This window comes from Variovorax sp. GW821-FHT09A10 (assembly GCF_059418385.1).
In genome coordinates this window covers 1-108,213 of the sequence record NZ_JBWKPT010000001.1, presented here as the reverse complement: position 1 = coordinate 108,213, position 108,213 = coordinate 1, and the positions used below count along the sequence as shown (strand labels likewise).

Annotated in this window: 110 protein-coding genes (1 of these 110 only partly in view); 59 read left to right on the top strand and 51 right to left on the bottom strand. The window is 68.0% G+C overall.

The window, feature by feature from the left end; all coding sequences use genetic code 11:
- Together AC07Q9_RS00550 and AC07Q9_RS00545 are read left to right on the top strand one after the other, a co-directional pair.
- On the top strand, nt 1–556 hold the 3' end of the coding sequence (locus tag AC07Q9_RS00550) for a molybdopterin molybdotransferase MoeA (protein WP_495306881.1). 734 nt of this gene lie to the left of the window's left edge; only the last 556 of its 1,290 coding nucleotides appear in the window; its start codon lies off the left edge, out of view; its stop codon occupies nt 554–556.
- A gap of 8 nt (nt 557–564) precedes the next feature.
- The gene (locus tag AC07Q9_RS00545) at nt 565–816 is read left to right on the top strand and encodes a MoaD/ThiS family protein (RefSeq protein ID WP_062472983.1); all 252 of its coding nucleotides are present in this window, start codon (nt 565–567) and stop codon (nt 814–816) included.
- Here AC07Q9_RS00545 and dapA (AC07Q9_RS00540) read toward each other — a convergent pair.
- Nucleotides 803–1,699: a 4-hydroxy-tetrahydrodipicolinate synthase gene (dapA, locus tag AC07Q9_RS00540; RefSeq protein WP_495306880.1), complete on the bottom strand. Its 897-nt coding sequence runs from the start codon at nt 1,697–1,699 to the stop codon at nt 803–805. The genes AC07Q9_RS00545 and dapA (AC07Q9_RS00540) overlap by 14 nt on opposite strands.
- 251 nt (nt 1,700–1,950) lie before the next feature.
- On the opposite strand from dapA (AC07Q9_RS00540), the gene AC07Q9_RS00535 reads away from it, so the two are divergent.
- Nucleotides 1,951–2,433, top strand: a complete 483-nt coding sequence (locus tag AC07Q9_RS00535; RefSeq protein ID WP_139706126.1) for a molybdenum cofactor biosynthesis protein MoaE — start codon at nt 1,951–1,953, stop codon at nt 2,431–2,433.
- Nucleotides 2,434–2,449: 16 nt separating this feature from the next.
- On the opposite strand, the gene AC07Q9_RS00530 is transcribed toward AC07Q9_RS00535, so the two are convergent.
- Together AC07Q9_RS00530 and AC07Q9_RS00525 are read right to left on the bottom strand one after the other, a co-directional pair.
- Nucleotides 2,450–3,286: an acid phosphatase gene (locus AC07Q9_RS00530; RefSeq protein WP_489057405.1), complete on the bottom strand. Its 837-nt coding sequence runs from the start codon at nt 3,284–3,286 to the stop codon at nt 2,450–2,452.
- 116 nt (nt 3,287–3,402) lie between these two features.
- Nucleotides 3,403–4,395: a Bug family tripartite tricarboxylate transporter substrate binding protein gene (locus AC07Q9_RS00525; protein ID WP_495306879.1), complete on the bottom strand. Its 993-nt coding sequence runs from the start codon at nt 4,393–4,395 to the stop codon at nt 3,403–3,405.
- Nucleotides 4,396–4,543: 148 nt separating this feature from the next.
- Here AC07Q9_RS00525 and clpB point away from each other — a divergent pair, with 148 nt between their 5' ends.
- The 5 genes from clpB (at nt 4,544) to AC07Q9_RS00500 (ending at nt 9,141) form a co-directional block, all read left to right on the top strand.
- A complete protein-coding gene (clpB, locus tag AC07Q9_RS00520; RefSeq protein ID WP_159277533.1) occupies nt 4,544–7,165 on the top strand; it encodes an ATP-dependent chaperone ClpB in 2,622 nt (873 codons plus the stop codon).
- Between the two features lie 9 nt (nt 7,166–7,174).
- On the top strand, nt 7,175–7,504 hold the full coding sequence (locus AC07Q9_RS00515; protein ID WP_495306878.1) for a hypothetical protein: 330 nt from the start codon (nt 7,175–7,177) through the stop codon (nt 7,502–7,504).
- 147 nt (nt 7,505–7,651) lie between these two features.
- Nucleotides 7,652–8,098, top strand: a complete 447-nt coding sequence (locus AC07Q9_RS00510) for a hypothetical protein (protein ID WP_495306877.1) — start codon at nt 7,652–7,654, stop codon at nt 8,096–8,098.
- Between the two features lie 59 nt (nt 8,099–8,157).
- Nucleotides 8,158–8,871 carry a hypothetical protein gene (locus AC07Q9_RS00505; protein ID WP_495306876.1) on the top strand — a complete coding sequence of 238 codons (714 nt, stop codon included), beginning with the start codon at nt 8,158–8,160 and terminating at the stop codon, nt 8,869–8,871.
- A 36-nt stretch (nt 8,872–8,907) separates the two neighbouring features.
- Entirely contained in the window at nt 8,908–9,141 is a 234-nt protein-coding gene (locus AC07Q9_RS00500) for a hypothetical protein (protein WP_489057397.1), read from the top strand.
- An 11-nt stretch (nt 9,142–9,152) separates the two neighbouring features.
- Here AC07Q9_RS00500 and AC07Q9_RS00495 read toward each other — a convergent pair whose 3' ends face one another.
- From AC07Q9_RS00495 to AC07Q9_RS00470, 6 genes are read right to left on the bottom strand one after another with little or no spacing between them, the layout of a single operon-like run.
- Entirely contained in the window at nt 9,153–10,973 is a 1,821-nt protein-coding gene (locus AC07Q9_RS00495; protein ID WP_495306875.1) for an AMP-dependent synthetase/ligase, read from the bottom strand.
- The gene (locus AC07Q9_RS00490; RefSeq protein WP_495306874.1) at nt 10,970–11,803 is read right to left on the bottom strand and encodes an ABC transporter ATP-binding protein; all 834 of its coding nucleotides are present in this window, start codon (nt 11,801–11,803) and stop codon (nt 10,970–10,972) included. Before AC07Q9_RS00490 ends, AC07Q9_RS00495 begins: the two co-directional genes overlap by 4 nt.
- 8 nt (nt 11,804–11,811) lie before the next feature.
- Nucleotides 11,812–12,996: an ABC transporter substrate-binding protein gene (locus tag AC07Q9_RS00485; protein WP_095950765.1), complete on the bottom strand. Its 1,185-nt coding sequence runs from the start codon at nt 12,994–12,996 to the stop codon at nt 11,812–11,814.
- A gap of 15 nt (nt 12,997–13,011) precedes the next feature.
- Entirely contained in the window at nt 13,012–14,049 is a 1,038-nt protein-coding gene (locus AC07Q9_RS00480) for a branched-chain amino acid ABC transporter permease (protein WP_070059585.1), read from the bottom strand.
- A 2-nt stretch (nt 14,050–14,051) separates the two neighbouring features.
- Nucleotides 14,052–14,930 (bottom strand): branched-chain amino acid ABC transporter permease, encoded by an 879-nt coding sequence (locus AC07Q9_RS00475; RefSeq protein ID WP_056583166.1) that lies wholly within the window; start codon nt 14,928–14,930, stop codon nt 14,052–14,054.
- Nucleotides 14,930–15,769 (bottom strand): ABC transporter ATP-binding protein, encoded by an 840-nt coding sequence (locus AC07Q9_RS00470; RefSeq protein ID WP_492680976.1) that lies wholly within the window; start codon nt 15,767–15,769, stop codon nt 14,930–14,932. Before AC07Q9_RS00470 ends, AC07Q9_RS00475 begins: the two co-directional genes overlap by 1 nt.
- Before the next feature lie 168 nt (nt 15,770–15,937).
- On the opposite strand from AC07Q9_RS00470, the gene AC07Q9_RS00465 reads away from it, so the two are divergent.
- The 5 genes from AC07Q9_RS00465 to AC07Q9_RS00445 all read left to right on the top strand — a co-directional run bounded on the left by AC07Q9_RS00465 (nt 15,938) and on the right by AC07Q9_RS00445 (nt 19,780).
- Nucleotides 15,938–16,594: a TetR/AcrR family transcriptional regulator gene (locus tag AC07Q9_RS00465; protein WP_495306873.1), complete on the top strand. Its 657-nt coding sequence runs from the start codon at nt 15,938–15,940 to the stop codon at nt 16,592–16,594.
- Nucleotides 16,591–17,385, top strand: a complete 795-nt coding sequence (locus AC07Q9_RS00460) for an enoyl-CoA hydratase/isomerase family protein (protein ID WP_495306872.1) — start codon at nt 16,591–16,593, stop codon at nt 17,383–17,385. The genes AC07Q9_RS00465 and AC07Q9_RS00460 overlap by 4 nt, the downstream gene beginning before the upstream one ends.
- Before the next feature lie 43 nt (nt 17,386–17,428).
- Complete coding sequence (locus AC07Q9_RS00455; RefSeq protein ID WP_369632203.1) at nt 17,429–18,613, top strand: acetyl-CoA C-acyltransferase family protein; 1,185 nt, start codon at nt 17,429–17,431, stop codon at nt 18,611–18,613.
- Between the two features lie 16 nt (nt 18,614–18,629).
- Nucleotides 18,630–19,037 carry an alternative ribosome rescue aminoacyl-tRNA hydrolase ArfB gene (gene arfB, locus AC07Q9_RS00450; RefSeq protein WP_495306871.1) on the top strand — a complete coding sequence of 136 codons (408 nt, stop codon included), beginning with the start codon at nt 18,630–18,632 and terminating at the stop codon, nt 19,035–19,037.
- A gap of 164 nt (nt 19,038–19,201) precedes the next feature.
- The gene (locus AC07Q9_RS00445) at nt 19,202–19,780 is read left to right on the top strand and encodes a DUF3299 domain-containing protein (protein WP_495306870.1); all 579 of its coding nucleotides are present in this window, start codon (nt 19,202–19,204) and stop codon (nt 19,778–19,780) included.
- Here AC07Q9_RS00445 and AC07Q9_RS00440 read toward each other — a convergent pair.
- Entirely contained in the window at nt 19,764–20,270 is a 507-nt protein-coding gene (locus AC07Q9_RS00440) for a GNAT family N-acetyltransferase (RefSeq protein ID WP_495306869.1), read from the bottom strand. The genes AC07Q9_RS00445 and AC07Q9_RS00440 overlap by 17 nt on opposite strands.
- Nucleotides 20,271–20,464: 194 nt before the next feature.
- Here AC07Q9_RS00440 and AC07Q9_RS00435 point away from each other — a divergent pair, with 194 nt between their 5' ends.
- The 3 genes from AC07Q9_RS00435 (at nt 20,465) to AC07Q9_RS00425 (ending at nt 22,351) form a co-directional block, all read left to right on the top strand.
- Nucleotides 20,465–21,091, top strand: a complete 627-nt coding sequence (locus AC07Q9_RS00435; protein ID WP_495306868.1) for a hypothetical protein — start codon at nt 20,465–20,467, stop codon at nt 21,089–21,091.
- Between the two features lie 47 nt (nt 21,092–21,138).
- Nucleotides 21,139–21,720 carry a hypothetical protein gene (locus AC07Q9_RS00430; protein WP_495306867.1) on the top strand — a complete coding sequence of 194 codons (582 nt, stop codon included), beginning with the start codon at nt 21,139–21,141 and terminating at the stop codon, nt 21,718–21,720.
- Between the two features lie 217 nt (nt 21,721–21,937).
- Nucleotides 21,938–22,351: a GFA family protein gene (locus AC07Q9_RS00425; RefSeq protein ID WP_495306866.1), complete on the top strand. Its 414-nt coding sequence runs from the start codon at nt 21,938–21,940 to the stop codon at nt 22,349–22,351.
- A gap of 10 nt (nt 22,352–22,361) precedes the next feature.
- On the opposite strand, the gene AC07Q9_RS00420 is transcribed toward AC07Q9_RS00425, so the two are convergent.
- The 7 genes from AC07Q9_RS00420 to AC07Q9_RS00390 form a co-directional block, all read right to left on the bottom strand.
- Entirely contained in the window at nt 22,362–23,246 is an 885-nt protein-coding gene (locus tag AC07Q9_RS00420; protein ID WP_495306865.1) for a LysR substrate-binding domain-containing protein, read from the bottom strand.
- 31 nt (nt 23,247–23,277) lie between these two features.
- Entirely contained in the window at nt 23,278–25,008 is a 1,731-nt protein-coding gene (locus AC07Q9_RS00415; RefSeq protein WP_492680960.1) for a SulP family inorganic anion transporter, read from the bottom strand.
- Nucleotides 25,009–25,071: 63 nt separating this feature from the next.
- The gene (locus tag AC07Q9_RS00410) at nt 25,072–25,539 is read right to left on the bottom strand and encodes a DUF2501 domain-containing protein (RefSeq protein WP_495306864.1); all 468 of its coding nucleotides are present in this window, start codon (nt 25,537–25,539) and stop codon (nt 25,072–25,074) included.
- Nucleotides 25,540–25,661: 122 nt separating this feature from the next.
- Nucleotides 25,662–26,879 (bottom strand): beta-ketoacyl-[acyl-carrier-protein] synthase family protein, encoded by a 1,218-nt coding sequence (locus tag AC07Q9_RS00405; protein ID WP_495306863.1) that lies wholly within the window; start codon nt 26,877–26,879, stop codon nt 25,662–25,664.
- Nucleotides 26,876–27,118 carry an acyl carrier protein gene (locus tag AC07Q9_RS00400; protein WP_070059577.1) on the bottom strand — a complete coding sequence of 81 codons (243 nt, stop codon included), beginning with the start codon at nt 27,116–27,118 and terminating at the stop codon, nt 26,876–26,878. The genes AC07Q9_RS00405 and AC07Q9_RS00400 overlap by 4 nt, the downstream gene beginning before the upstream one ends.
- A gap of 164 nt (nt 27,119–27,282) precedes the next feature.
- Nucleotides 27,283–27,969, bottom strand: a complete 687-nt coding sequence (locus AC07Q9_RS00395; RefSeq protein ID WP_495306862.1) for a phosphatase PAP2 family protein — start codon at nt 27,967–27,969, stop codon at nt 27,283–27,285.
- Between the two features lie 65 nt (nt 27,970–28,034).
- Nucleotides 28,035–28,928: an AraC family transcriptional regulator gene (locus AC07Q9_RS00390; RefSeq protein ID WP_495306861.1), complete on the bottom strand. Its 894-nt coding sequence runs from the start codon at nt 28,926–28,928 to the stop codon at nt 28,035–28,037.
- Nucleotides 28,929–29,017: 89 nt separating this feature from the next.
- Between AC07Q9_RS00390 and AC07Q9_RS00385 the strand changes: the two genes are divergently transcribed.
- The 4 genes from AC07Q9_RS00385 (at nt 29,018) to AC07Q9_RS00370 (ending at nt 33,658) form a co-directional block, all read left to right on the top strand.
- Nucleotides 29,018–30,271, top strand: coding sequence for an MFS transporter (locus AC07Q9_RS00385; RefSeq protein WP_495306860.1), 1,254 nt, complete (start codon nt 29,018–29,020; stop codon nt 30,269–30,271).
- Between the two features lie 46 nt (nt 30,272–30,317).
- Complete coding sequence (locus tag AC07Q9_RS00380; protein ID WP_159272489.1) at nt 30,318–31,070, top strand: sulfite exporter TauE/SafE family protein; 753 nt, start codon at nt 30,318–30,320, stop codon at nt 31,068–31,070.
- A 102-nt stretch (nt 31,071–31,172) separates the two neighbouring features.
- Complete coding sequence (locus AC07Q9_RS00375; RefSeq protein ID WP_495306859.1) at nt 31,173–32,213, top strand: MerR family transcriptional regulator; 1,041 nt, start codon at nt 31,173–31,175, stop codon at nt 32,211–32,213.
- Nucleotides 32,214–32,239: 26 nt separating this feature from the next.
- Nucleotides 32,240–33,658, top strand: a complete 1,419-nt coding sequence (locus AC07Q9_RS00370; protein ID WP_495308197.1) for a carotenoid oxygenase family protein — start codon at nt 32,240–32,242, stop codon at nt 33,656–33,658.
- Between the two features lie 491 nt (nt 33,659–34,149).
- Here the strand turns inward: AC07Q9_RS00370 and AC07Q9_RS00365 are convergent, their stop codons facing one another.
- The 4 genes from AC07Q9_RS00365 to AC07Q9_RS00350 form a co-directional block, all read right to left on the bottom strand.
- Entirely contained in the window at nt 34,150–35,115 is a 966-nt protein-coding gene (locus AC07Q9_RS00365; protein WP_495306858.1) for a T6SS immunity protein Tli4 family protein, read from the bottom strand.
- 18 nt (nt 35,116–35,133) lie between these two features.
- Nucleotides 35,134–36,969, bottom strand: a complete 1,836-nt coding sequence (locus tag AC07Q9_RS00360; protein ID WP_495306857.1) for an esterase/lipase family protein — start codon at nt 36,967–36,969, stop codon at nt 35,134–35,136.
- A complete protein-coding gene (locus tag AC07Q9_RS00355; RefSeq protein ID WP_495306856.1) occupies nt 36,969–39,560 on the bottom strand; it encodes a type VI secretion system Vgr family protein in 2,592 nt (863 codons plus the stop codon). The genes AC07Q9_RS00360 and AC07Q9_RS00355 overlap by 1 nt, the downstream gene beginning before the upstream one ends.
- A 271-nt stretch (nt 39,561–39,831) precedes the next feature.
- Nucleotides 39,832–40,749 (bottom strand): AEC family transporter, encoded by a 918-nt coding sequence (locus AC07Q9_RS00350; RefSeq protein WP_495306855.1) that lies wholly within the window; start codon nt 40,747–40,749, stop codon nt 39,832–39,834.
- A 116-nt stretch (nt 40,750–40,865) separates the two neighbouring features.
- Here AC07Q9_RS00350 and AC07Q9_RS00345 point away from each other — a divergent pair, with 116 nt between their 5' ends.
- Complete coding sequence (locus AC07Q9_RS00345; protein ID WP_495269516.1) at nt 40,866–41,840, top strand: tripartite tricarboxylate transporter substrate binding protein BugE; 975 nt, start codon at nt 40,866–40,868, stop codon at nt 41,838–41,840.
- A 67-nt stretch (nt 41,841–41,907) separates the two neighbouring features.
- Nucleotides 41,908–42,822, top strand: coding sequence for a site-specific tyrosine recombinase XerD (gene xerD, locus AC07Q9_RS00340; RefSeq protein WP_495306854.1), 915 nt, complete (start codon nt 41,908–41,910; stop codon nt 42,820–42,822).
- Between the two features lie 10 nt (nt 42,823–42,832).
- On the opposite strand, the gene AC07Q9_RS00335 is transcribed toward xerD, so the two are convergent.
- Nucleotides 42,833–43,717 carry a LysR substrate-binding domain-containing protein gene (locus AC07Q9_RS00335; protein WP_062482221.1) on the bottom strand — a complete coding sequence of 295 codons (885 nt, stop codon included), beginning with the start codon at nt 43,715–43,717 and terminating at the stop codon, nt 42,833–42,835.
- Nucleotides 43,718–43,967: 250 nt separating this feature from the next.
- Here AC07Q9_RS00335 and phnD point away from each other — a divergent pair, with 250 nt between their 5' ends.
- The 9 genes from phnD (at nt 43,968) to AC07Q9_RS00290 (ending at nt 52,095) form a co-directional block, all read left to right on the top strand.
- On the top strand, nt 43,968–44,831 hold the full coding sequence (gene phnD, locus AC07Q9_RS00330; protein WP_489057662.1) for a phosphonate ABC transporter substrate-binding protein: 864 nt from the start codon (nt 43,968–43,970) through the stop codon (nt 44,829–44,831).
- On the top strand, nt 44,828–45,688 hold the full coding sequence (gene phnC / locus AC07Q9_RS00325; RefSeq protein ID WP_495306853.1) for a phosphonate ABC transporter ATP-binding protein: 861 nt from the start codon (nt 44,828–44,830) through the stop codon (nt 45,686–45,688). The genes phnD and phnC overlap by 4 nt, the downstream gene beginning before the upstream one ends.
- Nucleotides 45,685–46,506, top strand: a complete 822-nt coding sequence (gene phnE / locus AC07Q9_RS00320; protein WP_099796268.1) for a phosphonate ABC transporter, permease protein PhnE — start codon at nt 45,685–45,687, stop codon at nt 46,504–46,506. The genes phnC and phnE overlap by 4 nt, the downstream gene beginning before the upstream one ends.
- Before the next feature lie 59 nt (nt 46,507–46,565).
- Nucleotides 46,566–47,669 carry an iron-containing alcohol dehydrogenase PsrA gene (gene psrA / locus AC07Q9_RS00315; RefSeq protein WP_495306852.1) on the top strand — a complete coding sequence of 368 codons (1,104 nt, stop codon included), beginning with the start codon at nt 46,566–46,568 and terminating at the stop codon, nt 47,667–47,669.
- 73 nt (nt 47,670–47,742) lie between these two features.
- Nucleotides 47,743–48,711 carry a Bug family tripartite tricarboxylate transporter substrate binding protein gene (locus AC07Q9_RS00310; protein WP_495306851.1) on the top strand — a complete coding sequence of 323 codons (969 nt, stop codon included), beginning with the start codon at nt 47,743–47,745 and terminating at the stop codon, nt 48,709–48,711.
- Nucleotides 48,712–48,755: 44 nt separating this feature from the next.
- Nucleotides 48,756–49,748, top strand: a complete 993-nt coding sequence (locus AC07Q9_RS00305) for a Bug family tripartite tricarboxylate transporter substrate binding protein (RefSeq protein WP_495308195.1) — start codon at nt 48,756–48,758, stop codon at nt 49,746–49,748.
- 45 nt (nt 49,749–49,793) lie between these two features.
- A complete protein-coding gene (locus tag AC07Q9_RS00300; RefSeq protein WP_095947288.1) occupies nt 49,794–50,375 on the top strand; it encodes a TetR/AcrR family transcriptional regulator in 582 nt (193 codons plus the stop codon).
- Nucleotides 50,376–50,469: 94 nt separating this feature from the next.
- Nucleotides 50,470–51,603, top strand: a complete 1,134-nt coding sequence (locus tag AC07Q9_RS00295) for a thiolase family protein (RefSeq protein ID WP_495306850.1) — start codon at nt 50,470–50,472, stop codon at nt 51,601–51,603.
- Nucleotides 51,604–51,642: 39 nt separating this feature from the next.
- A complete protein-coding gene (locus tag AC07Q9_RS00290; protein WP_495306849.1) occupies nt 51,643–52,095 on the top strand; it encodes a MaoC family dehydratase in 453 nt (150 codons plus the stop codon).
- A 3-nt stretch (nt 52,096–52,098) separates the two neighbouring features.
- On the opposite strand, the gene AC07Q9_RS00285 is transcribed toward AC07Q9_RS00290, so the two are convergent.
- Nucleotides 52,099–52,779 carry a pentapeptide repeat-containing protein gene (locus AC07Q9_RS00285; RefSeq protein WP_495306848.1) on the bottom strand — a complete coding sequence of 227 codons (681 nt, stop codon included), beginning with the start codon at nt 52,777–52,779 and terminating at the stop codon, nt 52,099–52,101.
- Between the two features lie 8 nt (nt 52,780–52,787).
- Complete coding sequence (locus tag AC07Q9_RS00280) at nt 52,788–53,600, bottom strand: ferritin-like domain-containing protein (protein WP_447743144.1); 813 nt, start codon at nt 53,598–53,600, stop codon at nt 52,788–52,790.
- Between the two features lie 39 nt (nt 53,601–53,639).
- On the opposite strand from AC07Q9_RS00280, the gene AC07Q9_RS00275 reads away from it, so the two are divergent.
- Nucleotides 53,640–54,164, top strand: coding sequence for a gamma carbonic anhydrase family protein (locus tag AC07Q9_RS00275; RefSeq protein WP_489057369.1), 525 nt, complete (start codon nt 53,640–53,642; stop codon nt 54,162–54,164).
- A 124-nt stretch (nt 54,165–54,288) separates the two neighbouring features.
- A complete protein-coding gene (gene hslO, locus AC07Q9_RS00270; RefSeq protein WP_495306847.1) occupies nt 54,289–55,287 on the top strand; it encodes an Hsp33 family molecular chaperone HslO in 999 nt (332 codons plus the stop codon).
- An 18-nt stretch (nt 55,288–55,305) separates the two neighbouring features.
- Here the strand turns inward: hslO and AC07Q9_RS00265 are convergent, their stop codons facing one another.
- Together AC07Q9_RS00265 and AC07Q9_RS00260 are read right to left on the bottom strand one after the other, a co-directional pair.
- The gene (locus AC07Q9_RS00265) at nt 55,306–56,169 is read right to left on the bottom strand and encodes an NAD(P)-dependent oxidoreductase (protein WP_495306846.1); all 864 of its coding nucleotides are present in this window, start codon (nt 56,167–56,169) and stop codon (nt 55,306–55,308) included.
- A gap of 25 nt (nt 56,170–56,194) precedes the next feature.
- Complete coding sequence (locus AC07Q9_RS00260) at nt 56,195–56,974, bottom strand: SDR family oxidoreductase (protein ID WP_495306845.1); 780 nt, start codon at nt 56,972–56,974, stop codon at nt 56,195–56,197.
- A 106-nt stretch (nt 56,975–57,080) separates the two neighbouring features.
- Here AC07Q9_RS00260 and AC07Q9_RS00255 point away from each other — a divergent pair, with 106 nt between their 5' ends.
- Entirely contained in the window at nt 57,081–57,956 is an 876-nt protein-coding gene (locus AC07Q9_RS00255) for an AraC family transcriptional regulator (RefSeq protein ID WP_495306844.1), read from the top strand.
- Nucleotides 57,957–57,959: 3 nt separating this feature from the next.
- Here the strand turns inward: AC07Q9_RS00255 and AC07Q9_RS00250 are convergent, their stop codons facing one another.
- Genes AC07Q9_RS00250 through pyrG form a run of 8 tightly spaced genes read right to left on the bottom strand, consistent with a single transcriptional unit; the run spans nt 57,960 to nt 64,772 of the window.
- Entirely contained in the window at nt 57,960–58,934 is a 975-nt protein-coding gene (locus AC07Q9_RS00250; RefSeq protein WP_495306843.1) for a hypothetical protein, read from the bottom strand.
- Nucleotides 58,935–58,986: 52 nt separating this feature from the next.
- Nucleotides 58,987–59,664, bottom strand: a complete 678-nt coding sequence (locus AC07Q9_RS00245) for an AAA family ATPase (RefSeq protein WP_495306842.1) — start codon at nt 59,662–59,664, stop codon at nt 58,987–58,989.
- Nucleotides 59,661–60,293, bottom strand: a complete 633-nt coding sequence (gene pnuC / locus AC07Q9_RS00240; protein WP_495306841.1) for a nicotinamide riboside transporter PnuC — start codon at nt 60,291–60,293, stop codon at nt 59,661–59,663. Before pnuC ends, AC07Q9_RS00245 begins: the two co-directional genes overlap by 4 nt.
- Nucleotides 60,294–60,318: 25 nt before the next feature.
- A complete protein-coding gene (ftsB, locus tag AC07Q9_RS00235; protein WP_070059525.1) occupies nt 60,319–60,597 on the bottom strand; it encodes a cell division protein FtsB in 279 nt (92 codons plus the stop codon).
- A 15-nt stretch (nt 60,598–60,612) separates the two neighbouring features.
- Nucleotides 60,613–61,896 carry a phosphopyruvate hydratase gene (gene eno, locus AC07Q9_RS00230; RefSeq protein WP_099796284.1) on the bottom strand — a complete coding sequence of 428 codons (1,284 nt, stop codon included), beginning with the start codon at nt 61,894–61,896 and terminating at the stop codon, nt 60,613–60,615.
- A gap of 52 nt (nt 61,897–61,948) precedes the next feature.
- Nucleotides 61,949–62,239, bottom strand: a complete 291-nt coding sequence (locus tag AC07Q9_RS00225; RefSeq protein ID WP_062474654.1) for a DUF1330 domain-containing protein — start codon at nt 62,237–62,239, stop codon at nt 61,949–61,951.
- Entirely contained in the window at nt 62,236–63,093 is an 858-nt protein-coding gene (gene kdsA / locus AC07Q9_RS00220) for a 3-deoxy-8-phosphooctulonate synthase (protein ID WP_062474657.1), read from the bottom strand. The genes AC07Q9_RS00225 and kdsA overlap by 4 nt, the downstream gene beginning before the upstream one ends.
- Nucleotides 63,090–64,772 (bottom strand): CTP synthase, encoded by a 1,683-nt coding sequence (gene pyrG / locus AC07Q9_RS00215; protein ID WP_495306840.1) that lies wholly within the window; start codon nt 64,770–64,772, stop codon nt 63,090–63,092. Before pyrG ends, kdsA begins: the two co-directional genes overlap by 4 nt.
- Nucleotides 64,773–64,896: 124 nt before the next feature.
- Between pyrG and coaBC the strand changes: the two genes are divergently transcribed.
- The 4 genes from coaBC (at nt 64,897) to AC07Q9_RS00195 (ending at nt 67,714) form a co-directional block, all read left to right on the top strand.
- The gene (gene coaBC / locus AC07Q9_RS00210) at nt 64,897–66,120 is read left to right on the top strand and encodes a bifunctional phosphopantothenoylcysteine decarboxylase/phosphopantothenate--cysteine ligase CoaBC (RefSeq protein ID WP_095947300.1); all 1,224 of its coding nucleotides are present in this window, start codon (nt 64,897–64,899) and stop codon (nt 66,118–66,120) included.
- A complete protein-coding gene (locus AC07Q9_RS00205; RefSeq protein ID WP_495306839.1) occupies nt 66,120–66,560 on the top strand; it encodes a hypothetical protein in 441 nt (146 codons plus the stop codon). Before coaBC ends, AC07Q9_RS00205 begins: the two co-directional genes overlap by 1 nt.
- 16 nt (nt 66,561–66,576) lie before the next feature.
- Nucleotides 66,577–67,023, top strand: coding sequence for a dUTP diphosphatase (gene dut / locus AC07Q9_RS00200; RefSeq protein ID WP_101492295.1), 447 nt, complete (start codon nt 66,577–66,579; stop codon nt 67,021–67,023).
- A gap of 190 nt (nt 67,024–67,213) precedes the next feature.
- Nucleotides 67,214–67,714, top strand: a complete 501-nt coding sequence (locus tag AC07Q9_RS00195) for a glycine zipper 2TM domain-containing protein (RefSeq protein WP_062474665.1) — start codon at nt 67,214–67,216, stop codon at nt 67,712–67,714.
- A 71-nt stretch (nt 67,715–67,785) separates the two neighbouring features.
- Here the strand turns inward: AC07Q9_RS00195 and AC07Q9_RS00190 are convergent, their stop codons facing one another.
- A complete protein-coding gene (locus tag AC07Q9_RS00190) occupies nt 67,786–68,310 on the bottom strand; it encodes an FKBP-type peptidyl-prolyl cis-trans isomerase (protein WP_369647612.1) in 525 nt (174 codons plus the stop codon).
- Between the two features lie 14 nt (nt 68,311–68,324).
- Between AC07Q9_RS00190 and AC07Q9_RS00185 the strand changes: the two genes are divergently transcribed.
- The 3 genes from AC07Q9_RS00185 (at nt 68,325) to AC07Q9_RS00175 (ending at nt 70,300) form a co-directional block, all read left to right on the top strand.
- The gene (locus AC07Q9_RS00185) at nt 68,325–69,467 is read left to right on the top strand and encodes a JmjC domain-containing protein (protein ID WP_495306838.1); all 1,143 of its coding nucleotides are present in this window, start codon (nt 68,325–68,327) and stop codon (nt 69,465–69,467) included.
- Nucleotides 69,457–69,963, top strand: a complete 507-nt coding sequence (locus tag AC07Q9_RS00180; RefSeq protein WP_495306837.1) for a hypothetical protein — start codon at nt 69,457–69,459, stop codon at nt 69,961–69,963. The genes AC07Q9_RS00185 and AC07Q9_RS00180 overlap by 11 nt, the downstream gene beginning before the upstream one ends.
- A gap of 94 nt (nt 69,964–70,057) precedes the next feature.
- Nucleotides 70,058–70,300, top strand: coding sequence for a hypothetical protein (locus AC07Q9_RS00175; RefSeq protein WP_369632232.1), 243 nt, complete (start codon nt 70,058–70,060; stop codon nt 70,298–70,300).
- 70 nt (nt 70,301–70,370) lie between these two features.
- Here the strand turns inward: AC07Q9_RS00175 and AC07Q9_RS00170 are convergent, their stop codons facing one another.
- The 8 genes from AC07Q9_RS00170 to AC07Q9_RS00135 form a co-directional block, all read right to left on the bottom strand.
- Nucleotides 70,371–71,150 (bottom strand): MBL fold metallo-hydrolase, encoded by a 780-nt coding sequence (locus AC07Q9_RS00170; protein ID WP_495306836.1) that lies wholly within the window; start codon nt 71,148–71,150, stop codon nt 70,371–70,373.
- Between the two features lie 5 nt (nt 71,151–71,155).
- A complete protein-coding gene (gene bamC, locus AC07Q9_RS00165; protein WP_492677992.1) occupies nt 71,156–72,238 on the bottom strand; it encodes an NlpB/DapX family lipoprotein in 1,083 nt (360 codons plus the stop codon).
- Between the two features lie 149 nt (nt 72,239–72,387).
- A complete protein-coding gene (dapA, locus tag AC07Q9_RS00160) occupies nt 72,388–73,284 on the bottom strand; it encodes a 4-hydroxy-tetrahydrodipicolinate synthase (RefSeq protein ID WP_370869904.1) in 897 nt (298 codons plus the stop codon).
- A 71-nt stretch (nt 73,285–73,355) separates the two neighbouring features.
- Entirely contained in the window at nt 73,356–73,928 is a 573-nt protein-coding gene (locus AC07Q9_RS00155) for a class I SAM-dependent methyltransferase (RefSeq protein WP_447743174.1), read from the bottom strand.
- A gap of 43 nt (nt 73,929–73,971) precedes the next feature.
- Nucleotides 73,972–74,115, bottom strand: coding sequence for a hypothetical protein (locus tag AC07Q9_RS00150; RefSeq protein WP_192196102.1), 144 nt, complete (start codon nt 74,113–74,115; stop codon nt 73,972–73,974).
- A gap of 24 nt (nt 74,116–74,139) precedes the next feature.
- Nucleotides 74,140–75,366, bottom strand: coding sequence for an MFS transporter (locus tag AC07Q9_RS00145; RefSeq protein ID WP_495306835.1), 1,227 nt, complete (start codon nt 75,364–75,366; stop codon nt 74,140–74,142).
- Between the two features lie 131 nt (nt 75,367–75,497).
- The gene (locus AC07Q9_RS00140) at nt 75,498–76,694 is read right to left on the bottom strand and encodes an MFS transporter (protein WP_495306834.1); all 1,197 of its coding nucleotides are present in this window, start codon (nt 76,692–76,694) and stop codon (nt 75,498–75,500) included.
- Nucleotides 76,687–77,880: a serine hydrolase domain-containing protein gene (locus AC07Q9_RS00135; protein ID WP_495306833.1), complete on the bottom strand. Its 1,194-nt coding sequence runs from the start codon at nt 77,878–77,880 to the stop codon at nt 76,687–76,689. The genes AC07Q9_RS00140 and AC07Q9_RS00135 overlap by 8 nt, the downstream gene beginning before the upstream one ends.
- Before the next feature lie 90 nt (nt 77,881–77,970).
- Here AC07Q9_RS00135 and AC07Q9_RS00130 point away from each other — a divergent pair, with 90 nt between their 5' ends.
- The 5 genes from AC07Q9_RS00130 (at nt 77,971) to AC07Q9_RS00110 (ending at nt 84,594) form a co-directional block, all read left to right on the top strand.
- Nucleotides 77,971–78,882, top strand: a complete 912-nt coding sequence (locus AC07Q9_RS00130) for a LysR family transcriptional regulator (protein ID WP_495306832.1) — start codon at nt 77,971–77,973, stop codon at nt 78,880–78,882.
- Between the two features lie 74 nt (nt 78,883–78,956).
- A complete protein-coding gene (locus AC07Q9_RS00125; protein WP_489057350.1) occupies nt 78,957–80,945 on the top strand; it encodes a DNA topoisomerase IV subunit B in 1,989 nt (662 codons plus the stop codon).
- Between the two features lie 26 nt (nt 80,946–80,971).
- Nucleotides 80,972–81,910: a lytic transglycosylase domain-containing protein gene (locus tag AC07Q9_RS00120; protein WP_489057349.1), complete on the top strand. Its 939-nt coding sequence runs from the start codon at nt 80,972–80,974 to the stop codon at nt 81,908–81,910.
- A gap of 90 nt (nt 81,911–82,000) precedes the next feature.
- Complete coding sequence (gene parC, locus AC07Q9_RS00115) at nt 82,001–84,397, top strand: DNA topoisomerase IV subunit A (protein WP_495306831.1); 2,397 nt, start codon at nt 82,001–82,003, stop codon at nt 84,395–84,397.
- A complete protein-coding gene (locus AC07Q9_RS00110) occupies nt 84,397–84,594 on the top strand; it encodes a hypothetical protein (RefSeq protein ID WP_225617000.1) in 198 nt (65 codons plus the stop codon). Before parC ends, AC07Q9_RS00110 begins: the two co-directional genes overlap by 1 nt.
- Before the next feature lie 18 nt (nt 84,595–84,612).
- On the opposite strand, the gene AC07Q9_RS00105 is transcribed toward AC07Q9_RS00110, so the two are convergent.
- Together AC07Q9_RS00105 and AC07Q9_RS00100 are read right to left on the bottom strand one after the other, a co-directional pair.
- Nucleotides 84,613–85,566, bottom strand: coding sequence for an ABC transporter substrate-binding protein (locus AC07Q9_RS00105; protein ID WP_489057347.1), 954 nt, complete (start codon nt 85,564–85,566; stop codon nt 84,613–84,615).
- Between the two features lie 570 nt (nt 85,567–86,136).
- Nucleotides 86,137–87,264: an MBL fold metallo-hydrolase gene (locus AC07Q9_RS00100; RefSeq protein WP_495306830.1), complete on the bottom strand. Its 1,128-nt coding sequence runs from the start codon at nt 87,262–87,264 to the stop codon at nt 86,137–86,139.
- Between the two features lie 154 nt (nt 87,265–87,418).
- On the opposite strand from AC07Q9_RS00100, the gene AC07Q9_RS00095 reads away from it, so the two are divergent.
- Entirely contained in the window at nt 87,419–87,955 is a 537-nt protein-coding gene (locus AC07Q9_RS00095; protein WP_492678012.1) for a cysteine hydrolase family protein, read from the top strand.
- A 58-nt stretch (nt 87,956–88,013) separates the two neighbouring features.
- On the opposite strand, the gene AC07Q9_RS00090 is transcribed toward AC07Q9_RS00095, so the two are convergent.
- Entirely contained in the window at nt 88,014–89,711 is a 1,698-nt protein-coding gene (locus tag AC07Q9_RS00090) for a hypothetical protein (protein WP_495306829.1), read from the bottom strand.
- Between the two features lie 135 nt (nt 89,712–89,846).
- Here AC07Q9_RS00090 and AC07Q9_RS00085 point away from each other — a divergent pair, with 135 nt between their 5' ends.
- The 8 genes from AC07Q9_RS00085 to AC07Q9_RS00050 are packed head-to-tail and all read left to right on the top strand — an operon-like array spanning nt 89,847 to nt 96,557.
- On the top strand, nt 89,847–90,518 hold the full coding sequence (locus AC07Q9_RS00085; RefSeq protein WP_495306828.1) for an amino acid ABC transporter permease: 672 nt from the start codon (nt 89,847–89,849) through the stop codon (nt 90,516–90,518).
- 31 nt (nt 90,519–90,549) lie between these two features.
- Nucleotides 90,550–91,203, top strand: a complete 654-nt coding sequence (locus AC07Q9_RS00080; protein ID WP_369647600.1) for an amino acid ABC transporter permease — start codon at nt 90,550–90,552, stop codon at nt 91,201–91,203.
- A gap of 56 nt (nt 91,204–91,259) precedes the next feature.
- Nucleotides 91,260–92,057, top strand: a complete 798-nt coding sequence (locus tag AC07Q9_RS00075; RefSeq protein WP_307694136.1) for a transporter substrate-binding domain-containing protein — start codon at nt 91,260–91,262, stop codon at nt 92,055–92,057.
- Nucleotides 92,058–92,084: 27 nt separating this feature from the next.
- Entirely contained in the window at nt 92,085–92,840 is a 756-nt protein-coding gene (locus tag AC07Q9_RS00070) for an amino acid ABC transporter ATP-binding protein (protein WP_056583293.1), read from the top strand.
- Complete coding sequence (locus AC07Q9_RS00065; RefSeq protein WP_495306827.1) at nt 92,840–93,583, top strand: sugar phosphate isomerase/epimerase family protein; 744 nt, start codon at nt 92,840–92,842, stop codon at nt 93,581–93,583. The genes AC07Q9_RS00070 and AC07Q9_RS00065 overlap by 1 nt, the downstream gene beginning before the upstream one ends.
- 10 nt (nt 93,584–93,593) lie before the next feature.
- Nucleotides 93,594–94,547: a sugar kinase gene (locus AC07Q9_RS00060; protein ID WP_369647598.1), complete on the top strand. Its 954-nt coding sequence runs from the start codon at nt 93,594–93,596 to the stop codon at nt 94,545–94,547.
- On the top strand, nt 94,547–95,527 hold the full coding sequence (locus AC07Q9_RS00055; protein ID WP_495306826.1) for a 2-hydroxyacid dehydrogenase: 981 nt from the start codon (nt 94,547–94,549) through the stop codon (nt 95,525–95,527). Before AC07Q9_RS00060 ends, AC07Q9_RS00055 begins: the two co-directional genes overlap by 1 nt.
- Nucleotide 95,528: 1 nt before the next feature.
- Nucleotides 95,529–96,557 (top strand): LacI family DNA-binding transcriptional regulator, encoded by a 1,029-nt coding sequence (locus AC07Q9_RS00050; protein WP_495306825.1) that lies wholly within the window; start codon nt 95,529–95,531, stop codon nt 96,555–96,557.
- Here AC07Q9_RS00050 and AC07Q9_RS00045 read toward each other — a convergent pair.
- The gene (locus AC07Q9_RS00045) at nt 96,523–98,184 is read right to left on the bottom strand and encodes a GMC family oxidoreductase (protein WP_495306824.1); all 1,662 of its coding nucleotides are present in this window, start codon (nt 98,182–98,184) and stop codon (nt 96,523–96,525) included. The two genes, AC07Q9_RS00050 and AC07Q9_RS00045, sit on opposite strands and share 35 nt — an antisense overlap.
- Before the next feature lie 229 nt (nt 98,185–98,413).
- Between AC07Q9_RS00045 and AC07Q9_RS00040 the strand changes: the two genes are divergently transcribed.
- Nucleotides 98,414–98,884 (top strand): hypothetical protein, encoded by a 471-nt coding sequence (locus tag AC07Q9_RS00040; protein ID WP_495306823.1) that lies wholly within the window; start codon nt 98,414–98,416, stop codon nt 98,882–98,884.
- Nucleotides 98,885–98,962: 78 nt separating this feature from the next.
- Nucleotides 98,963–99,610, top strand: coding sequence for a response regulator (locus AC07Q9_RS00035; RefSeq protein WP_492695376.1), 648 nt, complete (start codon nt 98,963–98,965; stop codon nt 99,608–99,610).
- Nucleotides 99,611–99,626: 16 nt separating this feature from the next.
- On the opposite strand, the gene AC07Q9_RS00030 is transcribed toward AC07Q9_RS00035, so the two are convergent.
- The 3 genes from AC07Q9_RS00030 to AC07Q9_RS00020 are packed head-to-tail and all read right to left on the bottom strand — an operon-like array spanning nt 99,627 to nt 102,929.
- Nucleotides 99,627–100,727: an agmatine deiminase family protein gene (locus AC07Q9_RS00030; protein ID WP_495306822.1), complete on the bottom strand. Its 1,101-nt coding sequence runs from the start codon at nt 100,725–100,727 to the stop codon at nt 99,627–99,629.
- 34 nt (nt 100,728–100,761) lie between these two features.
- The gene (locus AC07Q9_RS00025; RefSeq protein ID WP_495306821.1) at nt 100,762–101,931 is read right to left on the bottom strand and encodes an agmatine deiminase family protein; all 1,170 of its coding nucleotides are present in this window, start codon (nt 101,929–101,931) and stop codon (nt 100,762–100,764) included.
- Nucleotides 101,932–101,990: 59 nt separating this feature from the next.
- On the bottom strand, nt 101,991–102,929 hold the full coding sequence (locus tag AC07Q9_RS00020; protein WP_495306820.1) for a LysR family transcriptional regulator: 939 nt from the start codon (nt 102,927–102,929) through the stop codon (nt 101,991–101,993).
- Between the two features lie 71 nt (nt 102,930–103,000).
- Between AC07Q9_RS00020 and AC07Q9_RS00015 the strand changes: the two genes are divergently transcribed.
- Nucleotides 103,001–104,068, top strand: a complete 1,068-nt coding sequence (locus AC07Q9_RS00015; protein WP_495306819.1) for an agmatine deiminase family protein — start codon at nt 103,001–103,003, stop codon at nt 104,066–104,068.
- Here the strand turns inward: AC07Q9_RS00015 and AC07Q9_RS00010 are convergent.
- Nucleotides 104,065–105,810, bottom strand: a complete 1,746-nt coding sequence (locus tag AC07Q9_RS00010; RefSeq protein ID WP_495306818.1) for an ATP-binding response regulator — start codon at nt 105,808–105,810, stop codon at nt 104,065–104,067. The genes AC07Q9_RS00015 and AC07Q9_RS00010 overlap by 4 nt on opposite strands.
- Before the next feature lie 178 nt (nt 105,811–105,988).
- Here AC07Q9_RS00010 and AC07Q9_RS00005 point away from each other — a divergent pair.
- Nucleotides 105,989–108,213 (top strand): two-partner secretion domain-containing protein (locus AC07Q9_RS00005; RefSeq protein ID WP_495306817.1); only part of this gene is annotated, 2,225 nt, incomplete at its 3' end.

The window sequence follows — 108,213 nt, the reverse complement described above, 5'->3', positions numbered from 1 at the left end:
CGTGCCTGACAACCGCGAAGCCACCATCGCCGCGCTGCGCGAGGCGGCCGAGGCGAACGACCTGATCATCACCACCGGCGGGGTCTCGGTCGGCGAAGAAGACCACATCCGCGCCGCGCTGCAGTCGCTGGGCGAGCTGCAGCTGTGGTCGCTGTCGATGAAGCCCGGCAAGCCCTTCGCCTACGGCTCCATCGCGCGCAGCAACGGGCAGGGCGCCTGCCACGTCACGGGGCTGCCCGGCAACCCGGTGTCGAGCTTCCTGACCTTCCTGATGCTGGTGCGGCCCTTCCTGCTCGCGCTGCAGGGGGCCACGCGCGTGGCGCCCGCGGCCGTGCCGCTGCGCGCCGATTTCGACTGGCCGCGCGCCGACAAGCGCCGCGAGTTCCTGCGCGTGCGGCGCAACGCGGCGGGCGGGCTCGACCTGTTCGCCAACCAGAGTTCGGGCGTACTCACCTCGATGGTCTGGGGCGACGGCCTGGTCGACAACCCGGCGGCTCGGACGATCCAGTCCGGCGACACCGTGAACTTCATTCCCCTCGCATCGCTGCTCGGCTGAACCACCCCATGAAGGTCCGCATCCGTTATTTCGCTTCCGTGCGCGAGGCGCTGTCCAGCAGCGGTGAAACCGTCGACACGGCCGCGGGTACGCTGGCCGCCCTGCGCGATGAGCTCATCGCCCGCGGCGGCGCCTACGCCATCGCGCTCGCACGCGGCAAGGCCGTGCGCATGGCGCTCGACCAGGCCATGAGCGACGAAGCCGCCGCGCTGAACGACGACTGCGAAGTCGCGTTCTTCCCGCCCGTCACGGGCGGCTGAGCCGCGCGTCCAGCGCCACGAGGCGCTCGCGCAGGCCATCCGACGCGCGCGTCATCGGCGAGCGCAACTCGTCACGCAATTCGCCCGCATGCGCCAGCAGCGCCTTCAGCGGGCCCGGGTTGGGTTCGGCAAACAGCATTTCCAGCAGAGGCTGCAGCGGCTGCCATTCGGCGCGCGCCTCGGCCAGCCGGTTCTCGGCCAGCAGGCGCACCAGCCGCACAAGGCGCTTCGTCTGCACATGGCCGCTGGCCGCGATGGCGCCCACGCCGCCTTCGGCCATGGTGGCGAAGATCTGGTGGTCTTCGCCCGTGAGCACCTGCAGACGGCCGTCGGCGATCACCGCGCGCGTCTTGGCCATGTCGCCGCCGCAGTCCTTGATGCCGCGGATGCGCGGGTGCTCGGCCAGCGCCAGCATCGTCTCGCGCGAGATGGTCACGCCGGTGCGGTAGGGAATGTCGTAGACCAGCACGGGCACCGTGCTGGCATCGGCGATGGCGTGGAACCACTCGAGCACGCCGGCCTGCGACGGGCGGATGTAGTGCGGCGCGACCACCAGCAGGCCCGCCAGCGGGCGTTCCGAGAGCTTGCGCACCCAGGCTGTGGCCTTGCCCAGGTGGTAGCCCGACACGCCCATCACGACCGGCAGGCCGCCAGCGGCCGTCAGCACGGTGTCAAGCACGGCGAGCTGTTCGGCCTCGTCGAGCGCGGCGGCCTCGCCGGTCGAGCCGCAGGGCACGAAGCCGGTCACGCCGTCGTCGGCGAGCCGCCGGACAAGCGCCGCCAGGGCGGTGTGGTCGACCGCGCCGTCGCGGAACGGGGTGACGAGAGCGACCCACAGGCCCGAGAAATCGGGGGTGTCGGCGGTTGGTTGTTGTTGTGGCACGCAGGCTTCCTTTCAGGAATCGACCGATGGAAAGAACCACCGTCCGATGCGCGCGCAACCCGAGAGGGGCCAAAGCCTTGGCAGGTTCCGTCGCTCATCCGACGACGGAACCTCGGCTCCGGTCAGACGAGCTTTGGTTTTTTGGCTTTGTTGCCCTGGCGCGCGCAACGGCTCTCAGGCTGCGACAGCAGCGGGGAGAACGTGGCGAGACAAGGCATTGCCGCAGTCTAGCGCGATGCCACAATTCGGACATGAGCGTTGCACGTGTTTCGATCCAGACGGCCGATTTCGATCTCGCGACCGAGGTCGCCGCGTTGCGCGCGGGCGACAAACGCGTGGGCGCCGTCTGCAGTTTCGTGGGCACCGTGCGCGACCGCAACGACGGCAGCACCATCGCCTCGATGGAGCTGGAGCACTACCCCGGCATGACCGAGAAGGCCATCGAGGCCATGATCGACGAGGCCCACAAACGCTTCGACATCCTCGGCGCGCGCGTGATCCACCGCGTGGGGCTGCTGCAGCCGCTGGACCAGATCATGATGGTGGCGGTGGTGTCCGCCCACCGCGGCCAGAGCTTCCAGGCCTGCGAGTTCCTGATGGACTACCTGAAGACGCAGGCGCCGTTCTGGAAGAAGGAGCAGACGCCCGAGGGCGCGCGCTGGGTCGATGCCCGCGTGACCGACGACGAGGCGCTGGCGCGCTGGGGCATCGCCGCCTCGAACAGCGCCACCTGAGCGGCGCGTTCGAGACTTACGGCGCGATCAGCGCCGAGGTTGCCAGTGCCTTGGCTTCCGCACCGCAATCCTGAGCGGGCACGGCACCCGCCGCGCGTGCCTTCGCAATCTCCGAGCGGGCGCCCGCCATCTGCGCCTGGAACACCGGGTTCGTGTGCAGCCTGGCCACCGTCGCCGCGCCGACAAGCCGGCCGTTCTCGATGTCGCTCTGCCAGTGCACGCCGCAGATCGCACGGCTCTGCGAGAAGGCCCGGCCGCGCTGCAGCAGCGCGTCGGCGCGCTCGGGCGCGAGTTCCGTCAGCACCAGCGCCCAGGCCCAGCCCACAGCCGAGTGGCCGGAAGGGTAGGAGCCGTCCTTGGCCAGCGAGGCTTCTTCGGCGGGCGTGCAGCTGCCGGTCTTGAAGGCCACGAAGGGGCGCGTGCGGTTATAGGTGTTCTTGGCCTTGTAGGTGGCCGTGCCGGCGTCGGCCAGCGTGCGGCGCAGCAGCATGTTCAGGTTCGGCGTGGCCTGCTCGGAGATGGGCATGCCCAGCGCGCACGAGAACACCTCGGCGGCCTTCGGAAACTTGAGGTTGGCGTCCTGCACCGCCAGTGCGCCGCGCGGCGTGCCCTGCAGGGCCGTGAGCGCGCGGAAGGTGGCGCCGTCGGCCGCCAGCGCGGCCGAGCCCTCGGCCGGGGGCGCCGGCAGCAGGGCGAGGCTGTCGGGCAGCTCGGCGGCGGGCAGGTAGCCCTTGAGGTAGCCCGAGCCGGGGCGCAATTCGCCGACTTCGGCGGGGGAGATCGGTGCGGTGCTGCCGCAGGCGCCGAGCAGCAGCGCGGCCGCCAGCGAGGCGGCGAGGGTCGTGAATCGCATGAGGGATGTGTCTCCGGCTTTGTTGTTGGAAGGCGAGGGCCCATCGTAGAGGGGCCTCGCCGGGCCGGAAGATCACCCAGGTGACGGCCGTCTCAGGCCGTACCCGGTCGCGCAGCTCAGGGCTTGAAGCCGCTCGCCTGGATGATCTTTTCCCAGGTCTGCGTGTAGGTGCGCACGCGGCCCGCGAACTGGCCCTGGGGCTCGTAGCCGACCGTCAGGCCCATGGTGGTGAGCTTCTGCTTCACGTCGGGCATGGCCAGCACCTTCTGCAGCGCGTCGCCGTACTTGTCGATGACGGCCTGCGGCGTGCCCACGGGCGCGAAGATGCCGTAGTAGGGCAGGTCTTCCAGGTTCGCAAAGCCCAGCTCGGTGAAGGTCGGCACGTTCGGCAGCAGTGCCTGGCGCTTGGCGCCGATGGAGGCCACGATGCGCACCTTGCCCGCGCGGTGGTTCTCGATGAAGTCGGGCACCGAGGCGATGCCCGCCGTGATCTGGTTGCCCAGCATGTCGGCCGTCATGGGTGCGCTGCCGCGGTAGGGCGCGGGCTGCACGTCGATCTTGTACTTGTCCGAGATCATCTTCACGAGGAACTCGGGGATCGACGCCGGTGCCGGCACGCCGATGGTTTCCTTGCCGCCCTTTTGCGTGCGGATCCACTTCACGTACTCGTCGATGCTCTTGGCCGGCGTGCCGCCCGACACCGCCAGCACGTTGGCGAAGGTGGCAAAGCCGGCCACGGGCACGAAGTCGGTTGCGGGGTTGAAGCCCGGGTTCTTCACCACCTGCGGCAGGATCGAGATGGAGTGGTCATGCGACAGGAACAGCGTGTGGCCGTCGGCCGGCGCGGCCTTCAGCGCCTGCGCCGCGATCTGGCCGCCCGCGCCTGCGCGGTTCTCGACCACCACGGGCACGCCCAGCACGTCCTTGAGCTTTTCGCCGAGGGTGCGCGCAATGGCGTCGGTGCCCGCGCCGGCGGGAAAGCCCACCAAGAGGCGCACCGGCGTGCCGCTCTGGGCCTGTGCCAGGCCGGCCATGCCCAGGGCCGCTGCCAAGAGACCCACGCTGAACGCGCGGCGCATCGGTTGGACGCGCTGCATTGAAAAAACCATGATCGACTCCATTCGAAGAAAGAAAGAGAGAAATGCCTACGGCGGGAAGGTGCGGGGCCCGGTGCAATACCCGTGCCCAGGGTGCAAATCCGATTCGCAACCTTGAATCGTGCCCGAACAGCCCTATTTTGGATGCAGGAATACCACCATGCGACAAGACAAACTCACCACCAAATTTCAGGAAGCACTGAGCGACGCCCAGACGCTGGCGCTCGGCAACGACAACGCCTACATCGAACCGGCCCACCTGCTGGTCGCGATGCTGCGCCAGGACGACGGCCCGCGTGCCCTGCTGGAGCGTGCCGGCGTCAACGTGCCCGGGCTGCTGCAGGCGGCCGAAGGCGCCATCAAGAAACTGCCCCAGGTGCAGGGCCACGACATCGTGCAGGTCGGCCCCGAGCTGGGCAAGCTGCTGCAGGCGACCGAGAAGGAAGCCATCAAGCGCAATGACCAGTTCATTGCAGGCGAACTCTTTCTGCTCGCCGTGGCCGACAGCAAGGCCGACATCGGCAAGATCGCCAAGGACAACGGCCTGAGCCGCAAATCGCTCGAGGCCGCCATCGAGGCCGTGCGCGGCGGACAGGGCGTGAACAGCGCCGACGCCGAAGGCCAGCGCGAAGCCCTCAAGAAATACTGCCTGGACCTCACCGAGCGCGCCCGCCTGGGCAAGCTCGACCCGGTCATCGGCCGCGACGAGGAAATCCGCCGCGCCATCCAGGTGCTGCAACGCCGCACCAAGAACAACCCCGTGCTTATCGGCGAACCCGGCGTGGGCAAGACCGCCATCGTCGAAGGCCTGGCCCAGCGCATCGTCGCCGGCGAAGTGCCTGAGTCGCTCAAGGGCAAGCGCGTCCTGTCGCTCGACATGGCCGCGCTGCTGGCCGGTGCCAAGTTCCGCGGCGAATTCGAAGAGCGCCTGAAGACCGTGCTCAATGAACTCGCGAAGGACGAAGGCCAGACCATCGTCTTCATCGACGAGCTGCACACCATGGTCGGTGCCGGCAAGGCCGAAGGCGCAATGGACGCCGGCAACATGCTCAAGCCCGCGCTCGCACGCGGCGAGCTGCATTGCGTGGGCGCGACCACGCTCGACGAATACCGCAAGTACATCGAAAAAGACGCCGCGCTGGAGCGCCGCTTCCAGAAGATCATCGTGGGCGAGCCGAGCGTCGAAGCCACCATCGCCATCCTGCGCGGCCTGCAAGAGAAGTACGAAGTGCACCACGGCGTGCAGATCACCGACCCGGCCATCGTGGCCGCGGCCGAGCTGTCTGACCGCTACATCACCGACCGCTTCTTGCCCGACAAGGCCATCGACCTGATCGACGAGGCCGCGGCCAAGATCAAGATCGAGATGGACTCCAAGCCCGAGGTCATGGACCGCCTGGACCGCCGCCTGATCCAGCTGCAGATCGAGCGCGAAGCCGTGCGCCGCGAAAAGGACGAAGCCTCGCAGAAGCGCTTCGGCCTCATCGAGGACGAGATCACCAAGCTGCAAAAGGAAATCGCCGACTACGACGAGATCTGGCAGGCCGAGAAGGCCCAGGCCCAGGGCAGCGCGCACGTGCGCGAAGACATCGACAAGATCAAGTTCCAGATCGAAGAGTGGAAGCGCAAGGGCGACTTCAACAAGGTCGCCGAGCTGCAATACGGCCAGCTGCCGGCGCTCGAGAAGCGCCTGAAGGAAGCCGAGGAGAGCGAGGCGAGCAAGGGCAAGTCCAGCGCGCCCACGCTGCTGCGCACGCAGGTCGGTTCGGAAGAAATCGCCGAGGTCGTGGCGCGCGCCACCGGCATCCCGGTCGCCAAGCTGATGCAAGGCGAGCGCGACAAGCTGCTCGTGATGGAAGACAAGCTGCACGAGCGTGTGGTCGGCCAGGACGAGGCCATCGGTGCGGTCGCCAATGCGATCCGCCGCTCGCGCTCGGGCTTGTCGGACCCGAACCGCCCCACGGGTTCGTTCCTGTTCCTCGGCCCCACGGGCGTGGGCAAGACCGAGCTGTGCAAGGCGCTCGCGGGCTTCCTGTTCGACAGCGAAGACCACCTGATCCGCATCGACATGAGCGAGTTCATGGAGAAGCATTCGGTCGCCCGCCTCATCGGCGCGCCGCCGGGCTACGTGGGCTATGAGGAGGGCGGCTACCTCACGGAAGCCGTGCGCCGCAAGCCCTACAGCGTGGTGCTGCTCGACGAGGTCGAGAAGGCCCACCCCGACGTGTTCAACGTGCTGCTGCAGGTGCTCGACGACGGTCGCCTCACGGACGGCCAGGGCCGCACCGTGGACTTCAAGAACACCGTGATCGTGATGACCAGCAACATCGGTTCGCCGATCATCCAGGCGATGGTGGGCCAGCCGAGCGAGGAGATCAAGGAAGCGGTGTGGGACGAGCTGAAGAACTACTTCCGCCCCGAGTTCCTGAACCGCATCGACGAGACCGTCGTGTTCCACGCGCTCGACGCGAAGAACATCGAATCGATCGCCGCGATCCAGCTCAAGGTGCTACAGGCGCGCCTGGCGAAGATGGACCTGGGCCTGCAGGTGTCGCCTGCGGCGCTGGCCGAGATCGCCAAGGTCGGCTTCGACCCGGTGTTCGGTGCCCGTCCGCTCAAGCGCGCCATCCAGCAGCGCATCGAGAACCCGCTCTCGCGTCTGTTGCTCGACGGCAGCTTCGGGCCGAAGGACACGATCGAGGTCGAAACCGACCCGATCCAGTCGCCGGGCCAGTTCTCGTTCCGCAAGGGCGGGGAACCAACGGCGGCTGCATCGGCCTAAAGTCGGATGATGAACTTCATTCTTCGCGTCATTCTTCTGCTCCTGGGGCTGGTCTTCGCGGCCAGCCTGGCCGTGGCGGCCCTGCTGCTGGCGGCGGTGTGGGGTGTGCGCTACGCCTGGGGGCGTCTCACGGGCAAGCCCGTGACGCCCTGGGTCATGCGTTTCAACCCGCGCTCGGGTTTCGACCGTTTTCGCCATGCGGCACAGCAGCCGGCCGAACCCACCGCGGCCGACGTGGTCAGTGCCCGTGCGCGCGGCGAATCGGTGCGCAGCCCGGTCGTTCTGGGCCCGACCGACGATGTGACCGACGTGCGGGCCCGGCCCGTGCGCGGCGACTGAGCCTCAGGATCTCGGCGGTGAGCGCGCAACGCGCCACCAGTTCCTGAGCCGCATCGGACACCCGGTGCCGGCATCCCCTGGATGAGGGATGCTCGTTCATGAGCCCCGACCTAAGCTCGCTCCCATCACCTGGAGGGGCGACGAGGCATGGTCAACGAGGGCAGTTTCTTCGGATGTAACCGGCTGGCTGATCTGCGCTGCGTGCCGGGCCGCTCTTCCTCCCTCCTTCTCTTGTTGGCGGTCGTCTTCCTGACGGCATGCACCACCACGGCAGAGATCACTCCCGACGGCACGCTCGTGCGCCACTACTTCGGCTACGTGCGCGTCGTCGTGCCGCAAGCCGCCGCCGACCAGCCTGTCTACACCTCCAACACGTCGGTGCTGGGGCTCTATGCGGGCAACGGGGTCGGCATCGGCTATGTGCGCGACCGCCGGGTGGTGGTTCCGTTGGACTGCCGCCTCGTCGTGCTCGTGGCCAACCAGCAGCAGCTCGACCACGCGATGCAGCGCCTGAACGCCATGGGGAAGACCGGGGGGCTCTGCGCCGCGGTCGATCAGGGGATCGTCAACACCGAAAAGAGGGAACTCCAATGAAACCTTTGCCTTGTCGTTTCTTGCGCGCGCCGTCCGGACATCGTGCGGCGCTCGCTGCGATGGCGTTGTCCGCTGTGACGCTGCTGTCGGCGTGCGACAGCACGCCCCGGCACACCAATGTCCTGATGTTCGGCACGAACACCAAGCTCGCGCTCGACGTGTCGCAGGACCCCGCCACCGGCATGGGGGTGTCGCTGGGATACAAGCGGCAGGAAGCTGTCTGGATGCCGCTGCTGCCCAACCTCACCAAGGAGTATGTGCCGGCATCTTGCGAGTCCGTGGACCCCAAGGGCGCATGCCCCAAGTACGTGGGCAACCAGGGCGGCGACTATGACACCTACTCCGTGCTGGCCAGCTTCGGCTTCGACGTGAGCGGTGGCGGAACGCCGCCCGCCGGCGTGAACGGCGGGGGCAAGGTGGCGCAGTTCTTCGCGACAGGTCTGGCCGCGCGCGTGCTCGCTCAGACCGGCGGCGCCGCACTCGTGAACACCGGTGAGCTGCCCCTGACGCCTTCACAGAAGATGGCGCTCGGAAAGCTGCAAGGGGAGGTCGAGAGCAGCCGCAAGAGCATCCTCAGCGTGATGGCCGATATCGGCGATGCCAGCAAGATCGATGTCGCTCGCAGGGACGCACTGCTCGCCAAGGCGCAGAAGCAACTCAGCGCGCCGGGGCTGGCGGCCTTCAAGGCGGCCACCACGCGTGCGGCGATGGCGCAGGCGCTGCTCGACTTCAGCATCGACGCGGCCGAGCTGACCAAGTTTGTTCCTGCGTGACGGCGCTTCCGTCGCTTGATCCAAAGGAGGTATCGCGTGGCTACAACAAGGGCAGTCAAGAGAGTTCGGCTGGATCTTTTTCCAGGCGATGACGCCGGTCTGCTGGCGGCCGAACAACGTGCGCACGATCTGGAGGAAACCATGGACGTGACGATCCTGACCGTGAGTGCTACGGTGCTCTGGCAAAACCATCTCCCGGGACTCACGACGCCCGGTGAAAGGGTGCAGCTCGGCGAAGAGGTGCGGCTGGTGATTGCGACGCAGGACTGAGCCCGAGCGCGTCAGGCGTATAGCGCCTCGATCTCGTTGGCGTAGGCCTTGTAGATGCTGGAGCGCCGCACCTTCATGGTGGCGGTGACTTCACCGTCGTCATGGTCCAACTCTTTGGTGAGCAGATGAAAACGTCTGATCTGCGACACCTGCGCCAGCTTCCCATTGCCGCGCGCCACTTCGGCCTCGATCAGCGCGCGCACCTTGGGTTCTTCCACCAGCGAACGGAAATGCGTGAAGGGCAGGCGCTGCGCCTCGGCCCATTTGCCGACCGTCTCGTAGTCGATCTGCAGCAGCGCGCCCACGAACTTGCGGCCGTCCGCCACCACGATGCATTCCTTGATGAAGGGGCTGCCCTTCATGGTGTTCTCGATCTCCGAGGGCGTGAGGTTCTTGCCGCCGGCGGTGATCATGATGTCCTTCAGCCGGTCGACGATGCGCAGCTGCCCGCCGGCTTCCTCGCGCACCACGTCGCCCGTGTGCAGCCAGCCGTCGCGGATCGATGAGGCCGTGGCCTCGGGGTTCTTGTAGTAGCCCTCGAACACCATGTCGCCGCGCACCAGCAGCTCGCCGGCTTCGCCCACGCGGTGCTCGGTGCCCAGCGTGGGCGGGCCGACGGTGCCGATGGTCACGGCATCGGCGCGGTGGCCCGAGACCATGCCGGTCGATTCGGTGAGCCCGTACACCTCGACCAGCGGCACGCCCAGCGTGCGAAAGAAGCGCACCACGTCAGCGGGAATCGGCGCCGCGCCCGTGAGCGCGATGCGCGCGCGGCGCAGGCCGATGAAGTTTTGCAGGGCGCGCAGCACGGTCCAGTAGGCGAGGGCGAAGCGGCCGCGCTCGGCCAGCGTCCAGGCGCTGCGCGGTTTCTCGGCCAGCGGCGCGCAGGCCTCGATGGCCTTGCGGAACAGCGCGCGCTGCAGCCGCCCGGTTTCCTGCATCTTGATGCTGATGCCCGCGTGCAGCTTCTCCCAGATGCGCGGCACGCCGAGGAACATGGTGGGCGCCACTTCGCGCAGGTCTTCCTGCACGGTGCGGATCGATTCGCCGAAGTTGACCTGCGAGCCCAGGTACAGCGGCACGAAGGCCGTGAGCATCTGCTCGGCCACGTGGCACAGCGGCAGGTACGACAGGTGCGTGGTGCCGCCGTCGAGCCCGAGCCGATCGACGATGCCGGGCACGACGCCGCGGATGTTGCGGTACGAAATCATCGCGCCCTTGGGCTTGCCGGTGGAGCCCGAGGTGTAGATCATCAAACCGATGTCGGCGAGCGTCTGGCGTTGCAGCGCGGCGTCGATGAGCGCGGTGCCGTCGCGTGCCAGCACCTCGGCGCCGGCCTGCTCCACTTCCGCAAAGGTCGCGATGCGCTCGCGCACTTCGGGCGGGTAACTCGCCAAGCCCTTGGTCTCGATCACGACGATCTTGCGCAGGCGCGGCAATTGGTCGAGCGCGTCGAGCACCTTGTCGGTCTGCTCCTGGTCCTCGCAGACGATCACCTCGATGTCCGCATGGCCGACCACGTAGGCCACCTCGTTGCTCGGGCTGGTGGGGTACACGCCCACGGTCACGGCGCCGATGAGCCCCGCACCCATCTGCGCGAGCAGCCATTCGACGCGGTTCTCGGAGATCACGCCCAGGTGCCCGCCGGGCGCGAGGCCCATCGCGTGCAGGCCCAGGCCGAAACGGCTGGCGCGCTGCAGGTAGCCGGCCCAGTCCAGCGGATGCCAGATGCCGAAGTCCTTCTGCCGGATCGCAATGCGCTGCGGCTGCAGGCGTGCCTGCTCGCGCAGCATCTGCGGCAGCGTGAGCGAAGGGAGCAGGTTCGTCGTCATGACAGCCAGCGCTTGCGGCGCTTGTAGTGCTTCAGCTCGCGGAAGCTGCGCGATTCGCCGCTGCCGCCCACGCCCAGGTAGAACTCGCGCACGTCGGGGTCGGCCGCGAGGCGCTCGGCGCTGCCGTCGATCACGACCTTGCCGCTTTCCATGATGTAGCCCGTGTGGGCGATGGCCAGTGCCACGCTGGCGTTCTGTTCCACCAGCAGCATCGAGGTGCCGCGCTCGGCGTTGATGCGCGCGATGATCGTGAAGATGTCCTCGACCAGCTTGGGCGACAGGCCCAGCGAGGGTTCGTCGAGCAGGATCAATTGAGGCTGCGCCACCAGCGCACGCCCGATGGCGAGCATCTGCTGCTCGCCGCCCGAGAGGTAGCCCGCGAGGCCCTTGCGGCGCTCGTGCAGGCGGGGGAAGTAGGCATAGACGTCGTCGAAGTTGCGCGATGCCGACGCAACGCCCGTGCGCCCGGTCAGCGCGTAGGTCGCGGCCACCAGGTTCTCTTCGACCGTGAGGTCTTCGAACACGCGCCGGCCTTCCATCACATGGCTCAGGCCGCGCCGCACCAGCTGCTGCGGCGCGAGCCGCTCGGTGGGTGCGCCGTCGAACACGATGCGCCCGGCCTCGACCTCGCCGTCTTCCAGCGCGAGCAGGCCCGACACCGCCTTCAGCGTGGTCGACTTGCCCGCGCCGTTGCTGCCCAGCAGCGCCACGATCTGCCCGCGCGGCACGGCCAGCGACAGGCCGCGCAGCACCTGCACGACCTTGTTGTAGACCACCTCGATGTTGTTGACCTCGAGCACGAGGTCGGGCGGTGCCGCGCGCGCGTCCATCGTGTCGGTCAGTTCAGTGCGATCCAGTCCGACGCCGGCACCATCTTCTGCGCCTTCATGTCGGCCTTGTAGACGCGTCCCACGGGAATCGAATTGCCCTTGATGGTGATCGGCGTGCCGATGATCCCACCGGTGTCGAAGTCCTTGATGGTGTTGAGCGCGGCCTTCAGGTTCTTGCCGTCCAGCGGCTTGCCGGCGTCGAGCGTGCGCTTGGCGGCCTCGGTGAACAGCATCGCCGTGAGGAAGCCCTGCGTGTAGGCCGTGCTCTGGTACTCGGGGCGCAGTGCGCGGATCTTGTCGAGCATCGGCGCCTTGGCCGAGGTGTCGTAGTAGTAGCGGTAGGGCATGACGCCCATGAAGCCGTCGCCGCCTTCGCCCATCTTCATGACGGTGGAGCTGTCCATGGTCCAGAAGGTGCCCATCCACTTGCTGGTCATGCCCATCTGCTTGCCCTGCTGCACGAACTCGGGAATGGGCGCGAGGATGTAGCCGTGGAAGATGGTGTAGTCGGGCGCGGCGCGGCGCAGCTTGATGACCTCGGTCGACACGTCGACACTGCCCGCGGGCGTCATGAGCTTCACCGGCACGCTCAGGCCCAGCTTCTTGGCAGCGGCTTCGCTGGCCTCGATGGGGTCGCGGCCGAACTCGGAGTCGGAGTACACGAAGGCCACCTTCGCGCCCGGCTTTTCCTTGGCGATGTGGCGCAGCAGGATGCCGATCTGCTCGGTGTAGTCGGGGCCGACCAGGAACTGGTTCGGGTACTTGGCCGGGTCGTTCAGCTCGGTCGCGAACGAGGCGCCCGCCATCAAAATCTGGCCGCCGCGGTCCAGCTCGGGGTTGATGGTCTTGGAGAAACCGGTGGAGTCGCCGTAGTAGAGGTTGACCTTGTTCTGGCTCGTGATCTTCTTGAAGGCCGCCACCGACACGTCGACCTTGTAGCCCGTGTCTTCCGGCACGTAGCGCAGCTTGCGGCCCTTGATGCCGCCCGCGTCGTTGACCATCTTCACGTAGTCGGCAATGCCGGCATTGATGCCCACGCCCGCGAAGGCGAACACGCCGGTCATCGGGATCGAGCCGCCGATGACGATGTCCTCGTTGCCTTGCGCATTCGCGAACGGCACGGCGGCCGCGAGGCCCGCGGCGATCAGCAGGGCGCGGCGCTGGGGGGAAAGCTTCTTCGTTGTCTTGGGCATGTGTGTCTCCTGGTTCTAGTTACGAAACGGCCATAGATGGAAAAAGCGGCGCAGGCGCCGCCACACTTCTGCGAGCCCGTGCGGCTCGAACACCAGAAATCCGACGATCAGCAGGCCGAAGACGACGGTGCGCACCGGCGAGAGGAACACGGTCATCTCGACGCCACCCGGCAGCAGGTCGACCACCAGCTTGAGCAGCTCGGGCACCATGGTCATGAACACCGCGCCGAAGATGCCGCCCAGGATGGTGCCCATGCCGCCGACGATGATGGCGGCCAGGAAGAAGATCGACATCAGCAGCGGAAAGCTCTCGGGCGTGACCACGCGGAAGAAGTAGGCCCACAGGCCACCCGCCACGCCGGCGTAGAAGGACGACAGCCCGAAGGACAGCAGCTTGTAGCGCAAGAGCGGAATGCCCAGCACCTCGGCCGAGATGTCGCGGTCGCGGATGGCGATGAAGGCGCGCCCCACGCGCGTGCGAAACAGGTTGGCCGCACCGAGCACCATCAGCACCATCACCGGCACGATCACCCAGTACAGGCGGAACGACGTGTCCAGCGGCAGGCCGAAGAGCTGCGCGGGCGGCAGCGAGATGCCCGTGGTGCCGCCCGTGAGCTTGAGGTTGGCGAACAGGAAGTGCGTGATGAACGATGCGGCGATGGTCGCGATGGCCAGGTACAGGCCCTTCACGCGCAGCGACGGGATGCCGACAACCAGCCCGCCGAGCATGGCGACCACGCCGCCCGCGAGGATGTTCAGCAGGAAGGGCGTGCCCAGCCGCGTCTGCATGATCGCGACGGTGTAGGCACCCAGGCCCATGAACGCGGCCTGCCCGAGGCTCACGAGGCCCGTGTAGCCCGTGAGGATGTTCAGGCCCGTGGCGCTCGCGACGTTGATGGCGACGAGGCACGCGAGGTACAGCCAGTAGTCGCTGGCCATGAATGGGAACAGCACGAGCAGCGCCGCGCCGATCGCGAGCCACACCTTCTGCGTGCGCGAATCGAACAGCGCCGCGTCGGCGATGTAGCTTTGCTTGAGGGTGCCGATGCGCATGGCTAGAGTCTCTCGATCTCGTGCGTGCCGAAGAGCCCGTACGGCCGCACCATCAGCACGAACACCAGCACGATGAAGGTGGCGAGCAGCTTGTACTCGCCGCCCAGGTAGGAGCCGGCCAGTGCCTCGATCAATCCGATGAGCACGCCGCCGACCAGCGCGCCCAGCACGCTGTCGAGCCCGCCGACGATCACCACCACCAGCACCGACAACCCGAACACGCCCATCGACGACGAGATGCCGCCGATGGCGCCGACGATGATGCCGGCCACCGCCGCGATCATGGACGAGGCCACCCAGGCCAGCGAGAACACGCGCGGCACGTGGATGCCCATCGAGTACGCCGCCGCCTGGTCCGAGGCCGTGGCCCGCAGCGCCACGCCGCCGCGCCAGAAGCGGAACAGCAGCAGCACGAGCCCGATCAGCACCACCGCGATCAGCGCGCCGTAGGCGATCTTCGGCGCCAGGAAGGCCTCGCCGACCATCACGGGCGTGTTGGGCAAAAACTCGGGCAGGCGGCGCTGGTCGGCAGTCCAGATGATCTCGACCAGCCCGACGAGGATCGAGGCCAGCCCCACCGTCACCATGAACACCGAGATCGGCGGTTCGCCCAGCAGCGGGCGGATCATGGTGCGCTCGATCACCGCGCCCAGCAGGCCGGTGCCGATCACCGAGCCCAGCACCGCCATCCAGATCGGCAGCGAGAAGCTCGCGGCGAAGGTGAAGAACAGGTAGGCGCCGACCATCAGCATCTCGCCGATGGCGATGTTGACCACGCGCGTCGCCTTGTAGACCAGCACGAAGGCCAGCGCCGCCAGCGCATACAGGCCGCCGCCGGCGATGCCGGTGAGCGCGATCTCGAAGAGGTAGGCCCAATCCATCAGGCGGCTCCCACGGCAGCTTCGCCGCGCAGCCGGCGACGCAGCTCGCCCACGTCGCCCGCGCCGAGGTAGGCGCGGATCACTTCCGGGTCGGCCTGCACCTGCGCCGGCGTGCCCTGCGCAATCACCTGGCCGAAGTTGAGCACCACCACGTGGTCCGACAGGTCCATCACCATGCCCATGTCGTGCTCCACCATCAGCACCGTGATTCCCCACTCGCGCCGCACATCGAGGATGAAGCGCGCCATGTCTTCGGTCTCCTCGCGGTTCATGCCGGCCACGGGTTCGTCGAGCATCAGCACCTTGGGCTGCATGGCCAGCGCGCGCGCCATTTCCACGCGCTTCTGCAGGCCGTAGGGCAGGGCGGCCACCGAGGCGTGGCGGATGTGGTCGATCTCGAGGAAATCGATGATGCGTTCTTCCACGTCGCGGCGCAGCTCGGCCTCTTCGCGGCGCGCGCGGCCCAGGTAGAAGAGGGCGTCGAACACGTTGCTCTTCAGGTGCGCGTGGCGCCCGAGCTTGATGTTGTCGAGCACCGTCATGCCGCGGAACAGCGCGATGTTCTGGAAGCTGCGCGCCAGGCCGAGCGCGGCGCGCTTGGGGGCGGGCAGGCGGGTGATGTCGGCGCCCTCGAACAGCACGCGGCCCTGCGAGGGTTTGTAGAAGCCCGAGATGGTGTTGAACAGCGAAGTCTTGCCCGCGCCGTTGGGCCCGATCACCGCGGTGATGGAGCCGGGCGCGACGCTGAAGCCGACATTGGTGAGCGCCTTCACCCCGCCGAATGCCAGCGTCAACGCCTCGGCCTGCAGCACCGGGGCCGGGGCGGAAGGTGCGGACATGGAGGTATCCCGTCGAGTCTCGTCAGGCATGGCTAAGGGGCGCGCCGCAAGGTCAGGGTTTGTGTCCAGCAGCGAAATGCTACTGGCCCGTAAAATTCCTACTGGCCGGTAATGTCCGTGTTCGCCGCAGTTCGCGGCATCGGGACTTTCCCCGCCCGCACAAACCCCATGCCCCGTTCCACCGCCGTTCCTGCTTCAGCCTCTCCGTGGGCGCCTGCCGACCGCCGTGCGCAGCAGCGCGAGGTCAAGCGCATGGCCGTGTTGCGCACGGCCGCCCAGCTCTTCAACGAGCGCGGCTTCCACGCGACCTCGCTCGACGACATTGCCGAGCGGCTCAACGTGAGCAAGCCCACGCTGTACTACTACATCGAGAACAAGGACCAGATCCTGCTCGAGTGCGTGAAGATGGCGCTGGACCTCATGCAGACCGGCATCGGCGAGGTGCGCGTCGCGGGCGGCAGCGCCATCGACCAGCTCAAGGCCTGCATGCGCATCTACTCGGGCGTGGTCACGCAGGACTTCGGCATGTGCGTGATCCGCATCGGCGAAGACCCGCTGCCCGATCCGCTCAAGAAGGAACTGCGCCGCCTCAAGGCCGGCATCGACGGGCATTTCCGCCGCCTGATCGAGGAGGGCGTGGCCGAAGGCGCGCTGGCGCCCTGCGACCCGAAGATGGCGGCCTTCATGCTGGCCGGCGCCCTGAGCTGGATCGGCCGCTGGTACCGCCCCGACGGCGACCTCACGCCCGACCAGATCGCCGACCAGGGCATCGAGTTGCTGCTCAACGGCGTGCTGCAGCGCGCCCCTACCCAAGTGAACCCATGACGACCCAAGAGACTTCTTCTTCCCCTCTGCTGGTGGGCCGCGAAGGCGCGGTGGCCACGCTGCGCTTCAACCGGCCGGCCGGGCTCAACGCCATCGACGTGCCGATGGCCACTGCCTTCCTCGCCGCCGCGCGCACCCTGGCTGCCGACAAGAGCGTGCGCGCCGTGCTGCTGAGCGGCGCGGGCAAGGGCTTCATGGCCGGCGGCGACCTCGGCGTGCTGAGCGCCGACCCGAAGCAGGGCGCGGCCGACCTCATCGGCCCGCTGCACGAGGCGCTGACCGTGTTCGACGCCATGGACGCGCCGCTGGTCGCGCAGGTGCACGGCGTGGCGGCCGGCGCAGGCCTGAGCCTGATGCTGCAGGCCGACTTCGTGCTCGCGGCCGAGGGTACGCGCTTCAACCTGGCCTATGTGAACGTCGGCACCAGCTGCGACGTCGGCGCGTCGTGGGCGCTGCCGCGCCTGGTCGGCATGCGCCGCGCGCTCGAGATCGCGATGCTCGGCGACACCTACGACACCGCTGCCGCCGAACGCATGGGCCTCATCAACCGCGTGGTGCCCGTAGCCGAACTCGAATCTGAAGCGATGGCCCTCGCGCAGCGGCTGGCCAAGGGCCCGACCGTGGCGCTGGGCCACCTGCGCCGGCTGATGCGCGGCTCGCTCGACCGCGACCTGGCGAGCCAGCTCGATGCCGAGTCGACCGCGTTCCAGTCGTGCGCGGCCACCGCCGATTTCCGCATCGGCCTCGATGCCTTTTTCGGCAAGAAGCCCGCGGCCTTCACCGGCCGCTGAAGAATTCCTTGTTTTCGTTTTTTCAATCCAGGAGATCCATCCCATGACCCAACGCGACATCTTCGTGGTCGGCACCGCCCGCACCGCCATCGGCACCTTCGGCGGCGCGCTCAAGGACGTGCCCAACACGCAACTGGCCACCACCGCCGTCAAGGCCGCCATCGAGCGCAGCGGCGTGGCGGCCGACGCCATCGGCCATGTGGTCATGGGCAACGTGATTCCCACCGACGTGAAGGACGCGTACCTGAGCCGCGTGGCCGCCATCGACGCGGGCTGCCCGATCGAGACGCCGGCCTTCAACGTGAACCGCCTGTGCGGCTCGGGCCTGCAGGCCATCGTGTCGGCGGCGCAGGCCATTGCGCTGGGCGACTGCGACATCGCCATCGGCGGCGGCTCCGAATCGATGAGCCGCGGCCCGTACTTCGACACCTCGGCGCGTTATGGCGCACGCATGGGCGACGCGGTGCTGGTCGACTACATGCTGGGCATCCTGCACGACCCGTGGGAGAAGATCCACATGGGCATCACGGCCGAGAACGTGGCCGCGCGCTACGGCATCACGCGCGAGCAGATGGACGAACTGGCCGTGACCAGCCAGCAGCGCGCCGCCGCCGCCATTGCCGCGGGCCGCTTCAAGGAACAGATCGTTCCGGTCGAGGTGAAGACGCGCAAGGGCGTCGTGCTGTTCGACACCGACGAGCACGTGCGCGCCGACACCACCGTCGACACGCTGTCGAAGATGAAGCCCGCGTTCAAGAAGGACGGCCTCGTGACCGCCGGCAACGCCTCGGGCATCAACGACGGCGCCGCCGCCGTGGTGCTGGCCGAAGGTGGCCGCGTGAAGGCGCTGGGCCTGAAGCCGCTGGCACGCCTCGTGGGCTACGCGCATGCGGGCGTCGAGCCGGCGTACATGGGCATCGGCCCGGTACCGGCCACGCGCAAGGTGCTGGAGCGCACGGGCCTGAAGGTCGGCGACTTCGACGTGATCGAGTCGAACGAAGCGTTCGCGGCGCAGGCTTGCGCGGTCATCAAGGAGCTGGGCTTCGACCCCGCCAAGGTGAACCCCAACGGCTCGGGCATTTCGCTGGGCCACCCGGTGGGCGCGACCGGCGCGATCATCACGACGAAGGCGATCGCCGAGCTGCACCGCACGGGCGGCCGCTATGCACTCGTCACGATGTGCATCGGCGGCGGGCAAGGCATTGCCGCCGTCTTTGAACGCGTTTGAGGGCACACTCGCGGGCATGCTCCGCCCCCCACTCCTGATCGATCCCGACGAGGTCGAGATCAGCGCCATCCGCGCGCAGGGGGCGGGCGGGCAGAACGTCAACAAGGTGTCGAGCGCGGTGCACCTGCGCTACGACATCCGTGCCAGCTCGCTGCCGGCCGACGTGAAGGAGCGGCTGCTCGCCCTGCGCGACAGCCGCATCACGCAGGAAGGCGTGTTCGTGCTCAAGGCGCAGCAGCACCGCACGCAGGAGATGAACCGTGCCGACGCGCTCGCGCGGCTGCAGGCGGTGATCGACAGCGTGGCCACGCCGCCGCGCGTGCGGCGCGCCACCAAGCCCACCTACGGTTCGAAGCAGCGCCGGCTCGAAGGCAAGAGCCAGCGTTCGCAGATCAAGAGCCTGCGCGGGCGGGTGCAGGACTGACGCGCTTGTTCCCGCGCAGCGCCGGATCTGCGGCGTCACGCCGGCCAGGCTGATCTGCGCGTGGTGCGGCATTCTGGTGCGTCTGTAACTTGTGTCATCTGTTTCAAACAAACCGCAAGTCCCCGTTTGCACGCCCGAAACATGCGGCAAGCAAAATGGAAGGCATGAGTGCTTTCGTTTCGCGCGTCGTGTCGGCGTTGCTAGTGACCTTCGCGTGCATCGGACTGGCCGGCTGTGGCCAGGAGGGGGTGGGCGGGCAGGCCGCAGTCTCGCCGGCCGCGCCGGAGCTTTCGTGGGAGGCGCTGATTCCCAAGGAGTGGGACCCCACCAAGCGCTACCGCAACATCAGCCTCGAAGCGCTGCGCGACAACGACCCGCGCGCGATCCAGATGCTCGACGAGATGCGCGCCGTCTGGGACAACGCGCCGGTCAACGTCTCGCTCGACGGCAAACCCGTGAAGCTCTCGGGCTTCGTCGTGCCGCTCGATGCCACGCAAGACGGCATTCGCGAATTCTTGCTGGTGCCGTACTTCGGCGCCTGCATCCACACCCCGCCACCGCCCGCCAACCAGATCGTCCACGTGATCGCGCCCGCGCCCGTGAAGGGGCTGCACGCCATGGACACGGTGCGCGTGAGCGGCATGCTCAAGGCGGCGCGCTACGCGTCGGCCGACATGGGCGTGAGCGGCTACGAGATCGCGTCGGCGGCGGTCGAGCGGGTCACGGTCACGCAAGGGCCGTGAAGGCCGCCAGCTCGCTCAAGGCCGGCTCCAGCAGCCGGTAGCTCAGCCGCTCGGCCACCCGGAACGCGCCGAGCCCTTCGTAGAACGCGATGCCCCGTGCATTCGTGGCCTTCACGGGCCAGTCGATGCGGTGGCACCCCTGGGCGACGGCGCGTGCCGCCACCCAGGCCATGAGCGCGCGACCCGCCCCGGCGCTGCGGTGGCCCGACTTCACGTAGAGCTCCTTGAGCTGGCAGTGCTTGCGTTGTTCAGGCGCGAAGTCGACCAGCGAAAAGACCCAGGTGATCGCGGCCAGCCCGACCACGGTGCGCGCGTCTGTCGATGCCACCACGAGCTGGTGCGGCGAGCCGGGCGCCAGGAGATTGCCCAGCAGGTGGTCGCGCACCAGCTCGTGCGGCACGCGCGCGCCTTCGTTGTAGAAGGCGTGCAGTTCGGCCAGCAGCTCGACGAGCGAGTCGTGTTGGGCTTCGGACACGAGATCGACGTGCATGGCATTTCCTTGATCAGAGTTTTCCCGAAAAAGCGGCATTCCATCATCCGCGCCAACGCCCGCATCCACAGGCCGGGTAGTTGCAATTAAGAACATTCTGATACGATCTTTTTTGCCACTGCAACGCACTGGGGCACGTGGCGACAACGGAAGAAAACACCACCAAGAAGCCCGTTTCGGGAGGAGAAAAATCCATGTCGGTTCAAGTTGCGGCGCCTGTGCGCCAGCCTCGCGTGCGCCTGTCCGGCGCGTTCCTCGGTGCCGTGCTGGCACTCACCCTTGGTGGCTGTGCAAGCCACTATGTCGACGGGGCCCTCAAGGACATCGACGCAGCCACCTATGTCAAGCCCGCAACGCCGGCGCCGGTGCAGGTGCTGTTCGACTTCGAGACCAAGGGCGTGTCCAACAGCCGCGCGACCGAGGCCCTCAAGAAACAGGTGATCTCGCAGGTCGAGGCCAGCGGCCTTTTCTCGACGGCGGGCGAGAAGCCGGTGCCCAACGGCGCGATGCTGGGGATCAAGATCAACAACGTGCCGGTGCAGGACGACGCGTTCAGCAAGGGCGTGGTGGCCGGCATGACCTTCGGCCTGGCAGGTTCGCAGGTGTCCGACGGCTACATCTGCACCGTGAACTATGTGATGCCGGGCAAGGCACCCGTGGTCAAGGTCGTGCGCCACGCGATCCACACCACCGTGGGCGCCTCGGCGTCACCGGGCAATGCCACCAAGGCCAAGACCCTCGAGGATGCGGCCATCACCATGACGCGGCAGATCGTGGGCAACGCGCTGAACGCCCTGTCGCGCGACCCCGCATTCAACTGATGGCCGGCTGAACGTTCAACACCCACGAGAAACAGGAGAGTTCAATGATGTCGCTGCAAACTTGGCGCAAGTTTTCGCTGCTGGCCGGCGCCGGCGTTCTGGCGCTGCTGACCGGCTGTGCGCAGGTCAAGCTCAGCCCGCCCACGGCCTCGATCGAGAACACGCAACTGGCCAGGTCGTCGATCACGGCGCCCGTCGCGGTGGCCGATTTCACGTCGTCGGCGCAGGCCAAGAGCGACGACAAGGGCTTGAGCATTCGGAGCAACACCTTCTTCTCGCCGTACGACAGTTCGTTCGCGAAGTACCTGCAGGAGGCGTTGAGCGTCGAATTGCGCTCGGCCGGGCTGCTCGATCCCGCGAGCAAGACCGTGATCGGCGGTGAGCTCACGAAGAGCACTGTCGACGCCGGTGCGTCGCAGGGTACCGGCGCGCTGGGCGCGCGGTTCAAGGTCACCCGTGGCGGCACGGCGGTCTATGACAAGGAACTGGTCGAGAACGACAGCTGGCCATCGTCCTTCGTGGGTGCGGTCGCCATTCCGGACGCGGTCAATCACTACACGGCGCTGTACCGCAAGCTGGTGGCGCGCCTGTTGGCCGATGAAGCCTTCAAGGCGGCAGTGAAGCCGTAAGCGCACTTTTTCCGGGCACACGCAAAGCCCACTTGCCTTGCCGGCGAGTGGGCCTTTTCATTTCTGGCCGGCAAGCCGAGCGCCCGCGCGCATCGGTCCGGACTTTTCACGACGATCTTGTTACTCCCCTGCAAAGCCCTCGTGCAACTAGATTGGCCGTCACGCCAACCGGCGTGCTCATCGATCCATGAGAGCCACTTCGAAAAGGACAAGAACCATGAACCCGGCCTACACCGGCGGTTGCGCATGCGGCGCGATCCGCTACGAGATTTCAGGGGAGCCCGTGTACCAGAACGACTGCCAGTGCCTGGACTGCCAGCACAAGAGCGGCACGGGCCACGGCTCGTACCTCAGCTTCGCGGGCGCCGAGGTGAAGCAGACGGGCACGGCGACGCTGTGGCAACTCACGGCCGACAGCGGCAACGTGAAGACGCGCGCGTTCTGCCCGACCTGCGGCTCGCCCGTGTACATGACCTTCGCCGCGACGCCCGAGGTCTTCACCGTGCATGCCGGCAGCCTCGACGACCCCGGGCGCTACCGGCCGCAGGCGGTCACGTACGCGGCGCGCGGGCACGCCTGGGACTTCCTCGATCCGGCGCTGCAGAAGTTCGAAGGGATGCCGCCGGGCTGAACCCGGTCGGTCAGCCCATGCGCTGGGACAGGAAGTCGAGGAACGAAGTGATGCGCGCCGACAGCTGCGTGTTGCGGTAGTACACGGCGTTGACGGGCTGGCGCACGTCGACCGTGTCCTTGGGCAGCACCTGCACCAGTGCGCCGCTGGCGCGGTCGGTGGCGGTCATGAAGTCCGACAGGCAGACGATGCCCACGCCGGCCAGCGCCAGCTGGCGCAGCGTCTCGCCGCTCGACGCGACCACGGTGGGCGTGATGGTCCATTCGTCGCCGTGCACCCCGCGCAGCGGCCAGCGGTTGAGCGACTCGGGCTGGGTGAAGCCCAGCAGCGCATGGCCGGCCAGTTCGTCGACCTTGCGCGGCTTGCCGTGGGCGTCGAGGTACGCGGGGCTCGCGAGCACGCGCAGCCGGTGCGTGCCGAGCGGGCGCGCATGCAGCGTGGAATCGCGCAGCGGGCCGATGCGGATCGCCACGTCGGTGCGCCGCTCCAGCAGGTCGATGGGCAGGTCGTCGGTGTCGAGCTCCAGGCTGATCTGCGGATAGAGCCGGCGGAACTCCGGCACCAGCGGCACGATGGCGTGCAGCATGAAAGGCGAGGCCGCGTTCACGCGCAGGCGGCCGGCCGGCTGCTGGCGGCGCGCGGCCATGTGCTCTTCGGCGTCGTCGATCGCATCGAGGATGGCGCGCGTGCGCTGCAAGAAGGCGGCGCCTTCCTCGGTGAGTTCGAGCCGCCGCGTGGTGCGCCGCATCAGCGTGGTGCCGAGCTTCTGCTCGAGCCGGCTCAGCGCGCGGCTGATGCCCGACACGGTCTGGCCCAGCTGGTCGGCCGCGGCGGTGATCGAGCCGGTGTCCACCACGGCGCGGAAGGCGACCAGTTCTTCGATGGTGGTTTTCATGGCGCCCGTGTGGGGGAAGAGGCGCGCGCGGTCAGGCCGCGGCTTCGGCCTCTTCGGGCATGTCGATGCGCGGCATCAGCGCGGCCAGCGCCTCGGCGTCGGTGCGGTAGCTGAAGAGCATCGGCCCCGGTGCGAGCAGGCCCGCGCGTTCCAGCACCTGCATGGCCGGCAGCTTCATGCCGCTCAGGTGCAGGCGCACGCCCTTGGATTCCATCAGCCGGCGGATCGAGCCGAACACTTCGGCACCGGTGATGTCGATGCGGTTGATGGGTTGCGCGAACAGGCACACGTCGGTCAGGTCAGGGCGCTCGGCCAGCGCGACCGTGAGCGCGCGCTCCAACGTGGAGGCGGAGGCGAAGTCGAGTTCGGCGTCCATGCGCACCGCATACAGCTGCGGCGCGAGCGGCGGCAGCTTCCAGAGGTGGCGGTCGCGCAGGCTGCCGTCGGGATGCAGGCCCACTTCGATGATGCGCGGGTGCAGGTGGCGGTACATGTAGTGCGCCAGGCTGGCGAGCAGGCCGCCCAGCACGCCCCAGTAGATGCTCGGCGCGGTGGCGATGGTGAGCACGAAGGTGCCGAAGGCGATGCCGGCTTCGAGCTTCGAGATGCGCCACAGCGCCGTGAAGCTCGACGGCTTCACCAGCCCGAGGATGGCCGTGACCACCACCGCCGCCAGCACGGCCTGGGGCACGTGGTACAGCAGCGGCATGAGCCACAGCAGCGCGCCGGCCACCACGGCCACGCTGAACAGCGTCGCCCACCCGGTCTGTGCGCCCGCGTAGAGCGTGATGGCCGAGCGCGAGAACGACGAGCTGGTGGGGAACGACCCCGTGAAGCCCGAGGCCAGCTTGGCCAGGCCCTGGCCGATCAGGTCTTGGTTTTCGTTCCACAGCGTGCCGGCGCGGCCGTTGTCGACCTTGGCGCTCGACGCGGTTTCGAGAAAGCTCACCAGCGTGATCATCAGCGCCGGCAGCACCAGCGCGCTGAAGGTGTGCGCCGGCAGCAGGCCGGGCCAGTAGAACGAGGGCAGGCCCGAGGGCAGGGCGCCCACCACGGCGCCGCCGCGCAGCGCGTAGTTGATGCTCCAGCTGATGGCCGCGGCGCCAGCCACCAGCGCCATCGTGGTCGGAAAGCGCGGCACCCAGCGCTTGCCCAGCCACAGCACGGCGATGCTGCCCAGGCCAAAGGCGATGGCCGTCAGGTCGGGCAGCGGTCCGCCCTGCAGCACCTGCGGGATGGTGCGCCCTGTGAAGCCCAGCAGCGCGGGCAGCTGTGAGATCGCGATCAGCACCGCCGCGCCCTGCGTGAAGCCGATCAGCACCGGCGAGTTGACCAGCCGCAGCAGCCAGCCGAAGCGCCCCGCGCCGAGCACGATCTGGATCGCGCCCGACATCAGCGTGAGCCACACCGCCATCGCCACCCACTCCTCGCTGCCCGCCACCGCCAGCGGTGCGAGCGACGCGCCGACCAGCAGGCTGGTGAGCGCGGTCGGCCCCACCGACAGCCGCTGCGACGAGCTGAACATCACGGCGATGAGCGCCGGGAACAGCGCCGCGTACACGCCCGTGACCAGCGGCATGCCGGCCAGCGCCGCATAGGCCACGCCCTGCGGCAGCACCATCAGCGCGACGGTGATGCCGGCCATGGCCTCGTTGCGCAGCAGCGCGGCGGATGGGCGGGGCCAGCCAAGACAGGGAACCCAGCGTGCGAGGCGCTGGCGAAGAGACGGTGCGGGGGAAGAGGAGGGGGAAGCCGGATTCATGAAGCGGGGCGCGCGCACGGCGGGCACGCCGTGCGCGGAGAGCGGGAGAGAGAGAGAAAGAGCCTAGATCAGTGAGGTCGCGTTTTTCAGGACGTAGTCGCAGGCCTTTTCCTTGACCTTCGACGACAGCCCCTTGAGGTTGAGCGACTTGCCGTCGCCGCCCTTGAGCAGGCCCTTGGCGCCGCTCGCGAAGTCGTTTTCCTGTTTCTTCTGGCCGGTGATCTTGGCCAGCAGCTTGTCCTTGACGGAGGCGGCATCGCCGCCGAGGTAGTTGTTCTTGACGCAGTACTCGAGCACGCCGGCGGCGCTGCCGACGGTGCTGGAGCCGATGGCGGGCATCTTGAAGCCGCCGAGGCTGAGGCCGCTGAGCGCGGAGCCGCCGGCGCCGCTGTTGCTGCTGCTGCTGCTGCTGCCTTGCGAGTTGACCGCCGCGCCGGCCTGTTCTTTCAGCTGGTCGAGCAGGTTGTTGGCCTGCGCCGAGGCGCCTGCGGCGAGCAGGGCGAGGGCGACGAATGTGGAGCGAACGTGCATGGTGGCCTCCTTGGACGGACATGGGGGGAGAAGCGCCCACCAGCATACCGGAGAGCCCGGAATGTCTCTATCGCGCGGGGCACAGCGCCACGGGGTGCGCACGGCCCGCAAGAGCACGCGGTTCAGCCCCGGCGGAACAGCAGCACGGAGTTCGTGCCGCCGAAGGCGAAGGAGTTGCTGATGGCGGCCTCGAGCGCGGGTGCGGCGCTGTCGCCGGGGGCGACGAGGTTCATCCGGCAGTCGGGATCGACCTCGGCGCAGTTCGCGTTGGGCGGCAGCTCGCGCCGGTGCAGCGCGAGCACCGTGATCAGCGCCTCGATGGCCCCGGCCGCGCCCAGCATGTGGCCGTGCAGCGCCTTGGTCGAGCTGACGCGCAGGGCGTCGAAGTCGGCGCCCCAGACCTCGGCCAGCGCGTTGCGCTCGACGACGTCGCCGATGCGCGTGGCCGTGCCGTGGGCGTTGCAGTAGCCCACGTCGCGCGGCTGCAGGCCGGCCTGGCGCAGCGCGGCGCGCAGGGCGCGGGCCTGGCCCGGTGCGTCGGGCTTGGTGAGGTGGGTGGCGTCGCTGCTCAGGCCCCAGCCGGCCAGCGTGGCGTAGCGGCGGGCGCCGCGCGCGCGGGCGCGTTCGGCCGATTCGAGAATGAGGAAGGCCGAGCCTTCGCCCAGTGCGAAGCCGCTGCGGTCGGTGGCGAAGGGGCGCACCGCGCCGGCCGCTTCGCCGGGCTGGAAGCCGGCCAGCGTCTGCATGGCCTGCCAGGCCAGCACCACGCCCGGGACGATCAGCGCTTCGCTGCCGCCCGCGATGGCGATGTCGACCTCGCCGCGCTGCACCGCCTTGGCGGCCTCGGCGATGGCCACCGACGACGAGGCGCAGGCGACCGAGTACGTGAGCACCGGGCCCAGCACGCCGTTGCGCATCGCCACGTGGGCGGCCGGCGCGTTGGGCATGAAGGCGGGAATGGTGAGCGGCGAGACGCGCCCGTTGCCGCGGTAGGCGGCCTCGAGCGCGGCGGCGCCACCCATGCCGCAACCGGCGTAGACACCGACGCGTTCGGCATCGATGCCGGCATCGCCCAGCGCCAGGCCCGCATCGCGCAGGGCGAGGTCGGCAGCGGCCACGGCCAGCTGGCTCACGCGGTCGACGCCCGCGAGTTGCAGCTTGGTGAACCAGCGCGTCTCGTCGAAGGCGACCGTGGCGGCGGCGGCGGGTTTGGGGAGTTCGAGAAAGACCGGCGCGAGGGCCGAGCGGCCCTGCAGCAGCGCGTCGAACAGCGCGTCGGGCGCGTCGCCATGCGGCGCCATGACGCCCAGCCCGGTGACGGCGACTTCGTGCGTGCTCACGCTGTCTTGGCGGCCCGGACCTTGTCGACCAGCTGCGCGAGCTCGGCCAGGGTGTCGATGCTCGCGTCTTCGTCGGGCATGGTGATGCCGAAATGGTCTTCGATGGCGAACAGGAATTCGGCCAGTGCCAGCGAATCGAGTCCGCCGGTTTCACGCATCGAGGCGTGCGGGTCGAGCTTGGACGGTTCGATGCCGTACTTCTCGTGGATCAGGTCCTGCAATTCCTTCAGCGAACTCATCTGCGATGCCTGTCGTCTTGTGCCGCCGTTGATCGATGGGCTGCCTGTCCCTTGCGGGTGGCGGGCCACGGGTCGATCCCTTCCTCGTTCGGCCTGTGTTGATGATCAATGGTGATTGATGATATCCGCTTCGACCTTAGGGAAATCCTCGGGGCGGCCCCGGATCAACGACGACCGGGGCGCCAGCGCAGGGAGGGCAGCGCAAAGGCCAGCCCGAGCAGCGCGCCGGCCACCGCATCGAGCACCACATGCTGCTTGACGGCCAGCGTGGAATAGGCAATGGCGGCAAACCAGGCCCAGTTGATCGCCTGCAACAGCCATGGCGTGCGCGCCGCGCGCAGCACGTCGGCCAGGCGCACGGCCGTGAAGATGGCGACCGCCACATGCATCGAGGGGCAGGCGTTGCCCGCCGCGTCCACGCCCTGCAGCATCGCGAAGCCGGGGTAGCCCGAGACGTCGATGTCCAGCGGCGGGATCTGCGTCGGCCAGAAGTAGAAGAGGCCCAGGCCGCTCAGGCACAGCGCGCCGATCCACAGCCCGTAGACCACCAGCTCGCGAAACGTGAGCTGCAGCCCCGGCGCGAAGCCCACGTACACCCACAGCGACAGGTAGGCACCGAGCGTGTAGGGCTGGAACGGAATCAGGTGGTCCAGCGGCGTCAGCGGCATCACCGTGACCGGAAAGGCCGGGTTGCGCAGCAGGTGAAAGTAGCCGATGAAGAACAGCCAGGTGAAGGCCGTGGTGCCGATCGCCTTCAGCAGGAAATGGCGGCGGATGCGCAGCCAGATGTCGGCGGTCCACGTTGCAGGCCTGGCCTCGGCCGCGATGTGCAGGGGGATCGGTGAGTGCATGGTGTCGGTGTCGGTCGCCGATCTTGCCAGAGCACCATGGCGGGCCCCGTCCATGCCCTGCGGCATCAAAGGGTGGCCGGTCGCTTGCGATGCTGGAACGAGGTGGGCGAGCGCCCGGTGGCTGCCTTGAACATGGCGCAGAAGGCGCTGTCGGTGGCGTAGCCGCTGGCCGAGGCCACCTGGCTCACGGCCATGCCGCGCGCGAGTAGCGGCAGCGCGTGCGCCATCACGGCCTGCTGGCGCCATTGCTGCCAGCTCATGCCGAGCTGGTCGCGGAACAGCCGCGCCACCGTGCGCTCGCTGGCGCCGATGGCGGCGGCGCGCTCGGCCAGCGTGGCGCGGTCGGCCGGGTTGCGCAGCAGCGTCTCGCACAGCTGGCGCAGGCGCTTGTCGGAGGGCAGCGGCACGTCGATGCGGATCTGCGTGGCGCGCTCGACCTCGTCGACCAGCAGCGGCGCGATCATGCGTTCGCGCTGCGGCGCGTGAGGGTCGGCCGGCGGCAGGCCGTCGGGCGTGGTGTCGAGTGCGAGCATCAGGGCGCGCAGCAGCGGGCTGATCTCGAGCACCTCGCACTTCTCCCAGGTGGGCGCGATCCAGGCGTGCAGGTAGACGGTGCGCAGCTCGGCGTCTTCGATCAGCGTGATGCTGTGCGGCATGTTGGCCGGCACCCACAGCGCGCGCGAGGGCGGCACGATGTAGCTGCCATCTTGCGTGCTCAGGCGGATCACGCCGCGCGTCGAGAACGTGAGCTGCGGCCACGGGTGCTCGTGCAGCTCGACCAGCGTGTCGGCGCTCAGGAAGTGTTCCTTGGCGCGCAGCGGGCGCACCGCGTCGGGGGCGTACAGGTGCGGCGTGAGCGGGCCCACGCTGTTGGTCGGCGCGGTGGGCGCGCCGCGCGCCTTGGCGGGGGAGGCTGGCTCGGGAGCGGGCGGAGCGTGGGGGGGAACGGCGCTTGGCATGGTTTCGACAAATGTTGTCGCTGTATCGCCATTCTGCCGCGTCGGCGCCGCATAGCATCGGTGCTCCCCCCGGTTTTTTGTAGCAATCCATGTCATCCACTTCCACCCCGAACGCGGCCCCCGCCCCCTCCTTGCGCAGCGACGCCCAACTGATCGGGCTGGTCGGCCTGGCGCATGCGGTGAGCCACTTCAGCCAGCTGATCCTGGCGCCGCTGTTCCCGTGGCTCAAGGATGCGTTCCAGGTGAGCTATGTCGAACTCGGCGCGGTGCTCACCGTGTTCTTCGTGGTCTCGTGCATCGTGCAGGCGGCCTCGGGCTTCATCGTCGACAAGCTGGGCCCGCGCCCGGTGCTGTTCGTCGGGCTGGGCGCGCTGGGGCTCGCGGCCTTCGGCTATGCCATGGCGCAAAGCTACTGGATGCTGCTGGCGTGCGCGGTGGTCGGCGGCATCGGCAACGGCGTGTTCCACCCGGTGGACTACACGCTGTTCAACCGCAAGGTCGCGCCCACGCGGCTGGGCCATGCCTACAGCGTGCACGGCATCACCGGCAGCCTGGGCTGGGCGCTGGCGCCGGCCTTCGTGGTGCCGATCGCCATTGCCTTCTCGTGGCGCGTGGCGCTGGCCTCGGCCGGTGTGGTGGCGATCGTGGTGCTGCTGATCCTGTGGATCTACCGCGGCGTGCTGGCGCTCGACGCGGCGGCCGTGCACAAGGCCACGGGGCACGGCGAGCCCGCGCCGGTGGGCGGCGAGTTCGACTTCCTGCGCATCCCGGCCGTGTGGATGTGCTTCGGCTTCTTCTTTTTCTACGCCGCCGTGATCAGCGTGGTGCAGACCTTCGCGCCCGTGGCTGCGGGCCATCTGCACGCGGTGCCCGTGGCGCTGGTGGCGGTGTGTCTCACGGTCTACATGGTGGCGAGCGCGGCCGGCATGGTGGTGGGCGGTTTCCTGGCCTCCGACCCCTCGCGTTGCGAGCGCATCGTGGGCGCGGGCTTTGGCGTGGCGGCGGCGCTGGCACTGGTGCTGGCCTTTGCACAGTTTCCGCCGGTGATGGTGCCGGTGCTGTTCGGCGCGATGGGTTTCGTCTCGGGCATCGCCGGGCCGTCGCGCGACCTGCTGGTGAAGAAGTCGACGCCGCCCAATGCCACAGGGCGCGTCTACGGCGTGGTGTATGCGGGCCTGGACATCGGCCAGGCCGTGGCGCCGCTGGTGTTCGGCCGGCTGATGGACCACGGCCAGTACACGAGCGTGATCGTCGGGCTGGCGCTGGTGCAGGGCGTGCTGATCGCCAGTGCCTTCAATGTGCGGCGCGTGCGTCGCACGGCGCTGGTGCCTGCGTCGGCATAAACCCACGGAGAGTGAAGCAAGCGATGCGGCCCCTATCATCGGCCGCATGCAAGCCTTGTATGTCTATGTGATCGTCGGTGCTGTGCTGGCGGGTTTTGTGCAGGGCCTGTCGGGCTTTGCCTTCGGCATGGTCGCGATGTCTGTGTGGGCCTGGACGCTGGAGCCGCAACTGGCTGCGGTGCTCGCGCTGTTCGGGGCGCTCACGGGGCAGGTGATCGCGGCGCTCACGGTGCGGCGGTCTTTCGACAAACGCATCCTCTGGCCCTTCGTGCTTGGCGGACTGGTCGGCGTGCCCTTCGGTGTCTGGCTGCTGCCGCACCTGGACATCGTGCTGTTCAAGGTGTGCCTGGGCACGCTGCTGGTGCTGTGGTGCCCGGCCATGCTGATGTCGCAGCACCTGCCGAAGATCACTTTTGGCGGTCGCGCGGCGGACGGCGTGGCGGGGGCCATCGGCGGCGTGATGGCGGGCATCGGGGGCTTCTCGGGTGTCGTGCCTACGTTGTGGTGCACGCTGCGCGGCTTTCAGCGCGACACGCAACGTGCTGTGATCCAGAACTTCAATCTCTCGATGCTGGCTGTGGCATTTGCGGTGCATGTGGCGAGTGGGAGTATTGGGCGTTCTGTGGTGCCTCTTTTGGCATTGGTCGCGGCGGCTGTTGCAGTGCCGGTGTTGTTGGGTGCGCGGCTTTACATCGGGATCAGCGAAGCGGCGTTTCGCAAGATCGTGTTGAGCCTCCTGACCTTGTCGGGCATCGCGATGCTGGCGTCCGCGGTGCCCGCGTTGCTGCAACGCAGCTGACGCCCGCGCCGGCGTAAGACGGCGCACCTCTTTTTTCGCGAAAGTCGCTTGACCCTCTCGTAACGGCACGCTCTACGATGCCTTCAACTTGAGAGGGAAGGCATGTACCTGAGGATTGGCGAACTGGCCCGGCGCACCGGGCTCACCGTGCGCGCGCTACGGCACTACGACGACATCGGCCTGCTGGCGCCGTCGCAGCGCTCGGACGGCGGCTACCGTCTCTACGACCGCCACGACGTCGCGCGGCTGTATCGCATCCAGGCGCTGCGGCGGCTTGACCTGTCGCTGGCCGAGATCCAGGGCCTGCTCGACCGCGCGGCCGACGGGCTGTCGGAGGTCGTTGCGCAGCAGCTGTCGCAGCTCGAACGCGAGATCGCGCAGGCCACGGCGCTGCACAGCCACCTGCAGACCTTGCAAGCCCAGCTGCAGGTCCACACCGAACCTGCCATCGACGACTGGCTCGTGGCCCTCGAGCGCACGGTCGCGGGCGCGAAGTATTTCAGCGACGACGAGCTCAGCCGGCTCCAGACTGGTCGCGATGGTTTCGCCGACACCGTGGCCCCCGAGCGCGCCGAGCTGACCGCAACGCTCCATGCCCTGGTCGCCGCGGGCGCTTCGCCGGAAAGCGCCCAGGCGCAGGCCCTCGCGCAGCGCTGGATCGCGCTGCTGCTCGAAGAAGCAGGGGGCGACGAAGCCCTGCTCATGCAGCTCTACGCCATGCACTGGAACGAGCCTGCGCTGCACTCGCTGACCAGTGTCGACCGGGCCGGCATGCAGTTCATCTCGCATGCGATGGCGTACGCGCGGCTGCAGCGGTACGGCGCGCATTGCGACGCTGCGGAGATGGCCTTTCTCGCGCAGCATTACGTTGCGCAGACCGACGCCTGGCCCCCACTGATCGCCGATGTGCGACGGCAGATGCGGCAGGGCGCGGCGCCCGGAAGCGCGCCGGTGCGCGTGCTGGCCGCCCGCTGGCAGGCGCTGTCCCTGGCCAAGGCCGGCGGCGATGCGGCACTGAACGCGAAGCTGCAGGCGGCCTTCCGCAACGATCCCACGCTGCGCGCCGGCTCGGGCATCGACGCGCCGCTGACGGCCTACATCGGGCGCGCCATCGCGCAGCTTGCCGAACCTCATTCCCTTTGAACGACCAGGAACCCTCAGTGACCGCCATGCCCCGGGCCCACGCCCATTTCTTCACCGGCAACTACGCCCCGCTCACCGAGGAGCACGACATCGCGGCCCTCGCCATCGACGGTGCGATCCCGCCGGAACTCTCGGGCACGCTCTACCGCGTGGGGCCGAGCCCGCAGCATGCGCCTCGCGACGACCACTACCATTGGTTTTCGGGCGATGGCATGGTGCATGCGTTTCACATCGACGGTGGGCGGGTGGCGTACCGCAACCGCTGGGCGCGCACGCCCAAGTGGCAGCTGGAGCACGAGGCCGGTCGCGCGCTGTTCGGCTCCTTCGGCAACCCCGCGACCAGCGACCCGGCGGTGATCGGGCGCAACAGCGGCACGGCCAACACCAGCATGCTCTGGCACGGCGGCCGGCTGTTCGCGCTCGAGGAATCGCACCAGCCCTTCGAGCTTGATGCGTTCACGTTGGCGTCGAAAGGGCACCAGAGCTTCGGCGACCGCCTGACCACGCGTTGCACCGCGCATCCGAAGCTCGACCCGCAAATCGGCGAGCTGCATTTCTTTGCCTACTCACCCGACGGCCCCGGCACGCCCGGCATGCTCTACGGCGTGATGGACAGCCAGTGCGAAGTGACCGAGCTGCAGACCTTCGACGCACCGTACGCCAGCATGGCGCACGACTTCATGCTGACGCGCGGGCACGTGCTCTTTCCGGTCATGCCCCTGACCTCCAGCGTGGAGCGCGCAATGCGTGGCCTGCCGTTGCTGGCCTGGGAGGCCGGCAAGCGCACCCACGTGGGCGTGATGCAGCGCGGTGCCACGGCCGACACCCTGCGCTGGTTCGAGACCGAGGCCTGCCACATGTTCCACGTCATGAACGCGTGGGACGAGGGCGACACCGTCGTCGCGCTCGTGATGCAGTCGGACACCGCGCCCGGCTTGCCCGATGCGCAGGGCCGCCCCGGCGATCCGCACGCGATGGCCGCGCGCCTGTGCCGATGGACCTTCGATCTGGCTGGTACCGGCAACGGTTTCTGGCGCGAGTACCTCGACGATCTGGTGGGCGAGTTCCCGCGCATCGACGAGCGCTTCGCGGGCAGCTGCACCCGGTACGGTTTCTATGCCTGCCATGCGACCGCCCGCGCCCGGGGCGATGCCGAGAGTGTGCTTTTCGACAGCCTTGCGCGCTTCGACCTGGAGACAGGCGAGCGCCACCTCCACACGCTGCCGCCGGGCGATGTCGTGTCGGAGCCGGTGTTTGTGCCGCGCGCACCGCACGCCGACGAAGGCGACGGCTGGCTCCTGGCCGTGGTCTGGCGCGAGCAGACCCGGCGCAGCGACCTGATCGTGCTCGACGCCCGCGACCTGCGCACCGCGCCGGTCGCGACAGCCCGGCTGCCGCACCGCGTGCCATTCGGCTTCCACGGCAACTGGAGGCCGAACGTGTAGTGCGTAGTTGTTTGACGGCATGACCTTGAAGAGAAGGAGTCAACGTTGCCCCATACGACGGGGTGCGTCTACCGCGTGGTGAGCCGCGACAACTCAATCTTCATCAGGACCAAGAAAATCGTGGGGGTGTTGAAGAAAAAATGGAGATTGCGGGCGCATCCCTGGGAATGCCTTACTGCTTTGGACGGTCGACGAGGAACCATGCTGTCGGCGAGTCTGGGTGCGAGATCGTGCAGTGCGGCTTGGTGCTGGAGACAGTCGCGACCGGTGATGGTGCGTGTCCGGTCACTGCGCCGACAGCGGTTAGGTGGTTGAACTGTTGCCATGCGCAGCCCGTGACCGTAGAGGGCCGATGGGCCGCCAAAGGCCGTTTACGGGGGCCCTGTCAAGTCTGGCGATGGTTCCTGTTGATGCCAGGGGCGGTATGGGAAGGACCGTCATCGCAATCATCGAGAGCAGTGCTCGGCGGCGCGTGGGCGCTGGGTTGTTTGTCATCGAGAGCTTCCTGGCGTGATCGCAACCGCCTCAGCGGGTGCGCCGGGCACGGCTACCCGGAACTTCAGCCCTTCAAGCAGCTTGTCCCACAGGGCGATGGCCTCTTCGTCGTTGAGCGAGGAAGCCGCGGCCCCACCCACGCGATCCGATGCGACCTTGGTGTGCATCGTCACATTCAGGCGGGCCGGACGCGCAATGCTGCCGCTGACCCCGACGAACAGCCATTCGAACTCCTGCGTCCCGTCGGGATAACGCACCAGAGACTCTTCGCCCGCCCAGCCGTGAACCTGCTTTCTGCCCTCGCGCAAAGTGGTGAGCGTGGGGTAGCGATTCCCGGCTTCCCGCTTTCGATCTCCGATCAGCTTGAGAAGGCCGTAGCCATTGCTGCCTTCCGTGCTGGCGGCTTGATTGCTCTCGACGCTGAACACGACGTCGGGCAGCGCGGCCATGTGAAGCCCTACCTGGGAAAGAGAACTGCTGAACGTCGAATCGCGGGTGAATCCGTATTCGTGGCAAAGGCCCTGATCCGTTGGGACTTCATCGGGTTCGCGTGCGCGCAGGTTCTTGGCGGTTTCGATGGCGTCCTTGATCAGGGACCTTGTCGTCACATTTTGACTTCTTGCTGTTGCGTCACTGTCCATAAAGATGTGCGGACCCACCAGGTAGTAAAAGCGAAAACCCTCTAGTTCTAACTGTTTTGCTGAGACGCTCTTGTATGACCGGATCAGCCGTGTGTTGGGCGCAGGCCCGTTGCCAAAGTAAGTGATTTCGGCGGTATCGTTCGCATCAAGAATCTTTGCTCGATGGGCTTGCATCACCTTCTCGATGTTCTCGGCCTGGTTGGGCAAGGTTGGAAAGTCGCGTCCGAATACCAAGCGTGAGTCCGCAGGCGCTGTCAGAACATAACGCCCGAAACACAGCAGCTTGGTACGCTCAAACAAGAGGTCAACGCGTTTGTTCATCGAAATTTCCTTTGTCAGTCACTGTTGTGGGGGATAGTCCCAGTCCTTCTTGGCCCACCATGCGGGGTCGTAGGCATTGGCAATCCGCGCGATGCCATACAAGGTCGCGGCGATGGCGCCTCTGTTCATGAAACTGCCCTGGTGGTCGTAGCCCGTCTGGACGAACTTGATCCGGGCCTGCACTTTGTCCGCGCTGCGTTGCACGGGTACCGTTCCGTCCGCTGCCGTATCTGGAGACTGGAGCTTGAGTTGGAGTTCCACTCCATGGGCGCCTTGAACACGCAGCCTGCCGGTGCCGTCGTCGCCGATCAGCGTCCACGTCGATGGCGGGCCCGCCGCGGCGGGGTCGCCATCGACAATGCGCCAGACGACCTCATTCCAGGCTGGTTGATCCGGATCGCTGCCATAGTGCGCGTACGTGCAATCGTGGAAGGTGTCCTGGATCGCGTTGGCAAATCTCATGGCCTCCTTGATGCGTTCGGCTGTCGCCTCTGGGCCAATCTGCTCTTTGGTCTTGCCGCCTTTCTTCGGAGACATTTTTATCTGCTCCGCTGGATCAATCCAATCGGGATTGATCAACCGCCACCATCTCCTTGATCCCAACGTATAGATTTCATCCACAGCATTTTCTTGGGGCAGCGTAGCCAGAACTTTTCCACTTTGGTCCTGCACCTGCAGCCACTGCGTGCCGTAGGCTGCTGCCGGCAACAATTCCAGTCCACCTTGCGCATTGGCCAATACCGCTGTTACTTCCGCACCGTTGTCGCCCAGCACACCTTGGATGATGTTCGCCTTCACGTTCAAGAGGCTGCCACCCTCGAAGCCCGCGCGCATGCGTTTGTAGGCCGCCGCTGCACCGGTCGTGGGCATCACGCCATGCACGATGCCCAGTACCTTGCTCCTGAGTTTGCTGTGCTTCGTGCGGAGGAGTGCGCGCGCCAGAATTCCGCCCATGCTGTGGGTCACGAGGATGACGCCGGGGCAGTTGAAACCGTTCTCGTTGTAGGTTTCCACCAGCTTGTCGATCTTCGGCGCCAGAGCTTTCGCCTCGTCGCCGTTGCTCTTGAGCCAGTTGTAGCCAAAGGCGTGCACGGGGTACCAGCAATCGCCGATCTTCTTGAGTTCGTCTTCCGTCAACGGGTCACCACCTTGCCCTCCAAAGCTTGAGGGTGGCCTTCCTACCAGGGCCTCAGGGTTGTCCTTGTTGGACCAGGAGGCGGAAACTTTCACACTATCCCCAGCCCCTTGCAGCATGTCGTTGAGCTGCTGCTCCATGCGTTTGATGATGTCGCCGTAGGAGCCGAACATGACCTCGCTCCAACCGCGTGCCCTGGCCTTTTGTGCCGCGGTAAAGCTCTGGCGGTTGCTCGCCAGAGGATGCTGGGGGTCGGCCTTCGGGTCGCTCACGAGCAGCTTGCTGATGTCGCCGAGGTCGTCGGGGACGTTGTCGTGGCGCTGATCGGAGTTGATGGTTTCGTTGCCCGTGGCATCGAAACGTTCGGCGCCGTTGTCGGTGACTTTGTAGCGGTCCACCTCCACTTCATCCGGGTCCAGGCGCATCTGGCGCTCGGCAGGGCTGGCGTTGCGCCGGGCCAGGGCATCCCCCGTTTTGTCAGGCCCCCAGGAGAGGTTGTCGCTGCGCTTGATCTGCGTCTGGCGGTCTCGCGACAGGCGCAGATTGCTTCCCATGATGCCGGGCAGAAAAATGACAGGAATGAGTTTGCCCGGGGGCACGCGCACATGGACCTTGCGTGTGTCCGATACCGGGGTGGTCGTAACAGCCACATCGGCAAACCCTCCCATCCCCAGGCTGAAATCCAGCCACGCGTCTTCGTCTTCGCCTTGTGCGGCCATCATTTGTTCCCGTTCTTGTTTTTTCCCAGCCACCGCACCCGGTAGATCTCCGGTCCATCTGAGCGCTGCAGGCGCGTGGCACCATCGGTGGCCGTGGTAGCGCCGCTCTTCCTGGTCGGATCACCGGCAGGCGGCGCTGGATCGTCATCGCGGGTGAGTTCGAAAAGCTGCTTGGCGGCGGGCGTTTTCTTGTCGTCAAGGTGGTGAAGAATTACCTCCTGATCGAACGGCGCATTCACGTCCTGGTTCTTCACCTCGGAATTCCGGCTGTCGGGCCCCGCGAAGCTGTGGGTGACTGCCTGCGCACGCCACACACCGTTGGTGCCGTGCACGATGCCCGACGCATTCCAGCAGGTGTAGCTGCTTCCGCCGTTGATCAGAATCTCTTCTTTGGCGGTGATGCTGATCCTGTTGGCTTCCAGCCTGATGTTGAGCTTGGCCACAAGGTTGATGCTGTCTTGCAGTGCCACGATGTCGATTCCTGCCGTGGCCGCAGTCAGACGAATGGCCTTGTAGGCAAAGAGACGCACGGCGTCCTTGACACTGGCCAGCAAGCTCTTGCCGGCGCTGATGCTGGTATGGCCGCCGCTGGTCAAGGCGTTGTGCGCGATGCTGGCGATGTGCGTGGTGGTGCCGGCGGCGCTGTGAATGCCTGCTGGGCTGGCAAAGACCAAATGAGGTTCGTTGAGTTCAGGAAACTGGCCTTCTGGCGTGAGACCGCCGTCACCTTTGATCGCATCGTTCTGTGCCTTCAAGACCTTCGTGACGACATCCTGATCGCCTGCCAAATGCGCTTTGGTCTGCTGTGCCGTCTGGCTCATCCCCTCGTGCAGATCGCGTGCAGCCGTCAGGCGGTCAACTGTCTCGCCCATGTCAGTGATGTGAGCCTGTGCATTGGGCCTTGCCTGCGTGGTGACGAGTAAACCCTTGGCAGCGCGGATGGCGCCATGGCCGTCGGTACGCAGTTCGACACCTTGGCCCCGATCATCCTTGCGGCCCGTGGTGTCTTCAATGCGCCCGATGTGCCCGAGACTGAGGCTGCTGCTTTGGTGATCACTCTTGAGTTGCGCCTGAATCTTGCCGGGATAGTCGTCTAGTTCGAGATGGTTGCCTCGTGTGGCGAGGCCGCTGCCATCCGCGCTCAGTTCGCGGCTGCGAAAGCCCGAGAGATTTTTCTGTTCCGGCAGATGCCTTGGCGGCATATTGAGTCGGTTGTAGACACGCCCGGTCACCATGGGGCGGTCAGGGTCGCCATTCTCGAAGTCAACGATCACCTCCTGTCCGATGCGCGGGACGTGAGTGCCGCCAAACTGCGTGCCAGCCCAGGGCGACGAAACACGAATCCAGCAGGAAGAGTGTTCGTCCTTCGTGCAGTAGCGGTTCCAGTGAAAGCTGACCTTGATGCGGCCGTACTCGTCGGTCCATATTTCTTGCCCGGCGGGACCGGTGACGATCGCCGTCTGCGGACCCATGGTGCCGGGCTTGGGCTGTGTCTGTGGCGATCGGAAGATGCTGCCGGCGGGCTGGACCTGAAAATCGGTGTGGCAAACGTAGTCTTCCTGGCCGCTGGCATGTGCGCTTTCGTGCAGGCGCAAGCTGCTGGCGATGACCAGGTATTCGAGGTTGGCGGAGTCCTGAGGGTAGTTGGCCAACGAGAAGGTGCATCCCGTGACCACCGCCCGCAGGTTGCCGTTCCCTCTGCCACGGCTGCCGGGTGAGCCGGTTGCTTCCATGCGCGTCCGAACCAGATCGTCGCCTTCCCCCGGATCGGTGTAGTCGCCGGGCCACCTGTACATCTCTTGGATGTTGTTGCCCGTGTTGCGTGGCATCTCGGAGGACTGCTGCAGCCGGGCTCGGGGTTTCGTGAAGTCGAAGTCGTCGGTCACCCACCGACCCGATTCCAGGTTTTCGATGCTGCAGAAGTTGTGGCAATACTCCTCATCGATCTTGTGGCCTGGCGGGTAGTAGCGAATGGTGTGGTACGCCTCGCTCTCGAATCTCGCGTGTGCGCCGGCATCGTCCACCAGCACCAGTTTGTGCGCGCCGTCCCTGTGCTCAAAGAAATAGTAGAGACCGAATTCCTGCATCAGCCGCGTGATGAATTCGAAGTCCGTTTCGCCATACTGGACCTGAAACACTCGCTGCGGATAGCGATGGGTCACCCGCTTTTCGGTCGGAAAGCTGTAGTCGGCGAGCACCTCTTCGACGATCTGCAGCGGGGTCCTGTTCTGAAAGATCTTGTAGTCGCTGGTGTGTGTGGCTAGAACCAGCCAGGGCCGCAGAACGATTTCGTAAATGCCTCGACGGTTTTCGTGCTGCACAAACCGCGCACTTGTCACCAAGCCATTGATTTCGCGAGTCCCCGCACCTGTGCGAGTCGTCACTCCAAGGCCTTTGCCGTCGAGTTCGATGCGGATGCAGAACTCCTTGCCGATCAGCTGTTTGACCGGTACGTTGGCCGTCAGAAAGTCAGTGAGCGTCGGGCTGTCGGGGGTCTGCAGCCGGACGGTGTATTCGAAGAGTTCCCCCAGCGCCTCGCTGCCGTCGAGCGACTTGAATTCGAGCGCTGGTTCGGCCAGCAGGCTGGGCATGGCCGCGCTGCTGACGGAGATGGTTCGTGATGTGGTGAATATGGAAGGCACGCGCTGGACTTTTGACGAGTGATCGGTCAAAAAGTCTGGGGCGTGTGCACGCTGCACCAAAGCAAACAATGGTCACGCGGCTGCTTGCCGGCGGACAAACTCAGCGGGGGTGCGAAGTAGTTTGCAGAATCCGGTGCACGGCGAGTCCGTGACAAGGATTACAAAAGAAAAGCGGGACCGCAGGCACAACGCACGCTGGGCGTTGCTTCTTTCCAACAATCTACCGCGGCAGCGCCAGCGCAAACGGCAGGCTTGCCACCCCCAGAATGGTCGACAGCGTGACCAACCCAGCGACATACGGCCCGTTGTATCCCATCCGAGCCGCCAACACATAAGCACTAGAAGCAGTAGGCACAGCAGAAAAAGCCATCAACACCGAAGCCTGCGTAACGTCCAGCCTCAAGGCAAGCGACAACCCCCAAGCCACGAGCGGCAAAAAGAAATGCCGTATCGCCAGCACAGACACCGCCAACACCTTCCCCCTCCCCAACGTCGCGAACTGCATCCCCGCCCCCGCCGCAAGCAACCCCAACGCCAGCGACGCAGCCCCGATCCGCGTGAGCGTCGGCGTCAACCAGCCAGGCACCGTGAGCCCCAGCACATTGGCCAGCAGCCCCGCCAGCGTCGCCACGATCAGCGGGTTGCGCACCAGCTGCCGCACGAAGCCGGTCTGCGCATGCCGCGTCATCGGCCACACGGCAGCGATGTTGAACATCGGCACGCACACGCCGATCAACACCGCGATCAGCAGCAGGCCCTCGGGCCCGGCCAGCCGCTCGGCCAGCGCCAGGCAGATGAAGGAGTTGAAGCGAAACGCGATCTGCGCGCTCGCGGCGTGGTCGTGCCGGTCGATGTGCGTGCGCAGGCCCGGCACGAAGGGCAGGGCATACGCCATCGCGATGCCGGCCAGCCCGACGCCCACGCCCGCGGTCAGCAGGCTCGAGGTCGCACCGAAGTCGAGCGGGCTGCGCACGATCGAATGGAACAGCAGGACGGGAAATAGAAAGTAATACACCAGGCTCTCGACCTGGTCCCACACGCGGCGGTCGAGCGCGGTGTAGCGGCACAGGAGCCAGCCGATGGCGATGAGGGAGAAATCGGGGAAGAGCAGCTGCGCGTAGTTCACCGCTTCGAGCATAAACCGGCACAACCGTGGGTATTCCACAGCATGACGGAAAGCCCCGACCCGCTAGCATCCGGGCTTCGCTTTTTTCCGGCCGCCCCGGCCGGTCCCGTCTAGTCAAGGAGTTATCGATGCAACGTCGTCAATGGAGCGCGCTTGCGGGCGCCGCCGCGCTGGTCGCAGTGGCAGGCCAGAGTTTTGCGCAAGGCTATCCCAACAAGCCGGTCGAACTGAGCGTGCCGTTCGCACCCGGCGGCACGACGGACATCGTGGCGCGCGTGATCGCCGACCCGCTGGGCAAGGTGCTGGGCCAGCCCGTGGTGGTGATCAACCGCGCCGGTGGCGGCGGCATCGTGGGCGCGGCCGAAACGGCGCGCGCACCGGCCGACGGCTACAAGTTGGGCGTGGCCACGGTGTCGAGCACGGCGGCCAACCCGGCCATCAACCCGAAGACGCCGTACGACCCGATCACCGACTTCACGCCGATCATCAACATCGCGGCCACGCCGAACGTGATCGCGGTGAACCCGAGCTTCCCGGCCAAGAACTACGCCGAGTTCGTGGCCGAGCTGAAGAAGAACCCGGGCAAGTATTCGTACGCCTCGTCGGGCACGGGCGGCATCGGCCACCTGCTGATGGAGCTGTACAAGAGCCTGACCACCACCTTCGTCACGCACATCCCGTACCGCGGCGCGGGCCCGGCGCTGAACGACGTGGTGGCCGGCCAGGTGCCGATCATCTTCGACAACCTGCCCTCGGCGATGCCCTTCATCCAGAGCGGGCGCCTGGTGCCGATCGTGGTGTCGGCGCCGACGCGCGTGGCCGGCCTGCCGAACGTGCCGACCTTCAAGGAAGTCGGCCTGGAGCCGGTCAACCGCATGGCCTACTACGGCATCCTCGGCCCGAAGGGCCTGCCGAAGGAAGTGGTCGACAAGATCAACGCGGGCGTGAAGAAGGCAGTGGAAGATCCGGCCGTGAAGAAGCGCATCGAAGACACCGGCTCGCTGATCGTGGCCAACACGCCCGACCAGTTCGCCGCGCAGATCAAGGCCGAGTTCGACGTGTACAAGCAGGTCGTGAAGAAGCAGAACCTCAAGCTCGACTGACCGGCTTCGCTTCCCCCGAAAGCCGCCCGCGTTCCGGGCGGCTTTTTCTTTTGTTATCTTGCACCGCATGACCGAGGCCGCCGCCGCTCCCCCCACCGCCGACATCGACACCTTCATCGACGCCCTCTGGCTCGAGGACGGGCTGTCGAAGAACACGCTGGCCGCCTACCGCCGCGACCTCGCGCTGTTCGCGCAGTGGCTGCGCGAACAGCGCGGCGGCATGGGCCTGGACGCCGCGCGCGAGACCGACCTGCAGGCCTACATGGGCGTGCGCCTGTCCGCCAAGGGCAAGGCGACTTCGGCGAACCGCCGGCTCACGGTGTTCAAGCGCTACTACCGCTGGGCGCTGCGCGAGCGGCGCATCACGGCCGACCCGAGCATCCGCCTGATGCCGGCGCGCCAGATGCCGCGCGCGATCAAGACGCTGTCCGAGAAGCAGGTCGACGACCTGCTGGCCGCACCCGATGTCGAGAGCCCGCTCGGCCTGCGCGACCGCGCGATGCTGGAGCTGATGTACGCGAGCGGCCTGCGCGTGAGCGAGCTGGTGGCGCTGAAGGCGATCGATATGAGCCTCAACGACGGGGTGCTGCGCGTGCTCGGCAAGGGCAACAAGGAGCGCCTCGTGCCCTTCGGCGGCGAGGCCCGGCGCTGGATCGAGCGCTACCTCGACGAGTCGCGTCCCGTGATCCTCGACGGCCAGCAGACGCCCGACCTGTTCGTGACCGCGCGCGGCGCGGGCATGACGCGCGTGATGTTCTGGGTCATCGTGAAGAAGCAGGCCGCTGCAGCGGGCATCCACGTGCCGCTGTCGCCGCACACGCTGCGCCATGCGTTCGCCACGCATCTGCTGAACCATGGTGTCGACCTGCGTGCGGTGCAGCTGCTGCTGGGCCATGCCGACATCTCGACCACCACCATCTACACGCACGTGGCGCGCGAGCGCCTGAAGCAGCTGCACGCACAGCACCATCCGCGCGGCTGACGCAGCGTTCTCAACTCTTGCGTTTGCGCGCCTCGATGGCCGGCACCAGCGTGTCGTAGAAGGCGCTCACCATGCGCATCTCGCGCCGCTCGGCCAGGCACAGCACGTGGGCGTAGGTAAAAATTTCGGTGTCGCTGAAGCCGACCATGTGCAGGTTGGGCCCCGGCACGAACTCCACGCCCGACACGGCCGCGATGCCCAGGCCTTGCGCCACGGCTTCGCGGATCACTTCACGGCTGCTGATCTCCATCACCACGTCGACCTCGACCTTGGCCTTGGCCAGCGCCAGTTCGAGCGCCTTGCGCGTGGTCGATCCCTGCTCGCGCAGGATGAGCCGCTCGCCCTGCAGCTCCGCGAGGCGGATGTTGCGCCGCTTCGCGAAGCGGTGCGTGGAGGGCACGAACATCACGACCGGGTGCTGGCTGAAGGGCACCGACAGAAAACGATCGTCGCGCACCAGCTGTGCGAGCACGCCGACGTCGGCGCTGTAGTCGAGCAGGCGGTCGAGCACGTCCTGTGAATTGCCGGTGCTCACCGTGACCTTCACGTCGGGGTAGCGCAGGCTGAAGTCGACCAGCATCTTGGTCACGTGGTACGGGCCCACGGCCGCCACGCGCAGGTGGCCGGTGCGCAGCTTGCCGGCATCGCCGAGCAGCGCCACCGCATCGCCTTCGAGGCTGAAGATCTGCTGCGCGAGCTGCATCAGCTGTTCGCCGATCTCGGTGAGCTGCACGCGCCGGCCGCGCCGGTGGAAGAGCTCGACCTGGTAGGCCTCTTCGAGAAAGCGCACCTGCGTGGTGATGGTGGGCTGACTCACGTGCAGGTGCTCGGCGGCCCGCGTGAAGCTGCCTTCGCGGGCCACGGCATAGAAGGAACGCAGCTGGGTGAGGCGCATCGCGGGAGCCTTTCTGATCTATAGCTTCAGTATATAGATCATCGAAAAAATTTGAATTGGATAGATGCGAGCCTCGGTGATGTACTCGCGCTCAAGACGGACCAGGCCTCGACAGAAACACGCCGGACGTCCCGAATCCTCGCGTTGTCATGACCATGACACGCACGACTGGAAGACTCGAGACGGGTACTTTTGCCCTTCGAAACGACCTGAGGATTCCATGCAACGCAGACCACTGGAGACAACCATGATGAAGCGTAGAAAGTTGCTGCTCGGCACTGCCGCCGTGACAGCGTCCGCCTTCGTGCCGATGGCACGGGCACAGCAGGTTCTCACTGTCGGGCTGATTCCTTCCGAGGATTCGCGCGCCATGATTGCCAACAGCCAGGCCATGATGGACATGCTGTCCAAGGCCCTCGGTTTCGCGGTCAAGCCCTTCGTGGCGGCCGACTACAACGGGGTGATCGAAGCGCTGCGTTCCAAGCGGCTCGACGTGGCCTACCTCGGTCCGTTCTCTTATGTGCTGGGCACCACGGTGGCCGACATCGAAGCCTTCGCGGTGGCCGAGACCAAGAAGGCCGGCCGCTCCTACTATCACAGCCAGATCGTGACCCACAAGGACACCGGCATCAAGACGGTGGCCGACCTCAAGGGCAAGACCTTCGCCTTCGTCGATCCCAGCTCCACTTCGGGCCACCTGTTCCCGAAGGCCGGCCTGATCAAGGCGGGCTTCAACCCCGACAAGGATTTCGGCCGCGTGATCTTCTCGGGCTCGCACGACTCGAGCGCGATCGCGGTGCAGAACAAGAAGGTGGACGCCGCGGCCATTGCCGACCGCATCCTCGATGCCGCCGTGTCCAAGGGCCTGGTCAAGCGCGAAGACCTGGTCGAGGTCTGGAAGTCCGACCCGATCCCCGAGTCGCCCACCGTGTGGCGCAAGGACCTGCCCGCCGACCTGAAGACGCGCGTGCAGGCCGCCTTCCTGCAGGTGAAGGACATCCCCTGGTCCGACCAGGGCCTGCTCAACGGTTTCCACCCGACCAACGACGCGGCCTACAACATCATCCGCGACACGGCCAAGGTGCTGAACCTCGACCTGAGGAAGATGAAATGATCGAAATCCGCGGGCTGTGCAAGCGCTACGGCGACTTCACCGCGCTCCACCGTGTGGACCTCACGGTGGCCAAGGGTGAGTTCGTCGTCATCCTCGGTGCGTCGGGTGCGGGCAAGTCGACGCTGCTGCGTTGCATCAACCACCTGGCCGAGCCGAGCGAAGGCGAGATCCACGTGGACGGCGAGCGCTCGCGCGGTGACCGCGCCGGGCTGCGCAAGGTGCGCCGCGACGTCGCGATGATCTTCCAGCACTACAACGTGGTGCCGCGCCTGTCGGTGCTCAAGAACGTGCTGACGGGGCGGCTGGGTTCCATGCCCGCGATGCTGTCGTGGTTCCAGGTGTTCCCCGCGAAGGACATCGCCATCGCCCGCGAATGCCTGCGCCGCGTCGAGCTCGACCACAAGGCCGACCTGCGCACCGACACGCTCTCGGGCGGGCAGAAGCAGCGCGTCGGCATTGCCCGTGCGCTGGCGCAAAAGCCCAAGGTGATCCTGGCCGACGAGCCCGTGGCCAGCCTCGATCCGAAGACCTCGCGCAAGGTGCTCAACTACCTGAAGCAGGCCAGCCGGCAGGACGGCATCACGGTGATCTGCAACCTGCACCAGGTCGACTACGCGCGCGAGTTCGCGCAGCGCGTGATCGGCGTGGCGGGCGGACGCATCGTGTTCGAAGGCCGGCCCGACGAGTTGACCGACGAGGTGCTGCACCTCATCTATCCGGGTGGCGTGGACGAGGGCACCGAAGCCGCTGTTGGAGGCGCAGAACCCGAGACCGCCGCAACGCCGACCGTGCCCGCCGCGGCCCTTCACGCGGTGCCGGCGCGCACCGCTCCGCAACTCGCCATGGAGCAATCATGATCGCCATCGGACGCTTCAATGTGCTGATCGCCAAGAGCGGCGGCAACCCCGGGTGGTGGAAATACGCCGTCGCCGTGCTCGCGGGCATCGGCGTGCTCTGGTGGGCCGCCATCGGCAGCCAGGTGAGCTTCGGCGAATTGGCCAAGGGCATGCCGTGGATCGCCGACTTCCTCGGGCGCATGCTGCCGCCCAACTGGGAGTTCATGCAGAAGCTCGTGGGCCCCGCCATCGAGACCGTGCAGATCGCGCTGTGGGGCACGTTGCTCGCGGTGATCCTGGCGGTGCCGCTGTGCTTCTTTGCGGCGCGCAACATCTCGCCGAACGTCGCCGTGTTCCACGCGATGCGGCAGGTGCTGAACATCACGCGCGGCATCAACGAGATCATCCTGGCGCTGATCTTCGTGGCGGCCGTGGGCCTCGGTCCGTTCCCCGGCGTGCTGGCCCTGGCGCTGCATGGCGCGGGCATGCTCGGCAAGTTCTTCGCCGAGTCGATCGAGGAGATCGACCAGGGCCCGCTCGAGGCGCTGCGCGCCACCGGTGCCGGACCGATCCAGACCATCATCTTCGGCGTCATTCCGCAGGTGGTCACCGCATGGATCGGCGTGATCGTCTACCGCTTCGAGACCAACCTGCGCCAGGCCACGGTGCTGGGCATGGTGGGCGCGGGCGGCATCGGCTTCGAGCTCGTGGGCAGCATGAAGCTGTTCCAGTACCAGGACACGGCGACCTGCATCCTGGTGATCGTCGTGATGGTCATGACCGCCGACTACCTCTCGACCCGGCTGCGTGGCTGGATCCAGCAGGGCGCGCACCGGTGACCCGATCGCTCTTCGCGTCTTTCCCCGCGGCGTTCGCCGCCTCCTGAAGAAACCTCTCCATGAGCGCCAACTACCACAACCCCGTGCACAGCGTGTACGGGGCAGGGGCCCTGCTGTCCCTGCCGACGCTGCTCGAAGGCCGGCGCGCTGCGCTGGTGACCTTTCCCGAGGCGCGCGCGCTGGGTCTGCTCGACCGGCTGGAGGCCGTGCTCGGCGACGCGCTGGCCTGCACGCTCGACCAGACGCGGCCCAACCCCGATGTGGCGGAACTGGCCGAGACCTACGAGTGGTTCTGGCGCACGCATGCCGACGTGGAGGTGATCGTCGCGGTCGGCGGCGGCAGTGCCATCGACACGGCGAAGGCGCTGATGGTGGCCGACGACCACGGGCGCTTCGCGGACCTGGTGGCGGGGCTCGCGGGCGAGCGGCCCTTCGTGGCCACGCGCCACAAGACGCTCATCGCCGTGCCCACCACGGCGGGCACCGGCAGCGAGGTCACGCCCTGGGCCACCATCTGGGACCGCGAGCGGCAGAAGAAGTACTCGCTGCACCTGCCGCAGACCTGGCCGACCTACGCCGTCATCGACCCCGAGCTGATGCTGTCGCTGCCCGCGGCGGTCACGCTGCAGAGCGGGCTCGATGCGCTGTCGCACGCGCTCGAAGCCATCTGGAACGTCAATGCCAATCCGCTGTCCGACACCTTCGCTGTGGCGGCCGTGCAGGACACGCTGGAGGTGCTGCCGCAGCTCATGGCGCGGCTCGACGACGTCGACCTGCGCGGGCGCATGGCACTCGCCGCGCTGAAGGCGGGCATGGCGTTTTCCAACACCAAGACCGCGCTCGCGCATTCCATCTCCTACGAGATGACGCTGCGCTACGGCCTGCCGCACGGCATCGCCTGTTCGTTCCCGCTGCCGATGGTGCTGGCGCGCGCCATCGGCCGCCGGCCCGACCGCGACGCGGTGCTCGCGCAGGCGCTGCGCATGCCGCTGGCCGATGCACCGGCGCAGCTCGCGGCCTTCATCGAATCGCTGGGCGTGAAGACGCGCTTCGCCGACTACGGCGTGGGCGAGGACGAGGCGCGCGAGATGCTGCGCCATGCGCAGGGTGGGGCGCGCGGGCGCAACTTCATCGGCAACGACGTGCAGGTGCAGGAAGCCTGAGCTGCGCAGGGGCCGCGAGGGCCCGGGATGTTTCAAAATGGATGCTCCCTTCAAGAGAGATCCAGAGACATCCATGAACCTTCGCAGACTCTGCACCGGCCTCGCACTGGCCACGACCGCCGGCCTCGCCATCGCCCAGGGCTTTCCCACCGCCAAGCCCATCCGCCTGATCGTCGGCTACCCGCCCGGCGGCGGCATCGACTTCGCGGCGCGCACGGTGCAGGTGCCGCTGCAGGAAGCGCTCAAGCAGCAGCTGGTGGTCGACTACAAGCCGGGCGCCAGCGGCATGATCGCGGCCAGCGAGCTCACGCGCCAGCCAGCCGACGGCTACACGCTGCTGCTGGCCAACACCGGCCCCTTCGCCATCGCGCCGTACCTGCAGAGCAAGCCGCCGTACGACCCGATCAAGCATTTCACCTACATCGGCCAGATCAGCCAGGGCAGCTACATCGCGGTGACGCGGCCCGACCATCCGGCGAAGAACCTCAAGGAGTTCGTGGCGTGGGCCAAGGGCCAGCCCGGCAAGGTCAATTTCGCCTCGGGCGGCAACGGCACCTCGACGCACCTGAACGGCGAGCTCATGAACCAGGTGACGGGCCTGGACATGACGCACGTGCCGTACAAGGGCAGCGCGCCGGCCGTGCAGGACCTGCTCGGCGGGCAGACGCAGATCCTCATCGACGCGGGCAGCGTGCTGCTGCCGCAGGTGAAGGGCGGCAAGCTCAAGGCACTGGCCGTGACCGGCCCCGTGCGCGATCCGCAACTGCCCGACGTGCCGACGGTGAAGGAGATGGGCTTCGCGGGCATGGAGGCGGTCGGCTTCCAAGGCCTGGTCGGTCCCGCCAACATGCCCAAGGAGGTGGTCGATCGCCTGTCGGGTGAACTCGCCAAGGCACTGGCGACGCCCGAGATCAAGGCCAAGTTCGCGACGGCCGGCGCCGAGGTGCATCCACTCGGCCCGGCGGCCTTTGCGGCTTTCGTCAAGGCGGACAATGAGAAATGGTCCAAGCTGATCCGCGAGCGCAAGCTGCAGCTGGACTGACCGATCTTTCTTCTTCTCCTCGACGCATGCCTTTCATCGACACCATGAACTTCCTCGCCGCCTCCAAGCCTTCGCGCCGCACCACGACCCGGCTGCTCGCCGCCGCGGCGCTGTGCGCGGCCAGCGGCGCGCATGCGCAGGCCGTGCCGCGCACGGTGCGGCTCATCGTGGCCTATCCGGCGGGCGGCGTGAGCGACGTGGTCGCCCGCGCGCTCGGCGACCGGCTCGCCGCGCAGCTGGGCACCACGGTGATCGTCGACAACCGTGCGGGCGCGAGCGGCGCCATCGGCATGGACGCCGTGGCCAAGGCCGCGCCCGACGGCGCGACGCTGGGCTTCTCGGCCATCAGCCCGCTGGTGCTGAGCCCGCACCTGGGCAAGCTGCCGTTCGACCCGCTGAAGGACATCGTGCCGGTGGCCAGCGTGATGTATTCGCCCGTGCTGCTGGTGGCCACGCCCACCAGCAAGGCGAAAGATTTCCGCGCGCTGATCGCCGAGGCGAAGGCGCAGCCGGGCGCGGTGCGCTGGGCCACGTCGGGGCCGGCCTCGCTCGGGCACATCGTGCTCGAGCAGGTGCGCGCGGCGGCCGGCGTGGACATCACGCACGTGCCGTGCAAGGGCGGCGGCCAGCAGCTCAACGATGCGCTGAGCGGGCAGTTCGAAATCCTGTCGACCAACGCCAGCCCGACGCTGTCGGCGCATATCCAGTCGGGCAAGCTGCGCCCGCTGGCGGCCGGCGCGCCCGCGCGGCTCGAGAGCCTGCCGCAGGTGCCCACGTTGGCCGAGCTGGGCTACAGCGCGGCCAACATCCATTCGCTGTTCGGCGTGTTCGCGCCCGCGGGCACGCCGGCGGCGCTGGTCGCGAAGTACAACGCCGAGATCAACAAGGCGCTCGCCAGCCCCGAGCTGCGCGCCAAGCTCACGGCCACCGACAACGTGCCCGCCCCGGGCACGCCGGCCGCCTTCGCCAAGGAAATCGCCAGCGAGTTCGAGAGCAACGGCCGCATCGTGAAGGCCGCGGGCATCAAGGCCGATTGACCCCGGCGCTTGCAGGGGCGGGTTTGCCTACCTTATAGTAGGTAGATGCACGACGCTTCCACCCTGGCCCCCGGCGGCACCCGCGATCAGATTCTCGCGGTGGCGCGCGGGCTCATCGAAACCCGTTCCTACCTGGGCTTCAGCTTCCAGGACGTGGCCAACGCGGTGGGCGTGCGCAAGGCCAGCCTCTACCACCACTTTCCGACCAAGGAAGCGCTGGGCATCGCGGTGATCCAGGGCGCCACGCAGGGCTTCAAGGACTGGGTGGCGGCGCGCGCACGCGAGCCCAAGGACGCGCTCGAATCCTATTTCCGCATGTACCGCAACACGCTGAAGGCCGGCTCGGGCCTGTGCCCGGCGGGTGCGCTGGCGCCGGGCTGGGACTGCATCAACGAAGACCTGCGCCAGGCCGTGCAGGCCCTGCGCAACACGCAGGTGATGTGGCTCACCGGTGTGCTCGGCGCACTGGTGCCGGCGCAGGCGCAAAAAGACAACCCCGTGGCTTCGCTCGCGGCCTTCGTGTTCTCGTCGTGCCAGGGCGCGCTGCTCGCGTCCCGCATGACGGGCCGCGTCGAAGACTTCGACGACGCCATCGCGCAACTGCGGCGCGCGCTGCCGCTGGACTGACCGATCCGTTTCACCACGGGCACGCCGGGCGTGCCTTTTTTTGAACCCCGAAGCCTACCGATTGGAAGGTAGTTTTTCTCCAAGGAGTGTTCCCATGAAAGCCGTGATTTCCGCCTACGCCCGTTCCCCGTTCCACTTCGCGAAGAAGGGCGCGCTGGCCGAAGTGCGCCCCGACACGCTCGCCGCTGGCGTGGTGCAGGGCCTGCTGCAGCGCACCGACCTCGATCCGGCGCTGCTCGAAGACATCATCCTGGGCTGCGCCTACCCCGAGGCGTCGCAGGGCAACAACCTCGCGCGCATCGTCGGCCTGCTGGCCGGGCTGCCGCACGAGGTGGGCGGCATGACGGTGAACCGCTTCTGCGGCTCGTCGATGCAGGCCGTGCACATCGCCGCCGCGCAGATCGAGGCGGGCATGGGCGACGCCTTCCTGTGCGTGGGCGTGGAGTCGATGACGATGGTGCCGCAGGGCGGCTTCAACTTCTCGCCCAGCCCCGAGCTGCTGGCGAACAGCGATGCCTACATCTCGATGGGCGAGACCGCCGAGAACGTCGCGCAGCGCTGGAATGTGAGCCGCGCCGACCAGGAAGCGCTGGCCGTCGAATCGCACCGCAAGGCGGCCGAGGCGCGTGCGCAGGGCCGACTGGCTGGCGAGATCGTGCCGGTGCGCCTGGCCTCCGGCGAGGTGGTCGATGCCGACGGCTGCATCCGCCCCTCGACCTCGGCCGAGGCGCTGGCCAACCTCAAGCCCGCGTTCCGCCCCGACGGCGTGGTCACGGCGGGCACCTCGTCGCCGCTGACCGATGGTGCGGCTGTCGTGCTCGTCACCAGCGACGCCTTCGCCGCGAAGCACGGCCTGAAGCCGCTGGCGCGCATCCGCTCGTTTGCGACCGTGGGCGTCGACCCGGCCGTCATGGGCATCGGCCCGATTCCCGCCACGCGCAAGGCGCTCGCACGCGCGGGCCTGAGCGTGGCCGACCTCGACGTGGTCGAGATCAACGAGGCCTTCTCGTCGCAGGCGCTGGCCTGCATCCGCGACCTCGGGCTCGACCCGGCCACCGTCAACCTCGACGGCGGCGGCCTGGCCATCGGCCACCCGCTGGGCGCCACCGGCGCGCGCATCACGGGCAAGGCGGCGGCGCTGCTGGCGCGCGAGAACGGCCGTTATGCGCTCGCCACGCAATGCATCGGCGGCGGGCAGGGCATTGCCACCATCCTCGAGCGCGTCTGATCGCCCGAGAATGACGGGCAACGCAACAAGGAGACTCCCATGGGCAAGTTGTATCTCGAAGACCTGAAGGTCGGCGACCGTTTCCAGAGTGGCGAACACCTGCTCGACGCGGCGCAGATCAAGGCCTTCGCGCAGCAGTTCGACCCGCAGCCCTTCCACACCGACGAAGAGGCCGCGAAGAACACCTTCTTCGGCGGGCTGGCCGCGAGCGGCTGGCACACGGCGGCGCTCACCATGAAGCTGCTGGTCGACAGCGGCATCCCGCTGGCCGACGGCATCATCGGTTCGGGCGGCGAGCTGCAATGGCCCCAACCCACGCGGCCCGGCGACGTGCTGCATGTGGTGAGCGAAGTGGTCGACATCACGCCCTCGCGCTCCAAGCCCGGCCGCGCGATGGTCTCGATGCGCTGCCAGACGCGCAACCAGCGCGGCGAGGTGCTGCAGTACTTCACGCCCAAGCTGGTGGTGCACAGCCGCACCGCGACGTCCTGAATTTCAGACGACGCGCAGGCCCAGTTCCTCGACCAGCGCGGCGGCCTGCCGGTGGGAGATGGTCGCGCCCTTGAACGGCGCGGCGTTGGCCAGCCGCAGGCCGCCCAGGTCCACGTCGCGCAGGTCGGCGCCTTCGAAGCGAGCCAGCTTCAGGTGCGCGTTGCGCAGGCTGCCGCCTTCGAAGATGGCCTCGCGGAAATCACAGCCCGAGAGGTCGGCCTCCGACAGGTCGAGTTGCGCGAGCGTCTGCTTGCGGAACGACAGGCCGCGCAGGTGCGCGTCGACCAGCAGCGAATCCTTGAACACGACGCCCAGCGCCGACACCTCGCCGAAGTGCGCGCCCGTGAGCTTCACGCCCGTGAAGAGCGCCGAGGCCAGCTTGGCGCGCGCCCACTGCGTGTTGTTGAGGTCGCAGTCCTGGAAGCGCGCGTTCGTGAGGTCGGCCAGGCCGAAGTCGGCCTGGCGCGCGCGGCAGCCGACCCAGCGCGTGTCGGCCAGCTGCGCGCGGTCGAAGGAGGTTTCGGCGAAGCTGCACAGCGTGAACTGCGCGCCGCGCAGATCGAGGCGCGACAGGTCGGCCTCGTCGAAATGGCAGCGTTCAAAATGCGGCGGCGTGTCACGGCCCTGCAGGCAGGCTTGCAGCTCGGCGCGTGACCAGGTCTGGTCGGAAATCACATCGGTCATCACGAGAATTATTCGGGGCGGGAGTCGGTCAGCGCGCGCAGCTCTGCGGGGCTGAAGCCCGCCCGGCCGCGTGCTTCGAGGTTGAAAGGCGGCTTGTGGCGCGGCGCGTCGTAGCGCGCCACCAGGGCCGGGTAGTTGGCTTCGGCGTCGAGCCCGGCGCGTTCGCACAGCCAGCGGTACCAGTGGTTGCCGATGGCCACGTGGCCCACTTCGTCGCGCAGGATGATGTCGAGGATCTCGACCGCCCGCAGCGCATCGGGCGTGTTCACGCGCTTGAGCTTGGACTGGATCAGCGGCGTGGCGTCGAGCCCGCGCGCCTCGAGCGTGCGCGGCACCAGCGCCATGCGCGCGAGCACGTCGTCCTTGGTCTTCTCGCACATGTTCCACAGGCCGTCGTGGCCTGGAAAGTCGCCGTAGCGCCAGCCCATGGCCTGCAGGTGCGTGTGCAGCAGCGTGAAGTGCTGCGCCTCCTCGTCGGCCACGCGCAGCCAGTCGCGGTAGTAGGCCTCGGGCATGCCGTCGTAGCGCCACACGGCGTCCAGCGCGAGGTTGATCGCGTTGAACTCGATGTGGCAGATCGAATGGATCAGCGCGGCGCGGCCCTCGGGCGTGAAGGGCGAGCGCTTCTGCACGGCGGTGGCGGCCACGCGCAGCGGGCGCTCGGGACGGCCCGGCACGCCTTCATCGTCGCCGGGCGTGCGCAGGGGCTCGAGTGCTATGGAAACAGTAGCTGCCTGTGCAGCCGTGGCGCGCGTGGCGGCCACCTTGTCGTCGGGGTCTGTCAGGCGCAGCGCGGCCAGCGCGCTCAATCGGGGGTGCATCCCTACAATTCTAGTTTTGCCCCTCCGGAGACAACCACGATGGCGATTTACGAATTGGATGGCATTGCCCCGCGCCTTGGCGAAGGCGCATGGGTCGCGGACAGCGCCCAGGTCATGGGCAATGTCGAACTGGCCGAGAACGCGAGCGTCTGGTTCGGCGCCGTGCTGCGCGGCGACACCGAGGTGCTGACCATCGGGCGCAACAGCAACATCCAGGACCTGTCGGTGCTGCACGCCGACATCGGCTGCCCGCTGACCATCGGCGACAACGTGACGGTGGGGCACCAGGTGATGCTGCACGGCTGCACCATCGGCGACAACTCGCTGATCGGCATCCAGGCGGTGGTCTTGAATAACGCCAGGATCGGCCGCAATTCGATCGTTGGCGCCGGCAGCGTCGTGACCGAGGGCAAGGAGTTTCCCGACAACTCCCTCATCATCGGCTCGCCCGCCAAGGTGGTGCGCACGCTCGACGATGCGGCCGCCGCCAAGCTGCGCCAGAGTGCGGAGCACTATGTAGAAAACGCCCATCGTTTCGCGAAGGGCCTGAAGAAAATTGGCTAACCCCCAGGCTTGCCCACTTCGTGTGGCCTCCTACCCCCTTGCAGGGGGCAATACCTGCGGCCCGGCAAAGCCGGTTCCGCGGTATTCCACGTGAAGACAGCCTGATTGAGAGAAAGATGATGTTTTGAGCGAGCTGCACAAATTCCTGTTCGATGGCCTGCCGGTGCGCGGCATGATCGTGCGCCTGACGGATGCGTGGCAGGAGATCCTTGCGCGGCGCGCCTCCAACACCGCCACCGGCCCGTACCCGCCGCCGGTGGCCGAACTGCTCGGCGAGATGACGGCCGCGGCCACGCTGATGCAGTCGAACATCAAGTTCAACGGCGCGTTGATCCTGCAGATCTTCGGCGACGGCCCCGTGAAGGTGGCCGTGGCCGAGGCCAAGCCCGACCTGAGCCTGCGCGCCACCGCCAAGGTGATCGGCGACCTGCCGGCCGACGCGCGCCTGCCCGACATGGTCAACGTGAACAACAAGGGCCGCTGCGCGATCACGCTCGACCCGAAAGACAAGCTCCCGGGCGCCACGCCGTACCAGGGCGTCGTGCCGCTGTTCGGCGACGACGGCGAGAAGCTGGGCAAGCTCAGCGATGTGCTGCAGCACTACATGCTGCAAAGCGAGCAGCTCGACACCACGCTGGTGCTCGCGGCCGACGACAAGGTGGCGGCCGGCCTGCTGATCCAGCGCCTGCCGGTGAAGGGCGAGGGCAACCTCGAAGGCACCTCCGACAAGGACCGCGACCAGGCCAGCGAAGACCGCATCGGCCGCAACGAGGAATACAACCGCATCTCGATCCTCGCGTCGAGCCTCACGCGCGAAGAGCTGCTCACGCTCGACGTCGAGACCATCCTGCGTCGCCTGTTCTGGGAAGAGAAGCTGCTGCGCTTCGAACCGCAGGCCGGCCTGCTGGGCCCGCACTTCGCGTGCACCTGCGGCCGCGAGCGCGTGGCGCAGATGATCCGCGGCCTCGGCGTGGAAGAGGCCGAGGAAATCCTCGCCGAGCGCGGCGACATCGAGGTCGGCTGCGACTTCTGCGGCAAGCAGTACCGCTTCGACGCGATCGACACCGCGCAGCTGTTCAAGCCGCTGGGCGACCAGCTGCCGGGCAGCCCGGTCGTCCAGTAGGCGGCCCCGTGCAGCCGGTCAGGCCGGCTGCCGCAGCACCTTGACCATCGCGGCCAGGCGCTCGTTGCCCAGGCCGGCGCGCATCGCGCGCTCGAACTGCCCCATCAGGAAATCCGGAAAGCCCGCGTCGAGCTGCGCCTCGCGCGCCTGCTTCACGAACAGCCGGCCCGAGCCCGCGCAGGTGGCCATCGAACTCTCGGGCTCGCCGTACTGGCCGGCGTGGATGGCTTCGCCCTCGGCCTGGATCATTTCTCCCAGCACTGGCGAGATCGCGCCGATCATCTGCGAGAACCCGTCCACGGGAAGCTCTTCGGCTTCGCAGATGCGCACGCCGTGAAAGAACCCGCTCATCGCGCCGAACATGCATGACAGCGTGGCCAGGTCCCAGGCCGCCGCGTTGCCGATCGGTTCGCCCATGTGCTGGATGTTCCCGGCGATGGCTTCGAGCAGCGGCCGGCAGGCGGCGAGGGCGCGTGCCTCGCCGGAGATGAAGAGCGGCGTGTCGGGCCGGCCGATCTGGCCCGGCGTGGCGAGCAGGGCGCCGTCGAGGTACGCCACGCCGCTGAGCGCGGCCCAGTCGTCGCGCGCGTCCTGCGGCGTGCCGGTGCTCAGCTGCACCAGCACCTTGCCGCGCAGCGCATCGTGAACGCCGGGTGCGGCGAGGATGGCGCGCGACGCCGGGTAGTCGGCCACGCAGACCAGCACCACGGGGCTGGCCTGCACGGCGGCCAGGGCCGTGGGTGCGAGCACCGTGCCTTGGTTGAGCAGAGGCTTGGCGCGCTCGGCGGTGCGGTTCCACACCGTCAGCGTGAATTTAGATTGAAGGGCGCGCGCGAGGGCCAGGCCCATGGGGCCGAGGCCGATGAGGGAAACGTCGGTCATGTCAAGTCCTTGTTCAGAAATGGGATCAAGCGGCGCCCGGCGTCAGGCCCTGGCCCAGCCCGCCGTCGACGGTGAGCCGCGCGCCCGTCGTGAAGGTCGCCTCGAAGGCGAAGAAGAGCACCGCGCGCGCGACTTCAGCCGAGGTGCCGTGGCGCCGCATCGGCGTGATCTGGTCGCCCAGGCGCATGAACTCGGCGCGCTCCTCGGCGCTCGCATCGGTCACGCCGAGCGTGGGCGTGTCGATGAAGCCGGGGCTCACCACGTTCACGCGGATGCCGCGGGTCACCAGCTCCGCCGCGAAGCCCGAGGCCATCGAGCGCAATGCGGCCTTCGTGGCGCTGTACACGCTCATGCCGTGCATGCCGCCTTCGTCGGCAATGGACGAGGTGAAGACGATGGCGCTGCCCGCAGGCATCAGCGGTGCGAGGCGCTGAACCGTGAAGAACGGGCCCTTGGTGTTGACCGCAAAGGCACGGTCGTAGCCGGCCTCGGTCACCTGCTCGAAGGGTTCGAGCGAGGAGATGCCCGCGTTGATGTGCAGCAGGTCGATGCGGCCGAAGCGCTCGCGCACCGTGGCGGCGAGGGCGTCGATGTCGGCCAGCGAGGCCGTGTCGGACGCCAGCACATGCGCGCGCGGGCCGAGCACGCGGCGCGCGGCCTCCAGGTTCTGCGGATTGCGGCCGGTCACGAGCACGTCGGCGCCGCCGTCGAGCAGCGCCTGCGCGGTGGCCAGGCCCATGCCGAGGGTGCCGCCGGTGATGACGGCTTTCTTGCCTGCGTAGGGGGTGTGGGGTGTGGTGTTCATGGCCGTCGATGATCCGGATCGCACGGCTTGCGGTCGCGCACGTTCAGCCGTGGGGGAGCACAAACGGTCGACGGCATGCACGCCGCGCGCGGCCCATAATGTTTCGATGAGCGATACCGATCTGGACACCGATTTGCACGGGCACGGTGGTGTGGCGTGCGAGGTGGCGCTGTCGGCCGACAGCTTCGTCGCGCCGCCCGCCACCGACAGCCTGCGCGTCGACGTGCGCCAGACCCCCGGCGGGGTCGTTGGGTACGAGGCGCTGCCCGACCACCGCCTCAAGCTGCACGCGGGCGCGCCGGTGGCGGGCGCCTGCCAGTTCCATCGCTTTCTCTACACGCGCGGCGACCTCGACATCCTGCCGGCCGGCAGCACCGACATCTGGCATGAAGAATCGCCGAGCACCTCGGTGGTGGTGCGCATGGCGCCCGCGCTGCTCGTGCGCACGGCCGACGAGATGGGCCTGCCGGCCGAGCGCGCGGTGCTCGGCGAGCGCCACCAGTTTCGCAATTCGCAGATCGAGCACATCGCCTGGGCGCTCGACGCCGAGCGTCGTGCGGGCTTTCCCAACGGCCGTCTCTACACCGACAGCCTCGGCACCGCGCTCGCGGTGCAGCTGATCGCGGCCGGCCCGCAGGTGGTGCCGTCACCCGCGCAGGGGCTGACGCGGTTGCAGCTGAAGCGTGTCACCGAGTTCATCGAGGCGCATCTGGATGGCGACCTGTCGCTGGCCGCATTGGCCGAGGTCGTGGGCCTGAGCGCCTCGCATTTGAAGACGCAGTTCAAGCGCTCGACTGGCCAGGCGGTGCATGCGTATGTGGTGCACCGCCGTGTCGACCGCGCGCGCAGCCTGCTGCTGAACAGCGAGATGCCCGCGAGCCTCGTGGCGCTCGAGAGCGGCTTCTCGCACCAGAGCCACATGGCGCGCTGCATGCGCCGCGTGCTGGGCCTCACGCCCGGCGAGGTGCGGCGCGCGGCGTAGGGTTCAGCGCGCTTCGTCGTCGAAGCCGCTGAATGCGATGTCGGGCGCGCTGGTGTTGTGTTTCGAGGGCAGGCTGCGGCCGAAGCGCACCTGCGTGGCGTTCAGCGTCTTCACCTCGGGCAGCGGCAACACCTGCTCGGCCGCCTGCGGCGAGGCCTGCCAGCGCACCTCGCTCATGTCGGCGTTGTCGGGCGTCACGTACATCGAACGCAGCACCGCGAAGGGCTGCTTCGCGCTCGCTGTGGGTTTTGAGAGTGTCACGTCGAGCGCTGTGCGGGTGCGGCTGATCTCGGTCACGCGCGCCACCGCCTTGCCGCCGTCGGTGAAGCGCAGGTGGATGGCGAGGGGCTTCGGCACCACGCGGATCGACGCGATGTTCACCACCGGCCGCCCGGCCTGCACGACCGGGCCGAGCAGGAACGACGAGCCGTACACGCCGTCGCCGAAGCGCGCTTCGGGCAGCGGCTTGAGGCGCCAGTAGCCGTCGGAGGGGTAGAGCACGATGGCCTCGAGTGCTTTGCCTTTTTCCTTCTTGAACACCTGCAGCAGGTGAAAGCCGCGGTCGTGGCGCATGCCGACCTGCACCGGCACGCGCGCCGGGCGCCAGAAGGTCGGCAGCGTCATGCCGACGATGCGCCACTGCGCGTTGTCGAGCAGCACGACGGTGCGCTTCCTGAAGCGGTGCGCCGGGTCGGTGGGGTGGGCGCCGCCGTCGAAATTGCAGCCCGAGAAATCGGGCGCGGTGACGTCGTTGCCGATGCTGCCGAGGTAGCTGGGTTGCAGCGCTTCGATGCGCAGGTGGCGGATGCCGTCGCCGCGCAGCACCATCGACACGTTGTCTTCTTCGGCGCAGGCCGTGGAGGTGGTGGCGTTCTCGACGGTGGCGGCCACGGGGGCTGCAGAAGCGGCACCGGCGGCCAGCAGCAGGGCGAGGAAGGCGGCGGCGGGAGCGCGGCGCGCAGCAATCGAAACAGGCATCGGGTCTCCGGTGAGGGGGAGAGGGCGCGCGAACGCGCAAGAGCCGAAAGGCTCAGGTGGGGTCGCGGCGCGCCATCAGGTCGCTGAAAAGCTTATGTTCGCATTCCGGGTCGGAACACTTCTCGCAAGGCCATGTCCACGAGGCGGGCTTGGCATCGCGGCGGGTGCGTGTGCGGGCACGGCCTTCGTTGCCGGCGATGGTGTTGATCGCGTTCCATGCGTTCGCCAGCCGTTCGCCGCCGCTGCCGTGCACCACCGCATACGAGAGCCCGGCGCGCGTGAGCGCGGCGCGCACCAGCGTGTCGGTCGGCTGGCGCGCATGCGGGCCGTCGCGCATGTCGTCGGCCACCCAGGGCAGGTCGAGCGCGGTGAGCAGCGTGATGGCGTAGCGCCGCTGCGCGGCGAGGGCGCTGTCGTACAGCGAGGTGTCGGCGAACAGCTGTTCGCTGTAGACCGCCGTCATGAGCGCCGTGGTGTCGGCCACCACCACGCCCGTGGCGGCGGCGGTGTCGATGCGGCGCCTCTGTTCGTCGGCGATGGCCTGCTGCTCGTCGGGGCGGGGCGTGCGGCCCTCGCGCTCGCACCATTCGCGCAGGTACTCGCCCACCAGCGTGACGGGCGTGCCGCGGTCTTGCAGGCGCTGCGCGATGGCGCGCGAGAGCTCGGTCTTGCCGGTGCTCTCGGCACCCACGAGCGCGATGACGCAGCCGGTCGGCAGGTTCGGTGTCATGCGGGCACCGCCTTCGCGGCGGCCTTCGGCAGGCGTCGCTGCCATGCCAGGAAGCCGGCCACGCTGAGCACGGCGAACACCGCGTACAGCGCCGTCGTGAGCCACAGGCCCTTGTGGATGAACAGGCCCACGCTGACCACGTTCACGGCCAGCCAGATGAGCCAGTTCTCGATGAACTTGCGTCCGAGCAGGAACTGTCCGACCAGGCTCAGGCCGGTGACGAAGCCGTCCCACCAGGGCACGTCGGTGTTGGTGAAGCGGCGCAGGAAGAGGGCGACCACGGGCCACGCAATGGCGCAGGCCGCGAGGGCGTACGCGGTGCCGCGCGGCGACAACCGGCTCACCCGCAGGGCGCTGCCGTCAGCGCGAAAGCCGCGCAGCCATTGCGCCCAGCCCCACAGGGCGACGAAGGCAAAGAAAACTTGAAGGGCGGCGTCGCCGTAGATGCGTGCGTTGGCGAACACCACCACGTAGAGCAGCGAGCTGACGATGGCCAGCGGCCAGCCCCAGTGGATCTCGCGCATGTTGCAGCCGACCATCGCGAGCGCGAGCACGGCGGCGACGAGTTCGAGCCAGGTGACGGGAGAGCCCCACAGCGCAAAGGCGGAGGCCGAGAGAAGCTCTGGCATCGAGAAGCGGTGGCGAAGGAAAGGGTCAGTGCGCGATCTGCACGAAGACTTCGTTCGGTTTGACCATGCCGAGTTCCGCGCGGGCGCGTTCCTCGACCATCTCGAGGCCGTCTTTCAGGTCATTGACTTCGGACGCAAGCCGCTCGTTGTTGAGGGCGGCCTTGGCGTTGGCGTCCTTCTGGTCGGCCAGCTGGGTTCTGAGCTGGGCGACCTCGCGCACGCTGCCGCGCCCGTTCCACAGCTGCCACTGCAGGATGACCAGCAGCAGCACCAGGATGAGAGGAGGGACGAAGCGCGCGCGCATGCAGGCTGCGAGGCGCTACTTGAGGTTGTAGAACGCGCCGCGGCCCGGGTAGACGGCGATGTCGCCGAGGTCTTCTTCGATGCGCAGCAGCTGGTTGTACTTGGCGATGCGGTCCGAACGCGACAGCGAGCCGGTCTTGATCTGGCCGGCGTTGGTGCCCACGGCGATGTCGGCGATGGTGCTGTCTTCGGTTTCGCCCGAACGGTGCGAAATGACGGCCGTGTAGCCTGCGCGCTTGGCCATCTCGATGGCGGCGAAGGTTTCGGTCAGCGTGCCGATCTGGTTGATCTTGATCAGGATCGAGTTGGCGATGCCCTTGTCGATGCCCTCTTGCAGGATCTTGGTGTTGGTAACGAACAGGTCGTCGCCCACCAGCTGCACGCGCTTGCCCAGGCGGTCGGTGAGCAGCTTCCAGCCGTCCCAGTCGCCTTCGTGCATGCCGTCTTCGATGCTGATGATCGGGTACTTGTCGACCCAGGTCGCCAGCATGTCGGCCCAGTTGCCGGCCGACAGCGTGAGGTTCTCGCCCGACAGCACGTAGTTGCCGTCCTTGTAGAACTCGCTGGCCGCGCAATCGAGGCCCAGGGCGATCTGTTCGCCAGCAACGTAGCCGGCCTTGTCGATGGCTTCCAGGATCAGCTGGATGGCCGCTTCGTGGCTCTCGACGCTGGGGGCGAAGCCGCCTTCGTCGCCCACGGCCGTGCTGATGCCGCGGTCGCCCAGGATCTTCTTCAGGGCGTGGAACACTTCAGCGCCGTAGCGCACGGCCTCGCGGAAGCTCTTGGCGCCCACGGGGATGATCATGAACTCTTGCAGGTCCAGGCTGTTGTTGGCGTGCGCGCCGCCGTTGATGACGTTCATCATCGGCACCGGCAGCTGCATGCCGCCCATGCCGCCGAAGTAGCGGTACAGGGGCAGGCCCGACTCTTCGGCCGCGGCGCGGGCCACGGCCATCGAGACGGCGAGGGTGGCGTTGGCGCCCAGGCGGGCCTTGTTGTCGGTGCCGTCCAGGTCGATCATCGTGCGATCGAGGAAGGCCTGTTCGCTGGCGTCCAGGCCCAGCACGGCTTCCGAGATCTCGGTGTTGATGTTCTCGACGGCCTTCAGCACGCCCTTGCCGAGGTAGCGGCTCTTGTCGCCGTCGCGCAGCTCGATGGCCTCGCGCGAACCGGTCGAAGCGCCCGAGGGCACGGCCGCACGGCCCATGGTGCCCGATTCGAGCAGCACGTCGCACTCGACGGTGGGGTTGCCTCGGCTGTCGAGAATTTCGCGGCCGACGATGTCAACGATTGCACTCATCTCTATCTCTTTCTCTGGGTCTCTTGGTGGAGTGGACTGGCAAAAAACGGAATCAAAGGCCTTCGACCGCGATCATGTTCATGATGGCGGCGCCGGCACGCGCTTCACGCGCCTTCAGGTATTCGGGCGTTTCGTAGAAGGCCTTGGCCTTCTCGAAGCTGGGGAATTTGAGCACGACGACGCGGGTGGGCTTCCAGTCGCCTTCGAGCGGCTGCACCTGGCCGCCGCGCACGCAGACTTCGGCGCCGTGCGCCTGCATCGCGACGCTCGACCACTTCTTGTATTCCTCGTACTGCGTCGGGTTCGTGACCTCGACGTGGGCGATGACGTAACCACTGCTCATGCTTGAAAACTGTCCTCGAGGAAAGCGTTTTTCTTGGTGACCCGGTCGAGCGCGACGAGCGTCTCGAGCAGGGCCTTCATGTGCTTGAGCGGCACGGCGTTGGGTCCGTCGCTCAGGGCTTTGTTCGGATCGGGGTGCGTCTCCATGAAGAGACCGGCCACGCCCACGGCCACAGCCGCGCGCGAGAGCACCGGCACCATCTCGCGCTGGCCGCCCGAACTGGTGCCCTGGCCGCCGGGCAGTTGCACCGAGTGCGTGGCGTCGAACACCACCGGCGCTTTCGTCTCGCGCATGATCGCGAGCGAGCGCATGTCCGACACGAGGTTGTTGTAGCCGAAGCTGGCGCCGCGTTCGCAGGCCATGAAGCTGTCTTCGTCCAGGCCGGCTTCCTTGGCGGCAGCGCGGGCCTTGTCGATCACGTTCTTCATGTCGTGCGGCGCGAGGAACTGGCCCTTCTTGATGTTCACCGGCTTGCCCGACTGCGCCGCGGCGTGGATGAAGTCGGTCTGGCGGCACAGGAAGGCGGGCGTCTGCAGCACGTCGACCACCTTGGCGGCCTCGGTGATGTCCTCGTGGGTGTGCACGTCGGTCAGCACCGGCAGGCCGAGTTCACGCTTCACCTTGGCCAGGATCTCGAGGCCCTTGTCGCGGCCCGGGCCACGAAAGCTCGTGCCCGAGGAGCGGTTGGCCTTGTCGAAGCTGCTCTTGAAGATGAATGGGATGCCCAGCGACGCCGTGATTTCCTTCAACGTGCCGGCCGTGTCCATCTGCAGCTGCTCGGATTCGACCACGCAGGGGCCGGCGATCAGGAAGAAAGGCTGGTCCAGCCCGATGTCGAATCCGCAAAGCTTCATGCCACGGCCTTGAGTGTCTTGCTGGTGCTGCCCGCGCCCTTGTCCTTGTGGTCGAGCGCCGCCTTGATGAAGGCGTTGAACAACGGGTGACCGCCCCACGGCGTTGACTTGAACTCGGGGTGGAACTGCACGCCCATGAACCACGGGTGCACGTTCTGCGGCAGCTCGACGATCTCGGTCAGGTGCTCGCGCTGCGTGAGCGCCGAGATCACGAGGCCGGCGTTGCGCAGTTCGTCGAGGTAGTTCACGTTGGCTTCGTAGCGGTGGCGATGGCGCTCGGTGACCACGTCGCCGTAGATGCTGTGCGCCAGCGTGCCGGGCGTGACGTCGGAGCTTTGTGCGCCCAGGCGCATGGTGCCGCCGAGGTCGGACTTCTCGTCGCGCGTCTTCACGGTGCCGTCGCGGTCCTTCCACTCGGTGATCAGCGCGATCACGGGGGTAGGCGTTTCCGGGTCGAACTCGGTGCTGTTGGCGTTCTTGAGGCCGGCCACATGGCGGGCGTATTCGATGGTGGCAACCTGCATGCCCAGGCAGATGCCCAGGTAGGGCACCTTCGACTCGCGCGCGAAGCGGGCGGCCGAGATCTTGCCTTCGACACCGCGCTGGCCGAAGCCGCCGGGCACCAGGATGGCGTCGTACTTGGCCAGGCGCGACACGTCTTGTGCCGAGATGGTCTCGGAGTCGATGTAGTCGATCTTCACGCGCGCATGGTTCTTCATGCCGGCGTGGCGCAGCGCCTCGTTGAGCGACTTGTAGCTGTCCGACAGGTCGACGTACTTGCCGACCATGGCAATCGACACTTCCTGTTGTGGATGTTCGACCTCGTACACCAGGTCGTCCCAGCGCGTGAGCTTGGCCGGCGGCGTATTGATGCGCAGCTTGTCGCAGATCAGGCCGTCCAGGCCCTGTTCGTGCAGCATGCGGGGCACCTTGTAGATGGTGTCCACGTCCCACATCGAGATCACGCCCCATTCGGGCACGTTCGAGAACAGCGAGATCTTGGCGCGCTCGTCGTCGGGAATCGGGCGGTCGGCGCGGCACAGCAGCACGTCGGCCTGGATGCCGATGGCGCGCAGTTCCTTGGCGGTGTGCTGCGTGGGCTTGGTCTTGAGCTCGCCGGCGGCGGCGATCCAGGGCACGTACGAGAGGTGCACGAAGGCCGAGTTGTTCGGGCCGTTGCGCAGGCTCATCTGGCGCACGGCTTCCAGGAAGGGCAGCGATTCGATGTCGCCCACGGTGCCACCGATTTCGACGATGGCCACGTCGACTTCGTGCGGGGTGCCGATGCCGGCGCCGCGCTTGATGTATTCCTGGATCTCGTTCGTGATGTGCGGAATGACCTGGACGGTCTTGCCGAGGTAGTCGCCGCGGCGTTCCTTCTCGAGCACGGTCTTGTAGATCTGACCGGTCGTGAAGTTGTTGGCCTTGCGCATGCGCGTGTTGATGAAGCGCTCGTAGTGGCCGAGGTCGAGGTCGGTCTCGGCGCCGTCATCGGTGACGAACACTTCGCCATGCTGGAACGGTGACATCGTGCCGGGGTCGACATTGATGTACGGATCGAGCTTGATGAGGGTGACTTGGAGGCCGCGCGATTCGAGGATCGCGGCGAGCGAGGCGGAGGCGATTCCCTTGCCAAGGGAAGATACGACACCACCGGTGACGAAGACAAATTTGGTCATGCCAGTTCCGGACGCGTGAATCCGGGCAGTGGGAAATTGCGATTATAGGTGTCCCCTTTGTGCCTCCACGGCCGAAGGCCATCCCATTCCTGATCTTGTCGGTATGTGAGCAACAATATGTCCCATGCAAGATCTCGCCGGCAAACACATCGTCCTCGGACTCACAGGGGGCATCGCCTGCTACAAATCGGCCGAGCTGTGCCGCCTGCTCGTGAAGGCGGGCGCCACGGTGCAGGTCGTGATGACCGAGGCGGCCGAGCAGTTCATGACGCCGGTCACCATGCAGGCACTCTCGGGGCGCACCGTCTACACCTCGCAGTGGGACGCCCGTGAGCCGAACAACATGCCGCACATCAATCTGAGCCGCGAGGCCGATGCGATCGTGCTGGCGCCCTGCAGCGCCGACTTCATTGCGCGGCTGGTGCAAGGGCGTTCCGACGAACTGCTGAGCCTGCTGTGCCTGGCGCGTCCGACCGACCGCGTGCCGCTGTTGATCGCCCCCGCCATGAACCGCGAGATGTGGGCCCATCCGGCCACGCAGCGCAACCTGATGCAGGTGTCGGCCGACGGCGCGACCGTGCTGGGCGTGGGCAGCGGCTGGCAGGCCTGCGGCGAAACCGGCGACGGGCGCATGCTCGAACCGGCGCAACTGCTCGAGGACATCACGGCCTTCTTCCAGCCCAAGCTGCTGGCGGGGCAGAAGGTGCTCGTCACGGCCGGCCCGACCTTCGAGGCGCTGGACCCGATCCGGGGCATCACCAACCACTCGTCCGGCAAGATGGGTTTCGCCATCGCCCGCGCGGCGCGCGAGGCCGGTGCCGAGGTCACGCTGGTGGCCGGTCCGGTGCACCTGCCGACGCCGCGCGGCGTGAGCCGCATCGACGTGCTGTCGGCACAGGAGATGCTCGAAGCCACCACCCGCGCTGCGCAGGCAGCTAGCATTTTTGTAGCAACGGCTGCCGTGGCCGACTGGCGCCCGGCGACGCACAGCGACCAGAAGATCAAGAAGGACGGCAGCGGCCAGACGCCGGTGCTGCACTTTGTCGAGAACCCCGACATCCTGCTCACGGTGGCCAAGAGTGAACGCGCTCAAGCCAGGAAGCTGTTCTGCGTGGGCTTTGCCGCCGAGAGCGAGAACCTCGCCGAGCACGCCAAGGCCAAGCGCGAGCGCAAGGGCATTCCGCTGCTGGTGGGCAACATCGGCCCGCTGACCTTCGGGCAGGACGACAACGCGCTGCTGCTGGTGGACGCGAAGGGTGTGCGCGAGCTGCCCCGTGCGCCCAAGCTCCGGCTGGCGCGCGAGCTGATGACGGAAATTGCCGCGCGACTTCCTGATTGGAGGGCCTGATGAACACCGAATCCAACACACCGCCGAATGGCGACTTCGCTCGCTATGTGGAGCAGCTGTCGGCGCGTGCGGGACAGTCCACCCGTGTGCCCGGCAAGGAGTCCGAGCACGGGCTGGACGTCGGCATGACGCCTTCGCCCGGTGCGCAGGGCACCGTGGCCACGCGGCGCGAATCGGCCAGTGGCGAGGCCGCGAAGGCGGACGGCGCCAAGGCCATCCCCCTGGGCACGCTCAAGGTGCTGGCCGGCATGGGGGCGATGGTGTTCCTGGTGCTGTGGGCCATCGGCGTGCCGCTCTCCGTGCTGGTCCTGGGGGCCGCCGCGGCCGCCTGGTTCGGCAAGCGTTTTCTCAAGGGGCTCAACCTGAGGCCCGGGGTCGCCAAGTGGCAGCAGGTGCTCGAAGAGGCCGCCCGCAGGCAAAAAGAACAGCAACAGAAGTAAGCAAGGCAGCAAGTCAGTGAAAGTAGACGTCCGAATCCTCGATCCGCGCATGGTGGATCAATTGCCCGCGTATGCCACCCCCGGAAGCGCCGGCCTCGACCTGCGGGCCTGCCTCGACGCCCCGGTCACGCTCGAACCCAATGCCTGGCAACTGGTGGGCACCGGCATCGCGATCCACCTGGCCGATCCGGCCTACGCCGCATTGATCCTTCCTCGCTCGGGCCTGGGCCACAAGCACGGCATCGTGCTGGGCAACCTTGTCGGCCTGATCGACAGCGATTACCAGGGCGAGCTGAAGGTCAGCGCCTGGAACCGCAGCAACACGCCCTTCGTGCTGCAGCCGATGGAGCGGCTCGCCCAGCTGGTCATCGTGCCGGTGGTGCAGGCGCAGTTTCAGGTGGTCACCGAATTTGCAGCCTCGCAACGCGGCGAGGGCGGCTACGGCTCGACCGGCAAGCACTGAGCTTTTGCCCCCGGCAAAGCTGAAGGGCACCTGAGTATCCAAGGCGTAAAGAGCGGAACTGCCGGCGCGCGGTTCGCCTCGAAGGTTTCAGCGTGTGTCTTTCGTCATCGCGGCTTCGGCTGAGGCGTTAGGCACAGGCCGGCATGCGGCCCGTCCGGGCGCGTGCTGTTTTCTTCGAGGAGCCTCTTTCATGAATATCTCAATGCGCTTCATTTCCGTCACTGCGTCCGTGCTCGCACTGGCCACGCTCACGGCCTGTGTCGCGCCGGCCCCGGTCTACCAGACCTCGCGCTACCCCTACCAGGCCCCGCCACGGGCGATCCAGTACCAGGAAGCGGCCTACGTCGAGTACGGCCACGTGGCCAACATCGAGGTGCTGCGCAGCGAAACCGCAGGCGTCGGCACCACGGGTGGCGGTGCCATCGCGGGTGGTCTCATCGGCGGCGTGGTGGGCAACCAGTTCGGACGCGGCAATGGCCGTGCCGCAGCCACGGCGCTCGGCCTCGTGGGCGGCGCCTTGCTGGGCAACACCATCGAGGCCCAGCAGAACGGTCCACGCGCCTACGAGAGCTACCGCGTCTCGGTGCAGACCGACCGGGGCGGCTACCGTGCCTTCGACGTGCAAAACCCGGGCGACCTGCGCATCGGCGACCGTGTGCGCATCGACAACGGCCACATCTCGCGCATGTAAGCGGTCGGCCGCGCGCACCAAGAAAGAAGCCGGGCAGTGCCCGGCTTTTGCTTTGGTGGGATGGCTGGGTCTCAGTGCAGCATCTGGCCGCCCGGCGCCATCGGCGGGACCTTGAAGAAGGCGGTGCCTGCCGTACCGCGGCCGACTTCTTCTTCGGTGGCTTCGCGCACCGAACGCACCGTGATGTCCAGGCGGATCGCGATGCCTGCCAGCGGGTGGTTGCCATCGAGCACGAGGTGGTCCGGGTAGATCTCGGCCACGGTGTAGATCGCGTCCTTGGGGATGCCGTCGCTGACGCCCTTGGGCAGGGCGGAGCCGTCGAAGGTCATGCCTTCTTCGGTGCCTTCGGGGAACAGCGTGCGCGGCTCCAGGAAGAGCAGCTGGTCGTTGAAGTCGCCGAAGCCCTGCTCGGGTTCGATCTGCAGTTGGACGCGCGCACCGGGCTCATGGCCCTGCAGGGCGGCCTCGATCACGTCGAAGAGGTCGTCGCCGCCCACCATGAATTCCACCGGCTCGTCGAGCACGTCCAGCACATCGCCGAGCGTGTCTTTCATGGTCCAGGTCAGGCCGACCACGCATTGTTCAGAGATTTCCATTGCAGAATTCTCCCATGGAGATCAATCAACCGCTGCCCTTGCTTGGCGGCCTGAGTCCCGCGCAGTTCATGCGCCGGTACTGGCAAAAGAAACCCCTGCTGATCCGGCAGGCCGTTCCCTCGATGGTGCCGCCGATCGACCGCCCCGCGCTCTTTGCGCTGGCGGAGCGCGAGGGGGTCGAGTCCCGCCTGATCCGGCATGGGAAGGCCGGCTGGTCGCTCAAGCACGGCCCGTTGCCCCGGCGCGCGCTGCCGCCGCTGAAGCAGCCGGGCTGGACGATGCTGGTGCAGGGCGTCGACCTGCATCACGACGGCGTGCACGACCTGCTGCGGCAGTTCCGCTTCCTGCCCGATGCGCGCCTGGACGACCTGATGATCAGCTACGCGAGCGACACGGGCGGAGTCGGTCCGCATTTCGACAGCTACGACGTGTTTTTGCTGCAGGCGCAGGGTCGGCGCCGCTGGTCCATCGGCAAGCAGTCCGACCTGCGGCTGCAGCCCGATGTGCCGCTCAAGGTGCTCGAGAATTTCGAGCCCGAGCAGACCTTCGTGCTCGAACCCGGCGACATGCTGTACCTGCCGCCCAAGTACGCCCACGACGGCGTGGCGGTGGGCGACGACTGCATGACGTACTCCATCGGGCTGCGTTCGTCCGCCGTGGGCGAGCTGGGCGCCGACCTGCTGGCGCGTGTGGCGCAGGCCTATGCCGAAGACCTGGAAGACGCGGGTCCGGCCGAGCTCGCGCGTTACCGCGATCCGTCGCAACCTGCCGTCGAGGCCCCGGCCGCGATGCCGGCAGCGTTGCAGGACTTCGCGCGCAAGGCCGTCGAGGCCGCACTGCGCGACCCCGACGCGATCGACCGCGCGCTGGGCGAATCGCTCACCGAGCCGAAGGCCAACGTCTGGTTCGGCGAGGGCAATGAAGTGCCCGAGGTGCTGCGCGAGGTCGCACTGGATCGCCGCACGCGCATGCTCTACGACGCGCGGCACGTCTACATCAACGGCGAGAGCTTCCGCGCCGGCGGGGCCGATGCCACGCTGATGCGGCGGCTGGCCGACCAGCGTGCGCTCGGCGCGCGTGACCTGGCCCGTGTCAGCGAGGGCGCGCGGGCGCTGCTGGGCGATTGGTGCGAGGCGGGCTGGCTGCATGCCGGGTGAAAGCGCCGTCCCGGTCCTGATCGAAGGCCGCTTCGACGGCCGCGAGGCCTTCGCCGACCTCGTTCGCGGGGCGTTGTCCGCCGCCGCGCACCAGGGCTGGAACGAGATCGTCTTCAGCGACCCCGACTTCGCCGACTGGCCCCTGGGCGAGCGCGCGAGCATCGAAGCGCTGCAGGCCTGGTCGGCCAGCGGGCGCCGCCTGTTGTTGCTGGCGCGGCGCTTCGACCTGGTGGAGCGCGGGCATGCGCGCTTCGTGACGTGGCGCCGCACCTGGGACCACATCGTCGAATGCCGCGCGGCAGGCCGAACAGGCGCGGCCGAGGAGGTGCCCAGCGCCCTCTGGACACCCACCTGGTGCCTGCACCGCATCGACCCCGAACGCAGCCGCGGCGTCTGCAGCAGCGAGGCGCGTGCACGGCGCGACCTGCGCGAAAGCTTCGACGAGCGCTGGCGCCAGGGCCGGCCGGCCTTTCCCGCCTCCACGCTCGGCTTGTAAGCCAATGCCGCAAATACACCCCCGCGACATATCCGGGCGGGGTTGGCGGTCTAGAATTTTTTGGTTCCAGACCTTCATTGCCAAAGGAGTCCTCATGAAGAAGTCGTCGTCCGTCCTGATTGCCTCGCTGATCGCCGCTGCCGCCCTGGTGGCCTGTGGAAAGAAAGAGGACGCCGCGCCTGCGGTCGTGACCCCGCCGCCCGCTCCCGTGACCGAACCCGCTGCACCACCGGCCGCCGCGCCTGCATCGGCACCGTCGGCAGCCGCTTCGTCGGCCCTGGACGCCGCCAACGCCGCGACCGAAGCCGCCAAGAAGGGCGAGGCACCGAAGCAGTAGTTCCGCTGTACGGTCCGCACCATGCAAAAAGCCGCCTCAGGGCGGCTTTTTCATTGGGGGAGGGCGAAGCTCAGACGTCGAGCCAGGGCGAGCCCTCGGCGGCGGTGGCCGTGAGCATCTCGGCTTCGTCGCCGCCCAGCGCATCCGCCATGAGGCGCCGCACGATCTCGGGCCGGTTGTTCTGCTCGCTCAGGTGCGCCGCGACCACGTGGCGCAGGCCGTCGTGAAGCACGGCACGCGCGATCTCGGCCGCCGCGGTGTTCGACAGGTGGCCGTAGTTGCCGCCCACGCGCTGCTTCAGGAATGACGGGTAGGCCGAGCCGGCGAGCAGGTCGCTGTCGTGGTTGAACTCCAGCAGCAGCGCATGCGCGCCACGCAGCCGGGCCAGCACATGGCTGGTGGCGTGGCCCAGGTCGGTCAGCACGCCCAGCGTGCGGTTGCCGTCGGTGCAGCGCAGCTGCAGGGGCTCGCGCGCGTCGTGGGGCACGGTGAAGGGCTGCAGGCAGAGGTCGCCGACCGTGAACTCGGCGTCGTCGCGCGCCAGGTGCAGGCGGCCTTCGTAGTCGCTACCGCCGGTGGCAAGCCACGTACCTTCGCTCATCCAGACCGGAATGCGGTCGCGCAGCGACAGGGCATGGGCGCAACCGATGTGGTCGCCATGCTCGTGGGTGATGAAGACGGCGTCGAGGTCTGCGGCGGCCAGGCCCGCCTGGGCCAGGCGCCGGTCGAGCTGGCGGATGCCGAAGCCGCAGTCGACGAGGAGGCGGGTGGTGCGGCCGGCGCTGGTCGTTGCTTCGACCAGCGCGGCGTTGCCCGTGCTGCCGCTGCCGAGGCTTCGGAAGCGGAGCATGCGGGTTACTTCAGGTCGTCGGCGATGACCTTGACGATGCGCTGCGCGTTGGCCGAGGTTTCGGGCGCGCCGGCGTCGTTCAGGACCGAGACCGTGGTGGCTTCGCCCTGGCTCTTGACCGAGATGCGGAACTTGATCGGTGCTTCGTCCTTCTTGGAGCTGCTGAACAGCTTGCCGAAGAAGCCGTCGTCCTTCTTGTCGGGGTTCGGCGTCACATAGCGCACGAAGTAGATGCCGGCGCTGCGGTCGCGGTCTTCGACGGTGAAGCCGGTGCGGTCCAGGGCCAGGCCGACACGGCGCCATGCGCGGTCGAAGCCTTCGTTGATCTGCACGACCGGCTGGTTGCCGATGGTGGACACGGTGGCGGTCTTGGGCGTTGCGGTGGTCGCGGCGAGAATCTTCGACTGCTCTTGCGTCACGCCGAGCTTGACCATCAGGCGGCGCAGGAATTCGGTCTCGAGTTCAGGATCGCTCGGGCGAGGCTGCCACACGGTCTGGTCCTGGCGGGAGTTGTTGTAGACCTCCTGCATGCCGCGGTGGCTGATGAAGATCTCGGTGCTGCCGTTGGGGTTGCGCTCCAGGCGGGTGCGGAAGCGGTCGAGTTCGCCGGTCGAGTAGACCGAGTCGACCAGCTTGCCCAGCGTGCCGCGAATGATGTCCTGCGGCAGCTTGGCGCGGTTCTCGGCCCAGTCGGTTTCCATGATGCCCAGGTTGCGCTGGTCGGTGGTCAGCAGGAAGCCGCTTTCCTGCCAGAAATCTTTGACGGGCTCCCAGAGCTGGTCGGGCGTGCGGTTGATGACGATCCAGCGCTGCGTGCCCGAGCGCTCCATGCGCACGTCGCCGATGTTGGCCACGGCCGTGGGAATGCCCGGTGCGTTCGCGACGCCTGCCTGGTAGGCGTTGGCGGTGACGGCGCCGCCTGGCACCGCGTAGCGGTTGTCACGCGAGAGCTGGGACAGGTCGGGTGGGACTTCGAGCGTCGGGGCCTTGCCTGCGCTCTTGTAGTCGATCTTGTCGCTCTCGAGGACGGAGCAGGCGGCGAGGCTGGCAACGAGGGCCAGCAGTGCGAATCGCGAAATGTTCTTCAACGTCGTCTTCCTTGGTGGAATGGTTCGGTCAATCGATGGGCCCCAGCGCCCCGCCCTCTCTGAGCACTGTTGCGGCAAAAGGTTGCTTGACCTTGTTGCGAACAGGGAGAAGGGCAGGCGGGAACCGGTGTGATCGGTGGGAAGCTCGGTCAGTCCTTGAGCAGGCCGGTGGCGCGCAAGGCGCCCTCGACCGCCGGGCGGCTCGCTTCGCCGAGTTCCGTGAGCGGCAGCCGCAGGGCGCCGCCGCACAGACCCAGGCGGGCCATGGCCCACTTGAGCGGGATCGGGTTGGGTTCGACGAACAGGTTGCGGTGCAGCGGCATCAGTTCGAACTGCAGCTGCATGGCGCGCTTGACGTCGCCGGCCAGCGCGGCCACGCACAGCTCGTGCATCTTGCGCGGCGCCACGTTGGCCGTGACGCTGATGTTGCCCTGGCCACCGCACAGCATGAGGGCGACCGCGGTCGGGTCGTCGCCGGAGTAGACGGCAAAGTTCTTCGGCAGGTCGCGGATGAGCCACTGGGCACGTTCGATGTTGCCGGTGGCTTCCTTGATGCCGATGATGCCGGGCACCTGCGCCAGGCGCAGCACGGTGTCGTGCGCCATATCGGCGACGGTGCGGCCGGGCACGTTGTACAGCACGACGGGCAGGTCGCCGACCGCTTCGGCGATGGCCTTGAAGTGCTGGTACTGGCCCTCTTGCGTGGGCTTGTTGTAGTAGGGAACGACCTGGAGTTGCGAGTCGGCGCCGACGCCCTTGGCGAACTTGGCGAGCTCGATGGCTTCCTTGGTCGAGTTCGCGCCGCAGCCGGCCATCACGGGCACGCGGCCCCGGGCTTGTTCGACGGATACGCGGATGATTTCGCAGTGCTCTTCCACATCGACCGTCGGCGATTCGCCGGTGGTGCCGACCACGCCAAGGCAGTCGGTGCCTTCGTCAATGTGCCAGTCGATGAGCCGCCGCAGGGCGGGGTAGTCGACACTGCCGTCGTCGTGCATCGGCGTGACGAGCGCGACGATGCTGCCTGTCAGTTGCTCCAAGGGAATCTCTTTGTCGGTGGACGAAAGCGGCCATTCTACTGACTCCGGCCGGGCCGGAGACAGTTGTGTCGGCGCGCTCAGCTGGCCTTCAGGAAGTGGCGCGGCGGGGCGCCCGCGGCCGCTTCGCCGGGCCGCACGGCGGCAATGCGCTGGACGAAGCGCGCCGGCTCCGGCAGGAAGCCGTCTTCGTAGGCGATCACCTGCAGGCTGGCGCAGGCCCCGAGCAGCTCGCCCGGCTGCAGCAGGAAATCGGGCCGCGAGGGCTTGCCGACGGTCTCGTTGCCGGCCGCGAAGGTTTCGTACAGCAGCACGCCGCCCGGCGCCACGGCGGCCACGATGTCGGCCATGCGCGGGCGCCAGAGATAGTTGGTGACGACCACCGCGCCGAAGCGCTGGGCCGCGAAGGGCCAGGGGCCCGACTCGATGTCGGCCGCCACCACCCGCCCGAAGGCGCCGGCCGCCTCGACGGCCTCGGGCGACCGGTCGACGCCGGTCGCCGCATGCCCGCGCCCGGCGAACCACTGCATGTGCCGCCCGGACCCGCAGGCCACGTCGAGCACCGTGGCGTTCGGAGCGAGCAGGTGCGACCAGCGCACGATCCATTCGGACGGTGTCGTGTTCGCGTGCACGGGAATTGCTACATCTTTCATAGCTGACTGGGCCCGGCTTGCGAGCGGTTCGGGGCGATGTCGTTCAGAAACAGGACCACACCTGGTCGACCAGCGTGACCAGAAACGCCGGATGCACGTACAGCGCGAACACGCCGCCCAGCGCCGCCAGCACGGCGGCGAGCCAGGCGGCTTGGGCCAGGTAGTGGTTGCGTGTGCGGGGCGTCATGGCGGTCTTCCTTGATAGAGGCGGTCAGCCCGCCACGGCGGCCGGCCGGACCGCGCGCGCAATGGCGCTTTCCTTCACCGGCAGGTTGATCAGCGCCGCGAACACGCCCAGCGCGATCGAGATGTACCAGACGATGTTGTAGCTGCCCGTCGTGTCATACAGGAAACCACCGAGCCACACGCCCAGGAACGAACCCACCTGGTGGCTCAGGAACACGAAGCCGCTGAGCATCGACAGGTGGGCCACGCCGAAGATGCCCGCCACGATGGCGTTGGTGGCCGGCACAGTCGACAGCCACAGGAAGCCCATCGCCGCCGAGAAGACGTACACGCTGTGCGGCGAGATCGGCACCAGCAGGAAGAGGGCGATCGACACCGCCCGCGCAAAGTAGATGGCCGCAAGAATCTTGGGCTTCGACAGCTTCTGCCCCAGCAGGCCGACCGTGTAGGTGCCGAACACGTTGAACAGGCCGATCAGCGCCAGCGCGTAGCCCGCCACGTCGGCCGACAGGCTCTGGTCGCGCAGGTAGGTCGGCATGTGGATGCCGATGAACGCCAGCTGGAAGCCGCAGACGAAGTAGCCCGCCATCAGCAGCCCGAAGCTGGGGTAGCGGAAGGCCTCGCCCACGGCCTGCAGCACCGACTGGTCGCGGTGGCCGGCCAGCGCCGCGGTCTTGGGTTCGCGCAGGCCGAAGGCCAGCGGGACGATCACGAGCACCACCACCGCCAGCACGGCCAGCGCCGTCTGCCAGCCGAAGGCGCCGATCAGGCGGCCTTCGATGGGTGCCATCAGGAACTGCCCGAACGAGCCGGCCGCCGCCGCCACGCCCATGGCCCACGAGCGGCGCTCGGCCGGAATCTGCCGGCCGATCACGCCGTAGATCACCGCGTAGGTCGAGCCCGCCTGCGCCGCGCCGATCAGCACGCCCGCGCTCAACGTGAAGAGCAGCGGTGTCGGCGAATGCGCCATGCCGAACAGGCCCAGCGCATAGAAGATCGCGCCGCCGATCAGCACGCGGAACGCGCCGAAGCGGTCGGCCAGCATGCCCGCGAACACGCCGAAGATGCCCCACGACAGGTTCTGCACCGCCAGCGCGAACGAGAAGGTCTGCCGGCTCCAGTCCTGCGCCTGCGTGATGGGCTGCAGCCAGAGGCCGAAGCCGTGGCGGATGCCCATCGAGAGCGTGACGATCATGGCGCCGCAGAACAGCACCTGCTTGATCGAAAGGGTGGGAGCGGGGGAGGCTTGCATCCTTCGAATGTAGCGAAATGGATGCTGCGGCAGGTGGCGTGGCGGCCAAGGCCATTGATGATTTGTGGGCGCGGTTTCAATGCGCGGACCGCATCAAAGAAAGAAGGCAGGCGCGCGGCCTGCCCGTGGGGTCAGCGCGCCGGTGCCGCCGCCGCGCCACGCGCGCCCGGGAAGCCGTGCTCGCAGGCCCGCCACGCCAGCACCAGCCCCGGCACCAGCAACGCCAGCAGCGACCAGGGCAGGCTGCCCGCGCCGCCGCCCTGCAGCAGCAGGCCGCCCGCCAGCCCGCCGCCTGCGATGGCGAGGTTCCAGGTGGTCACGACCATCGACTGCGCCACGTCCGCCGCGTCGCCGGCGGCCTGGGCCGAGGCGGTCTGGAACAGCGTCGCCGCGCCCCCGAAGGCCAGGCCCCAGACCGCGACCGCGAGGTACACGCCCGCCGCCGACCCGCCCGCCGCGGCGAGCATCAACGCCGCCAGCGCGAAGGCGGCGGTGCCGGCCAGCACCAGCGTGCGCAGCCAGCGGTCGATCAGCACGCCCGTGAGCCAGATGCCGCCCAGCGACGCTCCGCCGAACACCAGCAGCACCCGCCCGACCTGCGCGCCGAGCCCGGCGTGCGCCAGGAAGGGCGCGATGTAGGTGTAGAGGATGTTGTGCGCCAGCACGAAGGCGAACATCACGGCCAGCACCGGCCGCACGCCCGGCAGCAGAAACACGCGGCGCACGCTTTGCTGTCGTCCGGCGTCCTGGCCCGGGAAGTCGGGCACCTGCCAGCGCACCCAGCCGAGCAGCAGCACCGACAGCGCCGACATGATCAAAAAGGCCGGCCGCCAGCCGACGCTCGCGCCCAGCAACGTGCCCGCCGGAATGCCCAGCGACAGCGCCAGCGGTGCGCCCAGCATCGCCACGGCGATGGCACGGCCCTGCTGCGACGGCGCCACCATGCGCGCCGCGTGCCCAGCCAGCAGCGCCCACAGCAGGCCCGCGAACACGCCGGCGAAGAAGCGCGCGACCAGCGTCAGCGTGTAGTCGTGCGACAGCGCCGTGACTGTGTTAACCACCGCGAAGCCGCCGATCGCGCCCATCAGCAGCGGCCGTCGCCGCCAGCCGCGCGTGAACGCCACCAGCGGAATGGCCGCCACCAGCGAGCCCAGCGCGTACACGGTGACGAGCTGACCGACCAGCGCGGGCGCGACGCCCAGGTCGGCGCCGATCTGCGGCAGCAGGCCGGCCGGCATCGCCTCGGTGAGGATGGTGATGAAGCCGCCGGCCGCCAGCGCCAGCAGGCCGGACAGAGGCAGCGGTGACGAAGAGGTCGTGTCACGCATAGACGGCGTCCCGGAGCTCGGTGACGAAGCGGCCCGACATGCCTTCGTAGAGCGTGTTCGTGAAGGCCACCACGCTGAGCCCGCGCGCCCGGTCGACGAACCAAGCGTGGCCGTAGGCGCCGCCCCAGCGCCAGGTGCCGGGCGATTCGGGCGTCTGCGTGGGCTGGGGGTCGTGCAGCACCGAGAAGCCCAGGCCGAAGCCCCAGCCCGGCGCATCCGCCGGCCCTCGGTCACCCGTGTGGTTGCGGCTCATCGTGTCGACGGTGGCGGCGCCCAGCAGCGGGGCGCCGCCGGTGCGCAGCGTCTCGAGCAGGCGCAAAAAGTCGCCCGCGCTGCCGACCATGCCGGCGCCGCCCGAGGGCCAGGCGCTGGCGTCGAAGGCGCGTGCCGGGTCGAAGCGGATGCCGACGGCGCCCTCGAACGACGTGGCGACGACGGGGCCGTCCATGCGCCGCGGCGGCGTGGCATCGGGGCCGTTCACGTAGGGCGTGGCCAGCCGCGGGTCATCGGGTGCGGCGGCGAAGCCCGTGTCGTGCATCTGCAGCGGACCGGTCACCAGCGTGCGCACCGCCTCAGGCAGCGGCAGGCCGCTGGCCGCCTCGACCACCGCGCCGATCACGTCGATGGCCAGCGAGTAGAGCCATCCGGCGCCGGGTGGGTACAGCAGCGGCACGGCGGCCAGGCGTTGCAGGTTGCCGGCCAGCGTGAGGCCGTCGTCGCGGTCCATGCCGTCCGACACGCCGGCGCGCGCGTACAGGCCGTCGTCCGAACTTTCGAAGAAGCGGTAGCCCAGGCCGGCCGTGTGGGTCAGCAGTTGCCGCAGCGTGATGACGGCTTCGCCGCCATCGGGAAGGCGCGGGCGGAAGTCCGGCAGCCAGCGCGTCACCGGGTCGTCCAGGTCGAGCCGGCCCTGGTCCACGAGCACCATCGCGGCGGTCGAGACGATGGGCTTGGACACCGAGGCCAGCCGGAACAGCGCGTCTTCGTGCATCGGCCGGCCGGCTTCGCGGTCGGCCAGCCCGGCGGCGCGCCGGTGGACGAGGCGCCCGTCGTGGCGCACCAGCACCACGGCGCCAACCAGCCGCTGCTCGGCGAGCGCACGGTCGATGGCGGCGTCGATGCGCGACGGGGCCGGGCCCTGCCACGCAGGGGTGAAAGTGGGGGAGATGTCGGGGAGAAAGGTCATGCGACCAACGATAGGAAGAAGCCGACTTCGGATAAAGACGGCTACAGTTCCGATCAATGCGGACGTTCTAGTCCGCAATGGAGATTCCCCATGGACAGCCTCAGCGGTTTTGCCGTCTTCGTTCAGGTCGCCGAAACCCGCAGCTTCGTGGCCGCCGGGCGCGCGCTCGGCGTGTCGGCCTCGGCCGTGGGCAAGCGCGTCGCGCGGCTCGAGGAGCGGCTGGGCGTGCGCCTGTTCCACCGCAGCACACGCAGCATCACGCTCACCGCCGAGGGCGCGCTGTTCCTGGCGCGCAGCCGCCGCGTGCTGGCCGAGATCGAGGCCGCCGAGCAGGAGCTGTCGCACGCCGCCGAAGCGCCGCGCGGGCGGCTGCGCGTGAGCCTGCCGCTGGTCAGCTCGCTGGTGCTGCCGGTGCTGGCCGATTTCATGGCCGCCTACCCGGCGATCGAGCTCGACCTCGACTTCAGCGACCGGCTCGTGGACGTCATCGAGGAAGGCTTCGACGCCGTGGTGCGCACCGGCGAGCCGGCGGATTCACGGCTGTCGTCGCGCCAGCTGGGCGAGTTCTCGCAGCTGCTCGTGGCCTCGCCCGCGTACCTGGCGCGCCATGGCACGCCCGCCTCACCGGACGACCTGGCCCGCCACGCCTGCCTGCACTACCGCTACCCGGCGACCGGCAAGGTGGAGGTCTGGCCGCTCGCGCCCGGGCCCGACGGCAGCGAGGTGCGCCCGCCGGTCTCGATGATCTGCAACAACATCGAGACCCGCCTGTGCTTCGCCCTGCGCGGGCGCGGCATCGCCTGCCTGCCCGACTTCAGCGTGCGCGCCGCGCTGGCCGAGGGCACGCTGCAGCCCGTGCTGGCCGACCACCTGCGCCGGCCCCGTACCATCGCGTTCCGCGTGCTGTGGCCTTCGGGGCGCCATCCGTCGCCCAAGCTGCGGGCGTTCATCGACTTCCTGGGCGCGCGGATGTTCGGCCCGCCCGTAGAAATCAGCGCCTGATGTGCGAAAAGACCGACGCCGGTGCCTGTATGGGTATCCAGTCATTTCAACCCAACTGACTACAATCCGCCCCCATGGCGACTTCCCCCAAGACATCTTCAGACTCCGCTTCCGGCTATTCGGAAGGCTCCATCCGCGTGCTCAAGGGCCTCGAGCCCGTGAAGCAGCGCCCGGGCATGTACACCCGGACCGACAACCCCCTGCACATCATTCAGGAAGTGCTCGACAACGCCGCCGATGAAGCGCTGGCGGGCTACGGCAAGAAGATCAAGGTCACGCTGCACACCGACGGCTCGGTCAGCGTCGAGGACGACGGCCGCGGCATTCCCTTCGGCATGCACCCTGAAGAACAGGCCCCCGTGATCGAGCTGGTCTACACCCGGCTGCACGCCGGCGGCAAGTTCGACAAGGGCTCGGGCGGCGCCTACAGCTTCTCGGGCGGCCTGCACGGCGTGGGCGTGTCGGTGACCAATGCGCTGTCCAAGCGCCTCGAAGTCAGCTCGCACCGTGAAGGCTCGGTCGCGAAGCTGGCCTTCAGCGCTGGCGACGTGATCGAGGCGCTCGAAATCCGCAAGCTCGAAGCCGGCGAACGCAAGCAGGGCACCACCGTGCGTGCCTGGCCCGACGCCAAGTACTTCGAGACCGCCGCGCTGCCCATGGGCGAACTCACCCACCTGCTGCGCAGCAAGGCCGTGCTGATGCCCGGCGTGAGCGTCACGCTGGTGAATGAGAAGACCGGCGAAAGCCAGCAGTGGCTCTACAAGGGCGGCCTGAGCGACTACCTCATGCAGACGCTCAACGGCGACCCGGTCATTCCGCTGTTCGAAGGCAGCGGCCATGCCGACAAGAACGCCGACAACTTCGCCGAAGGCGAGGGCGCCGACTGGTGCGTGGCCTTCACCGAAGACGGCCAGCCGGTGCGCGAGAGCTACGTCAACCTGATCCCCACCAGCGCCGGCGGCACGCACGAAAGCGGCCTGCGCGACGGCCTCTTCACCGCGGTGAAGAGCTTCATCGAGCTGCACTCGCTGCTGCCCAAGGGCGTGAAGCTCCTGCCCGAGGACGTGTTCGCGCGCGCCTCGTACGTGCTCAGCGCCAAGGTGCTCGACCCGCAGTTCCAGGGCCAGATCAAGGAACGCCTGAACTCGCGCGATGCCGTGCGCCTGGTGTCCAGCTTCGTGCGTCCCACGCTCGAGCTGTGGCTCAACCAGCACGTCGACTACGGCAAGAAGCTGGCCGAACTGGCCATCAAGGCCGCGCAGACGCGCCAGCGCGCCGGCCAGAAGGTCGAGAAGCGCAAGGGCTCCGGCGTGGCCGTGCTGCCCGGCAAGCTGACCGACTGCGAGAGCAAGGACATCAGCCACAACGAAGTGTTCCTGGTCGAGGGCGACTCCGCCGGCGGCAGCGCCAAGATGGGCCGCGACAAGGAAAGCCAGGCCATCCTGCCGCTGCGCGGCAAGGTGCTCAACACCTGGGAGGTGGAGCGCGACCGCCTGTTCGCCAACACCGAAATCCACGACATCTCGGTGGCCGTGGGCGTCGATCCGCACGGCCCCACCGATTCGCCCGACATGAGCGGCCTGCGCTACGGCAAGATCTGCATCCTGTCGGATGCCGACGTGGACGGCTCGCACATCCAGGTGCTGCTGCTCACGCTGTTCTTCCGGCACTTCCCCAAGCTCATCGAAGCCGGCCACGTGTATGTCGCAAAGCCGCCATTGTTCCGGGTCGATGCGCCCGCGCGCGGCAAGAAGCCGGCCTCCAAGGTCTATGCGCTGGACGAGGGCGAACTCACCGCCACGCTCGACAAATTGCGTAAAGATGGCGTGCGCGAAGGCGCCTGGAGCATCAGCCGCTTCAAGGGCCTGGGCGAAATGAACGCGGAACAATTGTGGGAAACCACGCTCAATCCGGACACCCGGCGCCTGATGAAGGTCCAATTGGGTCGGTTCGACTTTTCGTCCACCCAGGGCGAGATCACCAAGCTGATGGGCAAGGGCGAAGCGGCTGCGCGGCGCGAGCTCATGGAATTGCGCGCCGACGACGTCGACATCGACGTCTGACCTTTTCTTTCTTTTTCCTCACACGCATGTCGGTTTTCAAGCGTTCGCTGTGGTTGGCCTTTCTGTTGTGCACGCAGCAGGGGCTCGCGCACGCGGCCGACATCTACGGCTACATCGACAGCAACGGCGTGGCCCACTTTGCAGCCGAGAAGGTCGACGAGCGCTACAAGATCTTCTTCCAGGGCGGCCAGAGCTTCGACACCGCCAAGGGCATTTCGCCGCTGGGCCGCGGCGGCGGCATCAACCGCCGGCTCGACGGCAAGGTGTCGCCGGCCTCGCAGAACCTGCTGGCCATGTTCGAAGCCTCGCCCGGCTACAAGACCGCCAAGTCGGCGCTGCGCGATGCGTCGAGCAAGCACGCCATCGACTACGAACTGCTGCAGGCGCTGGTCGCCACCGAGTCGGGCTTCGACGCCAAGGCCGTCTCGCCCAAGGGCGCGATGGGGCTCATGCAGCTCATGCCCGCCACGGCGCAGCGCTACGGCGTGGCGACGGACAAGCGCGGCACCATCGAGAAAAAGCTGTTCGACCCGCACATCAACATCGCCGCCGGCTCGCGCTACCTGCGCGACCTGATCGCGATGTTCCCGGGCCAGATCGAGCTCGCTTTGGCCGCCTACAACGCGGGCGAGGGCGCGGTGCAGCGCGCGGGCAACAAGATCCCGAACTACAAGGAAACGCAGAACTACGTGCAGACCGTGCTGCAGCTGTACGCGTACCTGAAACCCTCGGCCGTGACCGTGGGCGGCAACCTGCGCAGCGGCAGTGGCAGCAGCGGCGGCAAGACGCCGGGGCGCATCCGCATGGAGATGTCGGTGCCCAAGGGCGGTGCGATCGGTCGCGGCAACATGCCGTCCGAGTCGCCGCGCAACGTGCCGACGATGCCCGAGGTTCCCGAACTGTCCGACGTGCCGACCAGCGCGGCCGAGCCGGGCGATGCGTCGCCGCCGTCTCCGTTGTCCTGACGCCGAAGACCGCGATGCACCCCTCTTTCACTTCGGGCTGAGCGCACCACGCACGCAGCCCCACGCAACTGTTTTCTTTCTCTCTTCTTCATGGACGACTCTCAACCTCCGCTCGACCTTGCAGGCCCCACCGACGGCGACACCACCCTCACGCTGGCCGACTACGCGCAGACCGCCTACCTCGAATACGCCCTGAGCGTGGTCAAGGGCCGCGCGCTGCCCGATGTGTCCGACGGCCAGAAGCCGGTGCAGCGGCGCATCCTGTACTCGATGTCGCGCATGGGCCTGGGCTTCGGCGGCACCAACGGCACCGTGGGCGCCAAGCCCGTGAAGAGCGCGCGCGTCGTCGGTGACGTGCTCGGCCGCTTCCACCCGCACAGCGACCAGGCCGCCTACGACGCGCTGGTGCGCATGGCGCAAGACTTTTCGCAGCGCTATCCGCTGGTCGACGGCCAGGGCAACTTCGGCAGCCGCGACGGCGACGGCGCCGCGGCCATGCGCTACACCGAAGCGCGTCTGGCGCGCATCACCAGCCTGCTGCTCGACGAGATCGACGAAGGCACGGTCGACTTCATTCCCAACTACGACGGCAGCACCGAAGAGCCGCGCCTGCTGCCGGCGCGGCTGCCGTTCACGCTGCTCAACGGCGCCAGCGGCATCGCCGTGGGCCTGGCCACCGAAATCCCGAGCCACAACCTGCGCGAAATTGCCGACGCCTGCGTGGCGCTGATCAAGTCGAACGGCAAGCTCAGCGAAGAAGAGCTGCTGGCGATCGTGCCCGGCCCCGACTACCCGGGCGGTGCGCAGATCATCAGCGGTGCCAGCGACATCGCCGATGCGTACCGCACCGGCCGCGGCTCGCTCAAGGTGCGCGCGCGCTGGACGATCGAAGACCTCGCGCGCGGCCAGTGGCAGCTCGTGGTCAACGAACTGCCGCCCGGCGTGAGCACGCAGAAGGTGCTCGAAGAGATCGAGGAAATCACCAACCCGAAGGTCAAGGCCGGCAAGAAGGCGCTGAGCGCCGACCAGACCCAGCTGAAGGCCGCGATGCTGTCGATGCTCGACGTGGTGCGCGACGAGTCGAGCAAGGACGCCGCCGTGCGCCTCGTGTTCGAGCCCAAGACCTCGCGCATCAGCCAGGACGAGTTCGCGACCACGCTGCTGGCGCAGACCTCGCTCGAGACCTCGTCGTCGATCAACCTCACGATGGTCGGCATCGACGGCAAGCCCACGCAGAAGTCGCTGCGCCAGATGCTCAACGAGTGGATCGCGTTCCGCGAGATCACCGTCGAGAAGCGTTCGCGCCATCGCCTGGGCAAGGTGCAGGACCGCATCCACATCCTCGAAGGCCGGCAGCTGGTGCTGCTGAACATCGACGAGGTCATTGCCATCATCCGCGCGGCGGAAGACCCGAAGGCGGCGCTCATTGCGCGCTTCAACCTCAGCGACCGCCAGGCCGAGGACATTCTTGAAATCCGGCTGCGCCAGCTTGCGCGGCTCGAAGCCATCAAGATCGAACAGGAGCTGGCCGGCCTGCGCGACGAGCAGAAGAAACTCGAAGACATCCTCTCCAGCCCGGCCGCGCTGCGCCGCCTGCTGGTGAAGGAAATCGAAGCCGACGCCAAGACCTTCGAAGACCCGCGCCGCACGCTCATCCAGGCCGAGAAGCGCGCCGTGGCCGAGGTGAAGGTGGTCGACGAGCCCGTCACCGTGATCGTGTCGCAGAAGGGCTGGGTGCGCGCGCAGAAGGGCTGGGCCAGCGAGAAGGCTGCAGGCAATGGCGGCACCGCACCCGAGTACAGCTTCAAGTCGGGCGACACGCTCTACGGCGCCTTCGAATGCCGCAGCGTCGACACGCTGCTGGTCTTCGGCAGCGCCAAGGACAAGAGCGTGCGCGTGTACACCGTGCCCGTGGCCTCGCTGCCCGGCGCGCGCGGCGACGGCCAGCCCGTCACGACGCTCATCGAGCTCGATGCCGGCACGCACGTCACGCACTTCTTCGCGGGCCCGGTGGGCGCCTGCGTGCTGCTCGCCAACACGGGCGGCTACGGCTTCATGGCCACCGTCGAGAACATGATGTCGCGCCAGCGCGGCGGCAAGGCCTTCATCGACGTGGGCGAGGGCGAGCAGCTGTGCCGTCCGTCGCTGGTCGGCGGTGCGAGCGGCGCCGAGCCGATGCCGGCCGCCACGCACGTGGCCTGCGCCTCGAGCGGCAAGCGCATCCTGACCTTCGACATCACCGAGCTCAAGAGCCTGCCCAAGGGCGGTCGCGGCCTGACGCTGATCGACCTGGAGGCCAAGGACACGCTGGCCGGCGCGGTGGCCTACACGCGCAGCGTGCGGATCGAAGGCGTCGCCCGCGGCGGCAAGGAGCGCGAGGAAACGCTGGAGATCCGCTCGCTCAACAACGCGATGGGGACCCGCGGGCGCAAGGGCAAGGTGGCCGACCTCGGGTTCACGCCGGCGAGCGTCGTGCGGGTGCTCTGATGCTGGGCGGCATCGACATCAGCATCCTCGGCGTGATCCTCGCCGTGGTCACGGGCTTCGGCAGCTACATCCTGGGGCGCCGCATGCGCGAGAAGCGCCAGGGCAAGCGGCGCGCGAAAGACCGCGCCATCGCGCAGGCCAACGAGACGCGCCAGGTGCGGCGCGCGCGCGAGCGGCGCGAGCAGGAAGGCAAGTAAGTCGCTCGGCGGGCGGCCTCACCAGCCGTCGTAGCCGCCGACGTTCTCGCGCGTCACGAGCTTCGACGGCAACAGCAGCACGCGCTGCGGCGGTGCCTGGCCCTTCAGGAGCTTCAATCCGATCTCGGCTGCCCGCTGGCCCATCAACGTGGGCGACTGCGTGGCGCTGCCGGCGATCAAGGTGGCGGGGTCACGCAGCCGCTGCACCACTTCCGGCGAGCCGTCCATCGCGGTGATCACGAGGTCCCGGCGTCCCGCGACCTGGGCCGCCAGCTCCGCGCCGATGCCGCACAGGTCGTTGATGGCGAACACGCCCGACAGCTTCGGATGTTGCGCGAGCAGCCGCGTCATCTGTTCCACGCCGCCGTCCTTGGTGGCGCCGCCGTTCAATGCCATCGGCACCACGCGCACGCCGGGTGCGGCGTTCAGTGCTTCGCGACAACCGCCGACGCGGCCCACTGCGGCCGTGTTCGGCGGGCCGTCGATGATCGCCACTTCGCCCTTGCCACCGAGCCTGCGCACCAGGTGTTCGCAAGAGAGCTTGCCGGCCGCGCGGCTGTCCGTCACCACGGCCGCGTCCGCGCCTTGCACGAGCGCATCGACCGCCACCACCTTGATGCCGGCCGCGCGCGCCTCCGCGACGCGGGCGTGCAGGCTGGTCGAATCGACCGGCGTCACGATCACCAGCTGCACGCGCTGGCGGATCATTTCCTTGAGCTGCTCGTCCTGCCGCTGCGGATCGAACCCGCTGGACACGACCGTGATGTGCGCCGCGCCGCGACTGTCTTCGGCCAGCGTGCTTTCCACCGCGCGCGCGATGTAGGCAAAGAAGGGGTTGCGCAGGTCGCTCACGAGCACGCCGACGTGCGGGCCCTTGCCATGGTTGGCATGTGTCGCGAGCGCGCTGCCCGCGGGGCCCACGGCGAGGAGGAGGGCCAGCAGCCAGGTGCGCCAGGGACGTTTCATGGGCATGGGTGCGAGGGCCTCGTTGCGAGAGGGGCCGGTGAAGGGGGGGGGGATGATGACATGTTCCGCACCGCCTCGCATCCGCGATCTGCGGCAGTAAGCGCGAGTGAATGGACGGACCTGCCAGTCCCGGTAGGTGCCGATGTTGTCGCGGGTAGGCAGCGTGGGCGGCAGCAGCGTCAGACCTGGAGGCAGAAGGGGTTGCCCAGGTCGCTGACGCTCAGGTCGATGTGCGGCGCATGGGGGGCGCCCCCTTCGCTTTGCCCCTGTGGCCCGCGATCGATGCCAGCACGCGCCCCGCGGCGAAACCCCTGGCGATACGCGCCAGGCGGCGCCTCGGGGCGCGTGTCGAGATGGCGGGGATGCCGCCTCCTTTCTTGCCGGTTCTTCTTGTGATCACCTTGCTCCCTGTGGCTGCTGCCTTGCAGATGACGGTGTCGTCCGCGATCGGCGTCCGGGGAGGGATTCGTCGCGGCGACACGGCGATTGAACCGGCCGCTGGTTAACTGTCTGTAAACCTTCCAAAAGTGGCGCGCAACATTTGATACGCACACCGCCGCGTGAACGGTGCGCTCCTCACTTCAGCCCGGCCCACCAACGCACATTGGTGCGCGCCTGGCCCACCGTGAGCACTTCGCCGATCACCGGCGTGGCCAGGTCGATCTTCTTGGCCTGCGCCAGGTCGGCGATGCGGTCCAGCGGGTCGTGCCAGGTGTGGAAGGCCAGGTCGAAGGTGCTGTTGTGCACCGAATAGAGCACCTTGCCGCGCAGGTCTTCGAAGGCCTGCACGCTCTGCTCGGGCGTCATGTGCACGCCGGGCCAGTAGGCGTCGTAGGCGCCGTTTTCCATCAGTGCCAGGTCGAAGCCGCCGAAGCGTTCGCCGATCTGCTTGAAGCCGGGGAAGTAGCCCGAGTCGCCGCTGTAGAAGATGCGCTGGTCGCCGCTTTGCACCACCCACGAGGCCCACAGCGTGCGGTCGCGGTCGGTCAGCGTGACCGCGCGGCCCGAGAAGTGCTGCGCGGGCGTGGCCGTGAGCTTCACGCCCGCATGCTCGCCGCCTTGCCACCAGTCGAGCTCGGTCACGCGCTCGGCGGGCACGCCCATCTCGACGAGCCGGGCGCGCACGCCCAGCGGCACGAAGTAGCGCTGCACGCGCGTGGCCAGGTACTCGATGGTGGCGACGTCGAGGTGGTCGTAGTGGTCGTGCGAAAGGATCACGGCCTCGATCGGTGGCAGCTGCTCCAGCTGGATCGGCGGCTTGTGGAAGCGCTTCGGCCCGACCCACGTGAAGGGCGAGACGCGCTCGCTGAACACGGGGTCGATGAGCCAGTACTTGCCCTTGAGCTTCAGCAGGTGCGACGAGTGGCCCAGGCGCACCACATGGTTGGCGTCGGCCGCAAGCGCGTCAAGCGCCTGGGGCGTCAGTGCGCGCACCGGAATCGGGTCGACCGGCACGGTATCGACCTTGCTGCCGACGATGAAGCGCGACCAGATGCGCCAGGTGCTGGCGGCGGGTTGCAGCTCGGGGTTGGGCATGTTCTGGAACACGCCGCCCTTGAACTGCGGTGAGTTGTCGTAGCGCGCTTCCCCGCCGCCGGCGCTGCTGCAGCCCGCGACGAACGCGCAGCCCGCCGTGGCGAGCACCGCGCTGCGGCGCAGCAGCCGGGGTAAATAAGCGCCTTGCGAATCCGATTCGTCAGCCATGGGAAAGCCCTCTGCGTGTGTGTTGGTCTTGAGGCGCGAGACTAGCGGGAGTTGGCTTTTCAATGGTTTCAGCGACAGAAACATTCGGCGGGCGGGGGCAATCCGCGGGCCGGCGGCATACTCCGGCGATCTACGTCCACAGCCCTTCATCGCCATGAAAACTGCCATCCTCGTCATCGACATGCAGCGCGGCCTTTGCGACGATCCGCCCCGGCCGTACGAGGCCGAAGCGGTCATCGGCCGCATCAACGCGCTCACGGCGCGGGCCCGCGCGGCCGGCGTGCCGGTGGCCTTCGTCCAGCACGAGAACGCCATCGACCTGGAGTTCGACTCCGAGCGCTGGCAGCTGGCCGATGCCTTGCAGGTGACGCCGGCGGATGCCCGCCTGCGCAAGACCACGCCCGACTCGTTCCTGCGCACGCCGCTGGAGGCCTGGCTGTCGGGGCAGGGCGTGCGGCGCGTGGTGGTCTGCGGCTATTCGTCGGAGTTCTGCGTGGACACCACCGTGCGCCGCGCCGCCGCGCTGGGCTACGAGGTGGTGCTGGCGGCCGACGCCCACACCTCGCACGACAAGCCGCATGCCAAGGGCGCCTTCATCCGCGCGCACCACAACGCGACGCTGTCGGACATCACGAGCTTCGGCGTGCCGATCCGCGCGATCGACAGCGCGGACGTTGTCTTCGGCGATTGATCGGGATGGCGTTCGGGGTGCGTGCGCAGCCGATCAACGACCGCCCTGAACCCGAGCTTCAGTCCGCTCCCGCCCGCCACACCCGCGCGAGCGCCGCCAGCTTGCCCCGCAAACTCAGCTTGTCGTTCGACAGCGCATCGATGAAATCCGACAGCCGCTGCGACTTCACCATCGTGTAGATCGTGAGCCAGGTGGTGAGCACGAACACCACGCCGAACCAGATCGCCTTGCGCCACAGTGGCGCATCGGCTTCGGCCAGCAGGTTCATGCCGAGGAAGCCGGTGGTGACGGTGCCGATGAGGCCGAACAGCGTGACCACCGTGAGCCGCACGACGGTGCTGGCCTGCCGGCGCAGGCTGTCGGCATCGAGGTAGGTGTTCATGTCGGCGATGCGCGCCTTGACCTCGTCGTACAGCGGGTCGAGCCCGAGGTGCGCGGCGCACATGTGCGAGAGCGCGCGCACCTGCGCCTGCTCCGAAATCTCGTGGAACCAGTAGCGGTGCGTGAAGCGCAGAAAGCGCTCGAAGCTCGCGCGGATGGCGCGCTTGAACTGCTTCACGCTCGGCGTGCTGCGGATGTCGAGCTTCTTCAGCGCTTCCACCAACTGGTCCGAGAACATCAGCAGCGAGGCTTTCTGGAAGTGCGCGATGAGGAACAGCAGGAAGTGCTGGTGCCTGAACTGCGCGAGCACGCCGCGGTCGCGGCAGCAGAAGAACTCGGAGCGCGCGTCGCCCACCACGATGAGGGCGTGGCCGTTGCACAGGTAGCGCGTGTTGGGCGCCGCGCCCGCGTTCACCCAGAAGCGGTCGTAGCAGTACTTGTGCTCGAAGTCGGCCAGGTGGTGCTCGGCATAGGGCAGGTGGGCGTCGGCGCCGCCCGCGCCGGTGACGAGCGCGAGCCGCACGAAGTCGTCGCGCGTGAGGCGGCGCGGGTCGTCCATCGACAGGTACGCCATCACCGGCATGCGGTAGTACTCGATCTGGCGGTAGCGCAGCACGCCGGGGTCGTCCGAATGGTCGCTCACCAGCGGCTGCATCAGGTAGGCCCAGTGCGCCGCGATGCGCGGCGCGCGGTGTTGGGCCACGTGCGACAGGAAGGCGTCGCGCTGCTGCGCGTCGGAGGCGGCGAGCACGCGGCCGTCGGCGTCCAGCCATTCGACGCTGGCCATGCAGTGCAGGGCGGCGCCGTCGGGCTCCCAGCCCGAGGGGTAGGCGCGGCCGAAGCGGTAGAGGATGTCCTGCGCCTGCGCGAGGCTCAGGTGGTCGGTGCCGACCTCGAGGTTGAGCAGCACCACGTCGATGTCGAAGAAGAAATACAGGTCGCAGTGAATCACGTCGAGGGTGATCGGCGCCTCGCCGGGGTGCGCCACCAGCCGCACGGCCGCGATGTCGCGGCGGCGGAACACGCGCATCGGCGAATCGCCATCGCTGCCTGTGCCGTCGCTGGTGCTGCCGCGCGATCGGCCTTCGCCGTACAGGAAGCGCTGCACGTAGGGCAGGAAGCTCACGAACTCGTTGTAGTGGCGCTCGTGGAAGCGGCCGCTGTCGCCGGTGTATTCGTCGACCTCTTCGCGCCAGGGCGAGGCCTCGCCCAGGTCGCGCAGCACGTGCCAGGGGCCGTGGTGCGTGGGCGCCGCGCCGGGCGCCGGCACGAGGCGCAAGGGCCAGAGCAGCGCCTGCCGGAAATGCTGCACGACGGGGCCGGTGGCCGGGGTGCTTGCCGGGGAAGAAGTGGGGTCCGCGTGGGGGTTCGGCATCGCGCCAGTGTAGGCAGGCGGGTGAGTCAAAACGCCCACCTAGGGGAATCCCTAGCTAGGTCTGAAACCGGTTTCATTTAAGCTGCAAGCATTCCTTTCAGGGTCTGCGCACGGCCTGGCCGTGCACGCTCCGCCATGAACTACCAGTTCCAATTCGACGCCGTCTTTGCCGCCTGGCCGCTGCTGCTCAAGGGCACGTGGATCACGGTGCAGCTCTCGCTCATTGCCACCCTGCTGGGGCTGGTGGTGGCCATCTTCTGTGCCTGGGGCAAGACCTCGGGGCCGGGCTGGCTGCGCTTCCTCGTCAATGCCTACATCGAGGTGATCCGCAACACGCCGTTCCTCGTGCAGCTGTTTTTCTTCTTCTTCGCGCTGCCGGCCATCGGCCTGCGCTGGTCGCCGCAGACGGCCGCGCTGGTGGCGATGGTGGTGAACCTGGGCGCGTACGCCACGGAAATCATCCGCGCGGGCATCGAGTCGATTCCCAAGGGCCAGATCGAGGCAGGCCGTGCGCTCAACCTCAAGCCCTGGGAAATCTTCCGCTTCGTGATCATCAAGCCCGCGCTGAAGGCGATCTACCCGGCGCTCACGAGCCAGTTCATTTTGCTGATGCTGAGCTCGGCCGTGGTGTCGGTGATTTCGGCCGACGACCTGACCTCGGTGGCCGCCAACCTGCAGTCGCAGACCTTCCGCAGCTTCGAGATCTACATCGTCGTGGCCGGCATCTACCTCGCGCTGGCACTGGCCTTCTCGGCCATGTTCAAGCTGATCTACAAGCGCACGCTCAACTACCCGGACCGCCGGTAACTGACTGACCACGACGGACGGAGCACACACCATGCGCACCTTCGGTTTTCCCGAATTCCTTTTCATCCTCGAAGCAGCCCAGTGGACGCTGGCGCTGTCGGCCATCGCCTTCGTGGGCGGCGCCATCCTGGGGCTGCTCATCGCGCTGATGCGCACGTCGGAATCGACGTGGGCACGCGCCGTGTCGACCACCTTCATCCAGATCTTCCAGGGCACGCCGCTGCTGCTGCAGCTGTTCTTGGTGTTCTTCGGCGCGCCGGTGCTGGGGCTGGACATCAACCCGTGGGTCGCCGCCGGCGTGGCGCTGGTGCTGAACAGCGCGGCCTTCCTGGGCGAAATCTGGCGCGGCTGCATCCAGGCCATTCCGCGCGGCCAGTGGGAGGCGGCGCAGGCGCTGAACCTGCACTACGTGGCGCGCATGCGCGACGTGGTGCTGCCGCAGGCCTTCAAGATCGCACTGGCGCCCACGGTGGGCTACCTGGTGCAGATCATCAAGGGCACGTCGCTCGCGGCCATCATCGGTTTCGTCGAGATCACGCGCGCCGGGCAGATCGTCAACAACGCCACCTTCCAGCCGCTCATCGTGTTCTCGGTGGTGGCCGCCATCTACTTCGTGATCTGCTGGCCGCTGTCGCTGCTGGCCGCGCGCATGGAGCGCAAGCGCGCCCAGGCGCTCGCACGTTGACCCTTTTCGCTTTTCCTTTCTCGTCGCTTCCTTTCTTTATTCAGGAGACACATCCAATGACCGTTACCACCACCCGCCGCGCTGCCATCGCAGCCCTGGGCCTCGGCGCCGCGCTGACCGTGTTCGCTCCCTTCGCTTCGGCACAAAGCATGGCCGACATCAAGAAGAAGGGCGAGATCACCATCGGCATGCTGGTCGACTTCCCGCCCTACGGCACCACCGACGCCAAGAACCAGCCCGACGGCTACGACGCCGACGTGGCCAAGCTGCTGGCCAAGGACTGGGGCGTCAAGGCCAACATCGTGCCGGTCACCGGCCCGAACCGCATTCCGTTCCTGCTGACCAACAAGGTCGACCTGCTGGTGGCTTCGCTGGCTGTGACGCCCGAGCGCGCCAAGCAGGTGCAGTTCTCGCAGCCCTACGCGGCCGCGACCATCGTGCTGTACGGCGCGACCAAGACCTCGATCAAGGCGGCAGGCGACCTGAAGGGCCTGCGCGTGGGCGTGGCCCGCGCCTCGACGCAAGACGTGGCCGTGACCAAGGCCGCGCCCGAAGGCACGGAAATCCGCCGCTTCGACGACGACGCCTCGGCCATGCAGGCCCTGATCTCGGGCCAGGTCGATGCGATCGGCTGCTCGGTCACCGTCGCGGCGCAGATCGCCAAGCGCGTGCCGGCCAACACCTTCGAAAACAAGTTCACGCTGGTGCAGCAGTCGATGGGCATCGCGATGCGCCCCGGCCAGGAAGAACTCACCAAGGCCGTGAACGCCTTCGTGCAGAAGAACACCGCCAACGGCGAGCTGAACAAGCTCTATCAAAAGTGGCTGCAGGCCGACCTGCCGAAGATGCAATAAGCGAAAGCGCTTGAAGGGAATCCTGGCATGACGACGGAATCGATCATCCGCATGGAAGCGGTCAACAAGTGGTACGGTGAATTCCAGGTGTTGACCGGCATCGACCTGTCGGTGCGCCAGGGCGAGCGCATCGTGATCTGCGGGCCTTCGGGCTCGGGCAAGTCGACGCTCATCCGCTGCATCAACCGGCTCGAGACGGTTCAAAAGGGCCGCATCGTGGTCGACGGCATCGACCTGACCGCGGGCGGCAAGAACGTCGATGCGGTGCGTGCCGAAGTCGGCATGGTGTTCCAGCAGTTCAACCTGTTCCCGCACCTCACCATCCTGGAAAACTGCACGCTGGCGCCGATGCGCTCGCGTGGCATGACCAAGGCGCAGGCGGAAGAGGTGGCCATGAAGTACCTCACGCGCGTGCGCATTCCCGAGCAGGCGAAGAAGTACCCGAGCCAGCTCTCGGGCGGCCAGCAGCAGCGCGTGGCCATTGCGCGTGCGCTGTGCATGTCGCCCAAGATCATGCTGTTCGACGAGCCCACCTCCGCGCTCGACCCCGAGATGGTCAAGGAAGTGCTCGACACCATGATCGGCCTGGCCGAAGACGGCATGACCATGCTGTGCGTGACGCACGAAATGGGCTTTGCCCGCAGCGTGGCCGACCGCGTGATCTTCATGGCCGACGGCAAGATCGTCGAGCAGGCACCGCCGCAGGAGTTCTTCGGCAACCCCAAGGACGAGCGCACGCGCCAGTTCCTCGGGCAAATCCTCAGCTCGCACCAAGCCCACTGATGGCCTTCGAAGTCCTGATTTCTCTGTCGTCCTTCGGTGCGGCCGAGGTGGGGCGGCACGGCCAGCTCTGGTGCTCGCAACTTTCGCGCGCGGCCGGTGCCGATTCTGTGGAAGTGCGTGGCGAGATGCTGCGTGACGCCGATGCGGAACTGCCCGCGCTGAACGGTCTTGCTTCCGTGTACTCCAGCCCCGAGGGCCTGTGGGCCGAAGGCGGCTGGCTCGACAGCGCCGCGCTGCAACGCGGCATCGCCGCCGCCACGCGCGTGGGCGCGAAGCGGCTCAAGATGTCCATCGGCGACTTCCAGGCTTCGTCGCACGGTTCGCTCTGGGGCCTGAAAGTCGCGCTGGCCGAAACCCGCGTGGAGCTGCTGATCGAGAACGACCAGACCGTGCGCGCCGGCACGCTGGCCGCGCTGCAGGCCTTCTTCGACGTGGCCGACCGCGCCGGCGTGCCGCTGGGCATGACCTTCGACATGGGCAACTGGCACTGGCTCGGCGAGTGCCCGCTGCAGGCCGCGCAGGCGCTCGGCCACCGCGTGCGCTACGTGCATTGCAAGGGCGCGCAGCGCCTGCCGCACAAATGGGTGGCGGTGCCGCTGGGCGACTCGGTCGCGCCGTGGCGCGCGGTGCTGCGCGCACTGCCGGCCGACGTGCCCCACGCCATCGAATACCCGCTCGTGGGCGACGACCTGCTGGCCGTCACCCGCACGCAGATCGACTTCATCCGCGCCGCACGGGCGTAGGAACACACACATGACGCAACCCACCGCCTTCGACGTCGCGCTGTTCGGCGAAGCCATGCTGCTGCTCGTGGCCGACCGGCCCGGCCCGCTGGAAGACGCCCAGTCGTTCCACAAGCGAACCGCCGGTGCCGAGACCAACGTGGCCATCGGCCTGTCGCGCCTGGGCCTGAAGGTCGGCTGGGCCAGCCGCCTGGGCACCGACTCCATGGGCCGCGCGCTGCTGGCCGCGATGCGCGCCGAGGGCATCGACTGCTCGCACGTGATCACCGACGCGACGCAGCGCACCGGCTTCCAGTTCAAGGGCCGCGTCACCGACGGCAGCGACCCGCCGATCGAATACCACCGCAAGGGCTCGGCCGCCAGCCACATGGGCCCGGCCGATGTCGACGAAGCCTGGCTGCGCTCGGCGCGCCACCTGCACGCCACCGGCGTGTTCGCCGCCATCTCCGAGACCAGCCTTCAGGCCGCGCTCAAGTCGATGGACGTGATGCGCGCGGCCGGCCGCACCATCTCGTTCGACACCAACCTGCGGCCCACGCTGTGGTCGTCCACCGAGACCATGCGCCACTGGGTGAACGAACTCGCCTCGCGCGCCGACTGGGTGCTGCCCGGCATCGAAGAGGGCCTGCTGCTCACGGGCCATGACAAGCCCGAAGACGTGGCCAGGTTCTACCGCGAACGCGGTGCGAAGCTGGTCGTCGTCAAGCTCGGCGCGGCCGGCGCCTACTACGACAGCGACGTGGCCGGCACCGGCCATGTCGACGGCTTCCCGGTGAAGGAAGTGATCGACACCGTGGGCGCGGGCGACGGCTTTGCGGCCGGCGTGGTGAGCGCGCTGCTCGAAGGCCGCAGCGTGCCCGACGCGGTGCGCCGCGGCGCCTGGATCGGCGCGCGCGCCGTGCAGGTGCTCGGCGACACCGAAGGCCTGCCGACGCGGGCGCAACTCGAAGAAGCGGGACTGTGATGACCAAGAAGAATGTGCTGGTGTTCCGGGCGCTGCCCGAAGACCAGCTGGCGCGGCTGCAGGCGGTGCACCACGTCACCGTGGCCGATCCGCGCAAGGCGCCCGAGGCCTTTGCCGCTGCGCTTGCCACCGCGAACGGGCTGATCGGTTCGAGCTACAACGTCGACGCTGCGCTGCTGGATGCGGCGCCGCAGCTCGAAGTGATTTCGAGCGTGTCGGTCGGCGTCGACAACTACCCGCTGGCCGAACTGCACAAGCGCCACATCGTGCTGTGCCACACGCCCGACGTGCTCACCGAGACCGTGGCCGACACGGTGTTCGCGATCCTCATGGCCACGCAGCGGCGCGTGGTCGAGCTGTCGACGATGGTGCGCGAAGGCCGCTGGACCAAGAACATCGGCGAGGAATTCTTCGGCACCGACGTGCACGGCAAGACGCTGGGCATCCTCGGGTTCGGGCGCATCGGCCAGGCCGTGGCGCGCCGCGCCGCACTGGGCTTCGGCATGCCGGTGCTCTATCACGCGCGCCGCCCGGTCGACTTGGCCGCGCAGGCGCCCGAGCTGCAGGGCCGCGCCACCCACACGCCGCTGGACGACCTGCTCGCGCGCGCCGACATCGTGCTCGCGATGCTGCCGCTGACCGACGCCACGCGCGGCATGATCGACGCCGCCTTCTTCGCACGCATGAAGCCGGGCGCGTCGTTCATCAACGGCGGCCGTGGCGCCACCGTGAACGAAGCCGCGCTGCTCGACGCGCTGGACCACGGCGCCTTGCGCGCCGCCGGCCTCGACGTGTTCGCGAAGGAGCCGCTGCCGGCCGACTCGCCGCTGCGCACGCACCCGCGCGTCACGCCGCTGCCGCACATTGGCTCTGCCACGCACGAGACGCGACACGCGATGGCCGAGCTGGCCACGACCAACCTGCTGCAGGTGCTGGCCGGCCAGAAGCCCACAGCCCCCTACGACACCGCCGCCGCCTGACATGAAGCCCACAGGCCGCGCCACCATCGCCGACGTCGCCGAAGCCGCGGGCGTCTCCAAGGCCACTGTCTCGCGCTTTTTGAACCACCGCGAGCGGCTGCTGAGTCCCGACATCGCCGCGCGCGTCGAGGCCGCCATCGCCAAGCTGGCGTACTCGCCCAGCCCGATGGCCCAGGCGCTGAGCCACGGCCGCTCGCGGCTCATCGGCCTGATCGTGGCCGACATCACCAACCCGTACTCGGTGGCCGTGCTGCGCGGCGCCGAGAAGGCCTGCCAGGACGCCGGCTACCTCGTGATGCTGTTCAACCTCGGCAACGAGAGCGAACGCGAGCGCGAGGCCATCGATGCGCTCGCGGGCTACCAGGTCGACGGCTTCATCCTCAACACGCTGGGGCGCGGCAGCAACGTGGTCGACGCGGTCACGCTGCACGGCAAGCCGGCGGTGCTGGTCGACCGCCGGCACACGGGCATGCACACCGACTTCGTCTCGCTCGACAACCACGCCGCCATGCGCGACACCTGCGGCCATCTGGTCGAAGGCGGCTATCGCGAGCTGCTGTACGTCACCGAGCCGCAGAAGGGCGTGAGTTCGCGGCGCGAGCGCACGGCCGCCTTCGGCGCCTGCGTGGCCGCGCACGAGCCGCGCGTGGCGGGCGAGGTCTTCGAATCGGTCGAGGGCGAGAACGACGTGCTCGACGAGGCCTTGCGTGCGCTGCGCCAGCGCGCCAAGCGCGGCCGCCGCGCGGCGGTGGTCGCGGGCAATGCCGTGGTCACGCTGCGCGTGGCGCAGGCCATGGCGCGGCTGGACTGGCGCTTCGGCGCCGACCTGGGTTTCGTGGGCTTCGACGATCCCGAATGGGCCTCGCTCATCGGGCCGGGCCTGAGCACCGTGGCGCAGCCGACCGACGAGATCGGCCGCGCCGCGGCCACCTGCCTCATCGAGCGCCTGCGCGGGCTCGACGCGGCGCCGCGTCAGCTGTTGCTGCCCGGTGAACTCATGGTGCGAGGCTCATCGACGGCACTGCCGTAGCGGATGCCGCGAAGGAGGCCGGCCCGCGCATCCAGCCGGCCGCGCGCTCCGCGATCATGATCGTCGGCGCGTTGGTGTTGCCGCCGATCAGCGTCGGCATCACCGAGGCGTCGACCACGCGCAGGCCCGCGATGCCGTGCACGCGCAGCTGCGGGTCGACCACTGCCATCGCATCCACACCCATCTTGCAGGTGCCCACCGGGTGGTAGATGGTGTCGGCGCGCGCGCGGATGTGCTGCTCGAGCTGCGCGTCGGTGTGGGCGTCGGCGGTGTAGACCTCGCGGTGGCGGTACTTTTCGAGCGCGGGCGCGCGCATGATCTCGCGCGTCTTCTTCACGCCCTGCAGCAGCAGCGCCATGTCTTCGGGGTCGGCCAGGAAGCGCGGGTCGATGCGCGGCGCCGAGTCGGGGCTGGCGTCGTTCAGCCGCACGTCGCCCCGGCCCTTGGGGCGCAGCACGCACACATGGCACGAGAAGCCGAAGCCGGCGTGCAGCTTGCGCGCATGGTCGTCGGTGATCGCGATCACGAAGTGCAGCTGCAGGTCGGGCCGGCGCAGTTCGGGCGACGACTTGATGAAGGCGCCGCCTTCCGCGAACGGCGTGGCGACCAGGCCCGTGCCGTCGCGGCGCCACTGGCCGATGGCCTTGAGAAGGTGCAGCCCGCCGACCGGGCCGATGCCGAACATGTCGGTCTGCTTCGACTTGTAGGCGACGATGAAGTCGCAGTGGTCCTGCAGGTTCTGGCCCACGCCGCGCAGCGCATGCCGCACGGCGATGCCGTGGCGCGCGAGTTCGTCGGGGTCGCCGATGCCCGAGAGCATCAGCAGCTGCGGCGAGTTGAAGGCGCCGCCGCACAGCGCCACCTCGCGGCGTGCGCGAATGGTTTCGACGTTGCCGCCGCGCCGCACCTCGACGCCCACCGCGCGCCGGTCTTCGAGCACCACGCGCAGGGCCTGCGTGCCGGTCAGCACCGAGAGGTTGGGGCGCTGGTCCATCACCGGGTGCAGGTAGGCCGCGGCGGCCGAGCAGCGCTCGCCGTTCTTCGCGCCGCCGTGGAACTGCGTCACCTGGTAGAGCCCCGCGCCTTCCTGCTCGGGGCCGTTGAAGTCGTCGTTGCGCGCAATGCCGCACTCGGCGGCGGCGCGCACGAAGGCCTCGGTGATGGCGCGCGGGCTTTGCTGCTCCGACACCTGCAGCGGGCCGTCGGCGCCGTGCAGCGCGCTCGCACCGCGCTGGTTGCCTTCGGCGCGCAGGAAGTGCGGCAGCACCTCGTCGAAACTCCAGCCGGTGCAGCCCGCGCGCGCCCAGTCGTCGTAGTCCTCGCGGTGGCCGCGCACGTAGAGCATGGCGTTGATCGCACTGGAGCCGCCCAGGCAGCGCCCGCGCGGCTGGTAGCCGCGCCGCCCGTTGAGGCCGGGCTGCGGCACGGTCTGGTAGGCGTAGTTGTTGATGCGCGGGCGGCCCGGCAGCATCGCCACCACGGCGGCCGGCGCCCGCACGAGGATGCCGCGGCCGTCGCCGCCGGCCTCGATGAGGCAGACCGTCACCGACGGGTCCTCGCTCAGGCGCGAGGCCAAGGTGGCGCCGCCCGAGCCGCCGCCCACGATCACGTAGTCGAATTCCGCCATGGCTTCTGGTCCTTCTTGTCGTTGGATGTGAGGATGCCCGTGCGCCGATGCGCGCACCGGCATTGTGGCCAGCGTCCCTGGGGTCGGACTCCACGGGTTTCCCCTGCCGTGGACGCACCTTGGGGGCTTTACCGATGCTTCACCCAGCGGACAAATTGCAACGCGCCGCCCGTGGCCCAATGCGCCTTCGGAGCGCTCGACCCTGCGCCCGCCCTTCAACGCTCTGCCCATGCACCTGCTTTCAGACGCGACGATATTCACCGAGGTCCGCTTCTGGGGGCTGGTGCTGTGCTCGCTGGTGCTGCCCGCCGCGATCTTCGTCACGCTGTTCGTGCGGCGCGAGTTCTCCAAGACCACCGTGCTGGCCTTCGGCCTGCTGCTGATCGCGCTGGCGCGGCTGGCGCAGGCCACGCCTTCGCTGGCGGACGACCTCGTCTTCTCGTCGGAGCTGTCGATCGCGCTGTACATCTTTCCGGCGGCGTTCGGCACCATCGGGCTGAACATGGTCTCGCACGTGCTCATGCACTACCTGAAGCAGAAGGAAGCGCGCTTCGAGGCCCACCGGCAGGCACCGCCACCGTCGGCACCGCCAGGGCGCCGGGGTTCGCGCGTGCCGCGCCACCGTCGCGTGGCATCGCGCGTGTCGCCCCGGCCGGGCTCGCGCACGGCGGCGGCGCGCCGTCCGCCCGCGGACCGCTGAGGGCGATACCCGGCGGGTTTCCTCCGGCACCCACGGGGAACCGTGGGGTTCGACGCCGGTTGCCGCCAGAATCGAAGGATGCCCGCCACCATCCTGTTGATCGACGACCACGCGATGTTTCGCGAAGGCCTGTTCCTCGCGCTGCGCGAAGCCGAGCCGACGATGACTGTCGCCACGGCCCGCAACGGCGCCGAAGCGCTCGAGGCGCTCGCCACCTTGCCCCAGCTCGATGCGGTGATGACCGACTACTACCTGCCCGACCTCGGTGGCGCGGCCCTGCTGGCCGAGCTGCACCGGCGGCGTGGCGGCCTGCGCATCCTGGTGCTGTCGGCCTCCGAAGACCCGCAGGACATCGACACCGCGCTGGACGCCGGCGCGCAGGGCTTCGTGCACAAGTCGGCCGACAGCCAGCAGCTCATGGACGCGCTGCGCCGCGTCATGGCGGGCGAGCAGAACGTGGTGCAGGCCTCGCCGGCGGGCGGTGCGTCGCTGCCCGTGCTGTCGACGCCCACCGACGTGCTGAGCACGCTCACGGCGCGGCAGGCCGAGGTGCTGCAGCTGTTGTGCGAAGGGCTGCGCAACGCCGAGATCGCGCTGCGCCTGGCCACCAGCGAGAAGACGATCAAGGCGCACATCTCGGCGATCTTCGGCGCGCTCGGCGTGACCAGCCGCACGCAGGCCGTGATCGCGGCGCGGCGCGCGGGGATGCTCGGGCGCCCGCGCTAGCAGCGCCGCAACGCGGTCAGCGCGGCTGCTGCTGCGTCGTGCAGTGGATGCCGCCGCCGCCGGCGGCAATGGCGTCGATGTCGAGCTGCACGATCTCCCGTTTGGGGAACAGCTCGCGCAGAAGCGAGCGAGCGTTGCCGTCGGCGCGCGCATCGCCGAACTGCGGCGCAATGACGGCGCCGTTGCAGACGTAGAAGTTGATGTAGCCCGCCGCGAACTCGTCCGACTCGTAGGTGCTGCGCACCGTCTCCGGACCGCGCAGCACCTCCACGCGCAGGCGCTGTCCGCGTGCGTCGGTGGCCTGGCGCAGGATCTCCAGGTGGCGCCGGGTCACGGCGTGGTCGTAGGAGTCGGGGTCGTCGTCCAGGCCCGCGACCACCACGCCCGGCGCGGCAAAGCGCGCATAGAAATCGGTGTGGCCGTCGGTGATGTCGCGGCCCGCGATGCCGGGCAGCCAGATGATCTTGCGCAGGCCCAGCAGGCGCTTGAGTTCGGCTTCGCAGGCTTCCTTGCGCAGGCCGGGGTTGCGGTTGGCATTGAGCACGCAGCTCTCGGTGATGATGGCCGTGCCCGCGCCGTCGACCTCGATGCCGCCGCCTTCGAGCACGAGCCGCGTGCGCAGGCGCTGCACCTCGGCGGCGTCGGTCACGTACTCGGCCACTTCGGCGTCGCGCGCATGCGACTGCTTGTTGCCCCAGCCGTTGAAGTTGAAATCGACGCCGGCCCATTCGCCCGCGCTATTGCGCACGAACACGGGGCCGGTGTCGCGCATCCACAGGTCGTCCACCGGCTGCACCTCGAGCGTCACGCGGTTGCCGCACAGCCGCGCCGCCAGCTCGTGCTCCTGTTCGCGCACCAGCAGGTGCACGGGCTCGAAGGCGGCGATGGTGCGGGCGATCTGCGCCAGGTGTTCGCGCGCCGGCTTCAGCAGGCGCCGCCCCCAGACGCGTTCGCTGGGGCCGAAGGACATCCAGGTGGCCTGGTGCGCGTCGCCCTCGTCGGGCATGTGCCAGGTGTCGGGTGCTGCGGCCGTGGCCGTGGCGACCAGGCTCAACGAGGCCAGGGGCGCCAGGCCCATGCCGTGCAGCAGGCGGCGGCGGGTCAGGGGAAGGTGCATGTCGGTCTCCGAAATCAGGGGAGGGGGCGCGGCATCACGCCGGTTCCTGTTGCGTCGTGCAGTGGATGCCGCCGCCGCCCGCGGCGATGGCGTCGATGTCCAGTTGCACGATCTGGTGGCTGGGCAGGTGCGCGGCCAGCGCCGCGCGGGCCGCGCTGTCGGCCACGGCGTCGCCGAACTCGGGCATGAACACCGCCTTGTCGGTGAGGAAGAAGTTGACGTAGCCGGCCGCGAACTCCTTGCGCGCAAAGGTGGGGCGCACCTGACTCGGCGTCTTCAGCGTGACGATCTGCAGGGGGCGCCCGCGCGCGTCGGTGGCGCCGGTCAGCAGTTCCAGGTGGCGGTGTGTCACGGCGTGGTCGTACGATTTCGGGTCGGTGTCCAGCGCCGCCACGACCACGCCGGGCTTGAGAAAGCGCGCATAGAAATCGGTGTGGCCGTCGGTGATGTCGCGGCCCGCGATGCCGGGCAGCCAGATGATCTTGTCCAGTCCCAGCATGCGCTTGAGTTCGACCTCCGCGTCGGCCTTGCTGACGCCCGGGTTGCGGTTGTTGTTGAGCACGCAGCTCTCCGTGATGATCGCCGTGCCCTGGCCGTCGACCTCGATGCCGCCGCCTTCCATCACGAGGCTGCTGCGCAGCAGCGGCACGCCCGTGAGTTCGGCCATGCGCGCGGCCACCGTGGCGTCGCGCGCATGGGCCTGCTGGTTGCCCCAGCCGTTGAAGTTGAAGCTCACGGCGGCGCGCTCGCCACGGGCGTTGCGCACGAAGACGCAGCCGGTGTCGCGCATCCAGAGGTCGTCGATGGCGTGTTCGATCAGGTGCACGTTGGAGCCGCACAGTTGGCGGGCCGTGGAAACATCCGCGGGATTCACCAGCATCTTGACCGGTTCGTAGACGCTGATGGCATTGGCGATGCGCGCCAGCGCCTGGAACACCGGCTGGCGCATCTCGGCCGTCCAGATGGATTCGCGCGCCGCGAAGGCCATCCACACGGCGCGGTGGGCGTCGCCTTCGTCGGGCATGCGCCAGCCGGACGCAGGTGCCGGGGCGGGAGCGGGAGACGGCGAAGGGGTAGGCATGGGCACGGGGAAGGGCGGCAGCATGCCGCTGCCCCCACCACCGCCACCGCCGCCACAGGCGGTCACGAGTCCACCGAAAAGGCCCAGGCCGCCCAGGCTCAGGAGAGTGCGTCGCGTTGTCATTGGAATCAGGGTTACTACTAAGTTCTAGGAAGCCCCGGATTCTGTCGACGCCTATCTATCTACACAATTGATGTCTTTTCAATGGATTGATCGATCTGTCTCATATCGCCAGCGTCTTCCTGCGCAAACCGCCGCAGGCTGTTGAACACCTCCCGCACCAGCGGCAGGCGTGAGGGGCCTTCGGCGCACGCGATCCAGAGGGTGCCCAGCGGCAGGCTCGGGGTGTCCGGCCACTGCCGCAATTGCCCCGTGCGCAAGGCGTCGTCGGCCAGCAGGCGCGACACCAGCGCGATGCCCCGGCCGCGCAAGGCCGCGTCGAGCACCAGGCGCGGGTCGTCGTAGATCGCGGCCTTGCGCAGGCCGCCGAAATGCGCGCGGATGAAGGGGCCGATGCGGTCGCTCGTGAGGTCTTCTTCGAGGCACAGCAGGCCGAGGTTGTCTTCCTCTTTCTGGGCGGGCGGCCCGACGGCCACAAGTTCGTCGGTGAGCAGCGGCACCTCGAACACGCCTTCCTGCCGCAGTGGCGCGCGGGTGATGGCGATGTCCACGTCGAGCTCGTCGATGAAGCGCGCGCTCTCGTCGACCGAGATGATCGGGCACAGGTCCGGGTGCGCCTGCAGCAGCCGGTCGACCCGCGGCTGCAGCCAGCCGCTGGCCACGGGCGCGGGACACACCAGCGTGACGAGCCGGTCGTCCATGTAGGTCTCGATGCGGGCCAGCCCGTTGCGGATGTGCTCGAGCGACTTGCCCACGCTGTCCAGCAGCAGGCTGCCCGCCACCGTCAGCTCCACGCCGCGCCCCTTGCGCCGGAACAGCGGCTGGCCGACCTGCTGCTCCAGCTGCGAGATCTGGTGACTCACGGCGGACTGCGAGACGAACAGCTCTTCCGCCGCGCGCGAGTAGTTGCCCAGGCGCGCCGCCGCCTCGAAGCCGATGAGGAACTTGAAAGAGGGCAACCGGGTGTTGGACATATGAATGGCGTCGATGAATTCAGCCAAGAAATGTCGCTTTTTCATCGAAGGAATTCAAGTCAGAGTGAGCGTCCCTGCAATTTCTTCTGAAGGACCCTTTGATTTCCAACGATTTCGACGCCCGCCGCGCCGGCCTGCGCATGCCCGCCGAATGGGAGCCGATGGCCGCCACCTGGCTGGGCTGGCCGGTGCTCGACCACCGCGAAGCCCTGTGGGGCGCGCACTACGACGCGGTCTGCCGCGCGTTCGGCCTGCTGGCGCGCACCATCGCGCGCTACCAGCGCTGCATCGTGGCCGCGCACGCACCGCTGGCCGACGCGGCCCGCGCGGTCTGCGGCCCGCAGGTGCGCGTGGTGCCCATCGCGGCCGAAGACAACTGGCTGCGTGACTGCGGCCCGATCTTCCTCGTCGACGAGCACCAGGCGAGCCAGACCGCGGTGGGCTTCCGCTTCAACGCATGGGGCGAGAAGTACCACCCTCATGACGGCTGCCAGCGCGCCGCCGCGGACATCGCCGCGCTGGCCGACGTGCCGCTGGTGCGTTCGGACATGGTGCTCGAAGGCGGTGCCTTCTACGTGGACGGGGAGGGCACGCTGCTCACCACCGAGAGCTGCCTGCTGCACCCGAACCGCAACCCGGGCCTGCGCAAGCCGCAGATCGAGGCCGAGCTGCGGCGCATGCTGGGCGTGCAGAAAATCGTCTGGCTGCCGGGCCACGCGGCCGAGGTGGAGACCGATGGCCACATCGACGGCATCGCGTCGTTCATTGCGCCGGCCCGCATTCTTTTCAATGCGGCCGACCCCGACCAGGGCGACTACTTTCGCGCGATGCAGGAGAACCGCCGCGCGCTCGAACTGGCGACCGACGCGTGCGGCCGTCGCTTCGAGATCCTCGACCTGCCCGTGCCGCGCGACGTGCACACCTACGGCAGCACGCGCTTCTGCGACCTCTATTCGAACTACATCCTCGTCAACGGCGTGGTGATCTCGACCGCCTTCGGCGTGCCGCGCGATGCGCAGGCGCGCGAGGTGTTCGCGCGTGCGTTCCCAGGCCGCCGCGTCGAGCTGCTGCCGATCGATGCGATCTCGCTGGGCGGCGGCGCCGTGCATTGCTCGACGCAGCAGCAGCCGATGCGGGGGAATCGCCTGGCCGTGCGCGGCTTCTAGGGCGCGATCAGCTGCGACACCGTCGCCTGCAGCTGCGCCGGGTCCACCGGCTTGTGCAGCATCTGCCAGCCGCGCGCCGCCACGTCGCTCAAGCGCCGCGGATCGGTGTCGCCGCTCACGATCAGCGCGGGAATCGCGTCGTCGTTGTATTCCTCGTGCAGCCGATCGACCACGTCGATGCCGGTCTCGCCCGCGCGCAGGCGGTAGTCGCTGATGATGAGCGCCGGCTTGCCGGGCTGGCGCGCGGCCAGCGCCAGCAGCTCGTCGCCGCCTTCGGCCGCGATCACCCGCAGGCCCCAGCTTTCGAGCAGCAGCTGCAGGCCCAGGCGGCTTTCGCCGTCGTCCTCGGCCACGAGCACGAGGCGGCCGGTGTCGGCCGGCAGCGGCGCGGGCGGCGCCTCGGGCACGGGCAGCGCCTGGTGCGCCAGCGGCACCGTCACCGAGAACACCGTGCCCCGGCCGACACGCGAGCGCAGCGCCAGCGGATGGCCCAGCAGCGCGGCCGTGCGCCGCACGATGGCCAGGCCCAGCCCCAGCCCCTTGGTGCGGTCGCGCTCGGGGTTGCCGAGCTGGTGGAACTCCCAGAACACCTGTTCCTGTTCGGTGGGCGGAATGCCGGGGCCGGTGTCCCACACCTCGATGCGCAGCGCGTCGGCGCCCGCGCGGCGGCAGCCGATGAGCACGCCGCCGCGCGCCGTGTAGCGGATCGCGTTCTCCACCAGGTTGCGCAGCACGCGGTCGAGCAGCGCGGGGTCGGAGTGCACCACGGCATCGCCCGCGCGCAAGCGCAGCGACAGCGCCTTGCCCGCCGCCTGCGGCGCGAACTCCAGCTGGATCTGATCGAGCAGGTGCGCCAGCGCAAACGGCCGCGCCTTCACGCGCACCACGCCCGCGTCGAGCCGCGAGACATTGAGCAGGCCCTCGAACAGCAGCCCCATCGCCGCGGCGGCGCGGCCGATGCTGTCGACCAGGTGCCGGCTCGCCGCCGGCAGCGCCTGCCCGCGCAGCACGCCCACGAACAGGCTCAGCGCATGCACCGGCTGGCGCAGGTCGTGGCTGGCCGCGGCAAGGAAGCGCGACTTGGCGAGGTCGCTGCGCTCGGCCGCGTCTTTCTCCAGGCGCAGCTGCCGCAGCAGGTAGAGGTTCTCGAAGCGCAGCTCGAGCGAATCGACCTGCGTGCGGTACATGCGCTGCGCGAAGGCCAGCGTGACGAACAGGTAGAGCACGCCGGCCGCCGACATCACGCGCAGCAGCACGTCGTCGAGCGTGCCCATCGCGAGGATCGCGGGTGCGAAGTACGTCACCTGAAAGCCGTAGAGCAGCCCCAGGTCGATGCAGTAGGCATAGATCGCGCCCGTGCCCATGGTGAGCATCGCCACCACGATGAACATCTGCTGCGGCAGCGACACCTGCAGCATCCACCCCGCCAGCGGCAGCCCCCACAGCAAGCCGCCGAGCACCGCTCCGACCATCGCGCCGCGCCGCCAGCGCCGCAGCGCGCCCGGGTCGTGCTCGGCGTGACGGTAGCGCGCTACCTGCCAGGCGCGCACCGCGGTGAGCGCCGCGTTGGCGCCGACCCAGGCGAGCAACTGCTCGTGCGGCACCGCGCCCCACAGCGCCGCGACCACCAGCCCCGCCGTGAGCATCACGCCGAGCAGCGAGAACGGAAAGTTGCGTCGCAAGGCGGCCATGCGCGCGGCAAAGACGGGGTCGGCGGGCGTCGTGGGTGGGGTGGCGCTCATCGGTGTGTGAAGGGGGAGGAGGTGGGATCGCCGAAGGTGGCGATCTCAAGGTAACGCGTGGCGTGGGGGGCGTCATGGGACTTTAGTCCAATGCGCCGCGCTCAAGGGCTGCATAGCATCGCGCCGCTGTGCATCCATCGCACCCCGTTTGCCCTGACCCAAAAAAGGAAAAAAATCAATGAACCGCGTCTACCGGCTTGTCTTCAATCGCGCGAGCGGTGTTCTTCAGGCCGTGTCGGAGACCGCGCATGCATCGGGCGGCGGTAGCGGCGGCAGGCGTCGCCAGGTCGCGCGCCGCGGGCGCTTCACGGCGTTGGGGAAGACCGTTCTGGCGCTGGCCATCACGATGCCCGCAGGCGCCGTCCTCGCACAGACGCGGCCCTCGGGACCATCGATCTTTACCGGCAACGGCAGCATCAACATGCCGTCCGCCGGTGTTTTGTCCGTGATCCAGACTTCACCGTTCATCGGCGTGAGTTGGGGAAGCTTCGATGTAGGTGCGGGCGGACAGGTGAGCTTCGATCAGCCGCTCGCCTCGTCGACCGCACTCAATCAGATCGCCAATGGGTTGCTCACCGGCATCGACGGGAACATCAGCTCGAAGGGGAAGGTTTTCATCACCAATCCCGACGGCATCGTCGCACGCTCGGGCGCAACGCTCGCGACGGGGTCGCTGTTGCTGACGTCGCTGGGCATCACGCGTGTCGGCATCAGCGACAACTATCTGCTGGAGAGCGGCAATGCGCCACCGGCAAACATCCTCAACAGCGGAGAAATCGCGGCGGCCTCTGGCGGCTCGGTGGCTCTTGTCGGCCACGCCGTGCGGAACAGCAACCGTATCGCCGCGACCGGGGGGCGCATCGAGCTGATCGCGGCCAGCCGTGCGGAACTCGTTGCCGACAGCCTGGGGCGGACGGCGGTCACGATTGCAGCCAATGGCGCGCTCCAGGGCGCCCGGGACGCCACCTTGCCCGCCGTCGAGAACACCGGAACACTGCAAGCCGACGACGGCATGATCGTGCTGCAGGCGCAAGCCGCACCGGGGGTGTTCGCTCGACTGGTCGGCAACAGCGGCACGGTCCAGGCCCGATCGACCAGTGCAAACACCATCGGCAGCGTGACGCTGAGCGCAAGCGGTGGCGCTGTCGTCACAAGCGCAACGAGCGTGATCGACGTGAGCGGAGTCCGGGGAGGGCAAGTCGCCCTGTACTCCAACACCGGGGTGTCGGTCGGCGGATCGATCGACGCAACGGGCACCACATCGGGCGGAGCCATCAGCATGGAAGGCGGCCCGATCGACTTCGCAAGCGGGCACAGGATCGATGCGGGTTCCGGCGCGATCACGCTCTCATCGAGCGGTGCGATCACGCAGGCCGTGGGAACGGGAGCGATTCTGGGCGGCACGCTGAGGGGAAATTCCGGCGGAGAGACGAGCCTCGATGGCAACAACGCGATTGGCGACCTCAATGGTTTTTCGGCCGCGGGCTTCCGCCTGACCAACGCGCGGTCGCTCTCTGTCTCCGGCTCGCTCAATGGCAACGCCAGCGTGGCCCTGACAGTGAACGGCGGCCTGACGCTCGGCGGCGACGTCAGTGGCCGCGACATGGCTCTCGATGCGATGGGCGCCATCGTGCAGAGCAGCGGGACCCTCACGGCCGACAAGCTGTGGGGCAATTCGGCGGGCAGTGCGACGCTGGGCAATCTCAACCAGATCGCCGAGGTGGCCTATTTCTACAGCGGTGGCGCGCTGAGCCTGAACACCGGCCGCGCATTGACCATCAGCGGCGATGTCTCGGCGCGCATGTTCACCCTCGATGCCGCCAGCGGCACCGTCGTCACGGGCTCGGTCGAGACCCGCGACACCAGCGGCAGCGGTACGACGGTCCGCGCGGGCACCTTGCAGATCGGCGACGGCGGGAGCCGGGGATCGATCTCGGGCAACGTCAAGCTCGACACGCAGCTCATCTTCAAGCGCAACGATGCCGTGGCCTTTGCAGGGAGCGTCAGCGGCGCGGGGTCGCTGTCCCAGGCCGGCACCGGCAAGCTCACCCTGACGGGCGCCAGCACCTACACAGGCGGCACCACGATCAGCGCAGGCACCCTGGAGATCGGCGATGGCGGCAACAGCGGCAGCATCAGCGGCAATGTCACCAACCACGCGGCACTGGTCTTCAACCGATCGAACGATGCGGCCTTCGCGGGAAACATCACCGGCAGCGGCAACGTGACGAAGACCGGCGCGGGCACGCTGGTCTACACCGGCAACGCCACGTACACCGGCGGCACGACCCTCAACGCTGGCACCCTGGAGATCCGCGACAGCGGAAGCATCCTCGGCCACATCGCCAACAACGCCGCGCTGGTGTTCAACCGCAGCGCCGACACCACCTTCGCTGGCAACAT

Excerpts from the sequence above, each read along its gene's own strand:
- AC07Q9_RS00545 (WP_062472983.1), top strand. The coding sequence starts at position 565 with ATGAAGGTCCGCATCCGTTATTTCGCTTCCGTGCGCGAGGCGCTGTCC.
- AC07Q9_RS00535 (WP_139706126.1), top strand. The coding sequence starts at position 1,951 with ATGAGCGTTGCACGTGTTTCGATCCAGACGGCCGATTTCGATCTCGCG.
- AC07Q9_RS00530 (WP_489057405.1), bottom strand. The coding sequence starts at position 3,286 with ATGCGATTCACGACCCTCGCCGCCTCGCTGGCGGCCGCGCTGCTGCTC.
- AC07Q9_RS00525 (WP_495306879.1), bottom strand. The coding sequence starts at position 4,395 with ATGGTTTTTTCAATGCAGCGCGTCCAACCGATGCGCCGCGCGTTCAGC.
- clpB (WP_159277533.1), top strand. The coding sequence starts at position 4,544 with ATGCGACAAGACAAACTCACCACCAAATTTCAGGAAGCACTGAGCGAC.
- AC07Q9_RS00515 (WP_495306878.1), top strand. The coding sequence starts at position 7,175 with ATGAACTTCATTCTTCGCGTCATTCTTCTGCTCCTGGGGCTGGTCTTC.
- AC07Q9_RS00510 (WP_495306877.1), top strand. The coding sequence starts at position 7,652 with ATGGTCAACGAGGGCAGTTTCTTCGGATGTAACCGGCTGGCTGATCTG.
- AC07Q9_RS00505 (WP_495306876.1), top strand. The coding sequence starts at position 8,158 with ATGGCGTTGTCCGCTGTGACGCTGCTGTCGGCGTGCGACAGCACGCCC.
- AC07Q9_RS00495 (WP_495306875.1), bottom strand. The coding sequence starts at position 10,973 with ATGACGACGAACCTGCTCCCTTCGCTCACGCTGCCGCAGATGCTGCGC.
- AC07Q9_RS00490 (WP_495306874.1), bottom strand. The coding sequence starts at position 11,803 with ATGGACGCGCGCGCGGCACCGCCCGACCTCGTGCTCGAGGTCAACAAC.
- AC07Q9_RS00485 (WP_095950765.1), bottom strand. The coding sequence starts at position 12,996 with ATGCCCAAGACAACGAAGAAGCTTTCCCCCCAGCGCCGCGCCCTGCTG.
- AC07Q9_RS00480 (WP_070059585.1), bottom strand. The coding sequence starts at position 14,049 with ATGCGCATCGGCACCCTCAAGCAAAGCTACATCGCCGACGCGGCGCTG.
- AC07Q9_RS00475 (WP_056583166.1), bottom strand. The coding sequence starts at position 14,930 with ATGGATTGGGCCTACCTCTTCGAGATCGCGCTCACCGGCATCGCCGGC.
- AC07Q9_RS00470 (WP_492680976.1), bottom strand. The coding sequence starts at position 15,769 with ATGTCCGCACCTTCCGCCCCGGCCCCGGTGCTGCAGGCCGAGGCGTTG.
- AC07Q9_RS00465 (WP_495306873.1), top strand. The coding sequence starts at position 15,938 with ATGCCCCGTTCCACCGCCGTTCCTGCTTCAGCCTCTCCGTGGGCGCCT.
- AC07Q9_RS00460 (WP_495306872.1), top strand. The coding sequence starts at position 16,591 with ATGACGACCCAAGAGACTTCTTCTTCCCCTCTGCTGGTGGGCCGCGAA.
- AC07Q9_RS00455 (WP_369632203.1), top strand. The coding sequence starts at position 17,429 with ATGACCCAACGCGACATCTTCGTGGTCGGCACCGCCCGCACCGCCATC.
- arfB (WP_495306871.1), top strand. The coding sequence starts at position 18,630 with ATGCTCCGCCCCCCACTCCTGATCGATCCCGACGAGGTCGAGATCAGC.
- AC07Q9_RS00445 (WP_495306870.1), top strand. The coding sequence starts at position 19,202 with ATGAGTGCTTTCGTTTCGCGCGTCGTGTCGGCGTTGCTAGTGACCTTC.
- AC07Q9_RS00440 (WP_495306869.1), bottom strand. The coding sequence starts at position 20,270 with ATGCACGTCGATCTCGTGTCCGAAGCCCAACACGACTCGCTCGTCGAG.
- AC07Q9_RS00435 (WP_495306868.1), top strand. The coding sequence starts at position 20,465 with ATGTCGGTTCAAGTTGCGGCGCCTGTGCGCCAGCCTCGCGTGCGCCTG.
- AC07Q9_RS00430 (WP_495306867.1), top strand. The coding sequence starts at position 21,139 with ATGTCGCTGCAAACTTGGCGCAAGTTTTCGCTGCTGGCCGGCGCCGGC.
- AC07Q9_RS00425 (WP_495306866.1), top strand. The coding sequence starts at position 21,938 with ATGAACCCGGCCTACACCGGCGGTTGCGCATGCGGCGCGATCCGCTAC.
- AC07Q9_RS00420 (WP_495306865.1), bottom strand. The coding sequence starts at position 23,246 with ATGAAAACCACCATCGAAGAACTGGTCGCCTTCCGCGCCGTGGTGGAC.
- AC07Q9_RS00415 (WP_492680960.1), bottom strand. The coding sequence starts at position 25,008 with ATGAATCCGGCTTCCCCCTCCTCTTCCCCCGCACCGTCTCTTCGCCAG.
- AC07Q9_RS00410 (WP_495306864.1), bottom strand. The coding sequence starts at position 25,539 with ATGCACGTTCGCTCCACATTCGTCGCCCTCGCCCTGCTCGCCGCAGGC.
- AC07Q9_RS00400 (WP_070059577.1), bottom strand. The coding sequence starts at position 27,118 with ATGAGTTCGCTGAAGGAATTGCAGGACCTGATCCACGAGAAGTACGGC.
- AC07Q9_RS00395 (WP_495306862.1), bottom strand. The coding sequence starts at position 27,969 with ATGCACTCACCGATCCCCCTGCACATCGCGGCCGAGGCCAGGCCTGCA.
- AC07Q9_RS00390 (WP_495306861.1), bottom strand. The coding sequence starts at position 28,928 with ATGCCAAGCGCCGTTCCCCCCCACGCTCCGCCCGCTCCCGAGCCAGCC.
- AC07Q9_RS00385 (WP_495306860.1), top strand. The coding sequence starts at position 29,018 with ATGTCATCCACTTCCACCCCGAACGCGGCCCCCGCCCCCTCCTTGCGC.
- AC07Q9_RS00380 (WP_159272489.1), top strand. The coding sequence starts at position 30,318 with ATGCAAGCCTTGTATGTCTATGTGATCGTCGGTGCTGTGCTGGCGGGT.
- AC07Q9_RS00375 (WP_495306859.1), top strand. The coding sequence starts at position 31,173 with ATGTACCTGAGGATTGGCGAACTGGCCCGGCGCACCGGGCTCACCGTG.
- AC07Q9_RS00370 (WP_495308197.1), top strand. The coding sequence starts at position 32,240 with ATGCCCCGGGCCCACGCCCATTTCTTCACCGGCAACTACGCCCCGCTC.
- AC07Q9_RS00365 (WP_495306858.1), bottom strand. The coding sequence starts at position 35,115 with ATGAACAAACGCGTTGACCTCTTGTTTGAGCGTACCAAGCTGCTGTGT.
- AC07Q9_RS00360 (WP_495306857.1), bottom strand. The coding sequence starts at position 36,969 with ATGGCCGCACAAGGCGAAGACGAAGACGCGTGGCTGGATTTCAGCCTG.
- AC07Q9_RS00355 (WP_495306856.1), bottom strand. The coding sequence starts at position 39,560 with ATGCCCAGCCTGCTGGCCGAACCAGCGCTCGAATTCAAGTCGCTCGAC.
- AC07Q9_RS00350 (WP_495306855.1), bottom strand. The coding sequence starts at position 40,749 with ATGCTCGAAGCGGTGAACTACGCGCAGCTGCTCTTCCCCGATTTCTCC.
- AC07Q9_RS00345 (WP_495269516.1), top strand. The coding sequence starts at position 40,866 with ATGCAACGTCGTCAATGGAGCGCGCTTGCGGGCGCCGCCGCGCTGGTC.
- xerD (WP_495306854.1), top strand. The coding sequence starts at position 41,908 with ATGACCGAGGCCGCCGCCGCTCCCCCCACCGCCGACATCGACACCTTC.
- AC07Q9_RS00335 (WP_062482221.1), bottom strand. The coding sequence starts at position 43,717 with ATGCGCCTCACCCAGCTGCGTTCCTTCTATGCCGTGGCCCGCGAAGGC.
- phnD (WP_489057662.1), top strand. The coding sequence starts at position 43,968 with ATGAAGCGTAGAAAGTTGCTGCTCGGCACTGCCGCCGTGACAGCGTCC.
- phnC (WP_495306853.1), top strand. The coding sequence starts at position 44,828 with ATGATCGAAATCCGCGGGCTGTGCAAGCGCTACGGCGACTTCACCGCG.
- phnE (WP_099796268.1), top strand. The coding sequence starts at position 45,685 with ATGATCGCCATCGGACGCTTCAATGTGCTGATCGCCAAGAGCGGCGGC.
- psrA (WP_495306852.1), top strand. The coding sequence starts at position 46,566 with ATGAGCGCCAACTACCACAACCCCGTGCACAGCGTGTACGGGGCAGGG.
- AC07Q9_RS00310 (WP_495306851.1), top strand. The coding sequence starts at position 47,743 with ATGAACCTTCGCAGACTCTGCACCGGCCTCGCACTGGCCACGACCGCC.
- AC07Q9_RS00305 (WP_495308195.1), top strand. The coding sequence starts at position 48,756 with ATGAACTTCCTCGCCGCCTCCAAGCCTTCGCGCCGCACCACGACCCGG.
- AC07Q9_RS00300 (WP_095947288.1), top strand. The coding sequence starts at position 49,794 with ATGCACGACGCTTCCACCCTGGCCCCCGGCGGCACCCGCGATCAGATT.
- AC07Q9_RS00295 (WP_495306850.1), top strand. The coding sequence starts at position 50,470 with ATGAAAGCCGTGATTTCCGCCTACGCCCGTTCCCCGTTCCACTTCGCG.
- AC07Q9_RS00290 (WP_495306849.1), top strand. The coding sequence starts at position 51,643 with ATGGGCAAGTTGTATCTCGAAGACCTGAAGGTCGGCGACCGTTTCCAG.
- AC07Q9_RS00285 (WP_495306848.1), bottom strand. The coding sequence starts at position 52,779 with ATGACCGATGTGATTTCCGACCAGACCTGGTCACGCGCCGAGCTGCAA.
- AC07Q9_RS00280 (WP_447743144.1), bottom strand. The coding sequence starts at position 53,600 with ATGCACCCCCGATTGAGCGCGCTGGCCGCGCTGCGCCTGACAGACCCC.
- AC07Q9_RS00275 (WP_489057369.1), top strand. The coding sequence starts at position 53,640 with ATGGCGATTTACGAATTGGATGGCATTGCCCCGCGCCTTGGCGAAGGC.
- AC07Q9_RS00265 (WP_495306846.1), bottom strand. The coding sequence starts at position 56,169 with ATGACCGACGTTTCCCTCATCGGCCTCGGCCCCATGGGCCTGGCCCTC.
- AC07Q9_RS00260 (WP_495306845.1), bottom strand. The coding sequence starts at position 56,974 with ATGAACACCACACCCCACACCCCCTACGCAGGCAAGAAAGCCGTCATC.
- AC07Q9_RS00255 (WP_495306844.1), top strand. The coding sequence starts at position 57,081 with ATGAGCGATACCGATCTGGACACCGATTTGCACGGGCACGGTGGTGTG.
- AC07Q9_RS00250 (WP_495306843.1), bottom strand. The coding sequence starts at position 58,934 with ATGCCTGTTTCGATTGCTGCGCGCCGCGCTCCCGCCGCCGCCTTCCTC.
- AC07Q9_RS00245 (WP_495306842.1), bottom strand. The coding sequence starts at position 59,664 with ATGACACCGAACCTGCCGACCGGCTGCGTCATCGCGCTCGTGGGTGCC.
- pnuC (WP_495306841.1), bottom strand. The coding sequence starts at position 60,293 with ATGCCAGAGCTTCTCTCGGCCTCCGCCTTTGCGCTGTGGGGCTCTCCC.
- ftsB (WP_070059525.1), bottom strand. The coding sequence starts at position 60,597 with ATGCGCGCGCGCTTCGTCCCTCCTCTCATCCTGGTGCTGCTGCTGGTC.
- eno (WP_099796284.1), bottom strand. The coding sequence starts at position 61,896 with ATGAGTGCAATCGTTGACATCGTCGGCCGCGAAATTCTCGACAGCCGA.
- AC07Q9_RS00225 (WP_062474654.1), bottom strand. The coding sequence starts at position 62,239 with ATGAGCAGTGGTTACGTCATCGCCCACGTCGAGGTCACGAACCCGACG.
- kdsA (WP_062474657.1), bottom strand. The coding sequence starts at position 63,093 with ATGAAGCTTTGCGGATTCGACATCGGGCTGGACCAGCCTTTCTTCCTG.
- pyrG (WP_495306840.1), bottom strand. The coding sequence starts at position 64,772 with ATGACCAAATTTGTCTTCGTCACCGGTGGTGTCGTATCTTCCCTTGGC.
- coaBC (WP_095947300.1), top strand. The coding sequence starts at position 64,897 with ATGCAAGATCTCGCCGGCAAACACATCGTCCTCGGACTCACAGGGGGC.
- AC07Q9_RS00205 (WP_495306839.1), top strand. The coding sequence starts at position 66,120 with ATGAACACCGAATCCAACACACCGCCGAATGGCGACTTCGCTCGCTAT.
- AC07Q9_RS00195 (WP_062474665.1), top strand. The coding sequence starts at position 67,214 with ATGAATATCTCAATGCGCTTCATTTCCGTCACTGCGTCCGTGCTCGCA.
- AC07Q9_RS00190 (WP_369647612.1), bottom strand. The coding sequence starts at position 68,310 with ATGGAAATCTCTGAACAATGCGTGGTCGGCCTGACCTGGACCATGAAA.
- AC07Q9_RS00185 (WP_495306838.1), top strand. The coding sequence starts at position 68,325 with ATGGAGATCAATCAACCGCTGCCCTTGCTTGGCGGCCTGAGTCCCGCG.
- AC07Q9_RS00180 (WP_495306837.1), top strand. The coding sequence starts at position 69,457 with ATGCCGGGTGAAAGCGCCGTCCCGGTCCTGATCGAAGGCCGCTTCGAC.
- AC07Q9_RS00175 (WP_369632232.1), top strand. The coding sequence starts at position 70,058 with ATGAAGAAGTCGTCGTCCGTCCTGATTGCCTCGCTGATCGCCGCTGCC.
- AC07Q9_RS00170 (WP_495306836.1), bottom strand. The coding sequence starts at position 71,150 with ATGCTCCGCTTCCGAAGCCTCGGCAGCGGCAGCACGGGCAACGCCGCG.
- AC07Q9_RS00155 (WP_447743174.1), bottom strand. The coding sequence starts at position 73,928 with ATGAAAGATGTAGCAATTCCCGTGCACGCGAACACGACACCGTCCGAA.
- AC07Q9_RS00150 (WP_192196102.1), bottom strand. The coding sequence starts at position 74,115 with ATGACGCCCCGCACACGCAACCACTACCTGGCCCAAGCCGCCTGGCTC.
- AC07Q9_RS00145 (WP_495306835.1), bottom strand. The coding sequence starts at position 75,366 with ATGCAAGCCTCCCCCGCTCCCACCCTTTCGATCAAGCAGGTGCTGTTC.
- AC07Q9_RS00140 (WP_495306834.1), bottom strand. The coding sequence starts at position 76,694 with ATGCGTGACACGACCTCTTCGTCACCGCTGCCTCTGTCCGGCCTGCTG.
- AC07Q9_RS00135 (WP_495306833.1), bottom strand. The coding sequence starts at position 77,880 with ATGACCTTTCTCCCCGACATCTCCCCCACTTTCACCCCTGCGTGGCAG.
- AC07Q9_RS00130 (WP_495306832.1), top strand. The coding sequence starts at position 77,971 with ATGGACAGCCTCAGCGGTTTTGCCGTCTTCGTTCAGGTCGCCGAAACC.
- AC07Q9_RS00125 (WP_489057350.1), top strand. The coding sequence starts at position 78,957 with ATGGCGACTTCCCCCAAGACATCTTCAGACTCCGCTTCCGGCTATTCG.
- AC07Q9_RS00120 (WP_489057349.1), top strand. The coding sequence starts at position 80,972 with ATGTCGGTTTTCAAGCGTTCGCTGTGGTTGGCCTTTCTGTTGTGCACG.
- parC (WP_495306831.1), top strand. The coding sequence starts at position 82,001 with ATGGACGACTCTCAACCTCCGCTCGACCTTGCAGGCCCCACCGACGGC.
- AC07Q9_RS00110 (WP_225617000.1), top strand. The coding sequence starts at position 84,397 with ATGCTGGGCGGCATCGACATCAGCATCCTCGGCGTGATCCTCGCCGTG.
- AC07Q9_RS00105 (WP_489057347.1), bottom strand. The coding sequence starts at position 85,566 with ATGCCCATGAAACGTCCCTGGCGCACCTGGCTGCTGGCCCTCCTCCTC.
- AC07Q9_RS00100 (WP_495306830.1), bottom strand. The coding sequence starts at position 87,264 with ATGGCTGACGAATCGGATTCGCAAGGCGCTTATTTACCCCGGCTGCTG.
- AC07Q9_RS00095 (WP_492678012.1), top strand. The coding sequence starts at position 87,419 with ATGAAAACTGCCATCCTCGTCATCGACATGCAGCGCGGCCTTTGCGAC.
- AC07Q9_RS00090 (WP_495306829.1), bottom strand. The coding sequence starts at position 89,711 with ATGCCGAACCCCCACGCGGACCCCACTTCTTCCCCGGCAAGCACCCCG.
- AC07Q9_RS00085 (WP_495306828.1), top strand. The coding sequence starts at position 89,847 with ATGAACTACCAGTTCCAATTCGACGCCGTCTTTGCCGCCTGGCCGCTG.
- AC07Q9_RS00080 (WP_369647600.1), top strand. The coding sequence starts at position 90,550 with ATGCGCACCTTCGGTTTTCCCGAATTCCTTTTCATCCTCGAAGCAGCC.
- AC07Q9_RS00075 (WP_307694136.1), top strand. The coding sequence starts at position 91,260 with ATGACCGTTACCACCACCCGCCGCGCTGCCATCGCAGCCCTGGGCCTC.
- AC07Q9_RS00070 (WP_056583293.1), top strand. The coding sequence starts at position 92,085 with ATGACGACGGAATCGATCATCCGCATGGAAGCGGTCAACAAGTGGTAC.
- AC07Q9_RS00065 (WP_495306827.1), top strand. The coding sequence starts at position 92,840 with ATGGCCTTCGAAGTCCTGATTTCTCTGTCGTCCTTCGGTGCGGCCGAG.
- AC07Q9_RS00060 (WP_369647598.1), top strand. The coding sequence starts at position 93,594 with ATGACGCAACCCACCGCCTTCGACGTCGCGCTGTTCGGCGAAGCCATG.
- AC07Q9_RS00055 (WP_495306826.1), top strand. The coding sequence starts at position 94,547 with ATGACCAAGAAGAATGTGCTGGTGTTCCGGGCGCTGCCCGAAGACCAG.
- AC07Q9_RS00050 (WP_495306825.1), top strand. The coding sequence starts at position 95,529 with ATGAAGCCCACAGGCCGCGCCACCATCGCCGACGTCGCCGAAGCCGCG.
- AC07Q9_RS00045 (WP_495306824.1), bottom strand. The coding sequence starts at position 98,184 with ATGGCGGAATTCGACTACGTGATCGTGGGCGGCGGCTCGGGCGGCGCC.
- AC07Q9_RS00040 (WP_495306823.1), top strand. The coding sequence starts at position 98,414 with ATGCACCTGCTTTCAGACGCGACGATATTCACCGAGGTCCGCTTCTGG.
- AC07Q9_RS00035 (WP_492695376.1), top strand. The coding sequence starts at position 98,963 with ATGCCCGCCACCATCCTGTTGATCGACGACCACGCGATGTTTCGCGAA.
- AC07Q9_RS00030 (WP_495306822.1), bottom strand. The coding sequence starts at position 100,727 with ATGCACCTTCCCCTGACCCGCCGCCGCCTGCTGCACGGCATGGGCCTG.
- AC07Q9_RS00025 (WP_495306821.1), bottom strand. The coding sequence starts at position 101,931 with ATGACAACGCGACGCACTCTCCTGAGCCTGGGCGGCCTGGGCCTTTTC.
- AC07Q9_RS00010 (WP_495306818.1), bottom strand. The coding sequence starts at position 105,810 with ATGAGCGCCACCCCACCCACGACGCCCGCCGACCCCGTCTTTGCCGCG.